Source organism: Pseudomonas sp. NPDC089918 (genome assembly GCF_050280605.1).
Taxonomy (GTDB): domain Bacteria; phylum Pseudomonadota; class Gammaproteobacteria; order Pseudomonadales; family Pseudomonadaceae; genus Aquipseudomonas.
Genome location: NZ_JBNNVP010000013.1, coordinates 1 through 115,343 on the forward strand (window position 1 = coordinate 1; position 115,343 = coordinate 115,343).

At 58.0% G+C, this 115,343-nt stretch carries 87 protein-coding genes and 6 pseudogenes (1 of these 93 running past the window's edge); 59 read left to right on the forward strand and 34 right to left on the reverse strand.

Translation table 11 applies throughout. The annotated features are described in order from the left end of the window. From ACQKPC_RS11630 to ACQKPC_RS11645, 4 genes and pseudogenes are all read left to right on the forward strand, one after another. Positions 1-2,160: pseudogene (locus tag ACQKPC_RS11630) on the forward strand (hypothetical protein); the annotation flags it as partial. 452 nt (positions 2,161-2,612) lie between these two features. Then, a complete protein-coding gene (locus ACQKPC_RS11635) occupies positions 2,613-6,905 on the forward strand; it encodes a beta strand repeat-containing protein (protein WP_401171002.1) in 4,293 nt (1,430 codons plus the stop codon). A gap of 328 nt (positions 6,906-7,233) precedes the next feature. Continuing rightward, positions 7,234-9,951, forward strand: a complete 2,718-nt coding sequence (locus ACQKPC_RS11640; protein WP_427624687.1) for a DUF5801 repeats-in-toxin domain-containing protein — start codon at positions 7,234-7,236, stop codon at positions 9,949-9,951. Positions 9,952-10,200: 249 nt separating this feature from the next. Next, positions 10,201-16,149 carry a DUF5801 repeats-in-toxin domain-containing protein gene (locus ACQKPC_RS11645; protein WP_427624689.1) on the forward strand — a complete coding sequence of 1,983 codons (5,949 nt, stop codon included), beginning with the start codon at positions 10,201-10,203 and terminating at the stop codon, positions 16,147-16,149. 158 nt (positions 16,150-16,307) lie between these two features. Here the strand turns inward: ACQKPC_RS11645 and ACQKPC_RS11650 are convergent, their stop codons facing one another. The 6 genes from ACQKPC_RS11650 to ACQKPC_RS11675 form a co-directional block, all read right to left on the reverse strand. Further along, positions 16,308-17,051, reverse strand: a complete 744-nt coding sequence (locus ACQKPC_RS11650; protein ID WP_192344511.1) for a response regulator transcription factor — start codon at positions 17,049-17,051, stop codon at positions 16,308-16,310. Between the two features lie 538 nt (positions 17,052-17,589). Next, positions 17,590-18,969 (reverse strand): TolC family outer membrane protein, encoded by a 1,380-nt coding sequence (locus ACQKPC_RS11655; protein WP_427624690.1) that lies wholly within the window; start codon positions 18,967-18,969, stop codon positions 17,590-17,592. A gap of 2 nt (positions 18,970-18,971) precedes the next feature. After that, entirely contained in the window at positions 18,972-20,285 is a 1,314-nt protein-coding gene (locus ACQKPC_RS11660) for an HlyD family type I secretion periplasmic adaptor subunit (RefSeq protein WP_427624691.1), read from the reverse strand. Then, a complete protein-coding gene (locus ACQKPC_RS11665) occupies positions 20,266-22,047 on the reverse strand; it encodes a type I secretion system permease/ATPase (RefSeq protein ID WP_427624692.1) in 1,782 nt (593 codons plus the stop codon). The genes ACQKPC_RS11660 and ACQKPC_RS11665 overlap by 20 nt, the downstream gene beginning before the upstream one ends. A 394-nt stretch (positions 22,048-22,441) precedes the next feature. After that, positions 22,442-23,845 carry an MFS transporter gene (locus tag ACQKPC_RS11670; RefSeq protein WP_427624694.1) on the reverse strand — a complete coding sequence of 468 codons (1,404 nt, stop codon included), beginning with the start codon at positions 23,843-23,845 and terminating at the stop codon, positions 22,442-22,444. A gap of 533 nt (positions 23,846-24,378) precedes the next feature. Continuing rightward, positions 24,379-24,642 (reverse strand): DUF2798 domain-containing protein, encoded by a 264-nt coding sequence (locus tag ACQKPC_RS11675; RefSeq protein WP_123494915.1) that lies wholly within the window; start codon positions 24,640-24,642, stop codon positions 24,379-24,381. 128 nt (positions 24,643-24,770) lie between these two features. On the opposite strand from ACQKPC_RS11675, the gene ACQKPC_RS11680 reads away from it, so the two are divergent. Then, positions 24,771-25,697 carry a LysR family transcriptional regulator gene (locus ACQKPC_RS11680; protein ID WP_427624695.1) on the forward strand — a complete coding sequence of 309 codons (927 nt, stop codon included), beginning with the start codon at positions 24,771-24,773 and terminating at the stop codon, positions 25,695-25,697. Between the two features lie 19 nt (positions 25,698-25,716). Here the strand turns inward: ACQKPC_RS11680 and ACQKPC_RS11685 are convergent, their stop codons facing one another. Then, positions 25,717-26,901: an MFS transporter gene (locus tag ACQKPC_RS11685; protein WP_427624696.1), complete on the reverse strand. Its 1,185-nt coding sequence runs from the start codon at positions 26,899-26,901 to the stop codon at positions 25,717-25,719. Beyond that, positions 26,898-28,112, reverse strand: coding sequence for a serine hydrolase domain-containing protein (locus ACQKPC_RS11690; RefSeq protein WP_427624697.1), 1,215 nt, complete (start codon positions 28,110-28,112; stop codon positions 26,898-26,900). Before ACQKPC_RS11690 ends, ACQKPC_RS11685 begins: the two co-directional genes overlap by 4 nt. A 125-nt stretch (positions 28,113-28,237) precedes the next feature. Between ACQKPC_RS11690 and ACQKPC_RS11695 the strand changes: the two genes are divergently transcribed. Then, a complete protein-coding gene (locus ACQKPC_RS11695; RefSeq protein ID WP_427624699.1) occupies positions 28,238-29,152 on the forward strand; it encodes a LysR family transcriptional regulator in 915 nt (304 codons plus the stop codon). Positions 29,153-29,229: 77 nt separating this feature from the next. Here the strand turns inward: ACQKPC_RS11695 and ACQKPC_RS11700 are convergent, their stop codons facing one another. Continuing rightward, on the reverse strand, positions 29,230-30,255 hold the full coding sequence (locus ACQKPC_RS11700; RefSeq protein ID WP_427624701.1) for an AraC family transcriptional regulator: 1,026 nt from the start codon (positions 30,253-30,255) through the stop codon (positions 29,230-29,232). A gap of 131 nt (positions 30,256-30,386) precedes the next feature. Here ACQKPC_RS11700 and ACQKPC_RS11705 point away from each other — a divergent pair, with 131 nt between their 5' ends. Genes ACQKPC_RS11705 through ACQKPC_RS11715 form a run of 3 tightly spaced genes read left to right on the forward strand, consistent with a single transcriptional unit; the run spans position 30,387 to position 33,076 of the window. Continuing rightward, entirely contained in the window at positions 30,387-31,571 is a 1,185-nt protein-coding gene (locus ACQKPC_RS11705) for an acetyl-CoA C-acyltransferase family protein (protein WP_192344502.1), read from the forward strand. Positions 31,572-31,584: 13 nt separating this feature from the next. Beyond that, on the forward strand, positions 31,585-32,436 hold the full coding sequence (locus tag ACQKPC_RS11710) for a 3-hydroxybutyryl-CoA dehydrogenase (protein WP_427624702.1): 852 nt from the start codon (positions 31,585-31,587) through the stop codon (positions 32,434-32,436). Further along, positions 32,423-33,076 carry a TetR/AcrR family transcriptional regulator gene (locus ACQKPC_RS11715; RefSeq protein WP_427624703.1) on the forward strand — a complete coding sequence of 218 codons (654 nt, stop codon included), beginning with the start codon at positions 32,423-32,425 and terminating at the stop codon, positions 33,074-33,076. The genes ACQKPC_RS11710 and ACQKPC_RS11715 overlap by 14 nt, the downstream gene beginning before the upstream one ends. Positions 33,077-33,197: 121 nt before the next feature. On the opposite strand, the gene ACQKPC_RS11720 is transcribed toward ACQKPC_RS11715, so the two are convergent. The 4 genes from ACQKPC_RS11720 to gabP all read right to left on the reverse strand — a co-directional run bounded on the left by ACQKPC_RS11720 (position 33,198) and on the right by gabP (position 38,407). Beyond that, a complete protein-coding gene (locus tag ACQKPC_RS11720) occupies positions 33,198-34,433 on the reverse strand; it encodes a saccharopine dehydrogenase family protein (protein WP_033036557.1) in 1,236 nt (411 codons plus the stop codon). 27 nt (positions 34,434-34,460) lie between these two features. Further along, positions 34,461-35,558 (reverse strand): carboxynorspermidine decarboxylase, encoded by a 1,098-nt coding sequence (nspC, locus tag ACQKPC_RS11725; RefSeq protein WP_218395090.1) that lies wholly within the window; start codon positions 35,556-35,558, stop codon positions 34,461-34,463. Positions 35,559-35,795: 237 nt separating this feature from the next. Further along, positions 35,796-36,887: a GlxA family transcriptional regulator gene (locus ACQKPC_RS11730; protein WP_427624704.1), complete on the reverse strand. Its 1,092-nt coding sequence runs from the start codon at positions 36,885-36,887 to the stop codon at positions 35,796-35,798. Between the two features lie 113 nt (positions 36,888-37,000). Then, on the reverse strand, positions 37,001-38,407 hold the full coding sequence (gene gabP / locus ACQKPC_RS11735; RefSeq protein WP_427624705.1) for a GABA permease: 1,407 nt from the start codon (positions 38,405-38,407) through the stop codon (positions 37,001-37,003). A gap of 451 nt (positions 38,408-38,858) precedes the next feature. Between gabP and ACQKPC_RS11740 the strand changes: the two genes are divergently transcribed. Continuing rightward, positions 38,859-39,548: an SOS response-associated peptidase family protein gene (locus ACQKPC_RS11740; protein WP_427624706.1), complete on the forward strand. Its 690-nt coding sequence runs from the start codon at positions 38,859-38,861 to the stop codon at positions 39,546-39,548. A gap of 92 nt (positions 39,549-39,640) precedes the next feature. Here ACQKPC_RS11740 and ACQKPC_RS11745 read toward each other — a convergent pair whose 3' ends face one another. After that, positions 39,641-40,537 (reverse strand): LysR family transcriptional regulator, encoded by an 897-nt coding sequence (locus ACQKPC_RS11745; RefSeq protein WP_427624707.1) that lies wholly within the window; start codon positions 40,535-40,537, stop codon positions 39,641-39,643. A gap of 100 nt (positions 40,538-40,637) precedes the next feature. On the opposite strand from ACQKPC_RS11745, the gene ACQKPC_RS11750 reads away from it, so the two are divergent. Beyond that, complete coding sequence (locus tag ACQKPC_RS11750) at positions 40,638-41,300, forward strand: NADPH-dependent F420 reductase (RefSeq protein ID WP_427624708.1); 663 nt, start codon at positions 40,638-40,640, stop codon at positions 41,298-41,300. A gap of 162 nt (positions 41,301-41,462) precedes the next feature. Here the strand turns inward: ACQKPC_RS11750 and ACQKPC_RS11755 are convergent, their stop codons facing one another. Then, a complete protein-coding gene (locus ACQKPC_RS11755; protein ID WP_427624709.1) occupies positions 41,463-42,236 on the reverse strand; it encodes an NERD domain-containing protein in 774 nt (257 codons plus the stop codon). A 176-nt stretch (positions 42,237-42,412) separates the two neighbouring features. Continuing rightward, positions 42,413-43,177 (reverse strand): tetratricopeptide repeat protein, encoded by a 765-nt coding sequence (locus ACQKPC_RS11760; RefSeq protein WP_427624776.1) that lies wholly within the window; start codon positions 43,175-43,177, stop codon positions 42,413-42,415. A gap of 407 nt (positions 43,178-43,584) precedes the next feature. Between ACQKPC_RS11760 and ACQKPC_RS11765 the strand changes: the two genes are divergently transcribed. Then, positions 43,585-43,983: a hypothetical protein gene (locus ACQKPC_RS11765; RefSeq protein WP_256348550.1), complete on the forward strand. Its 399-nt coding sequence runs from the start codon at positions 43,585-43,587 to the stop codon at positions 43,981-43,983. 211 nt (positions 43,984-44,194) lie between these two features. Here the strand turns inward: ACQKPC_RS11765 and ACQKPC_RS11770 are convergent, their stop codons facing one another. Further along, a complete protein-coding gene (locus ACQKPC_RS11770) occupies positions 44,195-44,500 on the reverse strand; it encodes an NIPSNAP family protein (RefSeq protein ID WP_427624710.1) in 306 nt (101 codons plus the stop codon). Between the two features lie 112 nt (positions 44,501-44,612). Next, the gene (locus ACQKPC_RS11775) at positions 44,613-45,254 is read right to left on the reverse strand and encodes a LysE family translocator (RefSeq protein WP_052964729.1); all 642 of its coding nucleotides are present in this window, start codon (positions 45,252-45,254) and stop codon (positions 44,613-44,615) included. A 301-nt stretch (positions 45,255-45,555) separates the two neighbouring features. On the opposite strand from ACQKPC_RS11775, the gene ACQKPC_RS11780 reads away from it, so the two are divergent. The 6 genes and pseudogenes from ACQKPC_RS11780 to ACQKPC_RS11805 all read left to right on the forward strand — a co-directional run. After that, positions 45,556-46,731: a PAS domain-containing sensor histidine kinase gene (locus tag ACQKPC_RS11780; protein ID WP_427624713.1), complete on the forward strand. Its 1,176-nt coding sequence runs from the start codon at positions 45,556-45,558 to the stop codon at positions 46,729-46,731. Between the two features lie 193 nt (positions 46,732-46,924). Next, positions 46,925-47,071, forward strand: coding sequence for a hypothetical protein (locus tag ACQKPC_RS11785; protein ID WP_427624778.1), 147 nt, complete (start codon positions 46,925-46,927; stop codon positions 47,069-47,071). A 739-nt stretch (positions 47,072-47,810) separates the two neighbouring features. Then, positions 47,811-49,238 (forward strand): diguanylate cyclase, encoded by a 1,428-nt coding sequence (locus ACQKPC_RS11790; RefSeq protein ID WP_427624714.1) that lies wholly within the window; start codon positions 47,811-47,813, stop codon positions 49,236-49,238. A 778-nt stretch (positions 49,239-50,016) separates the two neighbouring features. After that, entirely contained in the window at positions 50,017-50,262 is a 246-nt protein-coding gene (gene tnpB / locus ACQKPC_RS11795; protein ID WP_427624716.1) for an IS66 family insertion sequence element accessory protein TnpB, read from the forward strand. A gap of 18 nt (positions 50,263-50,280) precedes the next feature. Continuing rightward, positions 50,281-51,212 (forward strand): annotated as a pseudogene (gene tnpC, locus ACQKPC_RS11800) (IS66 family transposase); the annotation flags it as partial. Positions 51,213-51,452: 240 nt separating this feature from the next. Further along, positions 51,453-51,671, forward strand: a pseudogene (locus ACQKPC_RS11805) (TraI domain-containing protein); the annotation flags it as partial. 157 nt (positions 51,672-51,828) lie between these two features. On the opposite strand, the pseudogene ACQKPC_RS11810 reads toward ACQKPC_RS11805, so the two are convergent. After that, positions 51,829-51,991 (reverse strand): annotated as a pseudogene (locus tag ACQKPC_RS11810) (ABC transporter); the annotation flags it as partial. 225 nt (positions 51,992-52,216) lie between these two features. Further along, positions 52,217-53,152, reverse strand: coding sequence for a helix-turn-helix domain-containing protein (locus tag ACQKPC_RS11815; RefSeq protein WP_427624717.1), 936 nt, complete (start codon positions 53,150-53,152; stop codon positions 52,217-52,219). Between the two features lie 572 nt (positions 53,153-53,724). Here ACQKPC_RS11815 and oxdA point away from each other — a divergent pair. The 8 genes from oxdA to ACQKPC_RS11855 all read left to right on the forward strand — a co-directional run bounded on the left by oxdA (position 53,725) and on the right by ACQKPC_RS11855 (position 60,793). Beyond that, positions 53,725-54,780, forward strand: coding sequence for an aliphatic aldoxime dehydratase (gene oxdA, locus ACQKPC_RS11820; protein ID WP_427624718.1), 1,056 nt, complete (start codon positions 53,725-53,727; stop codon positions 54,778-54,780). Positions 54,781-54,867: 87 nt separating this feature from the next. Beyond that, on the forward strand, positions 54,868-55,734 hold the full coding sequence (locus tag ACQKPC_RS11825; RefSeq protein ID WP_427624720.1) for a transporter: 867 nt from the start codon (positions 54,868-54,870) through the stop codon (positions 55,732-55,734). A gap of 160 nt (positions 55,735-55,894) precedes the next feature. Then, the gene (locus ACQKPC_RS11830) at positions 55,895-56,419 is read left to right on the forward strand and encodes a group I truncated hemoglobin (protein ID WP_427624722.1); all 525 of its coding nucleotides are present in this window, start codon (positions 55,895-55,897) and stop codon (positions 56,417-56,419) included. A 304-nt stretch (positions 56,420-56,723) separates the two neighbouring features. Further along, positions 56,724-58,238 (forward strand): amidase, encoded by a 1,515-nt coding sequence (locus ACQKPC_RS11835; RefSeq protein WP_427624723.1) that lies wholly within the window; start codon positions 56,724-56,726, stop codon positions 58,236-58,238. 76 nt (positions 58,239-58,314) lie between these two features. Beyond that, on the forward strand, positions 58,315-58,947 hold the full coding sequence (gene nthA, locus ACQKPC_RS11840; RefSeq protein WP_427624724.1) for a nitrile hydratase subunit alpha: 633 nt from the start codon (positions 58,315-58,317) through the stop codon (positions 58,945-58,947). Between the two features lie 19 nt (positions 58,948-58,966). After that, positions 58,967-59,620 carry a nitrile hydratase subunit beta gene (gene nthB, locus ACQKPC_RS11845; RefSeq protein ID WP_427624725.1) on the forward strand — a complete coding sequence of 218 codons (654 nt, stop codon included), beginning with the start codon at positions 58,967-58,969 and terminating at the stop codon, positions 59,618-59,620. An 8-nt stretch (positions 59,621-59,628) separates the two neighbouring features. Further along, entirely contained in the window at positions 59,629-60,057 is a 429-nt protein-coding gene (locus tag ACQKPC_RS11850; protein WP_427624726.1) for a nitrile hydratase accessory protein, read from the forward strand. A 58-nt stretch (positions 60,058-60,115) separates the two neighbouring features. Further along, complete coding sequence (locus tag ACQKPC_RS11855) at positions 60,116-60,793, forward strand: energy-coupling factor ABC transporter permease (RefSeq protein ID WP_427624727.1); 678 nt, start codon at positions 60,116-60,118, stop codon at positions 60,791-60,793. Between the two features lie 315 nt (positions 60,794-61,108). Here ACQKPC_RS11855 and ACQKPC_RS11860 read toward each other — a convergent pair. The 4 genes and pseudogenes from ACQKPC_RS11860 to ACQKPC_RS11875 form a co-directional block, all read right to left on the reverse strand. After that, positions 61,109-61,540 (reverse strand): annotated as a pseudogene (locus ACQKPC_RS11860) (thiamine pyrophosphate-binding protein); the annotation flags it as partial. Between the two features lie 68 nt (positions 61,541-61,608). After that, on the reverse strand, positions 61,609-62,340 hold the full coding sequence (locus ACQKPC_RS11865; RefSeq protein WP_427624728.1) for an ABC transporter substrate-binding protein: 732 nt from the start codon (positions 62,338-62,340) through the stop codon (positions 61,609-61,611). 338 nt (positions 62,341-62,678) lie between these two features. Continuing rightward, positions 62,679-63,578: a DMT family transporter gene (locus ACQKPC_RS11870; protein ID WP_008075485.1), complete on the reverse strand. Its 900-nt coding sequence runs from the start codon at positions 63,576-63,578 to the stop codon at positions 62,679-62,681. Between the two features lie 176 nt (positions 63,579-63,754). Further along, entirely contained in the window at positions 63,755-64,825 is a 1,071-nt protein-coding gene (locus ACQKPC_RS11875) for an SDR family oxidoreductase (RefSeq protein ID WP_427624729.1), read from the reverse strand. 74 nt (positions 64,826-64,899) lie between these two features. Here ACQKPC_RS11875 and ACQKPC_RS11880 point away from each other — a divergent pair, with 74 nt between their 5' ends. From ACQKPC_RS11880 to ACQKPC_RS11890, 3 genes are all read left to right on the forward strand, one after another. After that, entirely contained in the window at positions 64,900-65,289 is a 390-nt protein-coding gene (locus tag ACQKPC_RS11880; RefSeq protein ID WP_123494942.1) for a MerR family transcriptional regulator, read from the forward strand. A gap of 343 nt (positions 65,290-65,632) precedes the next feature. Then, complete coding sequence (locus ACQKPC_RS11885) at positions 65,633-66,115, forward strand: GNAT family N-acetyltransferase (protein ID WP_032830703.1); 483 nt, start codon at positions 65,633-65,635, stop codon at positions 66,113-66,115. Between the two features lie 182 nt (positions 66,116-66,297). Continuing rightward, positions 66,298-66,912, forward strand: coding sequence for an alpha/beta fold hydrolase (locus ACQKPC_RS11890; protein ID WP_427624730.1), 615 nt, complete (start codon positions 66,298-66,300; stop codon positions 66,910-66,912). A gap of 575 nt (positions 66,913-67,487) precedes the next feature. Here the strand turns inward: ACQKPC_RS11890 and ACQKPC_RS11895 are convergent. Continuing rightward, positions 67,488-68,267 (reverse strand): SDR family NAD(P)-dependent oxidoreductase, encoded by a 780-nt coding sequence (locus ACQKPC_RS11895; RefSeq protein ID WP_427624732.1) that lies wholly within the window; start codon positions 68,265-68,267, stop codon positions 67,488-67,490. Between the two features lie 216 nt (positions 68,268-68,483). Here ACQKPC_RS11895 and ACQKPC_RS11900 point away from each other — a divergent pair, with 216 nt between their 5' ends. From ACQKPC_RS11900 to ACQKPC_RS12005, 22 genes and pseudogenes are all read left to right on the forward strand, one after another. Beyond that, complete coding sequence (locus ACQKPC_RS11900) at positions 68,484-68,984, forward strand: response regulator transcription factor (protein WP_427624733.1); 501 nt, start codon at positions 68,484-68,486, stop codon at positions 68,982-68,984. Next, on the forward strand, positions 68,981-69,286 hold the full coding sequence (locus tag ACQKPC_RS11905; RefSeq protein WP_427624734.1) for a response regulator: 306 nt from the start codon (positions 68,981-68,983) through the stop codon (positions 69,284-69,286). The genes ACQKPC_RS11900 and ACQKPC_RS11905 overlap by 4 nt, the downstream gene beginning before the upstream one ends. A 357-nt stretch (positions 69,287-69,643) precedes the next feature. Beyond that, positions 69,644-70,297: a hydrolase gene (locus tag ACQKPC_RS11910; RefSeq protein ID WP_008075462.1), complete on the forward strand. Its 654-nt coding sequence runs from the start codon at positions 69,644-69,646 to the stop codon at positions 70,295-70,297. Positions 70,298-70,368: 71 nt separating this feature from the next. Next, a complete protein-coding gene (locus ACQKPC_RS11915) occupies positions 70,369-71,373 on the forward strand; it encodes an MBL fold metallo-hydrolase (protein ID WP_427624735.1) in 1,005 nt (334 codons plus the stop codon). Between the two features lie 135 nt (positions 71,374-71,508). Continuing rightward, positions 71,509-72,798, forward strand: a complete 1,290-nt coding sequence (locus ACQKPC_RS11920) for an OprD family porin (protein WP_427624736.1) — start codon at positions 71,509-71,511, stop codon at positions 72,796-72,798. Positions 72,799-72,818: 20 nt separating this feature from the next. Beyond that, a pseudogene (locus ACQKPC_RS11925) lies at positions 72,819-73,043 on the forward strand (RHS repeat-associated core domain-containing protein); the annotation flags it as partial. Positions 73,044-73,077: 34 nt separating this feature from the next. Continuing rightward, a complete protein-coding gene (locus ACQKPC_RS11930; RefSeq protein ID WP_192344462.1) occupies positions 73,078-73,422 on the forward strand; it encodes a cupin domain-containing protein in 345 nt (114 codons plus the stop codon). A 287-nt stretch (positions 73,423-73,709) separates the two neighbouring features. Beyond that, complete coding sequence (locus ACQKPC_RS11935; RefSeq protein WP_427624737.1) at positions 73,710-75,086, forward strand: NfeD family protein; 1,377 nt, start codon at positions 73,710-73,712, stop codon at positions 75,084-75,086. A 587-nt stretch (positions 75,087-75,673) separates the two neighbouring features. Further along, a complete protein-coding gene (gene bcsQ, locus ACQKPC_RS11940) occupies positions 75,674-76,804 on the forward strand; it encodes a cellulose biosynthesis protein BcsQ (protein ID WP_427624738.1) in 1,131 nt (376 codons plus the stop codon). After that, positions 76,801-79,032 carry a UDP-forming cellulose synthase catalytic subunit gene (bcsA, locus tag ACQKPC_RS11945; protein WP_218395120.1) on the forward strand — a complete coding sequence of 744 codons (2,232 nt, stop codon included), beginning with the start codon at positions 76,801-76,803 and terminating at the stop codon, positions 79,030-79,032. Before bcsQ ends, bcsA begins: the two co-directional genes overlap by 4 nt. Further along, entirely contained in the window at positions 79,029-81,332 is a 2,304-nt protein-coding gene (bcsB, locus tag ACQKPC_RS11950) for a cellulose biosynthesis cyclic di-GMP-binding regulatory protein BcsB (RefSeq protein WP_427624739.1), read from the forward strand. The genes bcsA and bcsB overlap by 4 nt, the downstream gene beginning before the upstream one ends. Before the next feature lie 7 nt (positions 81,333-81,339). Continuing rightward, positions 81,340-82,581, forward strand: coding sequence for a cellulose synthase complex periplasmic endoglucanase BcsZ (bcsZ, locus tag ACQKPC_RS11955; protein WP_256348554.1), 1,242 nt, complete (start codon positions 81,340-81,342; stop codon positions 82,579-82,581). Further along, positions 82,557-86,417: a cellulose synthase subunit BcsC-related outer membrane protein gene (locus tag ACQKPC_RS11960; protein ID WP_427624740.1), complete on the forward strand. Its 3,861-nt coding sequence runs from the start codon at positions 82,557-82,559 to the stop codon at positions 86,415-86,417. The genes bcsZ and ACQKPC_RS11960 overlap by 25 nt, the downstream gene beginning before the upstream one ends. 17 nt (positions 86,418-86,434) lie before the next feature. After that, entirely contained in the window at positions 86,435-87,103 is a 669-nt protein-coding gene (locus ACQKPC_RS11965) for an SGNH/GDSL hydrolase family protein (protein ID WP_218395123.1), read from the forward strand. Next, the gene (locus ACQKPC_RS11970; protein ID WP_007902225.1) at positions 87,100-87,774 is read left to right on the forward strand and encodes an alginate O-acetyltransferase AlgF; all 675 of its coding nucleotides are present in this window, start codon (positions 87,100-87,102) and stop codon (positions 87,772-87,774) included. The genes ACQKPC_RS11965 and ACQKPC_RS11970 overlap by 4 nt, the downstream gene beginning before the upstream one ends. Positions 87,775-87,792: 18 nt before the next feature. Next, a complete protein-coding gene (locus tag ACQKPC_RS11975; RefSeq protein ID WP_427624741.1) occupies positions 87,793-89,202 on the forward strand; it encodes an MBOAT family O-acyltransferase in 1,410 nt (469 codons plus the stop codon). After that, on the forward strand, positions 89,202-90,362 hold the full coding sequence (locus ACQKPC_RS11980) for an alginate O-acetyltransferase AlgX-related protein (RefSeq protein WP_427624742.1): 1,161 nt from the start codon (positions 89,202-89,204) through the stop codon (positions 90,360-90,362). Before ACQKPC_RS11975 ends, ACQKPC_RS11980 begins: the two co-directional genes overlap by 1 nt. A gap of 138 nt (positions 90,363-90,500) precedes the next feature. Further along, entirely contained in the window at positions 90,501-91,517 is a 1,017-nt protein-coding gene (locus tag ACQKPC_RS11985) for an AraC family transcriptional regulator (RefSeq protein WP_427624743.1), read from the forward strand. Positions 91,518-91,881: 364 nt separating this feature from the next. Beyond that, positions 91,882-93,228, forward strand: coding sequence for an MFS transporter (locus ACQKPC_RS11990; RefSeq protein WP_218395128.1), 1,347 nt, complete (start codon positions 91,882-91,884; stop codon positions 93,226-93,228). A 63-nt stretch (positions 93,229-93,291) separates the two neighbouring features. Then, positions 93,292-94,032, forward strand: a complete 741-nt coding sequence (locus tag ACQKPC_RS11995; RefSeq protein WP_192343184.1) for a nitroreductase — start codon at positions 93,292-93,294, stop codon at positions 94,030-94,032. Continuing rightward, complete coding sequence (locus tag ACQKPC_RS12000; protein WP_427624745.1) at positions 94,029-95,681, forward strand: AMP-binding protein; 1,653 nt, start codon at positions 94,029-94,031, stop codon at positions 95,679-95,681. Before ACQKPC_RS11995 ends, ACQKPC_RS12000 begins: the two co-directional genes overlap by 4 nt. Positions 95,682-95,804: 123 nt before the next feature. Continuing rightward, positions 95,805-97,067: an OprD family porin gene (locus ACQKPC_RS12005; RefSeq protein WP_427624777.1), complete on the forward strand. Its 1,263-nt coding sequence runs from the start codon at positions 95,805-95,807 to the stop codon at positions 97,065-97,067. 207 nt (positions 97,068-97,274) lie between these two features. Here the strand turns inward: ACQKPC_RS12005 and ACQKPC_RS12010 are convergent, their stop codons facing one another. Next, on the reverse strand, positions 97,275-98,261 hold the full coding sequence (locus tag ACQKPC_RS12010; protein WP_427624746.1) for a lipase family protein: 987 nt from the start codon (positions 98,259-98,261) through the stop codon (positions 97,275-97,277). A 654-nt stretch (positions 98,262-98,915) separates the two neighbouring features. After that, positions 98,916-100,034, reverse strand: a complete 1,119-nt coding sequence (locus tag ACQKPC_RS12015; protein WP_427624747.1) for an NADH:flavin oxidoreductase — start codon at positions 100,032-100,034, stop codon at positions 98,916-98,918. 102 nt (positions 100,035-100,136) lie between these two features. On the opposite strand from ACQKPC_RS12015, the gene ACQKPC_RS12020 reads away from it, so the two are divergent. Beyond that, complete coding sequence (locus tag ACQKPC_RS12020) at positions 100,137-100,511, forward strand: winged helix-turn-helix transcriptional regulator (protein ID WP_218395861.1); 375 nt, start codon at positions 100,137-100,139, stop codon at positions 100,509-100,511. A gap of 390 nt (positions 100,512-100,901) precedes the next feature. On the opposite strand, the gene ACQKPC_RS12025 is transcribed toward ACQKPC_RS12020, so the two are convergent. Beyond that, complete coding sequence (locus ACQKPC_RS12025) at positions 100,902-101,834, reverse strand: helix-turn-helix transcriptional regulator (RefSeq protein WP_427624748.1); 933 nt, start codon at positions 101,832-101,834, stop codon at positions 100,902-100,904. Positions 101,835-102,419: 585 nt separating this feature from the next. Here ACQKPC_RS12025 and ACQKPC_RS12030 point away from each other — a divergent pair. The 7 genes from ACQKPC_RS12030 (at position 102,420) to ACQKPC_RS12060 (ending at position 110,150) form a co-directional block, all read left to right on the forward strand. Next, a complete protein-coding gene (locus ACQKPC_RS12030) occupies positions 102,420-103,769 on the forward strand; it encodes an MFS transporter (RefSeq protein ID WP_218395864.1) in 1,350 nt (449 codons plus the stop codon). A gap of 99 nt (positions 103,770-103,868) precedes the next feature. Continuing rightward, positions 103,869-104,561, forward strand: a complete 693-nt coding sequence (locus ACQKPC_RS12035; protein ID WP_218395865.1) for a fumarylacetoacetate hydrolase family protein — start codon at positions 103,869-103,871, stop codon at positions 104,559-104,561. A 42-nt stretch (positions 104,562-104,603) separates the two neighbouring features. Further along, positions 104,604-105,362 carry an SDR family oxidoreductase gene (locus ACQKPC_RS12040; protein WP_218395866.1) on the forward strand — a complete coding sequence of 253 codons (759 nt, stop codon included), beginning with the start codon at positions 104,604-104,606 and terminating at the stop codon, positions 105,360-105,362. 33 nt (positions 105,363-105,395) lie between these two features. Then, positions 105,396-106,352 (forward strand): 2-hydroxyacid dehydrogenase, encoded by a 957-nt coding sequence (locus ACQKPC_RS12045; protein ID WP_427624750.1) that lies wholly within the window; start codon positions 105,396-105,398, stop codon positions 106,350-106,352. A gap of 925 nt (positions 106,353-107,277) precedes the next feature. Continuing rightward, entirely contained in the window at positions 107,278-107,841 is a 564-nt protein-coding gene (gene msuE / locus ACQKPC_RS12050) for an FMN reductase (protein WP_008073835.1), read from the forward strand. A 9-nt stretch (positions 107,842-107,850) separates the two neighbouring features. Next, positions 107,851-109,038 carry an acyl-CoA dehydrogenase family protein gene (locus ACQKPC_RS12055; RefSeq protein WP_008073834.1) on the forward strand — a complete coding sequence of 396 codons (1,188 nt, stop codon included), beginning with the start codon at positions 107,851-107,853 and terminating at the stop codon, positions 109,036-109,038. Between the two features lie 8 nt (positions 109,039-109,046). Then, positions 109,047-110,150: a sigma-54 interaction domain-containing protein gene (locus ACQKPC_RS12060; protein ID WP_008073833.1), complete on the forward strand. Its 1,104-nt coding sequence runs from the start codon at positions 109,047-109,049 to the stop codon at positions 110,148-110,150. Positions 110,151-110,163: 13 nt separating this feature from the next. Here the strand turns inward: ACQKPC_RS12060 and ACQKPC_RS12065 are convergent, their stop codons facing one another. The 6 genes from ACQKPC_RS12065 to ACQKPC_RS12090 form a co-directional block, all read right to left on the reverse strand. Next, on the reverse strand, positions 110,164-110,934 hold the full coding sequence (locus ACQKPC_RS12065) for an ABC transporter ATP-binding protein (RefSeq protein WP_218395869.1): 771 nt from the start codon (positions 110,932-110,934) through the stop codon (positions 110,164-110,166). A gap of 44 nt (positions 110,935-110,978) precedes the next feature. Continuing rightward, positions 110,979-112,304, reverse strand: a complete 1,326-nt coding sequence (locus tag ACQKPC_RS12070; RefSeq protein ID WP_008073831.1) for an ABC transporter substrate-binding protein — start codon at positions 112,302-112,304, stop codon at positions 110,979-110,981. 78 nt (positions 112,305-112,382) lie between these two features. Further along, positions 112,383-113,450, reverse strand: coding sequence for a branched-chain amino acid ABC transporter permease (locus ACQKPC_RS12075; RefSeq protein ID WP_218395871.1), 1,068 nt, complete (start codon positions 113,448-113,450; stop codon positions 112,383-112,385). 11 nt (positions 113,451-113,461) lie between these two features. Next, entirely contained in the window at positions 113,462-114,343 is an 882-nt protein-coding gene (locus tag ACQKPC_RS12080) for a branched-chain amino acid ABC transporter permease (RefSeq protein WP_427624752.1), read from the reverse strand. A gap of 69 nt (positions 114,344-114,412) precedes the next feature. Further along, positions 114,413-115,204 (reverse strand): ABC transporter ATP-binding protein, encoded by a 792-nt coding sequence (locus tag ACQKPC_RS12085; RefSeq protein ID WP_427624754.1) that lies wholly within the window; start codon positions 115,202-115,204, stop codon positions 114,413-114,415. A gap of 14 nt (positions 115,205-115,218) precedes the next feature. Continuing rightward, positions 115,219-115,343 carry the end of an AMP-binding protein gene (locus tag ACQKPC_RS12090; protein WP_427624755.1) on the reverse strand. The gene runs 1,039 nt beyond the window's last position, so the window shows 125 of its 1,164 coding nt (coding positions 1,040-1,164); the start codon falls outside the window, past its right edge; its stop codon occupies positions 115,219-115,221.

Genomic DNA, 115,343 nt, shown 5'->3' on the forward strand with positions numbered 1-115,343 from the left:
GCCAGCGGCAGCGTGACCGGTATCTTCCAGTCCGGCGCCGACACGCCGCTGACCTATGCCTTGTCGAGTAACACCAGCGGCTTGCCGGCGCTGAGTTCGGCCGGGGTGGCGCTGGTGTACAGCGTCGTGGGCAATACGCTCACCGCCACGGCCGGCGCGACCGATGTGTTCACCTTCAGCCTCACCGCAGCGGGTGCCTACACCTTCACGCTGCTCAAGCCGCTGGATCACGCCGCCGGTAACAACGAGAACGACATCACCCTCAACCTGGGCTCGCTGCTGCAAGCCACCGACAAGGATGGTGACACGGTGACGGCCGCGGCCGAGAAACTGGTCATCACCGTCGACGACGACACGCCGACGGCGACCGGTACTGCCGCAACGGGAACCGTCGACGAGGACGGCCTGGCCAATGGCATTGCCGGTGGTACGGGCGACGTGACCGGCGAGGCGACCACGGCCAGCGGCAGCGTAACCGGCATCTTCCAGTCGGGCGCCGACACGCCGCTAAGCTATGCCTTGTCGAGTAACACCAGCGGCTTGCCGGCGCTGAGCTCGGCCGGGGTGGCGCTGGTGTACAGCGTCGCGGGCAACACGCTCACCGCCAAGGCCGGCGTAGCCGGTGCCAACGTGTTCACGTTCAGCCTCACCGCAGCGGGTGTGTACAGCTTCACGCTGCTCAAGCAGCTGGATCACGTGGATGGCAACGACGAGAACGACATCACCATCAACCTGGGCACGCTGCTGCAGGCCACCGACTACGATGGCGATACGGTGACGGCCGCGGCCGACAAACTGGTCATCACCGTCGACGACGATACGCCCGTTATAGGGACCGCCCCTGTGCAGGATCTCGATCCCACTTTGGGTGCGACGTCATGGACCTTTTCGGGTGACTTCGCCTACTCGATAGGTGCGGACCAGCGCGGGCCGACCTACTCTTCGGCAGCGGACAGTGATTTTGCCGAACTCGCCCTCTCTGGTTCGGCGAACGATGTTGCGATCGTTAATCCAACGGTCACCTGGGATTCAGAGAATCTCAACGCTGCCACGTTTAACGTGTCGTTCGAATACGATCACGATCGCAATGCTGCCACCGCGACTGAACTGGTGGAAGGCACGCTGGTGTTTGACAAAGTCAATGACACCTATACCTTCGAGATGGATGCGCTGCAAGTGAAGCAAGACGTCACGCTGGGCGAAGGCACTGGATACGAAACGTATGACGTGGGTGGCACGAGTCCTTCCAGTGGCCCATCACCTGTGGCTACTGGGAAGCTTGGGGAAGGTTTCTACATCCAGATCACGGGCTTCGAGGCACCACTTAGTGCCGGCGGCAATACTGCCGTGGCGGCGGGTGAGCTGGTGAGCGGCACGCAGGCCCCTGTAACCTTGTCCAGCACTGCTCTGGGCGTTTCCGGAAATACGATCCAGGCAGGTGAAGCGGCCAACATCAATTTCTTCCAGACTGATCCGAAAGGAGATCTGGGCGCGACCAATTTTAGTTACGCGACCGATTTCTTTATCAAGTTCGATGGATACGAGACTGAAAGCGATGATCTTGTGCTTATAGTCAGTCTTGCTGATGCAAATAATTCTTCCATCACTACGACACGTGCCATCTACGTCGACCAAGGCGATGTGTACGAGAACGATACAAACAACGCCGATCTTGTTGGAACCAAGTACGAGGCCCTTATCCTCGATGACCTAGCCGATCCGAACGACCCGTTCCTGGACAACAATGATGCTCTATTGATTGTTGAAAGTAATGACTTCAACATTCAGGCCGGTGATAACTGGCTCATCAAGGGCATTCAGATTCTTTCGAATGATGCTGGCCTTACGGGCAGCGCGATAAATCTGAATCGCAATGTCGGTGCCGATGGCGCAAGCAGCACTGCCGCACAGCCGGTCGTTGGTCTCGTCGGGCCTGGAAACACGATTGCGGAGGATACGAGTACGAATCCGCTGAAGATCATCGATGCTGGTTTCTCCACCACCACGACTACACCAGCTACCCTTGATCTAACGCTGGATTTCAAAGTCGTCGATAGCGATAGCGATTTCACCGCTGTACAGACGATTGATATCGAAAATCCTGTCGTGGTCGAACTGGTGGGATTAACTAACTTGGCACCGACAGATTTCGTGCTTTGATCCGCTAAGAAGAGTACGCGCGCGACAGGATGTAAAACCTGTCCCGCGCGGTAATGCTGGCGACACGGTGATCGTATTGGTCGGTGTCAATCTTGCAACCGAAGTTGCACCGGGAGACTTCGTCTGATCCCTTAATTTGCATGACTTCTTCAGGAGGTGTTTATTGGTTAGCCTCGCGGCCCACAAGGCAGCGGGGCTTTCCATTTCCGGTCTACCTCCCGGTATCCAATGTCGGTTGCCAAACGGAATCGAGTCCCCAACACCCTCTCTGATCAGGGCTTATGGTTGATCCATGGACCCTGTACTCATCCCGTCGCCCCCTCCCAAGTAGTCTGAAACTCCCACCCCACTTGGGAGTATCGGCCGATGCGCAATAGCCGGCGCTTATCCATAGTTGCGGCCAATGGTCAACGGTCAGGCCAAGATGACCGCAACTGCTCTGGAGAAAGATCATGGCTATTGGAATCACCGGCGTGAACGTTTCGCTGGACGAAACGTCCGGTTTGCAGAATGCCACCGCCACGCCAACCCCTACGGGAGACGCTGACGACAACGACATTCTGGTGACCTCCCTGCCCTCGACCTTTGCTACCCGTTTGACCGCACTGAGTGCCGGTACCGCAACGGGGGCAGCGTTGAGTGGCTATACCGGTGCCGTGGGCAATACAGGCAGCAATGCGTTCACCATCACCGCAGACCCCGGAGCCAGCATTACCAATATCAGCTTCGTCGACAGCAATGGCGCACCGCTCAATGGTCTGGACAGCGGTCTGGATACCCTCGATGGCACCAGCATCCTTCTCTATACGGACGCGAACAACGACAACATCGTTCTGGGCCGAGCCGGGAGCGCTACCGGCGCGATCGTGTTCGCCGCCTATATCGAAGAAACCGGATCGCCGGTCTCGGGCGGCAAGATCTGGACCGTGGAGTACCAACCGCTCAAGCATCCAGATGCTGCGAACGCCGATGATTCGCTCAATCTGCTGAATAAGGTATTCGTCGGAACCAGTCAGGACCTGGAATTCAGCCTGGCCGGTGTGCCTTCCGGTGCGAACCTCTTCCTGATGTTCACGAAGGCAAACCCGGCAACTGAAACGGTCGATGGTGTCGTGCGGATCACGGATCCCACCATCATCGCCACCGGTAAGGACCCTGCAGACCAGTCAAGCGGCGCCAATATCAACACTGGCGACACGATCATTACCAGCCAGGCGGCTAACCCGACCACCTTCGGCACCAACAATCAGATGATTACGGAACAGGATGGCATCCGCTTTTCGTTCGTCACCGGTGCCAGGCAGGATGTGACCATTCCCAACCTGAGTCAGACCGAAGCAAATTTTGAATCCAACATCGACTTTACCGGCGTCTTCAACGCAAGGATGGCTAATTTCGACGTCGTACAGCTGCAAAGCGGCAAGAGTGCCGTGGTAAAAATCAGCGCATTCACCACCGCTGCTGAACCTGGCGTGAACTTCATCAACGGCTATGCGGGTGATACGTCAATTGCCATCACCAATGTTCGCGTCTTCAACAGCGCCGGGGTGGTGATCGAGAATTCAAACGGATCGGTGAATGATCCGGCCATTGGCATCACCTTTTCCGGTGGGGTTGCTACCATCACCGGCGTTTTGGCCGGCTACCAGATTGAATACACCACAGCGTCGGATCACAACCGCGTGCTCGTCGAGAACGGCGCGGCCCTCGACGCCAGGGGTAATACCCACGCCGATTTCGATATCGGTGGTTTCACGCTGGTCCAGGCCTCTGTTTCGAAAACCGAAATCGGCTCCAAAATGATCTTCGAGGACGACGGCCCGAGCGCGGACGTGGTTGATGGCGGCGGCGCGGTGACGATCGACGAGACGGCTGGCAACCAGGACAACGACAGCGACCTGGCAGCGGTTCTGGCCCTGTTCGACACAGAAGTAACGAATAAAGGCACGGACTTGAATCCAACCGAGTTCGCGATCAGCACCACACCTTTGGCCACCACGACACTGAGCAGCTTTGGCCAGGACGCCGCGGGCGGGACGAAAGTGCTGTCGCTGGCGATTGTGGGCGGTGATGGCACCGACTCGTTGCTCAACACCACCGATGGCAAGGACATCAAGCTGTTCAAGGAAGGCAATCTGATTGTCGGCCGCTATGACGTGGCCAATGGCACGGTCACGGCAGATGATCCGGCGGCGTTCGCGATTGCGCTGCAGCAGGACGGCAACGTGGCGGTGGCGCAGTATGTCTCGCTCACGCACCCTGTCGCCGGTAGTTCGGCGGCGGATCATGACGACCGGGTCGATTTGGCCGGCCTGGTCAATGCGGTGGTGACGGTGACCGACGGCGACGGCGACACCAGCACCGACAGCGTCGGCATCGGCGATGACATCAACTTCGACGACGACGGGCCGAGCGCGGACGTGGCCGATGGCGGCGGTTCAGTAACAATCGACGAGACGGCCGGCAACCAGGATAACGACAGCGATGCGGCGGCGGTTCTGGCGCTGTTCGACACGGAAGTGCTGAACAAGGGCACGGACTTGAGTCCAGCGGAGTTCGCGATCAGCACCACGCCTTTGGCCACTACGGCGCTCAGCAGCTTTGGCCAGGACCAGGAGGGTGCGACGAAAGTGCTGTCGCTGGCGATTGTGGGCGGTAATGGCACCGACTCGCTGCTCAACACCACCGATGGCAAGGACATCAAGCTGTTCAAGGAAGGCGATCTGATTGTCGGCCGCTATGACGTGGCCAATGGCACGGTCACGGGAGCCGATCCGGCGGCGTTCGCGATTGCGCTGTTGCAGGACGGCAACGTGGCGGTGGCGCAGTATGTTTCGCTCACGCACCCTATCGCCGGCAGCTCGGCGGCTGCCCATGACGATCAGGTCAATCTGGCCGGCCTGATCAACGCAGTGGTGACGGTGACCGACGGCGACGGCGACACCAGCACCGACAGCGTCGGTATCGGCGGCGACATCAACTTCGACGACGACGGGCCGGCGGCGTCAGCCAACAGCACGGTGCTGCTCGACGACGATGCACTCACCGGTGGCAATCCCGGCGGTACGGACGACGATGTAAACGCGGCTAACGCAAGCGGCACGCTGGGCCACGACTTTGGTCAGGACGGGGCCGGAACGGTGGCCTATCTGACCAGCGGCGCACCCACAGGCTTCACCTATGTGGCCGATGGCACCAGCTTGTTGGTCAAGCAGGGCACGACCACGGTGCTGACCCTGACGATGGTTGCGGCAACAGGTGCCTACTCGGTGGTGCAAAACAATCCGATCGCTCATGCGGCGGGTCTGAACGAGAACAACCAGGCGTTCACCATCAGCTACCGGGTGACCGATGGTGATGGCGATACGGCCGACGGCACGCTGGGGATCAACGTCGATGACGATACCCCCGTTATCGAGACAGCCCCTGTGCAGGATGTCGATCCCACTTTGGGTGCGACGTCATGGACCTTTTCGGGTGACTTCGCCTACTCGATAGGTGCGGACAAGCGCGGGCCGACCTACTCTTCGGCAGCGGACAGTGATTTTGCCGCCCTCGCCCTTTCTGGTTCGGCGAACGATGTTGCGATCGTTGATCCAACGGTCACCTGGGATTCAGAGAGTCTCGCCGCTGCCACGTTTAACGTGTCGTTCAAATACGATCACGATCGCAATGCTGCCACCACGCCTGAACTGGTGGAAGGCACGCTGGTGTTTGACAAAGTCAATGACACCTACACCTTCGAGATGGATGCGCTGCAAACGACGCAAGACGTCACGCTGGGCGAAGGCACTGGATACGAAACGTATGACGTAGATGGTACGAGCCCTTCCAGTGGCCCATCACCTGTGGCCACTGGGAAGCTTGGGGAAGGTTTCTACATCCAGATCACGGGCTTCGAGGCACCACTTAGTGCCGGCGGCAATACTGTTGTGGCGGCGGGTGAGCTGGTGAGCGGCACGCAGGCCGCAGTAACCTTGTCCAGCACTGCTCTGGGCGTCTCCGGAAATACGATCCAGGCAGGTGAAGCGGCCAACATCAATTTCTTCCAGACTGATCCGAAAGGAGATCTGGGCGCCGACAACTTTAGTTACGCGACCGATTTCTTTATCAAGTTCGATGGATACGAGACTGAAAGCGATGATCTTTTGCTTATAGTCAGTCTTGCTGATGCAAATGATTCCTCCATCACTACAACACGGGCCATCTACGTCGACCAAGGCGATGTGTACGAGAACGATACAAACAACGCCGATCTTGTTGGAACCAAGTACGAGGCCCTTATCGTCAACGACCTAGCCGATCCGAACGACCCGTTCCTGGACAACAATGATGCTCTATTGATTGTTGAAAGTAATGACTTCAACATTCAGACCGGTGATAACTGGCTCATCAAGGGTATTCAGATTCTTTCGAATGATGCTGGCCTTACGGGCAGCGCGATAAATCTGAATCGCAATGTCGGTGCCGATGGCGCAAGCAGCACTGCCGCACAGCCGGTCGTTGGTCTCGTCGGGCCTGGAAACACGATTGCGGAGGATACGAGTACGAATCCGCTGAAGATCATCGATGCTGGTTTCTCCACCACCACGACTACACCAGCTACCCTTGATCTAACGCTGGATTTCAAGGTCGTCGATAGCGATAGCGATTTCACCGCTGTCCAGACGATTGATATCGAAAATCCTGTCGTGGTCGAACTGGTGGGAGTAACTAACTTGGCACCGACAGATTTGGTGCTTTGATCCGGTGACCGACATCGCAAGCACTGACATTGTCTGAAAACCGCTGCAGGTACACGGCCTGGCTCCCGCAAGGGGCCAGGCCGTTTTTTATTGGGCCACTGCGGTCCCTGAGCCAAGGCCAGACGAGCCTTGCGGCATGTCCTCATTCCCAAACGGAATAGGCGGCACCGTTCCTTAACGCCCTCGTGCTGTTCCCCATCCAAGTAGTCTGAAACTCCCATCCCGCCTGGGAGTATTGGCCGATGCGCGATCCCCGGCGCTTAGCCATAGTTGCAGCGATAGGTCAACGGTCAGGCCTCGATGACCGCAATTGCTCTGGAGAAAGATCATGGCTATTGGAATCACCGGCGTGAACGTTTCACTGGACGAAACGGCCGGATTACAGAACGCCACCGCCACGCCAAGCCCTGCGGGAGACGCTGACGACAACGATATTCTGGTGGCATCCCTGCCCTCGACCTTCGCTACCCGTTTGACCGCACTGAGTGCCGGTACCGCAACGGGGGCAGCGTTGAGTGGCTATACCGGCGCCGTGGGCGACACGGGCAGCAATGCGTTCACCATCACCGGTGGAGCCAGCATTACCGATATCAGCTTCGTCGACAGCACTGGCGCACCGCTTAATGGCCTGGACAGCGGACTGGACACCCTCGATGGCACGAGCATCCTTCTCTATACCGATACGAACAACAACATCCTTCTGGGCCGAGCCGGGAGCGCTACCGGCGCGATCGTGTTCGCTGCCTATATCGAAGAAACCGGATCGCCGGTCTCGGGCGGCAAGATCTGGACCGTGGAGTATCAACCGCTCAAGCATCCAGATGCGACGAACGCCGATGATTCGCTCAATCTGCTGGATAAAGTATTCGTCGGAACCAGTCAGGACCTGGAATTCAGCCTGGCCGGTGTGCCTTCCGGTGCGAACCTCTTCCTGATGTTCACGAAGACGAACCCGACAGTTGTCGACGACAGTGGTGTCTTGCGGATCACGGATCCCACCATCATCGCCACCGGTAAGGACCCCGCAGACGAGTCAAGCGGCGCCAATATCAACACTGGCGACACAATCATTACCAGCCAGGCGGCTAACCCGACCACCTTCGGCACCAACAACCAGATGATCACGGAACAGGATGGCATCCGCTTTTCGTTCGTCACCGGTGCCCGGCAGGATGTGACCATTCCCAACCTGAGTCAGACCGAAGCAGATGTTGAATCCAACATCGACTTTACCGGCGTCTTCAACGCGAAGATGGCCAGCTTCGACGTCGTACAGTTGCAAAGCGGCAAGAGTGCCGTGGTAAAAATCAGCGCATTCACCACCGCTGCTGAACCTGGCGTGAACTTCATCAACGGCTATGCGAACGATACGCCGGTTGCCATCACCAATGTTCGCGTCTTCAACAGCGCCGGGGTGGTGATCGAGAATTCAAACGGATCGGTGAATGATCCGGCCATTGGCATCACCTTTTCCGGTGGGGTTGCTACCATCACCGGCGTTTTGGCCGGCTACCAGATTGAATACACCACAGCGTCGGATCACAACCGCGTGCTCGTCGAGAACGGCGCGGCCCTCGACGCCAGGGGCAATACCCACGCCGACTTTGATATCGGTGGTTTCACGCTGCTCCAAACCGCTGTTTCGACTGCCGAAATCGGCTCCAAGATGATCTTCGAAGATGACGGCCCTTCACTCGCCTTTGGTAACCTGATCGGCACCGGTAGCGTCCTGCCACAAACCGGATATTGGAGTCATTCGGCCGGCGCCGACGGGCTGGATGCGAACGGTCTGGATATTTCGGTGAATAGCTCGTTCACCCTCGTCAGGCCAGACAACACCACCACGACCGGGACCGCCACACTCGACGAGCTATCGCCCTCACCGGACGGCAATGGCGCATACCAGTTCGCCGGGACGTTGACCGGCGATTTCGACAACAACGCCGCCACAACGGATACCACCATCGACTACACGCTGAGTGCCTTGGCCGATGGCAGCTATGTACTGGATCTGGTGCAAGGCTTCAGTTCGACGGTCGTGCTCAGCAGTGCCGATGGCTCGCTCGGTGCCGGCGGCCCGGATCCAGTGCGCACCTTGTTGATTCCAGAGCAGGATCCGCCGACTATTCCTTCGCCATCCGAGGAGATTGTCTTTTTTGGTGTTACCGCGACCACGTCCTCAAGCGACATATTTTCCGCCATCGGGCTGGGAGCACCCGACCTCACCGAAGCACAGATAGAAAGTGGCGGGTTTGCGTTTATCGGCGCCGCGAACATGAACGTCAGCACCTCCGGCATTGGCATCGCCAACAACAACCTGGATGGAAACACGACAGCAGGCATCAATGCCGGTGACGAGAGTTTCGTCATCAATCCCGAGTCTTTGTTGTCGAGCATGAAAGTGTTCATCGACAACTCAGTACAAGGGTACAACCCGGCAACGGAAGAGCTGTACTACACGATCTTCTACGCGGACGGCACCACTTCGGGTTCGCCGACGAAGGTTCTTGCCGCTGATCTGACCTCGGAAGCCGGAGGACAGAAGTCCTTCGTCATCGAGAAGGCGGACGCGACGCTGATCGACGCTGTTCAGCTCACGATGGGCCTGGGCACGATCAAGATCCCAGTGATCCAGTTCATTCAGGAGACCGAGAGCCTGGCCAGTGATATCCAGCTGACATTCAACGCGACGGTGACGGACAGGGATGGGGACTCGGCGACGAGTACGTTCGACGCCAACCTGTTCGCCAACGACTTGACCGGATCTTTCGACTACACGCTGGTGGGTACGGGCGGTGAGGCTGATGCCTTCAACGTCGACTTGTCATTCACCGAGAACCTGTACCAGGTCACCGGCTTCGATGCGGGCGCAGACCTGCGAGATACGCTGGTGCTCAACGGCGACCAGAACGCGGTTGTCCAGATTGACAACAGCGGCTCAGACAGCATTGTGTCGGTCACCGAAACGGGCGGACAAGTCACGACCATCACCTTGGTCGGGGTTGATCTTCTGACTAGCAACGACATCGTTATCGGCAGCGTCTGAGGCGTCGCGCGCGTGAAAGGATGCGAGGGTGGCGCAAGTCACCCTCGCATTGTTTTTGCAGTTCCAATAGGCGATCCGCACGCTCGCATCACCTTGGGCACCCTGCGGCAGACCACCGACGAAGACGACTAGGCCGAAACTCCCACCCCGTTTGGGAGTATCGGCCAATGTGCAATTCCGGGCGCTTGGTCATAGTTGTAGAGGTCAATGGTCAGACCTCAATGACCGCAATTGCTCGGGAGAAAAATCATGGCTATTGCAATCACAGGCGAGGACGTTGTGCTGGACGAGACGGCCGGGTTACAGAACGCCACCGCCACGCCAACCCCTGCAGGAGACGCTGACGACAACGACATTCTGGTGGCATCCCTGCCCGCTTCCTTCTCTACCCGCTTGACCGCACTTGGAGCCGGTACCGCAACGGGTGCGGCTTTGAGTGGCTATACCGGTGCCGCAGGCAACACGGGCACCAATGCGTTCACTATCACCGGTGGAGGAAGCACTAGCGACATCAGCTTCGTCGACAGCGCTGGTGCACCACTCGATGGTCTGGACAGTGGACTGGATACCCTCGATGGCACCAGCATCCTTCTCTATACCGATACGAACAACAACATCCTTGTGGGCCGAGCCGGGGGCGCCGATGGCGCGATCGTGTTCGCGGCCTACATTGAAGAAACCGGATCGCCGGTCACCGGCGGCAAGATCTGGACCGTGGAATACCAACCGCTCAAGCATCCAGATGCTACAAACCCCGATGATTCGCTCAATCTGCTGGACAAGGTGTTCATCGGAGCTACTCAGGACCAGGGATTCAGTCTCGCCGGTGCGCCCTCCGGTCAGAACCTCTTTTTGATGTTCACGAAAGCGAACCCGACAACTGAAACAGTCGATGGTGTCGTGCGGATCACCGATACCACCATCATCGCCACCGGCAAGAACCCCGCAGACCAGTCGAGCGGCGCCAATATCAACACTGGCGACACGATCAATACCAGCCAGGGTGGTGGCCCGACCACCATCGGCACCAACAACCAGATGATTACGGAACAGGAAGGCATCCGCTTTTCGTTCGTCACGGGCGCCAGGCAGGATGTGACCGTTCCCAATCTGAGTCAGACCGAAGCAGATGTTGAATCCAACATCGACTTTACCGGGGTCTTCAATTCGACATCAGCCAGTTTCGACGTCGTGCAGTTGCAAGGTGGCAAGAGTGCGGTGGTCAAAATCAGCGCATTCAACACCGCTGTTGAACCTGGCGTGAACTTCGTCAACGGCTATACAGGTGATACGGCGGTAGCCATCACCAATGTGCTCGTCACCAACATCAGCACCGGGCAGGTGATCGAGAATTCAGACGGTTCGGTGAATGATCCGTCCATTGCCATCACCTTTACTGGTGGGGTTGCAACCATCACCGGCGTTCTGGCCGGTTACCAGATTGAATACACCACAACGTCGGACCACAACCGCGTGCTCATCGAGAACGGGGCGGCCCTTGACGCCAGGGGCGATAACCACGCCGATTTTGATATCGGTGGCTTCACGCTGCGCGAAGCCTCTACTACGATCGCCGAAATCGGCTCCAAGATGAACTTCGAAGACGACGGACCAAGCGTCAGCGCCACCGGCACGGAGCCAGTACTGACGGTCGACGAAACGGTGCTGACGACCGACGCCACCCAGAGCTTTACCGCCAACTTCAGCTCGGCGTTTGGTGCTGATGGCGCGGGCACGCTGACCTATGCGTTGGGCATGACGGCCGGCCCTTCCGGACTGACCGACACGGCCACCGGCGAAGCGGTGAACCTGTCGCTTAACGGCACCGTGGTCGAAGGCCGCACGGCCACCACCAACCTGCTGGTGTTCACGGTCACCGTCGCCGCCAACGGTGACGTCACCCTCGACCAGCTGCGCGCGGTGGTGCATCCCGATGCCACCGATCCCGATGATGCAACGAGCCTGAGCTCGGACGATCTGGTCACCCTGACGGCAACCATCACCGACAAGGACGGTGACAGTGCCCAGGCGACCCTCAACATCGGCCAGAACCTGGTGTTCGAGGACGACGGACCAAGCATCCACACCACCGGCGACGAACCGACGCTGACGGTAGACGAAACGGTGCTGACAACCGACGCCACCCAGAGCTTTACCGCCAACTTCAGCTCGGCGTTTGGTGCTGATGGCGCCGGCACGCTGACCTATGCACTGGGCATGACGGCCGGTGCTTCCGGACTGACCGATACGGCCACCGGCGAGGCAGTCAACCTGTCGCTCAACGGCACCGTGGTCGAAGGCCGCACGGCCACCACCAACCTGCTGGTATTCACGGTCAGCGTCGCCGCCAATGGTGACGTCACCCTCGACCAGCTGCGCGCCGTGGTGCATCCCGATGCTACCGATCCCGATGATGCGACGAGCCTGAGCTCGGACGATCTGGTGACGCTGACGGCAACCATCACCGACAAGGACGGTGACAGTGCCCAGGCGACCCTCAACATCGGGCAAAACCTGGTGTTCGAGGACGACGGACCAAGCATCCACACCACCGGCGACGAACCGACGCTGACGGTAGACGAAACGGTGCTAACCACCGACGCCACCCAGAGCTTTACCGCCAACTTCAGCTCCGCGTTTGGCGCTGATGGCGCCGGCACCCTGACCTATGCGCTGGGCGTGACGGCGGGGGCTTCCGGGCTGACCGACACCGCCACCGGCGAAGCGGTCAACCTGTCGCTTAACGGCACCGTGGTCGAAGGCCGCACGGCCACCACCAACCTGCTGGTATTCACGGTCAGCGTCGCCGCCAACGGTGACGTCACCCTCGACCAGCTGCGCGCCGTGGTGCATCCCGATGCCACCGATCCCGATGATGCGACGAGCCTGAGCTCGGACGATCTGGTCACCCTGACGGCAACCATCACTGACAAGGACGGTGACAGTGCCCAGGCGACCCTCAACATCGGCCAGAACCTGGTGTTCGAGGACGATGGACCGAGCATCCACACCACCGGCGACGAACCGACGCTGACAGTAGACGAAACGGTGCTGACAACCGACGCCACCCAGAGCTTTACCGCCAACTTCAGCTCGGCGTTTGGCGCTGATGGCGCCGGCACGCTGACCTATGCGCTGGGCATGACGGCCGGTGCTTCGGGGCTGACCGACACGGCTACCGGCGAAGCAGTCAACCTGTCGCTCAACGGCGGTGTAGTTGAAGGCCGCACGGCCACCACCAACCTGCTGGTGTTCACGGTCAGCGTCGCCGCCAACGGTGACGTCACCCTCGATCAGCTGCGTGCGGTGGTGCATCCCGATGCCACCGATCCGGATGATGCGACGAGCCTGAGCTCAGACGATCTGGTCACCCTGACGGCGACAATCACCGACAAGGACGGCGACAGTGCCCAGGCGACCCTCGACATCGGCCAGAACCTGGTGTTCGAGGACGATGGACCGAGCATCCACACCACCGGCGACGCGCCAACGCTGACGGTAGACGAAACGGTGTTGACGACCGACGCCACCCAGAGCTTTACCGCCAACTTCAGCTCGGCGTTTGGCGCTGATGGCGCTGGCACGCTGACCTACGCGCTGGGCGCGACGGCAGGCCCTTCGGGGCTGACCGACACGGCCACCGGCGAAGCGGTCAACCTGTCGCTCAACGGCACCGTGGTCGAAGGCCGCACGGCCACCACCAACCTGCTGGTGTTCACGGTCAGCGTCGCCGCCAACGGTGACGTCACCCTCGACCAGCTGCGCGCCGTGGTGCATCCCGATGCCACCGATCCCGATGATGCGACGAGCCTGAGCTCGGACGATCTGGTCACGCTGACGGCCACCATCACCGATAAGGACGGCGACAGTGCCCAGGCGACCCTCGACATCGGCCAGAACCTGGTGTTCGAGGACGACGGACCGAGCATCCACACCACCGGCGACGAGCCAACGCTGACGGTAGATGAAACGGTACTGGCGACCGATGCCACCCAGAGCTTTACCGCCAACTTCAGCTCGGCGTTTGGCGCTGATGGCGCCGGCACGCTGACCTATGCGCTGGACGCGACGGCAGGCCCTTCGGGGCTGACCGACACGGCCACCGGCGAAGCGGTCAACCTGTCGCTTAACGGCGCCGTGGTTGAAGGCCGCACGGCCACCACCAACCTGCTGGTGTTCACGGTCAGCGTCGCCGCCAACGGTGACGTCACCCTCGATCAGCTGCGCGCCGTGGTGCATCCCGATGCCACCGATCCCGATGATGCGACGAGCCTGAGCTCGGACGATCTGGTCACCCTGAAGGCAACCATCACTGACAAGGACGGCGACAGTGCCCAGGCGACCCTCAACATCGGCCAGAACCTGGTGTTCGAAGACGACGGACCAAGCATCCACACCACCGGCACGGAGCCAATACTGACGGTGGACGAAACGGTGCTGGCGACCAACGATACCCAGAGCTTTACTGCCAACTTCAGCTCCGCGTTTGGCGCTGATGGCGCCGGCACATTGACCTATGCGCTGGGCATGACGGCCGGTGCTTCGGGACTGACCGATACGGCCACCGGCGAGGCGGTCAACCTGTCGCTCAACGGCACCGTGGTCGAAGGCCGCACGGCCACCACCAACCTGCTGGTGTTCACGGTCAGCGTCGCCGCCAACGGTGACGTCACCCTCGACCAGCTGCGCGCCGTGGTGCATCCCGACGCCACCAATCCCGATGATTCGACGACGCTGTCGGCGGACAATCTGGTGACGCTGATAGGGACCGCAACTGACAAGGACGGTGATAGTGCTCAGGCAACCCTCAACATCGGCCAGAACCTAGTGTTCGAAGACGACGGCCCATCACTTGCATTCGGCAACCTGATCGGCACCGGTAGCGTCCTGCCGCAATTCGGCTTCTGGGACCATTCGGCGGGCGCCGACGGGCTGGGTGCGGATGGTCTGGATATCTCGGTGAATAGCCAGTTCACCCTCGTCAGACCAGACAATACGACCACGACCGGGACCGCCACGCTCACCGAGCAGTCGCCCTCACCCGACGGCAATGGCGCATACCAGTTTGCAGGGACGTTGACCGGTGATTTCGACAACAACGCCGCAACGGCGGATACCAGCGTCGACTACACGCTCACCGCCTATGCCGATGGCCGCTATGCACTGGATCTGGTGCAAGGCTTCAGTTCAGAGATCGTGCTCAGCACTGCCGACGGCGCGCTCGGTGCCGGTGGCCCGGATCCAGTGCGCACATTGTTAATTCCAGAGCAGGATCCACCGACTATTCCTTCGCCATCTGAGGAGATTGTGTTCTTTACCGCGAAGGCGCTTGCGTCGACTTCGGACATCCTGAGCGGAATCGGGCTTGGAGAACCCGACCCCACCGAAACAACGCTACAGACCAACCCCCTGCCCTCGTACATCGACCCGAGGGCCATGAACGTCAGCACCGCCGGCATCGGCGTCGCCAATAACCTGTTCCAGGGAGACAACCTGGCGGCAATCGGCGCTGCCGATGAAAGTTTCGTCGTCAATCCGGAAAGCTTGCTGACGGGCATGAGGGTCTTCATCGACAACTCCGTGGGAGGTTACAACACGGCGACAGAGGACCTGTACTACAGGGCCTTCTACGAGGATGGCACGTTCTCGAATCTCATCGAAGTGAACACCCTGACTCCGGAGGCAGGCGGACAGGTATCCTTCCTCATTGAGAGCGATGGCACGAATCTGATCGACGCTGTTCAGCTCACGATGGCCCGAGGCGAGATCAAGATCCCGACGATCCAGTTCATCCACGAGACCGAGAGCCTGGCCAGCGATGTCCAGTTGACGTTCAACGCGACGCTGACCGACAAGGATGGGGACTCGGCGACGAGTACGTTCGACGCCAACCTGTTCGCCAACGACTTGTCCGGCACCTTCGACTTCTCGCTGGCGGGCACGGGCGGTGAACGTGATGCCTTCAACATCGACTTGTCAGTCGATGAGAACCTGTACCAGGTCACCGGCTTCGATGCGAACGCAAGCCTGCGAGACACACTGGTACTCAACGGCGACCAGAGCGCGGTTGTCCAATCGATCGACAACACCGGCGCAGACAGCATCGTCACGGTTGCCGAAACGGGCGGACAAGTCACGACCATCACCTTGGTCGGGGTCGATCTTCTGAGTAGCGACATTGTTTACGGCAGCGTCTGAGAAACGCTTGTAAAAAGATGCGAGGGTGGCGCAAGCCATCCTCGCATTTTTTTGCACTTCCAATAGGCGATCCGCACGTTCGCATCAAACTGGGTACCCTGTGGCAGGCCACCGACAAAGACGGCGATACAGTGTCGGCCCAGGCACGCCAGAGGGTGTCAAAACGTCTTTTTTTGACGTGAAACCAAATCCAGTTCCACCCACGTGGACTCGGGTGGTTTTTCGTTGTTGGTGAGCCCGTGCTTCAACGCATACATCAGCAAATCGATACGGTTGATCAGATTAAGCTTTTGATAGATGTTGCTGAGGTGGTTGTGCACGGTGTGCTCGCTGATGCCCAGACGCCCGGCAATGCTCATGTATTTGGCGGACGGATCCCCGACAATGGCGCGAATCAATTCCCTCTCGCGTAGCGTCAGCCGCGCCTGTTTTGCCTGCTCCAGATTGCATTTCAAATGGATATTCCCGGTCGCGGCATAGCCGGAAAGCCCACCGGCCCAGGCTCTATCCAGTCCGGTGTCGCGATGATGGACTGTGATAATGGCCTGGATGATCGATTCTGTCGGGTCTTCCGCCAGCACGATGCCCCGTGCGCCCGCCTCTATTGCCTGGGCAACGGGGATGGCTTCGTACAAACCCTTGAGCACCAGCACTTTCATTTCGGCGTTGCGGGTGAGTCCCGCAACGACCTCCAAAGGGTTCAACGCATCTGGAAAAAAACTGAAAAAAATCACATTGGGGCGCAACTGATCGGCAAGATCCAGCGCATTGGTATAGGTGGTGGCCTGGCCGCTCACTTCCATCTGAGGCTTCCTGGCATTGATCAAGTCTTGAAGACCCATGAGAACGAGGGGACGACAATCGATCAGCATCACGCGTATTGTTTTTTTGTGGGTCGTCATATTTTCCTGACTCCCTTGAAGAATTAATGACCTCCCTCCCTTGGCCTTCCTGAATCAGCAGCTCGCTCACCTGCCCATCGTGATCGAAGGACAGATGCGAACGCCGACAGGCCTTAACGGTGCCTGCCCGGGTATTCATTTTTTTTGGCCCCTTCCACTGGTTCGACAAGCAGGGGTTGCGGGCGTTTCCGAAAGCCGGGCAAAGCCATCGAGGCAACATAAATAGGAATAATCATCAATCACTTGCGCGTGATGACGTGCTCCCTCGATCTGTTCAACTGAGTCTAGGCCAGACCAGCACACTGCCAGCACGCCCATTCGCCAGTCGTCGACTCACGCCTCATGCGGGTAGCCCAGCGGTTGTCAAAAACGCCCATTTGACCCTTTAAAATCAAGATCTTAGGTTTGCCACGGCCGACCTGTTGCCAAGGTCTGACCGCGATCGAAATCGTCAATTAACCGACGAATGGCTTGCGCACAGACATAACCACAATGCTGGCGTCAATTTTTCGGCAACAGAGTCAGGGTTGCGGCGGAATCAGGGGGATATGTGGTTCTGGCTAGAGCTCCCGGAGCTCAACCAACCATTAACGCTTTCGACACTTTCGGTAGGCAGCTTTCCCGCCCAACGATTGAGCGTGAGGACATTCGTGATGAATTCGTATTGCGTCTTGAGCAGGTCACGACGCGCCCGGAATTCGTTGCGTACGCTGGTCAGTACATCGACGGCATTGACCATTCCGTAATCGAGCGCTTTCTCTGCGGCCACTCTGGACAGCTGTGCCGAGGCCAGGGCATTTCGGCTCGCACTGATCTTCTCTCCGCTCGAATTGGCGGTCAGGTAAGCGCTGGTGATCTCCTTGACCACCCGGCGCCGGATCGCTTCCAGTTCCTGCTCGGCGGTAATCTGATCCTGATAGAGCCCACGGACCCGCGCCGAGGTCGAGCCGCCGCTGTACAGCGGCACCTGCACGCCAATGCCGGCGACATAACTGTCGGTGCGTGGCGCCAGGGTATTGTTGTAGCCCTCGTTGGTCTGCTGCGCGCTGAGCGTAAGGCTCAGGGTCGGATAGTGCCCGCCCTTGCCGCTGCGCAAGGCTGCGCCCGCGGCTTCCACACCGCTCTCGTTGGCCTTGAGCGCCGGGTTTAGCGCTATACCCTCGCGCACCCAGGATTCCAGGCTCTGCGCTGAAACCCGCAGTTGCACGTCATCGCGAATCCGGTTGAGCTTCTCCTTGACCGGCCGGCCGACGATCTCCGCCAGTGCCTCGCGACTGATACTGGCCTGGTTCTGGGCATCCAGTTCCTGCGCCGCCAGCAAATCGACCCGGGCCTTGAGGTCGAGCTGATCAGTAATCATTGCCAGCTGCTTCTCATACAACGCATTGACTCGGTCCAGACTCTTTTGCGTGGTTCGACGCTCCGCCCTCACCAACTCCAGTTCATCTTCGGCGGCCAGCGCGGTGAAGTAACGCTGTGCCAGGTCCACTGTGGCCTCGGCCTGAGCATCCAGCGCTTGCGATTCGGACTGCTTGGCCAGGCTTTTGAATTTTTGGTAGTTCTCCCACGCGGCCTTGTTGTAGAGGTACTGACGCAGCACCAGGCTGTAGTTTTCGCTATCGTAACTGCGCTGCACCAGATCGCTCTCCTGATGAATCCGATTCGTCCCGGCATTGAGCGAGACCTGCGGGAACAGCGCCCCCATAGCCTCGCGCTGATGCTCCTTACCCGCCTGCGCTTGCGCATAGGAGGCCAATACCCGCGGATCTTCCAGCCTCGACTCACGGTACAACTGCATGAGGTCGGTGGAAAATGTCGAGGCACTGACACCGGTCGGCGTGGCCGCAATGGTTTGCGCCAGAGCGGTACCCGCCGCAAGCATGAACACACCGCCCAGCAGAACTGCCGACGCGCTCATGGTCATTCCTCGATCATCGATTGAGCCATGGCATCGCGAGCAGGCTGCATCAAGTACTGCAACAACGTGCGTTGCCCGGTGATGATTAATACGTCCGCCGGCATCCCCGGCAACAATTTGCGCTCACCCAAGGTGCGCACGCCCTCCTCTGTTACCCGGACCCGCGCCAGGTAATAGGCCGTCCCGGCCTTTTCGTTGACCAGCCGGTCAGCCGATACGCTGCTGACCTCGCCTTCGATCACCGGCGTGGTCGAGCTTTTGAACGCGCCGAAACGGATATCAGCCCGCTTGCCGATGGCAATACGATCAATATCCACCGGCGCCACCTGGGCCTCTATGACCAGCTCGGAAACCGATGGAACGATATCCAAAAGCGGCGTCGCGGGGCTTACCACACCACCGATGGTGTGCACGGTCATGCCAATCACCATGCCCGCGTCGGGTGCGCGGATGACGATACGACTGAGCCGGTCTTCCAGGGACGAGGTTTTCTCTTGCAGGTCGTACATCCGGGTCTGGACCTCGGCCAGCTCCTTCACGACCTCGGTATTGAAATCCTTGTCGATTTGCAGAATCTGCAACTGTGTTTCGTTGATCTGCAGACGAGTCTTGTTAATAGCAGACCGGTGATCAGCCACCTCCGACCTGAGCATCCCCAGCTTGCGTTCCTGATCGAGCAGACGTTGTTTGTCAACGAACCCTTGCTTGAGCAGGTCGGTCAATTCAACGATTTCACCGCTGTAGGATTTCTCCAGATGAACCTTGGCAGCAATCATCGATTCCAGTCCTTTGATCTGTTGACTCAACTGGCCAATGCGCTCGCGCAACACCGAGATCTGACCCAGCCGCGAGCCTTGCCTGGCGTTAAATACCTGAGTCTCGCCCTGACGCGCCTCCACGCCTCGCAGACTGTCCGGATCGGCTATCTCCCCAAAGCTGATCGCCGACAGTGTGTCGCGCTCGGCCCTGAGTCTTGCCTCCATGGCTCTAGTGGCGACCAGCTGGCCTCGGCTTATCTCGTATTCGAAGCGCAACTGGGCATCATCAAGAATGATCAGCGGATCACCACGCTTGACGATGTCACCGTCATGGACCAGTACCGCTTTGACGATGCCGCCTTCAGGATGCTGGACCGTTTTGCGGTAAGTCTGCACGGTGACCACCCCCGGCGCGTAAGCGGCACCGTCCAGGGGTGCAAGCGCCGCCCAGGTGCCGAACAGGCCGAAGGTCACCCCGACAATACCAATGCCCAGGCGACGTGCTTTACGATCAGATATCGGCAGGCCGGCGAAGCTTTCAATTTGACGACTGGGCATCGTAGGGTTCATCAGCATCGCCCTTGCTGGTTTTGACCGAAGCCATGGTGGCGCCTGCCGACATGGCGTGCTTTTGTGCCTGTTGTTTCTGCGCAAGTTCGGCGAGCACTTGCTCGCGTGGTCCATAAAGACTGATAGCCCCTGCGTTCATCACCATGAGCCGGTCCAGTTGCGACACGATGTTGGTTCGGTGGGTAATGACAAACAGGGTCGCGCCGCTCTGCTTGATCTGCTGGATGGCTGCCACCAGGGCGCGATCGCCGACTTCGTCAAGATTGGAGTTGGGCTCGTCGAGAATAATCAGTCGCGGGCTGCCATACAGGGCGCGGGCCAGTCCGATGCGCTGGCGCTGCCCTCCCGACAGCGTGAGGCCTTCACTGCCGATGACGGTGTCGTAGCCATCGGGCAATTGCAAAATCATTTCGTGAACGCCAGCGGTCCTGGCAGCCTGAATGACTTTTACCGAGTCGACCTCGGCGAAGCGGGCAATGTTCTCGCTGATGCTGCCTTCGAACAGCTCAATGTCCTGGGGCAAGTAACCTATATACGGTCCAAGTTCATCTTTATCCCACGCGCTGATGTCCGCGCCATCGAGCCGGACCACGCCATGCAGCGGTGCCCATACCCCCATCAATGCCCTGGCCAGGGTCGATTTACCCGCGGCGCTGGGACCGATGATGCCGACAACACAGCCGGCAGGTACGCTGAAACTCATGTTGTTGATGATCGGGGTTCTCGAACCAGGTGCCGATACGACCAGATTCTCCACCTGCACGTGCCCCTGAGGCGCAGGCAATGACATACGCTCGGGCTGGGCCTGTTGTTTGTCGAGGATGTCGTTGAGACGGCCGTATTGCGAGCGAGCCGCAATAAAGCCCCTCCAACTGCCGATGATCAGATCGATGGGGGCCAATGCACGCCCTAGCAGCACGGCCCCGGCAAACACCAAGCCTGCCCCCACTTGATGGTCCACGGCCAGGTAGGCCCCCAGGCCAAGGATCAGTGATTGCACCAGGATCCGGAAGGTCTTGGAAAGCGTGCTGATTATGGCACCTCTGTCGCTCGCTTGGGCCTGCAGCAACAGGACGTTTCTTTGACGATGCCCCCAACGGTCCATCAGGGTTTCAAGCATGCCCATGGACTCGATGACTTCAGCGTTGCGCAGATTTTTAGTGGTGTAGAGCGTCGCACCGATATGTTCCTTGTTCGCCTGGGCCAGCGTCGGCCCCGTCAGCCTCTCATTGATAAACGCGAGCATTAACAACAGCAGCGCACTGCCCGTCGCTACCCAGCCAAACCAGGGGTGAAACATGAACATCACGGCGATGTAGATAGGCAGCCAGGGCGCATCGAAAAAGGCGAACAACCCATTACCGGAGAGAAACTGTCTCAAACCCGTCAGGTCGTTGAGCGACTGGGCCGAGGCATCCATACCACCGCTGTCCAGCGCCCGCTTGAAACTGGCCTTATAGACCTGGCGACTCAGCAACACATCCAGTCGGGTACTGACCCGAACCATAATGCGCGAACGTATCCATTCCAGGGAGCCGAGCGTGATGATCAGCCCGGTCATGATCAGCGTCAGCATTGCCAGGGTTGTCAGGCTTCCGCTGGTCATCACTCGCCCATACACCTGAAGCATATAGAAGGTGGGAACGAGCATGAGCGCGTTGATGAAAAGGCTGAAAAAACCAACAGAAATAAAGCTGTCTCTACAGGCTTTCAACGCATTTTTCAGGCTGTTTTCAGGTGTGCTCCGCATTGAAACCCCTGCTCGCAAAAACCATCTTCTGCAGCTTAGATCATGCCGAACGACTGTGTGCAGCAATTGGCCGGATCGACTCCTCCCCCACAACGACCCGGCAGTGAGGAGCGCAAGCGATCGGCGACGAAGCCAGGATGCTCTATAACGTGCTGTCGCCCTTATCACGGGCTGGAGAGAGGTTTCTGGTGCAGGTTATTTGCCAAATAGCGGATTGCCGGGCAAGCGCGTCGTGCGCCTTCCTTCGCTTATGGCAATCCGATAGTCGGCACCGACAGGCCGGACTTCGTCGACCACATGGGTGGCGGAGGCTCAGAGGAAGGCGGTCAAGTCACGCACTGCGACAAAATGCGTCGCAGTGCGTAGCCCTCGCTGGCTGACGGGTGCCAGCCGTTTACAGATCGGTGATTTCCTTATGGCGTGGTACCAGCGCCTTCATGACGCTCCATGCCACCAGATAGGCCAACGCACAAATGGCAAACATGATCATGTAGCCGGTATGAATATCGCCGATCAGTTTGTAGTGATCGATCACCCAACCGCCGATCTTGGTCATCACTACGCCGCCCAAGCCACCTGCCAAACCGCCGATACCGACCACCGAAGCGATGGATTTTTGCGGAAACATGTCAGACACCGTGGTGAAAATGTTGCACGACCATGCCTGGTGCGCCGACGCGCCCACGCCAATCAGCAGCACCGGCACCCAGAAACTGATGTAACCCAATGGCTGCGCCAGTAATACCAGCAACGGAAAGAATGCGATCACCAGCATGGCTTTCATGCGACCGTCATACGGCGCGTCGCCGCGTGACATGAAATAGCTGGGGAACCAGCCGCCGCCGATACTGCCGATCATGGTCATGCTGTACAGCACGGCCAGCGGCATCACGATGGCCTGGCCTTTCATGCCGTATTGCGCCGACAAATAGGTGGGAAGCCAAAACAGGAAGAACCACCACACGCCGTCGGTCATGAATTTACCGAAAGCAAAAGCCCACGTCTGGCGGTAGGTCAGCAATTTGAACCAGGATACTTTTTTGTCGGCAACACCCGGTACCGGGCGAGTAACCGCCTGCACGACCTGGTCGCTGCGGATGTAGGCCAGTTCCTGCGCCGAGAGGCGTTTTTGCTGCTCCGGCTTCTCGTACAGCGCAATCCAGACGCCCACCCAAACGAAGCCCAACATACCGATCACGATGAAAGCCGCTTCCCAGCCCCACAGACTGGCGATCAGCGGCACGCAGATCGGCGCCAGGATCGCGCCCACATTGGCACCAGAATTGAAAATGCCGGTGGCGAAGGAACGCTCTTTCTTCGGGAAGTATTCTGCGGTGGCCTTGATTGCGATCGGGAAGTTGCCCGCTTCGCCGATCGCCAGCACGGCGCGCGACACCATGAAGCCTGCGATCGAAACCGGAATCATGGCAATGCCGAGGGCGCTGCTCACGGCACCTATCCCCTCACCCATCGGCACCGCAAACGCGTGCATGACCGCGCCGGTCGACCAGATGCAGATCGCTACCACATAGGCGGTCTTGGTGCCGATCTTGTCGACCACGCGACCGGCGAACAGCATGGAAATCGCGTACACAAACTGGAAAACAGAGGCGATGTTGGCGTAATCGCTATTGCTCCAGCCAAATTGCGTCGATAGATCCGGCGCCAACAGGCTCAATACCTGGCGGTCGAGGTAATTGACGGTAGTGGCAAAAAACAACAGCGCGCAGATAGTCCAGCGATAGTTGCCGACGGCTTGGCCGATTCGCTGAGCATTGATGGGCTCGTTCAGATTCATGGCATCACTTTATTGTTGGATTAGGGTGATGAAGTCTCGGTTTTAGCGAGATCAATGGGTCGTAGAGCATCGCCACAACGCGATGGGTCCGCGCCAAGGCCATTCAGACTCCTGGGTGTTTGCGATTAACTTGAGTAATCATCAGGTGCAACGATGCACATGCAATCGCAGTGCTGCGCGCAGATGCCAGCAGCCAGGATTGCATCTTTGGAAGGGGCGTTTAGGGAGGCGGGAAAACAGGCTGAGTTCATGATAGGGGCCGACACTTTTTTTATTGTTAAGGGTTGAGCAGACGATTAATCGTCTGTCGTCGTACAACTGTGCTTTATATATCGATACCCCTACCCCGCTGTCAATCTGAAAAATGGCCGTCTGTCTCAAAGAGACACCGGCCAATATCAGGATTAAATCAAGAGAACCAGGGGAACGCTGGCCGATGGACCTTCAATTTCCCGGTATGACGGCAAAGTACCGGGTTCAACCATAGTCATACGATCACTTGCGCTCCACCTCCTTATAGCAGTGACTTTCCCTCAGTGGCCCTGCACGGTCCACGCCACAAGTCGGGCAACCAATGGGCGCACGACGAGCACGCAGATGAATGCCGAAGGCATTGCCACCCGGTACGCATTCATCACATTTTCCATGTAATGTTCACCTATTCCGAATTCCGCTAGGGTGATGACGAGACACATGAGAAACGCCATGATCGTTGCCATGTAAAGAGCAAAGACGTAAGGCGTGGCATGTTTAGGCAAGCGAAAACGCACGGTATTTTTAGCTGTTCTATCGGACATCGATTTAAGCCTTGTCAATCTTGAGTGGCGAAAGAGCGGCTAACCTAGCAAGCTGCCAAACGCGTCGGTAGACGCGTTGCGCTTGAATCTTTCTTAAGCAAAATCAACGAATCGAGTATGAGGGCCCGATGGATATTCTTGGTTTGATCAATACCTATATCCGTGTGGTAGAAAACGGCAGCATCGCGGCGGCGGCCCGTGCCCAAGGCATGAGCGCCGCAGCGGTCAGCCAGAGCATCACGCGACTCGAAGCCCACTTGGGCGTGCGCCTGCTCTCTCGTACAACCCGAAGTATGGCGCTCACCGAAAGCGGCACTCGCTATTTCGAGAAAGTGCGTCACATCCCGGGCGATATCGATCGCGCCTCGCAAGCTGCCACGGTCGCCACCAAACCGCAGGGGCCGCTTTGCATCGCCACCACTGCGGCATTTGGTCGGCATGTACTCGCGCCATTAATGCCCGCGTTCAAGGACGCCTATCCGCGCATCGACATCGAACTGATCAATACGGATCGCAGCGTTGATCATCGGCTGGAGGGCGTCGACGTCAGTATCCGCATCGAAGCGCAACTGAACGATCAGCTCATTGTCCGGCATATCGCTTCGTTTCCTTTCGTATTCTGCGCGGCGCCCGCGTATCTCGACCGCGCGGGCATACCGATAACACCTGAGGAGCTGAAGCAACACACTTGCCTTGTCTTTCGCTATCCAACGGATGGTCGTTTTCTGCCTTGGACCTTTGTACTCAATGGCAGCCGCTTCGAGGCCAAAGTCAACCCGGGCTTCATCTGCGATGACATCGACACTATCGCGCAGATTGCTGTAAACGGCGGCGGGATCGCACGTCTGGCGAGCTTTATCGCTCAACCATTGATCGACAGCGGCCGCCTTCTACCGTTGTTCGAGCCGGGCAGTCGCAACGCAGCTTGCGCGGAGCCTGAGCCGATGCACATCTATGCCTGCGTCACCGAGCGATCGGCTTTGAATGCAAAGGTGCGCGCGTTCATCGATTTTCTTGAACGAGCGATGCAAAGCCAATCGCATGTTCTCGCCTAAGCCGCACGACGAGTTCAACTCAATCCGCGGCGATCTGCGCGCCTTCCTTGCGCGGCTCGGCACTGAAAAACAGGACTTTAACCACGATGACCAACACGGCCAGCGCGGCAAATAACAAACCGCTGTATAGGGTGCCCTGCAAGCCCATGCGTGCCAAGAACCACCCACCAGTAGTTGACCCCATGGTCACGCCCATGTTGATGAACGAGATATAAATGCCGGTGGCGAATTCGGGCGCTTCCGGTGCTTCGGAGGTCAGCCATATTTGCGTGACAATCAGCCCGCTGGTATGGGTCGCGCCCCAGATCACCACGATAACCAGCATGGTCATCAGGGACGGGCCGGCGAACAGGTACAACAGACCATAGGCACTGGCCAGCAGGATCGGGTGCAGGATGGTTGTCCGAACCATGTTCCGCCCGATCAGCTGGCCGGCATACAAATTGCCCGCGACGCCGCCAATACCGAAAACCACCAGCAGGATGCTGATCATCTGCGCGCTCATGCCCGCTTCCTTGGCCAGATACTCGGCTGAGTAGCTGTAGACGGAAAACATCGCGGCAAAAATCAGCGTCGAGGCGGTGATGTTCAGCCAGAGCGGGAACTTGCGCAGAATGGCCAGTTGCTCTTTATAGGAAACCCGCTGTTTGTCGGGCGCGTCCGGCAGCTTGGCAATGATCCCCAGACCGGCAATGCAGTTGACCACGGCGCAGAACAGAAACGACGCTTCATAGGAAAACTGCGCCGCGATCAGCGTCGTCAACGGCACCCCCAACACCATGCCCATGCTGGTGCCGACAAAGGCCTTGGCAGCTGCGCGGGTCGACTCCTGCGGTGGGTACAACGAAACGGCCGCGACAAAGGCCAGGGAAAAGTACACGGGGTGAAACAACGCAGGGATGATCCGCAGCACCATCAGCGATTCAAAGTTGGGTGCGTAGGCCGATAGCACGCTGGTGCCGGCAAAAATGAACAATGCAATCGTCAGGATCTTCTTGCGATTGAAGCGCGACAGCAGCAAGACCATAACCGGGCCGAAGACCGCAATGATCAGCGCAAACAGCCCCACCAACAGGCCGGCCTGGGACGCACTGATCGCGAAGCGCTCGATGATCACCGGAAGAATTCCGACCACGCCAAACTCAATGGTGTAAACGCCAAACAGACCTAGAGCGAGAAAGTAGATCGGATGGAGCATTTTCATGAGTCTGACTCCAGCGTGACCACGACTTTGTTGCGGTCACTGTTATTCGCCCCATAAACGGCGTTGCACAGGTCGACGGTAAATTGTCCGAACATGCCTTCGAAGGCGGTATTGGTGAAGGCAACGACCGTCAATTGCTCGGCCGGGTCGACAAACCAGGAGTGTCCATAGGCACCGCCCAATCGCCAGCTACCCACCGACTCGGCCGTCTGGGCGACGGCCGGGTCCTTGAGCACGGTAAAGCCCAGACCGAAGCCGCGACCGGGCCAGTTTTCCAGTTCGAGCTCGCCGGTCTGGTTGGTGGCCATTTCTTCCACCAGCGCTTCAGGCAACAACGGCGCCCCGCCTTTGCGCAGGGTTTCGAGCAACTGGAGGAACTCACCGGCACTGCCGATCAATCCCGAACCACCGGAGTTGAAAGCCTGTGGGTCGAGGGCCCGGCTCGGCTCCAGCTTGATGCCGGCGGTGCCTTCGAAAACCGGCACCACTTCCAGCTCTTTCATACGCCGCGGCTGTGGTTGATCGTTCAGGTACGCCGGGCTCAGGCGGCTGGCGTCGGACACGCTGAAACCGATATCGCGCAAACCCAGTGGCTTGGCGATCAGCGCGTCGATTGCGGCGGCCAGCGAGGTGCCGGTGACCGCTGCAATCACGCCGCCCAAGACATCGGTCGCAATCGAATAGCCCCACGAACTGCCAGGTTTGTACAACAAGGGCGCGTGGCTCAGGCGACGCAGATTTTCTTCTAGCGTCAGATTGCTGCGCTCCATGCCATCGGACACACCGGCGTCACGATAAGGACCACCCTGATCGCTTTCCAGAAAACCATACGTGAAGCCGGCGGTATGGCTCAGCAATTGACGCACCGTGATCGTCGCTGGCTGGCCGTCGCTCAGGGTCGGCTTGAAGTAAGGCAGCCAGCGGCTGATGTCGTCATCCAGGTTGAGTTTGCCCTGGCCGATCAGCGCCAGTGCCGCCACCGAAACGATTGGCTTGGATACCGAAGACAGCCGAAACAAGGCGTCCTCGCGCATCGGTAACTGCGCCTCCCGGTCGGCCAACCCGGCCGCGCGCTGGTAAATGAGCTTGCCGCGGTGAGCCACCAGCACCACTGCGCCTACCAGGCGCTGATCGTGCAAGGTCTGCTCCAGCACCGCGTCGATGCGCGAGCGTAGAGACTGTGATGGGCGGAGCGGTTCGTTGACTGACATTGGCGGGCCTGAATAGTTGGATGAATGACTCGATGTCTCGAGGGTAGAGGGGGCCGTTGTCAGGAAACAGAGGCTACAATTCCGAGGTCCACGGACCTTTTTGTCCGCAATCAAAGGAGTGAGTGTTGGATAAGCTCAATGGCATCACGGTGTTTGTGCAGGTTGCCGAAAGCCGCAGTTTTGTTGGGGCCAGTCGTTTGTTGGGGATCTCCGCCTCGGCGGTGGGCAAGAGCATCGCGCGCATGGAAGAGAAACTCGGCGCACGCCTGTTCCATCGCAATACCCGCAGCATCAACCTGACCAGCGAAGGCTCGTTGTTTCTGGAGCGCTGCCGCCGGGTGCTCAACGAACTGGAAGCCGCCGAGCAGGAACTCTCCAGCTTCAGCGAGACACCGCGAGGTAAACTGCGCATCAGCCTGCCGCTGCTGGGCAACGTGCTGTTCATGCAGCTCTCACGATTCATGCAGCACTATCCAGAAATCCAGCTGGAACTGGACTTCACCGATCGGCTGGTGGATGTGGTCGAGGAAGGATTCGACGCCGTGGTGCGCACTGGCCAGTTGCACGACTCCCGGTTAATGGCCAGGAAACTCGACAGCTTCAGCTTCTACCTCGTCGGCGCCCCCAGTTACTTTGCGAGCCACGGCTACCCGCAGAATGTCGAGCAACTGCAGGAGCACCACTGCCTGCATTACAAACTGCCCTCCACGGGCAAACTGGAAAAATGGCCACTGCCGGGGCTTGCCGAAGGTGCTGAGTTGAAAGTACCGGCCACGATGGTCTGCAATAATCTTGAAATGCTGATCCACATGGCCCGCCAAGGCCTGGGCATCGCCTGCGTCCCTGAGTTTGCGGTGCGCGAGGCACTGGCGGGCGGAGAGCTGGTGTCAATACTGGACGACAAAGTGCTGCGCACTCTGAACATCCAGGTGGTATGGCCGTCGAGCCGCTACCTGACGCCAAAGTTACGAGCATTTATTGACTTTGTTTGTGATGGCGCAACGGGCCTCAGAAGTGGCAACGCAGCGGTAAGCGGTTGAGGCGTTACAGGGCCGATGTTCAGCGTCATGGCACGGAGGAACTGCTCGCGGGTCTGCGCATCGCGAGCAAGCGCAATTCATGAATCAGTTGCCTCCGAGGCCTGAAACCGCGCCCGATACCGCCCCGGGCTCTCCCCCGTCCACTTCTTGAACGCGCGATGGAACGCACTCGGCTCCTGAAATCCCAACTGCTCGGCAATATCGCTGATGCTCGCCTTGCTCTGGCGCAACCGGTCAAACGCCACCGCGCGCCGCACTTCATCCTTGATCTCCTGATACGAACAGCCTTCACGTCCCAGTTTGCGGCGAAAGGTGCTGGGGCTCAGGTGCTGTTCCAGGGCGAAGGCCTGCAAGGTCGGCCATTCGCTGTAATGGCTGTGGCGCAGGCGCTGATGAACCTGCGACGTCAGCCCATGCTGGTTGCGGAAGCGGATCACCAGCCATTGCGGTGCGGTGCGTAAAAACACTTTCAACGAAGCAAGGTCTTGAATCACCGGCAGGCGCAGGTAGTGACTGGCGAACTCGATTTCGGTGCGTTCGGTGCCAAAGGTCAAGTTGGGCCCCCAGAGCATGGCATCATCACGCAGCGACAAACGCTGATGACGAAAGTCCGCACGATCGATCGGAATGCGCCGCCCACCCAGCCAGCACAGCAGGCTGATCATCAACACCAGAAACGTTTCTTCCCCCAACCGGCTGACCTCGCTGTTCTGCGCACGGGTCTGCAAGCTGATGACCGCACGCTTGCCACGCACACTCAACGTGCCACGAAAATCACGCAGGAACAGGGCGAAATTGGCCAGGCACTGACGCATGGCTTTTTCCAGCGTCGGCTCCTGAATCAATGCCCGACAGATCAAGGCAAAACTGCCCGGTGGCATACCGTGGGAGTCCAACCGGAAAAACTCGTCGTTCAACTCACGAATCTGCACCAGCCACAACGCGGCGAAAGCCGTGGCCGGCACCCGTGCCGTCGGCTGATCCATCAATGCCGGATCAATTCCCACTTGTTCAAGCACTGACCGCAGACGCTGCGGTTCTTCACGTAGTGCATGGATCATGGGGTACATGAAGTAAACCGCCACCGAATCCGTTTCCCGCATTTGAATGCCTCTCTCGTCACATCTGAATATGGCAAAAAACGCCATCACCCTTGAACAGTTTTGGCATAGGCCAGTGGCGCTGCTGATTCTAGACTCGTGCCCAACAAAAAAGACCTATTCAGAGAGCCAACATGAACCATTCCGATATTTTTGTAGTGAGCGCCGTCCGTTCTGCCATCGGCAGCTTTGGCGGTTCACTCAAGGATGTGCCGCCTATTCAGTTGGCAACCGACGTTTGCCGCGCCGCTATCGAACGATCAGGCCTGGCGCCCGAGCACATCGGCCATGCCGTGATGGGACATGTGATCCCGACCGAGGCACGCGATGCCTACATCTCCCGGGTGGTCGCGATGAATGCCGGCCTGACGAAAGAGACCCCCGCCTTCAACGTCAACCGCCTTTGCGGTTCGGGTTTGCAGGCGATTGTCAGTGCCGCGCAAAGTTTGATGCTGGGGGATGCGGGCGCTGCGCTGGCAGGCGGCGTCGAGTCCATGAGCCGAGGCGCGTACTTGTTGCCGCAGGCGCGCTGGGGCGCACGCATGGGCGACATGCAGGCCGTCGACTACATGCTTGGGGCACTGCAAGACCCGTTTGCCGGTTTCCACATGGGGATCACCGCTGAAAATATCGCCGAGCACTATGGCATCACGCGTCAGGCCCAGGATGAATTGGCGCTGCTCAGCCAGCAGCGTGCTGCCCGGGCGATTGCCGAAGGGCGTTTTGCGGGGCAGATCGTGCCGATCGAAATTGAAACCCGCAAAGGGACGGTTACGTTTGCGACGGATGAGCATGTTCGGGCTGAGGTCAACGCCGAGCAATTGAGCCGTATGAAACCCGCCTTCAAAAAAGACGGTAGCGTCACCGCCGGCAACGCGTCCGGCCTCAATGATGGTGCCGGCGCACTGATCATGGCCACGGGCCAGACTGTTCAGGAACAAGGCCTCAAGCCTATGGCTCGACTGGTGGGTTATGCCCACGCAGGCGTTGAACCGTCGATGATGGGTCTGGGACCGATTCCCGCCACCCGCCTGGTGCTCAAGCGCGCCGGCCTGACCGTTGCCGACCTTGATGTGATCGAGTCCAACGAAGCCTTTGCCGCCCAAGCCTGTGCCGTAGCGCAAGAACTGGGCTTCGATCCACAGAAGGTCAACCCCAACGGTTCGGGCATCTCGCTGGGCCATCCGGTGGGCGCCACTGGCGCGATCATCGCCACCAAAGCCATTCACGAACTGCATCGCTGTCAGGGTCGTTATGCCCTGGCGACCATGTGCATCGGCGGCGGCCAAGGCATCGCCGTGTTGTTCGAGCGGGTTTGATAAGGACATGCGCATGAATCTTCAGAACATTGGCGTCATCGGCGCCGGCACCATGGGCAATGGCATCGCGCAAGTCTGCGCCCTGGCCGGTTTCAACGTGACCTTGATCGACATTGCCGAGAGTGCCTTGCAAAAGGCAATCGCGACCGTCGATAAAAACCTCGATCGGCAGGTCGCCAAAAACACGCTGACGCATGAGCAAAAGCTCGCTGCCCTCGACAAGATTCGCACCAGTACCGATTACAACAGCCTGCAAAACGTACAAATGGTGATCGAAGCCGCCACCGAAAACCTCGACCTGAAACTGCGGCTGCTGCAACAAATCGCCGCGCAGGTCAGCGCCGACTGTGTGATCGCCTCCAACACGTCGTCGCTGTCCATTACCCAACTAGCTGCCAGCGTCAGTCAGCCTGAGCGCTTCATCGGTTTGCATTTCTTCAACCCGGTGCCGGTAATGGGCCTGATCGAAGTGATTCGTGGCCTGCAAACCAGCGATGCCACCCACGCCTTGGCGCTGGACATGGCGACCACACTCGGCAAAACAGCAATCACCGCCGGCAACCGTCCGGGATTCGTGGTCAACCGGATTCTGGTGCCGATGATCAATGAAGCGATCCTGGTGTTTCAGGAAGGCCTGGCCAGCGTCGAAGACATCGACGCCGGCATGCGCCTGGGCTGCAACCAACCGATCGGCCCGCTGGCGTTGGCGGATCTGATCGGCCTGGACACCGTGCTGGCAATCCTTGAAGCCTTCTATGACGGCTTCAACGACAGCAAATACCGCCCCGCTCCACTGCTCAAGGAAATGGTCGCCGCCGGTTACCTGGGACGCAAAACGGGGCGTGGCTTCCATGCCTATGCCTGAGCGGTGCTCACGCTTCGCCGAATACCGGGACAAGGTGCTGGAGCTCTTTGCCAGCAAGGGTTTCGGTCAAGTCGGCATGCGTGAGCTCGCGACCTGCCTGGGGCTCGCTCCAGGCTCGCTGTATCACCATTACCCCAGCAAGCAGCACTTGCTGCTCGACCTGATCGAGGAGTTCTACGAAGAGCTGCTGGCCACCCTGGGGCGCATCGAACAAACGGCCCCGGCAAAACGCGACAGACTCAACCAATTGATTCGCGCGCACCTGAATCTGCATCAGGAGATGCCCTGGCATTTTCGTCTGGTGGAGCGCGACAGCGGCTGCCTGAATGAAGAGCAGCAGGAACGGGTCCGGCAACTGCGCGAGCAATACGAACGCAAGTTGCTGCTGATACTGCGCATCCGCCCCCGGTTCAGTGAACAGGGCGTGTTGGCCGCCGGTCATGCCATTGGCGCCTTGCTTAACAGCGCGCCCAGTTGGCTGACGCACTATTCGCTGGATGAACAAGAGCGCGATAATCTGCTGGAAAACATGGTGGGTGGCGCCATCGAGCGATTACTGGCGCCAGGTGATAAGCCGCGCCTGGCCAGTGTGATCAAAAAACAGGACGTGTATCCACGGTCGCAAGTCCCCATGCAATAAAATCCCGCACCGGGATTGGCACAACAGATGACGCACAAACAAAAACGCCGCTCAATGAGCGGCGTTTTTGTGTTTGGAGCGAAATACAAGATTCACCTGTATTTCGCACGCCTCAGGCGTTTCAGCTCCAGGGACGGTCTCCATTCTCGTCCTTGATGCGGGTCGGCAGACCCATCACATCCAGCGCCTTGAGGAACGGCTCGGCCGGCAGCTCCTCGACGTTGGCCATGCGCTGCACATCCCACTCCCCGCGTGCGACCAGCAGGGCTGCCGCCACAGGTGGCACGCCAGCGGTATAGGAAATGCCCTGGCTGTCGGTTTCGGCAAAGGCTTCTTCGTGGTCGGCGACGTTGTAGATGAACACTTCGCGCGGCTGGCCATCCTTGGTGCCTTTTACCAGGTCACCGATGCAGGTCTTGCCGGTGTAGCCAGGCGCCAACGAGCTCGGATCAGGGAGCACAGCCTTGACCACTTTGAGCGGCACGACTTCCAGGCCTTCAGCGGTTTTGACCGGTTGCTCGGAGAGCAGGCCGAGGTTCTTGAGTACGGTGAACACATTGATGTAGTGCTCGCCAAAGCTCATCCAGAAACGCACGTTGGGCACGCCGAGGTTCTTGGACAGGGAGTGCACTTCATCGTGGCCGGTCAGGTACAGGTTCTGCGCCCCTACGACCGGCAGGTCGTCGGTGCGTTTGACTTCGAACATAGTGTTGCTGGTCCACTGACTGTTCTGCCAGCTCCACACTTGTCCGGTGAATTCGCGGAAGTTGATTTCCGGATCGAAATTGGTGGCGAAATACTTGCCATGGGAGCCGGCATTGACGTCGAGAATGTCGATCGAATCAATACGGTCGAAATACTGTTGTTGCGCCAACGCTGCATAGGCGTTGACCACACCAGGGTCGAAGCCCACACCGAGGATGGCGGTGATGTTCTTCTCTTTGCATTCCTCGAGGTGCTTCCACTCGTAGTTGCCGTACCAGGGCGGCGTCTCGCAGATTTTGCCCGGTTCTTCGTGAATGGCGGTGTCCAGGTAGGCCACGCCGGTATCGATGCAGGCACGCAGCACTGACATGTTGAGGAAGGCAGAACCGACGTTGATGACGATCTGCGATCCGGTTTCGCGGATCAGCGCCTTGGTCGCCTCGACATCCATAGCGTTCAGCGAGAAGGCTTTGATGTCAGCGGGCTCTTTGAGGCTGCCCTTGGCCTTGACGCTGTCGATGATGGCCTGGCATTTGGAGATGTTGCGCGACGCGATAGCAATACGACCGAGTTCATCGTTGTGCTGCGCGCACTTGTGGGCCACCACCTTGGCGACACCTCCTGCACCAATGATAAGCACGTTCTTCTTCAATTTTTCTCTCTCTCCTTCTCTGCCAGCTTACGAAAGGCTGGACATGTAGTCGTTGAAACCAAACTCACGAACCACCTCGACACTACCGTCGAGTTGTTTCACTACGATGGACGGCATTTTCAGGCCGTTGAACCAGTTCTTCTTGACCATGGTGTAACCCGCCGCGTCGACGAACGACAGCCGATCGCCGATGGCGAGGGGACGATCAAATTGATACTCGCCGAAAATGTCGCCGGCCAGGCAGGATTTGCCGCACACCATGTAGGTGTGTTCGCCCTCGCTGGGCGCCAGCTTGGCATTCAGGCGATAGATCAGCAGATCGAGCATATGCGCCTCGATGGAGCTGTCCACTACGGCCAGGTGCTTGCCGTTGTAGAGGGTGTCGAGCACGGTCACTTCCAGCGAAGCGCTCTGGGTGATGGCGGCTTCGCCCGGCTCCAGGTAGACCTGCACGCCGTATTTCTGCGAGAAGGCCTTGAGCCGCGCGCAGAATTCGTCGATCGCGTAGCCTTCACCGGTGAAGTGAATGCCGCCGCCCAGGCTGACCCATTCGACCTTGTGCAGCAGATGGCCGAACCGCTCTTCGATGGTGCTCAACATTTGGTCGAACAGGCCGAAGTCGGCGTTCTCGCAGTTGTTGTGGAACATGAAACCCGAGATTTGCTCGATGACTTGCTCGATCTTCACCGGATCCCACTCACCCAGACGGCTGAACGGCCGCGCCGGATCGGCCAGCAGGTAATCCGAGCTGCTCACCTGCGGATTGACCCGCAGACCGCGCACCTTGCCGGCTGAAGCCTCGGCGTAGCGCTGCAGCTGACCGATGGAATTGAAGATGATCTTGTCGCAGTTGTCGAGCATCTCCTCGATCTCGTCGTCGGCCCAGGCCACGCTGTAGGCATGGGTCTCGCCAGCGAACTTCTGTCGACCGAGCTTGAGCTCGTAGAGCGACGACGACGTAGTGCCGTCCATGTATTGCTGCATCAGGTCAAACACTGACCAGGTGGCGAAGCACTTGAGTGCCAGCAGGGCCTTGGCCCCGGACTGTTCGCGCACATAAGCGATCTTCTGCATGTTCGCCAGCAGCTTTTGTTTGTCGATGAGGTAGTACGGCGTCTTGATCATTTCGAGGCCTCCGGCAAGGCCAGCCAAAAAAAGGATGCGCATTGTGCCTTCACTGGCAACTTATCGAAAGAGCAGAGAGCGCAGTTTGCCGAGCCGTCCTTGATTGGATCCAGAAGCCAGCGTCAGCGGCAGCTCAAACGGCGGCTGCTTTCTCGAACACAATGCAATAGTGCATCGTTCGGGAGGTGTCGACGCAATTTCGGTTTCAGATGCTGACTTTATTGCGTACCGGGTCGTTCAGGGTTTCAGAATTTTGATACTGGCGAACGTTGATTCATCTCGTGCCTGATCCAGCAAACTCATCGGCCTTGCCATTGGCAATGCCTGTGCAACCGGCCTTGATGTCACTTGCGGTTGCGTTTGCGTCGCCAAGCGCTCATCGCTGGGTGGAATGCCGAAATACTCGCGATAGCACTTTGAAAAATGGGGTGTGGACACAAAGCCACACACCACCGACAACTCTACTATCGAAATCGGCGTTTGCTTGATCAACTGACGAGCGCGGATCAGACGCAGCTTGAGGTAGTAGCGTGATGGTGAGGAATGCAGGTATTTCTGGAATAACCGCTCCAGCTGTCGACGGGACAAACTGACATAGTTCGCCAGTTCGTCGAGGTCGATCGGCTCTTCCAGATTGGCCTCCATTAAGGCGACGATTTCCTGCAACTTCGGTTGGTGGGTACCAAGCATGTGTTTAAGGGGCACGCGCTGATGATCCTGCTCGTTGCGGATTCGCTCGTAGACGAACATGTCGGAGATGGCCGCTGACAGTTCATGACCATGATCGCGACTGATCAGGTGCAGCATCATGTCCATTGGCGCGGTGCCACCGGAGCTGGTGAAGCGGTCTCGGTCAAGGGTGAATAGACTGGAGCTGAGGTTCACTCGCGGAAAAGCTTCCTGCATGGCCGCCAGAAACTCCCAGTGCACGCTGCAGTCGAAGCCATCGAGCAAGCCTGCCTGGGCCAAGGCCCAACTACCTGTGCACACGCCCCCTATCCGCTTCGCGCGCCGCGCCTGGGCTCGCAACCAGGTAATGTGTTCACGGGTCACCGCGCTTTGAATGCCAATGCCACCGCAAACGATCACGGTGTCCAGTATCGGTGCGTTATTGATCGCCGCATCCGGAGTGATCGGCATGCCATCGCTCGCCCACACCCGCTCGCCCCCCAGGCTGAAGGTGTGCCAGCGGTACAGCTCTTGTCCGGTCAACTGATTGGCCATTCGCAGAGGCTCTATGGCAGATGCCAAAGAGATCAAAGTGAATTGGTCCAGCAGCAAGAAACCAATGGTTTGGGGAGGAACGGCCTTGGAGGTGTCGTATGCCATCGAAGTTTTTTCTCGCAGTGAGCGGTAATGGCCCGTGGCGCTGGCGGTATTAACCGCCCCGCCACTGCTGGCGCACTGAAAAGATCGCAAGCAGGTTTATGCTGATATGGCTGCTATGCACTTTCCGCCGACACTGCACTGCGCGGCTGCCCATGCTGACGCGCGGTCACAAGGCCGATAAAGGAAATCACCAGCGCCAGACCGATGGTCGAAGAAACTTCCATACGGTGCTCGGGCGTCACCATCATCACCGCCAACGCTGCGCAGATGAAGGCGATGACCAACCAGGTAAGCCAGGGGAACAACCACATTTTGAAGGTCAGCGTGACATTCTGCCGAAGCAGAATCTTGCGCATACGCAGTTGCGACACGGCGATAACCAGGTACACCAGCAAGGCAATGGCGCCGGAGCTGGCGAGCAAAAACTGAAACAGTCCGGCGGGCATGAAGTAGCTGAACAAGGTCACGCCGGCACCCAGTACGGTGCTGGCGATCACTGCAGCCCTCGGCACGCCACACGACGACGTCACCTTCAGCGGCTTCGGTGCATCACCGCGCTTGCCCAGCGAAAACAGCATGCGCGAGGCAATATAGATCGACGAGTTCATGCAGCTGGCCACGGCAATCAACACCACCACATCTACCATTAACTTGGCGTGGGGAATGTTCATCAATTCCAACGCTCGCTGGTAAGAGCCCACCGACGCCAGCAACGGATCATTCCAGGGCACCACGGAAATGACCACGAAAATGGACAGCAGGTAGAACACCCCGATCCGCCAGATCACCGAGCGTGTGGCTTTGGCGATGTTCTGCGCCGGGTTGCTGGATTCGGCAGCTGCAATGGTCACTGCTTCTGTACCGATGAAGCTGAACATGATGGTGATGAATGCCCCGACAACCGCGGACAAACCGTTGGGCGCGAAACCGCCATGTTCCTCCATGAGTCGACTCAACCCGCTGGCTTCGCGCTCGGGAATCCAACCCATCAACACCGCAAAACCAAGGCCGATAAAGCCGATGATCGCCACGACCTTGGCCATCGCAAACCAGAATTCGAACTCGCCGTATTTGGACACGCTGAACAGGTTAGTCACGACCAACAGGATGATCGACGCCAAGGCAAACAACCAGGTATCGATCTGCGGGAACCATTGGTTCAATACATGCCCGGCCGCGAGCGCCTCGATGGGTATCACCAGCACCCAGAACCACCAATAGAGCCAGCCGATGGTGAAGCCTGCCCAACGCCCGATTGCCTGGTCGGCGTAGGTAGAGAAAGATCCGGTGTCCGGGTTGGCAACCGCCATTTCGCCCAGCATGCGCATGACCAGAACGACCAAAAGACCGGAAAACAGGTAAGCCAGTAATACCGCCGGCCCCGCCGCAGCGATGGCATGTCCGGAGCCAACAAACAAACCTGCGCCGATAATCCCCGCGATAGAAAGCATTGTGACGTGACGCGGCTTAAAACCCTGCGCCAACTGACCGTTCGAATCTCTGGAGTTCAGGTTATTCATTGTTTTTTTTTGTTCTCTGGTGATCGACGTTAGGAGTACTGACTGAGGGTCAGGCGATCATCATTTTTCCCTGTTGCCGCGTCTCGAACGCGGCGCACCTCAACGCTCCGGAGTTTCTAAATCAAGCATCACAGCCGCACACGGCCATGAAGTGACGCGTCACCTTACGCGTCTTGACTTGAAAGCCAGTAGCCCGAGTGCGCCATTTACGAGTCTGATTTCGACACGTGTTGCGCGTATCGCGTGTGGTGCATTAACCGGAAAAAAAGAGAGACCGATGTCTCTTTTCTTGTTTTTAGCTGGCCATTAACAAACAGCAATATGGGAATCGGCCCGTGGTTCAGTGCCGCCACACCGCAAATCGATGTTCAGGCCGACACTGAGACAAGGTTTCCTCATCAAGCCGCCAGGTTCTGATCTACGCTGAAAACACAACCGGAGGCTTCCAACGATGTGCGGACGTCTTTCCCAGTACCGAGGCATTCATGACTTTGTCGCGGCGCTCAACATTCCAAACGCATTGATCAACTATGCAGGAGACCAGCCTTTAGAGCTCTACAACGTCGCGCCATCCGCTCAGCTCGCCCTCTTCCACCAGGAAGGCCAGTTTATGCGAGCCGACATGGTGCGCTGGGGCTGGCGGCCACGCTGGGCAATGGAGCATGCCGCGCCGATCAAGGTCCGAGTAGACGGAGTTGCCCATAATCCATTCTTCAGAACGATATGGCCGCATCGGGCGATCATCGCGATCGACAACTGGTTTGAATGGGTGGACGAAGGTGGAGCGAAAACACAGCCTTATCTGATCCGGCGCAAGGATCGCGCCCCAATCTTCTGCACCGCGATAGGCCAGTACCCCACCGCCGAGCATGCACCGGAGGCGCATGACGGCTTCGTGTTCATCAGCGCCGACAGCAAGGGCGGCGTGGTGGATATACACGACTGGCAGCCAGTGACGCTCAATCCCGAACTGTCGCGGGAATGGCTGAATCCAGCTACATCGGAAAAGCGCGCGGAGCAAATAATGCTATTACAGTGGGAGCCGCCGGAGGCTTTCGAATGGTTCAAGGTCGATCGCGCTATCGGTAATATCCGCAATCAGCAGAGTGGCCTGATCAATCCCAGCGATCGACTTATCTGAGTTCCTGCTGGCCAAAAGCAGCCTGTGAATGAAGCAGTAACCTGCGACGATCAATCACAGGTCAATGCGGCTGAGACAACTCAAAAACCTGCTCAAGGAGCACCAAAGCGGGCGAGCGCAGCGTCGATAAAACGTCGCAGTTTAGCGGTTCTCTGACGATTGGCCGTGTAGAGCAAATGCATTTGTCGGCTTGGGGCCTGGTAATCAGCTAATACTCGAACTAACTCGCCGCTGCGCAATGCCGGCTCAAGAAAGTCTTCGGGGCCAAGGACAATCCCGAACCCGTCCAGTGCTGCTGACAGCAATGCTTTGCTCTCGTTGACCTGCAACCGACTGGCGACCTGTACCCGTTCAACCGCGGAACCTTTGCACAATACCCATTCGCGGTCGGCCGGCCGGGACCAATAGGAATAGCCCAGACACTCATGGCTCTTGAGATCACCCGGAATTTGCGGCACTCCACGTTCGGTGAGATAGCTCGGTGCCGCACAGGTTACCAATCGATAAGGCGCCAACGGCCTGGCGGTCAAACTGGACGTAACCAACGGGCCGATCCTGAAAGCCACTTCGTACCCCTCTTCCACCAGATCGACGAAGCGATCGGTCAAATGCAGATCAATTTCGACCTCCGGGTGTTGACGCAAAAACTCCGTCACAAACGGCATGAGGCTATAGGAGCCGAATGTTACGGGCGCGCTGATTTTCAGTTTGCCACGCGGGGTGTCATTCATGATCTGCGCAAGGGAGTCGGCAGCCTGAGTTTCGCTCAAAATGTGCTTGCAGCGTTCGTAGTAAGCGCTGCCCAACTCAGTCAGGCTCTGGCGTCGGGTGGTACGGTTCAGCAGCCGCGCACCTAGACGTTGCTCAAGCGCGGCAACATGCTTGGCCACCATTTGCGGCGACAGGCCCAATCGCTCGGCGGCGCTGGCATAGGAGCCGGATTCCGCCGCCATCACAAACGCCCCCATGCTCGTCAGGCGATCCATCATTCAACACTCCTGGTAACGAGACTAGGTAGCCGATGATTATTTATCTGCTCCTGGTTGGCAATCATCATAGTTTCTTCTTACTAACCAACGGAGCAAGGACATGCGTATCGGCATTATTGGGGCAGGCTTCATCGGACGTGCAGTGGCGCAATTGGTCATCGCGGCAGGACACGAGGCGATGCTCAGCAATTCACGTGGGCCACGGACCATGAGCAGCGTGCTCAGCGGCATTCCTGGCAGTCAGGTCGGCACTGTCGAGGACGCAGCACAATTTGGCGAAGTTGTACTCGTGGCCATTCCTCTTGAGCATTACCGAAGCGTGCCGGCCAAGTGGCTAGAGGGCAAAACCGTTCTGGATGCCAACAATTACTACCCGGAACGCGACGGTCACATTGCCGCTCTCGACCGATTCGAAACCACCACCAGCCGCCTGCTCGCCGAGCATCTGCCCCGCTCCAGCGTGGTCAAGGTGTTCAATGCAATCCTCGCCCAGGACCTGCTGCTGGACTCGCGCCTGAAAGCGGCGCCCGACCGGCGTGCACTACCAATTGCGGCGGATGACCTGGCGGCGAAAGCGCTGGTGATCACGTTGCTGGATGAGATTGGATTCGACGCGGTAGATGCGGGCAGCCTTGATGAAAGCTGGCGATTCGAACGGGCCAAACCCGCCTACTGCGTACCGCTGGATAAAGAGGGGTTGAAGGTTGCATTGGCTGCGGCCCAGCGGCAGGTCGAATTGCCCGAGGGAGCGTGGCGTCGCTGAATACCCACAACCTACTGGATCGAGAGAAGACTTGGAGCTGACTGAGGGCAATGTCAGCTTTGGGTCGATACGGGCGATTCGTGAGCGGCCGCTTTTGCCGGGAAACGGATGACGAGCCAGTTGCTCTCATTCGCGTCTTCACAGGACGAAGTAGCTGGAGGACTAATCCAAATCCTGTTTCGCTCGACATTTTGGGTAGGCGCTGCAGCCCCAGAATCGCTCTCCTGCTCTATCGCCTGTCTTACGGATACGAATTTCGAAAGCACTTCCACAACGCGGGCAACGGCGTTTCGCCAAAGGGTCGTTTCGCTGTTTCAGTCGTTGTACATGCTCGTAGTGGGTAGTGAGCGTACTGTCCCTCTTCCCGCTCTCCATAGCCTTCACCATTACACTCACCTGCGCTTCGCTAAACACAGGCAGCTGAAAGGACTTGATATAGCGGATGCAGCTGACGCCTTGGGTGACATTGTCCGGCATGACGGTCTTGAAGCTACTGCCGCCGACGAAGGCGATTACAGAATGGATGTGCTCGGGCGGAACGCTGAGCAGCGCTTCTAGCGCTTTCAGGTGCTTGTAATTCTGCCGCAGCGGGTTCTGGAACCTGAAGCGATGCCGGAAGATCTGCTGTGTCCACTGGGCCTGGCGCTCACCGCCGAAAATCCAGCCGCCCATGTTTTTGGTCTCCAGCACGAAAATGCCAAAAGGCGACAGGAACACATGATCGATCTGGGTAGTGCCATCGGGCGTATCCAGTGTGACGTTGTGCAACCGGCGGTAGACCTGGCCATCCAGCCCATAGTGGGCAAATGCCCTCACCAGCAACTCACCGAACCAGCCCTTGAACCAGGGTGTCTTGATGATGATGACGAGGACCAATAATGGCAGCAGCCACTTCAGCATGTCGAACAGCGGCTGGAACATCACAAAAATATTCATCGCTTCCTTTGCGTTGGGAGGGTGTGTCCGTACACCGGATGAGGCCACGCCTTCACCCTTTTTGTTCCTTTCTAGCTTAGGTGAGGTAACTGGCGTCTGCTTTCGGCCCTGCTGTGTAAAAACGTTTTAGAGCAGGTTTGACAGTCAGAACTGGAAAGAAAATGGACACCAGCAACTCAACCGCGCACCAGGTAGGCCCCTGATGGAACCCGATATCGCAGCTTCTTGCATTTGCCCGGTGCAGGCTGATGCCCCGGCGGACGATCAGGAAACCAAATTCGGCATTTACCCGGAGGTGGCATATGGCCGCGGGGTATCTCAACCTCACCGTACGCAGGCTCTGGCTCGACATTAACCATTTGCAATTGTCCTTCGGGCCCGGCTCTGCCAGTCGTCGGTGCATCCGAAACCCGATTTGCCTCTACGCGAGTGAAGTTGTCAGCCTCGCGCCCAGGGTTCTGAGTGGATTGCTCAACAACCGCCATTTCCGCTTCGCGGCGCCTTTGGCTCTCCTCTGCCAACCCCTTCTGTACTGCGACCAGGTTCTCTTTGGCATTGGGTGGGGTACCCGAAGACTGCGCCTGCTGCGCCGCCTGGATCAATTGGAAGTTGCGGTTGCGCAACTCGACGTTGCGACCCACCCGCATGTTCGAGCGCACCGCCAAGGTTTCAGCCTGCTGGTACTGCCCCTGCTGAAGACGCAACACACCGAGGTAATGCAGCGTCGCGGGATTGTTCGGCTGGATATGCAGGGCACGCTCCAGCGTGGCGGCGGCCTGATCCAGTTGGCCATTTTCATACTGCCGCGAGGCGGTTTCGATCAGGGTCGTTGATGCGCTGTTGCTTTGCGCGGGCGCTCTTCGCTCGGCAGCAAACGAACAAAGCGACGTGACGGCGCAGAACACCAGAATGAGACCCGGCAAAAAACTCTTGGTTGGCATCAGGGGGCGGACTCGAGTGAATTCGGAGGGCACTGCCATAAAACAGACCACAGTGCTGCTCGGCAATCCAATACCGGGCCGCTATTGACCTGGCCAATACCCTGAAGTTCCTGCAACAACGGCCGTCGCAGCCAGCATCATTTTTTACCATCCCAACATCTAAGCATGAGCTATTGCTGCACTTCGCGCAGAGCAGAAAACGGCCAGAAGCGGGCATCGAGAAAGCAAACTTCAAAAGTGGTCGAACATTGAGAGCATTGGCTATTTAACCAACGGGGCCCTAGAACTTTTCCCTATTTATCGGTCTATGTGGATAGGTACATTCGCCAGGTAAGCACGCCTCCCCGCAGGCTTCCCACTGCCAGATGGCCACACGCCCAATTGTCAATCAGAGGTTGTCTTCGCGCATGAAATTCCATGTCCCACGGATGGTGCTCTTCGGCCTGTTCGCGTTCGCGGCAGTGGGCTCGGCATCAGCCACACAGATGAAGACCTCAACCCCTGTTTTCGCAACTGAAGCCCCAGCCGTACAGGCTCCTGTCCAGGCCGCCGGCAACCCTTGGCCGACCTTGGCGAGTATGGCCGGCAAGCAGCCAGGGCCGTTGCTTGCCCATGACGACCGATACTGGCATGACGGCCGTTGGCATGATCGTAGGGACAATTGGCGCCGAGACGACTGGCGCAGAGATCAGTGGCGTAGAGAGCAAGCCCGCCGGGAAGCTGAACGCCATCGTGATTGGGAGCGCCACCAGGATCGAGCCATGCGGCACCGTTACAAGGATGATCACGGTTATTATCGTCGCTAGTGCGAAGCCCCGGAACAATCCACCTGCAACACGGGGCGATATTGCCAGCCTGCAAAACCAAGACTCAAATCGGTCCGAAATAGCAGTGCTCGCCCACATCGACGAACGCCGGCAGATTTAACGTAGAAACACGTACTTCAATACGGTATCTGGGTTTTTTCACACTCTGGGCCAAAAGTAGCCTCCTTGGCGCGGCCGCAAACACGTCAGTTCAATCAAGAATGGGACGAAGGAAACTGCGCTCGTAGTTCAGGATGAATTTTTGCTCGGTAGCTTGCGCCACCAATTGAACACACTCAGGATCAACTCCGGCCTCCCTACGGTACTGCTCATAATCTGCCAGGCTGGAAAAGCTGAATAGACAGTAAGCGATGTTGTTGGCACCTTCGGCTGGGAGAAAGTAGCCGTGGTGGTTTCCTCCCATACGAGTCACCACACGAATCCAATGACGAGAATAGCTTTCGAAAGCCGGGATCTGATAGGGATCGATTACATATCTGACGTGGCAAGTAATCACTGGATCATTCCTTTGAAAATGGGCAAACCGCTATCCTATACATGCCTTAAACCGATGGCAGTTTTGGGTCCACAGCCGCCTTTTATACATGTCAGAGATCGACCCGACGCCCCTACGCCGCCTGCCGCCGCATGGTCAGGATAGCAGCACCAAAACCGATGAATGTCGACCCCACCACCCGGCTGACCCAACGGGATAGCGCAGGCCGGGTTAGCACACCCTTGGCCCGCGAGGCGAGCGCGGCATAGAGGCTCAGGGACGACACCGACAATGCCATGAAGATCGAGGTGAGGATCAGAAATTGCGGTAGCAATGCCGCACTCTGATCGATGAACTGCGGGAACAACGCGGTGAAAAACATCGTCGCCTTGGGGTTGGTCACCGCCGTCAGGAAGGCGGCTTTGTACAGTTTGGAGCGAGTCGGCCGGCTTTCCTTCAAGTCGTCCTGAATCCCGTCCGGGAGCATCGGGCCCTTTTTGAACAATTGTCTGATGCCCAGGTAGAACAAATAACCGGCACCGATGAACTTCACTGCGTTGAACAGCCATTCGGAACTGGCAAGCAGCGCCCCCAGCCCCAGCATGGCAGCGGACGACAGGCAGAACAGGCCACTGGCGTTGCCGAGCGATGACCATATGGCGCTGCGCTGCCCATGGGCCAGGCTATTGTTGATCGCCATCAAGGTCGCAGGCCCTGGGCTGGCAATGGCAATCGCGGCGACCAATGTAAACGTCAGAATCGAGTGAGAATCCATTTTCAAAGCTCGTGGTGGCGGGGGCCGGCATGTTACAGGAACGAACGGGGCAACGAGTTAAGTGGTGCTCGGTTTCCCAGACGGTAATTGGATTGAAAGCGTTCCTTGCCCACAGACAGCAACCGCCCCATAGCTGCCAGTGGTGACAGGCAGAAAACGGCCAGAAGCGGTCATTTACAGCTGGTGAAAACCCGAATTTCAAGGCCTGATAATCGCTGCGAATGTTGTAAATCTTCAGGCTCCTTGCGCAAGTGGTGTCTATAATTTTTCAGATATCGGCCCCATTGGTCAGTGAATACAAATGCCCGCAGATGACGATTCGCTGCCCGGTTCTGAAATTCTCTTCGACGAAGCTGATTGTGGCTTACTGCTTACCGCAGAAAATGGCCAGATCGCACAGGTCAACCTCACCTTCTGCCGCTGGATTGGCTACCGCAGGACAGAGCTGCTCGGTCGTCACATCCAAGACCTGATGACCCCTGAAGGGAGAACGTTTCACAAGACGTACTGGGCGCCCCTTATGCAAATACAGGGCGTGATCGCTGATGTGAAATTCGATCTCGTTCACTACAACGGACATTCAATTCCGATGATGCTCAGCGCCATCCGTTGTGAGAGTTCTGCTGGCATATTTCATGAAATGACACTGTTCAAAGCCGAAGATCGGCAAAGGTACGAGCGCGAACTGCTCAATGCCCGAATGCTCGCCGAAAGACATTTGGCAAAACACCTCAAGGATCAACGGGTAATGGATATTACCCAAAACAAGCTGCGCCTCACTTACGCCGCGGCGGAAGACAGGGCCCTGTTCGCCGAGCAGCTTATCGGGATTGTCAGTCACGACCTGCGTAACCCATTGTCGGCGATAAAAATGGCAGCGGAGCTGCTGGGTCGCAGGGAAATGGATGCTAAACAAGCACAAATCCTTGGCCACATCACCCACTCCGCAGAACGCGCACAGCGTCTGGTGGCCGATCTGCTGGATTTCACCTTGACGCAGGTGGGGCGAGGAATCGCAGTCCTGCCCAAACCCGTCGATCTACACGAACTGGTGGCCGACTGCCTGGACGAGTTGAGTCTGGCGTTCCCCGGACATGAGTTGACCCACCTGCGTTATGGACAAGGTGACTTTACTGCCGACAGTGATCGGCTGTATCAGCTCATCGGCAACCTGGTCGCCAATGCAGTAGCCTACGGTGCTGCCGATAGCGGAGTCACCGTTTCTTCGCGCTTCGAAGATCAAGCCATCATCCTTACGGTGCACAACCTTGGCACACCCATACCGCTGGAGTTGCTCAAGGACCTGTTCGAACCGATGATCCGTGGCAGTCATGACAATGCTGAACTTAGAAGTGTCGGGCTGGGCTTGTTCATTGTTCGTGAGATCGCACGGGCGCACTACGGCGAAGTGGCTGTAGCATCTTCTCTAACGAGCGGAACGACATTCACTGCAACCTTTCCTCGCACCTTAAGTTAGCTTGGATTGACCTCACCCAGCCCCGTCGCCCTTCATTAATAGCCGACGATAGCCTGATGTGACTGGCCGCTATGGGTCGAAAGTAGCCGGTGACAGCTTCATCAGTTGACCATACCCCAATCAACCGATTGCAGGTTCCAATTGGGGGCACTGTCGCTGCTATGCTTGGGCTTTCTCGAAAGGAATCGACACCATGCCAAGCAATTATTCACTGTCGGATGTACTGGAAAGGCTGTTCGAAAACCAGCAGGCCCTGGAGGCGGCCATTATGGAGTTGACCCTGCTGGTCGAGGAGCAAGGGGCGCAGGAAGTGGGCGGAAATGTCCGTGGCGCACTGTAGACCATGGGTGAAAACGCCGGTCATATCAAACAAGGCCTAGCTCGATTGAAGAAATTGGACATCGGTTCACCGAGTGCACACCAAGGGCCCGTCGACAGTCATGTCGAGGTGAGTTCGGTTAACCTGTCCGGTTCACCTCACAGGTAGCTATCGGCCGATTGTGTTGAAAAAGTCGGCCATGGTTTGCGCATCCAAAAAGTACGCGTCCGAGATTGAAATCTTTACTTTTGGCAGAGGCTTCCGGACTCGGATTTCACGTAGCCGCGTGCGAAAAAGGCGTTTTCACCAGTCAATGATCAGGCAGTTTGGGCAGACCGACTTTTTCAACAGAATCGGCCAATTCCTGCCTCTCACGACTGACCGAAATCCACAACCCAAAGCTGCCCCATCAGACATCTTCCTATGTCTAGCGAGACTGGGGCAATTACCTGTATGCGTCCGGCAAAGTCATCTAGCTAACTCCGCTAGTCCAGCCATGGTGTCCACCTGATTTTGAGAAAGGACAGCTAACCCTTAGCCGATGAGAATAACGAGACATTCGTTATTCGTTTGTTGCGCTCGTGTGAACATTTTTACCTACTTCTGCAGCAGAAATTGGTAGGGAGTCTAAAATTGAAATGCCATGGATCGGTTCCATCCCATATCTGCGTAATGATGCGAGGGACCGTTGGCAGGTAGGTGGCTTTGGAGCCAACACCGGTCCGGTGTTGGCTAAATGGATTTGAACTTGGAGGGAACCATGAGCAATCTCATCGCCAGCGGCGAACCACCTGAAGCCGTTCGCGCCATGGTCAAGGTTTACGCCTACTTGCTGCTCGTCGGATTTGCGTTTGTTCCGGCCTTTTTGATTGGCTACTTATACGTCTTTCAAGACCCCACCCTTATATTCGAGAACCACCTGTTCCATATCATTGCGATCACGGCAGCCACCTTGGAAGGATTGTTTGTGACGTACGTAACGTGGCGCTGCTATCAGTCATCGGGAGACCCGCTGCTGCGCTGGATGACGCTTGGCTTTCTCGGTTTTGTGCTGATCTACGCGTTGCATGGTGTGTTCACCGGGCTCGCACACCACAATATCTGGCTCTTCCTGCTTTATGGTCCAGCCTCTCGACTGGTCATGGCGACTCTGCTGTTAGTCGGAATGCTGTCGTACCATCGCCCACCTGATGCTGCGGACCAACGAATGAAGTCCCGCCCGTGGCTGACCTGGATAGGACTGTTCCTGCTGGTTGACGTGGCAGTGGCGTACGTCGCAAATTCACCGATCGCCGGCAACCTCGCGGTGCGTTTCTCGATGGAAGGTGGTGCCCTCGTTCTTTCCATGTTGACCGTGACAATGCTCCTGCTGCGCCGTATCCGTTCGCCGCTGATGATGATTTTTGTCATCTCGGTCACTGCGTTCGCGCTGTCATCTCTTGCCTTCATCCTTGCACGTCCGTGGAACCACATGTGGTGGCTCGCTCATGCGATCTTCGCAGGTGGATTCTTCATGTTGAGCTATGGGGTAGTGCAAGCGTTCCTCACCACGCGGTCGTTCTCGAAGATTTACAGCCAAGAGGAGTTGATGGTACGTCTTGCCGAAGCGATGGCGTATACCGAGAGCGCCCTGCAGGAGCTCCAGCGCACCAATCAAGAACTCGGCCACCTTGCGGCGACCGATCCACTGACTGGCGCTGATAATCGGCGTCGGTTCATGGAGCGGGTCGAAGACGAAATTGGCCGGACCGCGCGCGGCGGTGAGCCGTTCTCCGTGTTGGCACTCGATCTGGATAATTTCAAGTCCATCAACGATCGCTTCGGGCATCAGATTGGCGATGACATCCTGAAGAGTTTCGTGGAGAAATGCCTCGATTCCATCCGACCGTATGACGGCGTAGCTCGAGTAGGCGGAGAAGAATTCATGATACTGCTACCTCAGACTTCACTTGAAGGAGCGCACGAAATCGCTGAGCGTCTGCGAAGCACCGTTGCAAATAATTCTTTTCATGGCCTGCAGCGGTTAACCGTGGTCACAGTGAGCATCGGCGTATCGCAGTTTGGCCGCGACGGCGACACCATCGAGGCAATTCTACGTGCAGCCGATCAACGCCTATATCACGCTAAACACGAAGGCCGTAACCGTGTGGTTACTACCATCAAAACCAGCCTCCAACCTCTGCCCTGACCATCATCTCGAAGTCTCTGAAAGCGTCGGCATTGCGCCACAGCATTGGGCGTTATGGTTTTCTGGTTCGTGGGCATAGGCAAGCGCCGCCACTCAGTGTCAATGTCCCCATAGGGTCGATTGCCGCCCCTCACGACAGGCAGAAATCGGCCACAAGCAGTCGGTGGACAGACTAGTGGCAAATAGGTGGTGTCCTGCTACCCTCTTTACCATAGTCGGGCTTGCCGTCACTCCTGTCGTGTTCCCCCTCGATAGACCTCGCGCTACCGCGACAAGAAACCGATATGGCATGTCACCTAATGAGAGAGTATTAGGATAGCGCCATGAAATTTCGATGCCCTAGCTGTGGTTATATCGCAGACTACCTTCCGCCAACCCATAGGTGTCCTACATGTGACAAATTTTCCCACGAATGGCTGAGTTATGATTGGGAAAGCTTTGCTTTAATGAAGCGTCGACATATTGGATATAACCTTTTAATCATTGGCGTGGTTCTAATCAATTTTCTTGCAACGACCACCTCGAAATCAACCGATGCGCGTCAATGGCTGTTCAACTTGTTATTTATTCCAGCAATGATCAGTTTGTTTTATTGTCGAGAGCAGCTTAGAAAGAAATCGGAGTATGAAGGGCATAGCGGCAGGGCTACGCGTCCCTGGTTTATCGGTGGTTGGGGTCTCTAAAGCGGCTAACAACTCGTATTTGGACTCTCCCCACAAGTGATTAGTAATGCTTTCCAACCCTGTCGTCAGTGCGATTGCATTCGTATACCTAGCCTGTGTTTGATCCGGTGCTTTTCATCTTTCTCAACAAGCCTCGCAACCGAGTGAAGATTTTGTATTGGGAGCGCAATGGCTTTTGCCTTTGGCTAAAGCGGCTGGAGCCCGAGCGTTTCAAAACATCGCCGGATTGTTCGGATGAAGCCATCGTGCTGACGGTTCAAGAACTCAACTGGTTATTGGACGGTTTTGATTTGTGGCGCAACCGTCCGCATCAAGTTTTGACGCCTCGATTCGTCGCCTGATTCGGTATAAGCCAGGGCATGATTTCCATGCCCAAAGACCGTCCTGACGACCCTGTTTTGCTCAAGCGACTGCTTGAGCAAATGCTGAGTGAGCGCGAGTCGGATAAGGGCAAAATCGTTCATCTCGAAGAAGAAAACGCGCTGTTGCGTCAGCGTCTTTTCGGGCGCAAGTCAGAGCAGACTGCCGATCCTGCGACCCCGCAAATGGCCTTGTTCAAAGAAGCTGAAAGCGTCGCCGAGTTGGTCGACGAAGCGGTTGAAGAAGAGGTCGTAGTGCCGAACAAGCGACGGGGAAAACGCAAGCCTCTGCCTGCCGATCTTCCGCGTATCGAAGTTATTCATGAACTGCCCGAACATGAGCTGACCTGCGCCTGCGGTTGCCGCAAGCACGCCATTGGCGAGGAAATCAGCGAGCAGCTCGAAATCGTGCCGATGCAAATCCGCGTGATCAAACATGTGCGCAAGGTCTACGGTTGCCGCGATTGCGAAACCGCCCCGGTTACCGCCGACAAGCCGGCGCAGCTGATCGAAAAGAGCATGGCCAGCCCAGTGTGTTGGCGATGTTGCTGACGACCAAATACGTCGATGGCCTGGCCCTGCACCGCTTCGAAAAAGTGCTGGGCCGCCACGGCGTCGATATTCCACGCCAAACCTTGGCGCGCTGGGTGATCCAGTGCGGCGAACATCTGCAACCCTTGCTCAACTTGATGCGGGATCGACTGCTGGAAAGTCGCGTCATCCACTGTGACGAAACGCGGGTCCAGGTGATGAAAGAACCGGGGCGAGAGCCGACCAGCCAATCCTGGATGTGGGTGCAAACCGGCGGGCCGCCGAATCAGCCCGTTATCTTGTTTGACTACTCGACCAGCCGGGCGCAGGAGGTTGCGTCGCGCCTGCTCGAAAGCACGAGATCCATTTCATCCGTTCAGGACACAAAGAGGTACTCCGCGTAGCGCGTTGTTACATGTCAGAACCTGAGGCATGGAAAATTGCACTTATGCAAGCTGGGGCCTGTTACGGCGACATCGTGCAACTGCCTGCGCATGAAAGCATGATGGCGTTGGCTAAACGATTTTCTGTCTCGGGTGTGCGATGGAACAAAGCCAGCCATACCATCTCATTTGCAGAACGCTCCCATCTGATGTCATTAAAACTCTTTGGCAAAGAGAACTGTGATGAGCCGAACCGGGTACACCGCCCTCTTCCATGCACAGTTCATCCAGCCCCACTTAAATACGCTTCATCACTACGCCGAATAAGTCCAGCAACTCCCGGCTAGCGAGGCCCACCACCACGCGTATTTTGGCGGAATACTCGACCATGGCCTGGAGCTACTCGCTTGCAGTTTAAAACTGCATCAGCCGTATCTACTGCCCACCGGTCGAAGCCGCAGATCATATGCAGGAAGGGTTCGAAACCGGTGCCGCCGACGGACTTTGGATTTCCCCGACGTTTATGAATACGGGACTGACGCTTTCGTTGATGGAGTAGTTCCCATTTTGCAGGAGCGAGGGCTATTTCATCGAGATTATGAGAGCTCGACCCTGCGGGGTCACCTGGGTGTGCCAGTCCTATCACCTTTTTCTGTTGGAGGGCCATGTAGGCCGAGCCGGTGTCTTGGAAGGTCACGTGGGTGGCCCCGGCAATGCGGGGTCGACTATTCGGAGGTCGAGCCTTTGGTGGAGCTGATGCGCTTGTCCTTAAAGAAGCTTTTCGGCTGATCGGCGTTGATAACGGAGTTTCTCAAAAACTGAGATATGTACTTGAGGAGGGAGTGACTCACGAGCCGTGTTGAAATGTTCCAGTTGGTTTGTCATGCAGCTGCGCGTGCAATGACATCGGAAGCAATTATCATCGCTGGCTCTGCGCTACGGCAAAGGCAGCCGCTGCACACTCCTCTCAAATGATGCACATCGAATGTCTTTTGCTTCAGAAGCGATAAAGACCGCCCATTTCACTCTCGTCGCAGGAGAGTATGGGGAGCAACGCCAAAGGCCTTGCGAAAAGCGTGGCTGAAATGAGAGAAGTCGGAGAAACCGAAATCCAGCGCCGCCTGAGAAATACTGCGGACTTGACCACGCTCAATAGCGTCGCGGCTCGCGAGCAATCGCGCCTTCCAAATTTCCGCGACCGGCGATTTCTGATGACGGGCGAAAGCGCGCGTCACAGTACGCGTGGAGACATGGTGAGCTTGAGCAATGCGTTCGAGCGACAGGTCCGCCTCGGTCAAATACTGGTAGATGTAATTCATGATCCGGCCATACAGGTCCAACTCGTCATGAGTCTGCTTTAAATCCTGAAGTTCCAGACTGACGACCAGAAGGTCGAGCAAGGTGCTGGAGTAACGACTGGATATTCCTGTGTTATGGAAGCCTGAAGGCATACCCGCGGCTTGGCGTAACATCTCGCGTAACGGAATCACCCCTGGGCGACGATCATCCAGAACCACAGCGGTGCAATCTGCTATGCCGGGCAACCGCTGACTGAGCAGTTGTCGCGGAATGCGGACAAGGTGATTGTCGGTACCACCGAAGCTGAATCTGAACGGCTGGGATGCGTCATAAAGAAACAGATCGTCCGCGGTGAGCTTCGTCCGTCGGTCAGCCTGTTCCAGTTCGCCATAACCGCTCCTGGTAAAGCCCAACCACAAATCGTCATTAGGATCACTGCGTAGGTGCTGGGCGGACCGCTCCCAATAGTGCAAGGGTGCGGACAACGTGCAAATGTCCAATACCCCCATGCTATGCACCTCCAGAACCCCGTCGAAATCGCTCTGCGCCAGCAGTTTGCTGTCGGCGTCCAGGCAATGATGACAAACCACATCTTTCCAGTAATCAAACCGGAGTGGTGCCGTAACGGCAAGGGTCGAATAGTGACATGTCTGGCTCATTGCATTCACCTACCGGCAGCGATTTAACAAAAAAGCGTGGTAACGTTTTTGCGAGCCAAGCAAATAGCAGGCCACCCGCATGGCCTCATTCCAGCTATTAGACGCACTACAAGATAGCCACCTGAACACTCGGCTGGCGCGTAGGTCGGTAGATCCTCCTAAACACTCCCCTTGCAACTTCCCAGGGCGCCTCGCCCCTTATTTCACAAGCCCCGCACCATTGCTGCGCACTGATCTGCCGGCCATTTCTACCTGTCCTTTTTAACCAAACGGTTGTCCATTCGAGCCAAGCGCATTTCTTCTCCCCTCGATAATTTTCACTCCATGCCGTGTCCCTACATACACGAATGACGAGGTGTCTCATGCAACTACGAGAACAGCAGCGACTGTCCGATTCATCCTGGTTTTTACAGAGATGGGACATGGCACCCGAAGAGTTTGCCACTTACCTACTGCAACTCGGAACCCTGGCGCTGCAACGCCGATGGAGTAGTCCCAACCGCAAAACACCAACATCCACTGGGATGTAGAACAGCGAACCGTCCGTTTGAGACGGAATTAAAGGAGCCCCCATGGAATCTGCAATCGATAAACATCTCAAATGTCCCCGGACTTTGTCGCGTCGTGTTCACGACGATTACAAGCCACCTTTCCCGATGTTTGTAGGGCGAGCTGACGAAAACGTGAAGCAAGTTGTGATGGCTTACCTCGGGGTGCAATTTCGCGACGAACGACGCGCCGCCGCCCTGCAAGCCATACGCTACATTGACGCCAGCTTTGCCCTCGCCGATGGCCCTGGGCATTACGACCTGACCTACCACCTCGACAATCAGGGTTATGGAAACTTCATCGCCGTGGGTTACTGGCGTGATCCCGCCGCCTATCACCGTTGGCTACTTTCACCGCCTGTAGCGAATTGGTGGGGCGACGATGCGCGTCTGAACGAGGGGTTGGGGTATTTCCGCGAAGTCATCGCACCGCGCGCCGAGCAGTTCGAGACGCTATATGCATTCAAGGACGATTTGCCAGGTATCGGTGCAGTCATGGACGGCATCAGCGGCGAGATTGAGGAGCACGGCTACTGGGGCTCGGCGCGCGACCGCTTTGCTATCTCGCAGACCGACTGGATGCAGCCGACCAGCGAACTTCAAGTCATTTCAGGCGATCCCGCCACGGGCGGCAGGGTCGTCGTACGCGGCCACGATAACCTGACGCTGATCCGCTCTGGACAAGACTGGGTCGAAGCCGGCGAGGAAGAGCGCGCGTTATATTTCAACGAGATGCTGCCGCCACTGCAAGACGGCATGAACTTCCTGCGTGACGAGGGGCAGGCGCTGGGCTGCTACAGCAACCGCTTCGTACGCAATATCGACCTTGATGGCAACCTCCTCGACATCGCCTATGACATCGGTCACTGGCGATCGCTCGACAAGCTGGAGCGCTGGGCAGAATCCCATCCCACTCACTTACGCATTTTCACCACTTTCTTCCGCGTGATCGGCGGTCTTTCGAAGCTGCGGCTGTATCACGAGGTCTCGGTTGCGGATGGTAGCCAGCAACTGTTCGAGTACATCAACTGCCACCCACAGACCGGGATGATGCGCGACGCGCAAGTGTCGCCCACCTGACTCCATCGCTGACTCCACTTTTAGCCCTGCGCGTTGCCTGACTGGCGATAGCGGGGCTCTTTTTGCCCGAAAAAAGGATCTTCGATCATGAAACGGTTCCGCTACCTGTCGCTTGCAGCCCTCCTCCCCAGCCTTTCCTCCCACGCTCTCGAGGTGGATCCTGGCGATTACGAGCCGCTCCCCGTTGGAGCGACCATCGGCGTGCTCTACTACCAGCACTCCACGACGGACAATGCCTACTCCCAGGGGCACAAGACCAGTTCCAATTTCAACCTGACTTCCGATATCGGCATCCTGCGTCTGCTGCACGTCTACCAGTTGAGCGAGCGGCTGACCATCGAGCCTCAATTCCTATTGCCCTTCGGTCATGTCTCAGGCGGTGGTGACGCTTCTGGTTTAGGCGACGCCAGCGGCATCGGCGACCTCATTCTCACTGCGCCGCTCAAGTATCGTCTCAACGACGCCAACGACACCCTCGGTGCGACCGCTTACCTGTACGTGCCGACTGGCGACTATGACAAAGACGACGCGCTCAACCTTGGCGAGAACCGTTGGAAGTTCGATCTCCAGGCCGCTTACGTCAAGCACTTCACAGAGAAGTGGGCCATCGACCTCGTCGGTGACGCCATCTGGTACGGAGACAACAACGACTTCGGCGCCAGCTCAACCCGCCGGGAGCAGGACGTTTCCTACGGCGCTCAGTTGATGGGGCGCTACATGCCCGACGAGACAACGGCGCTCGCTATCGGCTTCGGCCACAGTTGGGGCGGGGAAAACCAGGTCGATGGTGTCAATCAGGACGACAAGATGGAAACCACCAACTTGCGCGTCACGGCCAGAAAGTTTTTCACCGCCAAGGACCAAATCCAGGTGCAACTTGGACGCGACCTTGCGGTGGAGAACGGCCCCAAAGAGAACTTTCGCATGAACCTGCGCTACGTAAGGGTTTTCTAGACCCGCCCGTCGCTACCCCCCGTTGTCCTTATCAATCAAGCGTATGCCCAACGACGAAGTCAACCTGGCTCCATCGCACGACTTCGCATCCCGTATCAATCGGGCCAACGCGACAGTTGGCTAATGAGATGCCCCTAATCCGAAACGGAGTAACCCGACAATGACCGACCAGCAACCAACAATGGAACAACAACCCTCCCTCTATACCCGTCTTGGCGGCTATGACGCTATTTATCAGTTCGCAGGCGCAGTGTTGAGAAAAACAATGGGACACCCCGCCATCGGGCACATCTGGGCCCATATGTCGGAATCGACGTTCCAAAAGGAACACATCAATTTTGTCGATTTCCTTTCCGAGCACTGGGGTGGAAGCGCCAAATACAGGGGCAGAGACATGGTCACCGCGCATCGCGGGATGGGTCTGACCGAGGTGCACTGGCAGGCGGTGCTCGATTGTCTCGAGGAGTGCTACGACGACTACGGTCTGGCCCCGGATCTGCGCAAGGAGGTCAATGACTTCCTCATCAAGTTCAAACCGGCGGTGATTGGGAGCCCTTCCTATCGGGACGTCGTACTCGCACACCCGGAAATGGACCCGGCCAAAGGAATGAAGAGCGTTGGGGTTTTCTGGCCGAAACCCGGGAAGTCATCCCAGAAACAGACCACGCCCGAATCCGAAAACTAACACGCTCGTCAAAAACCGGAGCCACACCAATGGGGCGTATCCATGGGGTGCCCTTCATGCTGTCGAGAGCTCGCTCTGGCAGCCGACGGCTACCGTGGTGTGGCTATAAAAACACGGGCACCCGCGTCCCGCTCAACCAAGCGAATGTCCTCCTCAACCAAGCACCGCTCAATGTGCGGAGATAGCTTGATACCAGCCCGGCCGCGACTTCGCCAATAGTGCGCACCGTGCCCGGGCATCACCGAGATGACGTTTGAACAGACATTGCCAACCCTGCGGGTTGGCACAGGACACAGGACATCCCATGGCCATCATCCGCCCGACGCTCGAACAAGTGCAGGATCTCGCCAGCCGCCTGCACATACAGCTGACCCCCGAGCAAGCCAGCGAATACCTGGCGCTTATGCAATCCAGTTTTGATGCCTACGATCTAGTCGACGAGTTGCCAGATTTCATCCCTTCAGTGCGCTACGAGCGCAGTTCTGGTTACCGCCCTTCAAGCACGGATAATCCGCTAAACGCTTGGTATTACAGAACTGAGGTGATGGGCGCCAGTTCGGGCAAGCTTGCTGGCAAGACGGTCGCGCTCAAAGACAACATCTCTCTGGCCGGTGTCCCAATGATGAACGGTGCCGCACCACTGGAAGGTTTCGTACCGTCGTTTGATGCCACCGTGGTGACGCGTTTGCTCGACGCTGGAGCAACGATCCTCGGCAAAGCCACCTGTGAACATTACTGCCTCTCCGGTGGTAGCCATACCTCAGACCCAGCGCCTGTGCACAACCCTTTTCGCCATGGTTTCACGACGGGCGGTTCGTCTTCGGGCAGCGCGGCGCTTGTGGCGACGGGCGCGGTCGACCTGGCTATCGGTGGAGACCAAGGCGGTTCCATCCGCATTCCTGCCGCATGGTGCGGCATTTATGGAATGAAGCCCACCTTCGGTTTGGTGCCCTATACCGGGGTCATGGCGATCGAGTCCACTTTCGACCATGTCGGCCCCATGACGAGCAACGTACGCGATAACGCTCTCATGCTCGAAGTGATGGCCGGAGCCGACGGGCTCGACCCTCGCCAGACCGCCCCAAAGGTCGATGTCTATTGCGATTATCTGGAACGAGGCGTGATCGGACTCCGGATCGGGGTTCTCCAGGAAGGCTTCCAACTCGCTAACCAGGATCCACGTATCGCAGAAAAGGTACGCAGCGCTATCGCCCAGCTTGAGGCTTTGGGCGCGCGGGTCGAGGAGGTATCGGTTCCCGAACACAACCTGGCGGGATCGTTATGGAGCCCTATCGGCTGTGAAGGCCTGACCATGCAAATGATGCATGGTAATGGAGCGGGTTTTAACTGGAAGGGGCTTTACGACGTGGGCCTGCTGGACAAACAGGCCGGTTGGCGCGATCAGGCAAACGCATTGTCGCCGTCACTCAAGCTTTGCATGTTCGTGGGCCAGTTCGGTCTGGAGCGCTACAACGGCCGCTACTACGCCAAGGCCCAGAACATTGCGCGCTTTGCCCGAGCCGCCTATGACAGGGCGTTGAACACCTATGACCTGCTCGTCATGCCGACTGTGCCAATCACCGCTCAGCCGCTCCCTGAACCGGGTTCTTCAATCACCGAGACCGTCACGCGTGCGTTGGAGATGCTTGGCAATACGGCCGCTCAGGACATTACCGGGCACCCAGCCATGTCGATCCCTTGTGGCCTGGTGGACGGACTGCCCGTGGGGCTGATGTTTGTCGGAAGACATTATGCCGAAGGCACCCTCTATCAAGCTGCAGCCGCATTCGAGGCCTCTGTCGATTGGCGGACGTTGTAAACCCGCGCATCGCATTGGCGAGCAAACACCGGCAAGTCGCACTGAAAGTGAGTATCAACTTCAGAGGAGCCAATACATGAGCCATACCCACGAACATCATCACCATCACGACCACACCGAGCCCCCCGAGGCCATCGCCTTGCGTGTCAAGGCACTCGAATCCCTGTTAATAGAAAAGGGCTTGGTCGACCCAACCGCCATGGATGCTCTGGTGGACACTTACCAGCACAAGGTCGGCCCGCGCAACGGCGCTCAGGTGGTCGCCAAGGCTTGGTTCGATCCCGATTACAAACATCGGCTGCTGGAAGATGCCACTGCGGCCATTGCCGAACTGGGTTTTTCCGGCGTGCAGGGCGAAGACATGGTGGTGGTGGAGAACACCGCGACCGTGCACAACGTGACGGTCTGCACCCTGTGCTCCTGCTACCCCTGGCCGACCCTGGGCCTGCCCCCAGCCTGGTACAAATCCGCGCCCTATCGGTCACGGATAGTCATCGATCCGCGCAGCGTGCTGGCCGAATTTGGTTTGATTATTCCCAATGAAAAGGAAGTTCGCGTCTGGGACAGCAGTGCTGAGTTGCGCTACCTGGTACTGCCGGAACGTCCGGCTGGCACTGAAGGCTGGAGCGAGGAACGACTGGTCGATCTGGTGACTCGTGACGCCATGATCGGCACTGGCCTGCCCAAGACGCCGGGCGACGAAGCCTGACCCCGAGAAGGAGAAAACCATGAACGGTGTACACGACTTAGGCGGTATGCACGGTTTCGGCCCAGTGCTCACCGAAGAAAATGAACCCGTCTTCCATCACGACTGGGAGCGCAGGATCTTTCCGCTGTTCGCCTCGCTCTTCGTCGGCGGACACTTCAATGTCGACGAGTTCCGACACTCCATTGAACGCATGGATCCGGCTGAATACTTGCAGTCGAGTTACTACGAACACTGGCTTCACGCCTTCGAGACCCTGCTGCAGGAAAAAGGCGTGATCAGCGCTGCCGAACTGCAGGGCACGGTCAAGCCAACCTCTCCGGCACAGCCCCCAACGGTGCTCACACCGGATATCGTCGAGGCGGTGATCCTCGGAGGCGCCACTTCACGGGCAAAGGAACCTGTCGGCGGCCGCTTCCGGGTCGGTGACCGGGTACGGACGAAGAACCTCAATCCAACCACCCACACCCGACTGCCGCGCTACGCGCGCGGCAAGGTCGGGACCATCGAGATTGCACACGGCGCGTTTGCCACCCCAGACACGATGGCCCACGGTCTAGGCGAACAACCCCAACAGGTCTATGCCGTTCGCTTCAGTGCTACAGAACTGTGGGGAGTGGCGCGACCGGACAGTGTTTGCATTGATCTTTGGGACAACTATCTGGAGGCCGTATGAGCGCCAGCATGCGTCACATCCCCCCAATAGCCGGTCTGTCTCTCGACTATGAAGGCCCGGTGTTCGACAAACCTTGGCAGGCCCAGGCTTTTTCCCTGCTGGTACACCTGCACCAAATCGGTCTATTTCCCTGGAAGGACTGGGTGCAGGTATTCAGCGACGAGATCAAGGCGAGCCCAACGCAACCCGGAGAAAGCGTCAACGACACTTACTACCGGCAATGGATCGCAGCCATGGAAAGAATGGTCACCACACTCGGTTTAGCGGGTATGGAAGACATCACCCAGCGCAGCGAGGAATGGCAGCAAGCTTACTTGAATACCCCCCATGGACAACCGGTAACGCTGCTCAACGCGAGTTGCCCACCGGCCCATGGAAACGGGCACGAACACCTGCCGCGGCACGAGCCGGTAGCGATCAGCCGTGCCACAAGCTGAGGACGGAGCCGTCCTATTTTTTACTTTCGAGGTCGGAAGCGGCCAAGGAGCAATCGTCATGCATATCGAACCTAATCTGGTGGAAGCTGGAAAAATCTGGCTGAGCTATGTCACTGCCGCAGGTGTCGGCGCCTACACCCTCAAACTCGCTGCGCAAGCCATCGGTGAGCGTGGTGTCTTCTCGCTGCTCGCTCGCACTGTCACTGCCACGGCCCTGGTATTCAGCTTCTTCGAGCTACTACCGCACCATCCAGTCGGCGTCTCCGAGGTCCATCTCATTCTGGGGTCAACGTTGTTTCTGCTGCTCGGCACCGCACCTGCGGCAGCGGGTCTCGCCCTGGGACTGCTGATCCAGAGTCTGTTCTTCGCTCCATTTGACCTGCCGCAATACGGCATGAACGTCACCACCCTTCTGGTACCGCTGTTCGCAGTCGCCGCCCTGGCAAAACGCATCATCGCGCCAAACACGCCGTATGTGGAACTGAGCTATAGACAAGCTCTGGGGCTGTCGACAGCCTTCCAGGCCGGCATTGTCGCCTGGGTTGCCTTCTGGGCCTTCTACGGGCAAGGCTTCACAGCAGAAAACGCAATGTCAATTCTTACCTTCGGCAGTGCCTACATGACCGTCGTCACCCTCGAACCGCTGTTGGACCTGGCCGTTCTGGCCGGTGCCAAGGCAACACATCGCCTGCGTGGTAGCACGCTGGTCGAGCGCCGGCTGTACCAGGCCGCCTGAGTCGACGTACGCCAGTCCAAGTCAGACTGTCCCCGGGCATTCGAAGACCGTAATGCTCGGGGCGTCAAGAGCAACATCCCCCCGCAACCTCGTGAGCAAAATTAGAGGTATTTGATGTTTTTCAGAAATAGCACCCGCAAGGAACTGAAGCTGCTCGGCGACAGGCTGGAGCAACCCGACGGTAAGGGGTATCGATAACGGCGAAAGATTCGTTACTGCGACGGGTACTGGATGGCATAGAACGCCTGCTCGCCGATCGCACGGCGCTCCGGGCCAGCGTGGTCGACCTTAATGCTAAACAGCAACGCCTCAAGCTTCAGCTTGGTGAATACGAAACGCAGCTGCACGATCAAGAACAGCTTTGGCAATTGTGTACTTGGTCAGCGGCTGCATCATGCCGACCACATCGAGAATCTGGAATCGGCCCTGCTTGGACTTCTTGATCGGCTTCTGGCCGGTGATCATCAGCATCGGCATGCCGCCCAGATACGCGTACGCGCCCGCGGTTACCAGGTTGGTCGCCCCCGGTCCCAGGGTGGCCAGGCTGACGCCGGTCTTGCCCGTCAGACGGCCATAGGTGGCCGCCATAAAACCTGCGGACTGCTCATGGCGCGTCAATACCAGCTTGATACTGGAGCGGCGCAACGACTCCAGCAGATCCAAGTTTTCTTCACCGGGAATACCGAACACGTACTCGACACCTTCGTTCTCCAGGCATTGCACAACGACATCCACGGCCTTGGCCATTTCTCCACCTCAATATCTGTGAGCGCTTGCGCGCGATTTACCACGTTTAATCAGCGGCAAGCGCTATTTCACACCGATGGAACTACGGTCACATCAGCCTGACCGCTTTGGTCCAACGCCGAACGAACGAAACCTTCAGCCTTCTTGCGTTCAACGAAGTCCCGGACATATGCCGCACCTGCGTCATGACCACGTGGTACTGCCATGGCCTGCCGGATGGAGGTAAAAGCACCATCGATGACACGATAGTTCGCATTGTCCGCAGCAACAGACTCCAGGGGTTGGCGAACGCCCGCGGCCGCATCCAAAACCTGTTCAATATACAAGTCCACGGCTCCGGCCGAGGTTTGCGCACGTACGAGCTGCGCATGTTTCAAAGTACGAGTGAGGAAAAGGTCGTAGGCTGCGCCTTTACCGACCGCCAGCCGCAGTCCAGGCTGATCAAGATCCTCAACTGTTTGGTAGGGGGAATCGACGGCGACCAGGTAAGTCCCTTCGATGATCACGTAAGGCTCGCTGAACGCGATCTGCTCTTCTCGCACCGGTTCAATAGCAAGAAAAGCAATGCGCCATGCGCCCTGCTCCAGAGCCGCAAAGACCTTGCCCGCGGCATCGAATGTGACCATTTCCAGGCGCACGCCCAGCTCTTCAGCCAATGCTTTTGCCAGCGCAACAGACACGCCTTGCGGTATACCATCCGGCCCTTTTTGGGCCAGTACAGGGTTGCCAAAGTTAATGGCAGCGCGCAGGACGCCGTTTGGCGCCAACTCATCGATTACCACCGGGTCGATAGCATTCATCTTTTGCTCCATGAGTGAAGGTCACTGAGAGCCCTACCAGATCGGTAAGGTGTAGGAAACGATTAGGCGATTTTCACCGGCACCACAGGCAAACCTGGATCGGTGACTTGCATAGAGCGGGAAATCTCGATTCGCGTCGGCAATGCCATCGCCGCTCGCCATTGGCTTTGACTGGCGGCACCAATGAAGGCGCCGCGAGCTCGATCAACCGTCAGCGCGCTTCATGACTGATAGTGCCGGCAACTTCGGAGGCGCTCTTGTTGGAAACGCGCATGAACACGGTCATCAGAAAGCCAAGGAGCAACAACGCGCTGAGAAACAGCAGATCCGAAAATAGCTCACTCGGTCGAAGGGACGGATGCTTTGCTGCCCAAGCGGATTAGTTCATTGGAGAAACACAGGCCGACGATGATCAGTGCCGCTCCCGCGTACAGGCTTTCGCGCGGTACTTCGTTGAGCGCCACAAACGCCAGCAGCGCGGCGAACAGTGGCTCGGTCAGCTCCAGCGCTTGCACTTGGGATGGCTTGAGATACTCGATGGCCTTAGTGGTGCAGAAGAAGCCCAGGATAGTCGGCAGCGTGGCCAACGCCAGCAGCGCGGCGATCGCCAGCGGCGACAGCTCGCCCATCGCGAAACCATCGGCCGCAGCCGGCATCAGCAAGTACAGGCTGCCAAAGAACAACAATTGTCGGGTGAAGTGCAGCCCCCCCGACACCCCCATACGCTTCATGGCAACCGAAAAGGCCCCATAGCCGGAACCGGCCATGGAGGCGAGCGCAGCACCTTGCAGGGTAAAGCCCTGCTGCAGGTCGCCGCCGAAGATCACCGAGATCCCAGCGATAGCCAGTGCGGCACCAACGGTAGCGTTCGCGGTGATGGCATCCTTGAGGAAAATGCGCCCCAGAATGATCGAGGAAATTGAGGCACTGGCCATCAGCACCACCACCACACCTGCCGCAGCGTAGTGTCGATAGGCGGACGTTTCGAAATGGAACAGCACAAAGATGCCAAGGAATGCGCAGATAGCCGCCTGAGTCCATTTGGTCGACGCCGCCGGGCGCTTGAGGAAAAACAATAAGATCGAGAGCAGCACGCAACCCAGTACGGTCTTGATGACAGCGACACTGCTAGCGGTGAAACCATTACTCATGAGTATTTTGCTGAGTACACCGATCGTTGCGTTCAGTGCCGCAGCGGAGAGTGCAAATATGACGCCTTTGCTGAAAGTAGATTGCATTGATGACGATCCCTGTCGCTGAATTGTCGTTCGATAGAATGCCGCCCTATATCGACGGCGCAAAGTTTGAGGATACGAAGATCCCACCAACCCCAGTATTTATTGTGGCATAAGCTGGATCGCCCAGTAGGATGCTATTTGCCTTCTTGTCGCCGCCAAGGGAGAAGTCAGAGGGCCTAGCCCTTGGCTATGCAATATGAGTTGACGAACGCTGCAGTGTGCTGCAAAGACTGACGTATATCCGGTTTGGCTATTCCATGCCTGTTGGCAAATTGCTCGACCGCCGCTGTATCAAAACGAGTGGTCTGGATAAAGTCCAAGGCTTCGGGTTTTGTGTTCAAAAACCACGCAACGGGAGGAATACTCAGTAGCAACTTCAGCAATCGGAGTGAAATGTGATGCTTGGGAGACTTTAAGCCCAAAGGTTGTGCCACCTGTATCAGGAGTTCTCGCAAGTTTGGAGTTTGGTCATCAAGCGCCAACAGTTCCTGGCCCACCATGGCAGGATCAAAAGCGCAAACTGCCACCAGCTCAACCAGGTAATCCACGGTGACCAGTGGCAGCCAGTGGTCGGCGGTACCGGGCACTGCAGTCAGCTTTCCCTGCACAAGGTTGCGTATCAGCTCCACCAGCGGCTGACCGTCAAGGATATGCCCCGTGCGGCTGTGGCCACAGACAGTCGCAGGGTGGACAACGGTAATCTCCCCGCCCTTGGCGGACATGACCTCCAGGGTCGCAAAATGCGCCTCCAGCTTGCTTCCCTCGTAACCACCGACCTGTCGGTAGACGGCAGGCCAATTCGTCAACTCTGGATGACGAGGATCAATTCCGATGCGTTGCAGATGTTCATGATTTTTCAGCATGTAGCCGCCGATCATCACTAAACGGCTTTTTTGCTCAGCCGCCAACAGCGCCACGCGCTTTGCCCCTTCCACATTCACCGCACGAGAATGCTCCACTGAAAGCCCCCATGCGAAGTGGGCGCCTAGGTGGAATATGACTCTGGCGTGCCTTAGCACTTCTCGGTCAGCAAGACTCAGCCCGAGGTTGTCCCGTTCCAGATCGCCAGCTACGGCAAATACCCGGGTTGCGCACCCTCCCAAATTATCGACTTGCTCCCGCAGTGCAGCTAGTCGCTCTGGGCGACGCATCAACACCCGAATGGTGTGACCTTTTGCACTCAGGTACGCCACCAAATGTTGACCGACGAAGCCGGTACCCCCCGTGACAAAGCACTCCACGCTCATTTCCCTGCTCCTTGTTTAAGGTGAGAAATCAAGCGTAAACTATCGACCCAACTCTATAGTCAAGCGGTGTTTTCATGAAAATCGGCGAACTCGAGGCCCGCAGCGGCGCCAGCCGCCATACGCTGCGTTACTACGAGCAAATTGGCCTGATCTCACCGCTGCGGCAAACTAACAAATATCGCGTTTACACAACGCAAACTCTGCAGGATCTGGACTTTATCCAGCGTGCGCAAAGCATGGGTTTTTCCCTAGGGGAAATAGGCGAGATTCTGGATGCGCAGCGGAACAAGCTGATCGATTGTGCTGACGGCGCTAAGCTAATTGAAAAGAAGATGGCAGAGATCAAACAGAAAATCGCCAACCTCCAAAGCATTTATCGGTATCTGGATGAAGAGCGTGCAAACCTCGAAGCCAGTGCTGCCAAGCAACTTGAGCTTCAGCAGCTGAACAACTCTTCCAACTGAACTGTCAGCATCTGGGAAACGAAAGCTGCAGCCTGCCTCCAGTTTCAAGCCCATCGCTTACGCATTTTCTAAAACCTTGTAGCCAGGCCCTGGACGGTAAGCGTCCGCCCAAAAGACCTTGCGTGGTTAAACGGACGCCCGCTACGCGGCAGCTACTCGATAATCTCGTCGGCCGCCGCATCGGCAGTCGCGTGAACACGCCCCTTAAATACGCAGTAAGCCTCCGGCGAACACATCCCCTGAAGCTGATATGGAGCCATCGCCTCCATTGAACCGAGGCAGTAGTGGTTATGCGGATTCTGTTTTCTATAATGACTGACCGGCCATGTTTAGGGTGCTTGTTATGCCAGCCTCCGCTGATCAAAACTCCGCTGTCGTTTTATGCGCAGCTTCCAATAACGACCTGGAAGATCTGGTAGCCATCAGGATTGAGGCCATGCGCGAGAGCCTTGAGCGGCTTGGACGATTTAACCCAGATCGTGCGCGCGAACGATTTCTTGGTGGGTTCGACGCTAACAGCACACGCCGCATAGAAGTATCAGGTGATCTGGTCGGTTTTGTCGTTATCAAAGACCATCAGAGCGAGCTTCTGCTTGACCACTTGTATGTGATACCCAGTGCTCAAGGAGCAGGAATCGGTTCTGAAGTTCTTACTCAGATTTTCAGAGAGGCTGATGAGATAGGGCGTCCCATCAAGGTTGGTGCTCTCAAGGAAAGCGCTTCAAATCGTTTTTACACTCGCCATGGCTTTGTGTTCGTCGAAAGCGGTGAATTCGATAATTATTATGTCCGGATTAACGGTAATGCCGTTAATTTGGGCGACTAGGCAAATCTTGATACGGTGCCCCGTCAGAGGTTGCACCGTTAGATGGGCATCCACCTGTGCGGCAGTAGGTCGGTAATCTCATTCGCCCGCTGCGTCGGCAGGCGCGTGAGAACATCCTTCATCGTGGCATCCATTTTTTCCTCCTGCTGACTCTCTCAATCCCACCTTCAAGGACCGAACCTGTGATCGCATCCCCCGCCAAACTCCTCTTCCTGCCCGGAGCCTCAGGTAACACCCGGTTTTGGCATCCGGTTGCTGAGCGCTTGGCCCACCCGGCGCAGCAGGTCCATATCGGCTGGCCCGGCTTTGGAGACACTCCGCCGTTGCCTAGCGTGACTGGCATGCATGATCTGGTGGCTCGCGTGCTGGCCGAGATCGACCGGCCCACAGCGCTGGTGGCACAGTCCATGGGCGGCATAGTCGCTGTGCTTGCAGCGCTTGAACGCCCTGAGCTGATCACGCACCTGACGCTGACCGTCACCTCTGGCGGGGTGGATATGTCTGCTCTGGGCGCGCATGACTGGCGCCCGGATTTTGCTGCCACCAACCCGACACTGCCGAGTTGGTTTCTCGACGACCGCACCGACCTCACGCTCCGGTTGATCGAGTTGCGCATGCCAGTCCTGCTCCTCTGGGGAGATTCTGATCCGATCAGCCCCGTTCGCGTCGGCCAGCGCCTTGCTCAACTGTTACCTCGTGCTGAACTACACGTTTTCCCTGACGCCGATCACAATCTGGGCTTTACTCACGCAGCCGAAGTGGCGAGGTTGATCGAGAGACATCTGGCCTGCTGGTAAGCGGAACACTTGTTGCCACCGCGTCGGACTGATTGTGCGACACCGTGCGTTTCAAGACCTGGTGGACAAACAACCTTAGGCATATCGCTCTAACTTCGCCGGATACTCTGCGCAAACCGCGTAGAGATGAAAAAAAATCAAAGCATAATTAAAAGTGCACGAACCAACATTGACTCTATGACATGTGATTTCGCACCTCGTTGACCACCTGCTCTGGGTCGTTCTCTGCCGACTGTGACAGGCAGAAATCGGCCAGGAGTGGTCAGTCGAAGCCAATATGATGGCGTTCCCCCTATATCGGCGTTTGGATAAGCTCGAAGCCTTCAAACGCAGCGAGCTTTGAAACCGTAATGGCTGCTCGTGGCGATAAAGGCGGAAAATTTTCATTTTCAAAGCGTATAGGCGCGTCAGCGCCTTCCTTGTTTCTCGAAGAAAAACGTGGAAACCCATTCTTCGAGGTGTCGTCGCGCCATTGAATGCCCAGGGGGGACACTAGCCTTTCACGTCTCTTTACTTGGCGGCGCGGTATTCAAATATCGTTTCCTCAAACTGCAAAGACTTAAGCTCCCCTGCCCTCAACGGGGGCTTTTGTTCTCAGAGAGGCAGTTGCCCCCGTCGACCACGAGAAGCTCGCCCGTAATGTAGCTGGACTCTGGAGAAGCAAGAAAAGCTACCGCCGCAGCGACCTCGTCTGGTCTACCGGCACGCCCCACGGGAACATACTGCGCGGCGGTCATTTCCTCTGCGGTGCTGGACTGCGTCGCGATCCACCCAGGGGCAACAGAGTTCACGGTGATACCGTATGGCGCGACTTCCAGCGCCAAGCTCATGTTCATGCCCACAATCCCCGCTTTCGCCGCCGCATACGCGGCCTCGCCAGGGTTGCTGACGCGGGTGCCGGTCGTAGAACTGATATGGACGATACGTCCGTAACGACGATTCTGCATCCCCGGCAACACAGCGCGGGTCAGCAAAAATACAGTGGTCAGATTACGGGCAATCGAAGTGTTCCACACATCGACGCTCATATTGGCCACTTCAGAAAACGTTTCGGCTTCACCCTGAATCGCCATACCGGCGTTGTTCACGAGTACATCGATTCGCCCCCATAGCGATTCCGCCCAAGTCACCAGTTCGACGACCTGAGCCGGCTGAGTGAGATCTGCAGCGCGTCCTTGCACCTCATAACCTGCCGCGATCAGTTCCGCGACGCGATCATGGATACGGGCACTGCTGCCGGTGATGATCAGCTTCGCGCCCGAGTCCCCAAGCCGTCGCGCGATAGCTAGACCAATCCCATGTTCGCTGCCAGCTCCACTGACCAATGCGACCTGACCACTCCAGTTTTTGAACATTACAATGCTCCACAGGGTTACACAGGAAGTACTGTCTGACAGTCCAGAGTAGATGCTAGCTGCCCGCATCGATGCACTAAAGATTGTGAGCGGCAGCATTCGGCCAGACTGTGATGCATTGATAGCCTGTATGCGCGCTCAGTCGAGTAGGCCTTTACCTCATGAACTACTCAGGCTCCACACGCAACAATGAACGCATGACACAAGGATATTCCGATGACACTGGCTGACCTGCAACGGCTATCCGTATCTCAGAGCGAACTGGTTCTTCCCTATCTCCACGCGATTAACGCTGCCGGGCTTCCGTGGCCGGTCATTTTCATGACCGGTTTCGGCACCATCCCAATGTCGGTGCAAGCCATGAAAGCGGGAGCGGTGGAATTCCTGACCAAATTGTTTAATGACGACCAGTTGCTGGACATCCTGCGCACCACCCGTCAGCGTGCAGCGACGGCGTTCGAGCAATGGCAACGCATTCAGAGCGCCCGTCAAAGGGCGGTCCTGTTGACACCCCGTGAGCGCGAAGTACTGCCGTTGATTGTCGCAGGGCTGTCCAACAAGCACATCGCCAACCGGCTAGGCACCAGTGAAGTCACCGCCAAGGTCCACCGCAAACACATCATGGAGAAGATGCAGACGCGTTCGCTGGTCAGTCTGGTCAGCCTGTATGGCCTGATCAGCGCAGAGCCGGCGTCAGCCATGCAGGGTTCTTCATGACTATCGATACTGGCGGCGCCGCCCCCGGAGTGTCCGGCGAGGAATTCCTGGCTCTCGAAAACTTCAATGATGTGGCCTGTCTGCTGCTGGATGTGAAAATGAAGGGTCTTTCCGGAATAGAGGTCATGCAAGCGCTTGCACTCCTGGACAGAAAGTTTCCGGTGATAGGCATGTCGGCATACTGGGATGAAGCGACACTGACTGAATCCAGCCGCTACGGCGCCAGTGAATGCCTGCGCAAACCCTTCAGCGGCGACGCGTTGTTGACTGCTGTCGAGATTGCGCTTCAACCCCGGCACTAGAGTCATCAGGATAAATACCGCCAGTGCTCGCACCCTCACCTGTGCCGGAACAATTCGACAACACCACAATTCAGGCCGCTACAGGTCCACATCACTGGACGTGAATCATTTCCCCTCACCTGCAGTCGTCAAGTGACGCCCATCGCTGCCGTCACCCGATAAGCGTTCCGCTGTCTTATCGAGAAAACCACACGCTATCGCACAAACATCCCAAACCACAGCACACCTGTTCAATCTCGGCCTTGTGGAATGTGTGACCATCTCCCCACGAAAGACCCGATGACTTTTTCATCAGCTCAACGGCACTTGTCGTCGAGCAACCCAAATAACCCTCGCCAATACTTAAGGAAAAATATCATGGCCCTCGCAAAAGCAGCTCCAGGCAAAACCCTTCTTACCCCAACTGACCATACCTTGATCATGATCGACCATCAGTCGCAAATGTCCTTCGCGACCAAGTCGATTGATGCTGTGACCCTGCGTAACAACGCCGCGCTGGTAGCCAAGGCCGCCCGGGGCTTCGAAGTGTCGACCATCCTCACCACCGTTGCCGAAAAAAGCTTTTCCGGCCCGATCTTCGACGAGATCAAGTCAGTGTTTCCGGACCACAAAGTGATCGACCGCACCAGCATGAACACCTGGGAAGACGAACGCATCGCCGTAGAAGTCAACGCCTTCGGAAAACAGAAAATCGTCCTCGCCGGTCTGTGGACCTCCGTGTGCATCGTCGGCCCGGCGCTGTCAGCTATCGATCAAGGCTTTGAGGTGTACTTCATCGCCGATGCCTGTGGCGATGTCTCCATTGAAGCCCATGAAATGGCCGTGCAACGCATGATCCAAATCGGCGCCCGCCCAATGACAGCACTGCAATATCTGCTGGAGCTGCAACGTGACTGGGCTCGCAGCGAAACCTACGAGGAAACCGTCAAAACTTCGATCGCCAATGGCGGGGCCTACGGCCTGGGGCTGATCTACGCCAAAACCATGTTCCAGGCCTCTGAAGGCCATTGAGCAATGACAGCGGCTGCGCACAGGCGTAGCCGCTTTTTCACGCCTTTCTCATTGCAACCAGGACGCAAGCCATGAGTCTTCTCAAACACCTCCCCTCCTACTTCAAGGGCTCACTGATGGCCCTGGGTCTCACGATTGCAGGCAATCAAGCCCAGGCGGCGCCACCGCTGCCACTGCAAACCCAGGCCCCCGGCTATCAACGCCTGGCGGTGGGTGAATACGAAGTTACCGCGATGTTCGATGGCTACAGCGACCTCGGGCCGACGCTGCTTAAAGGCCTTTCGCAGAAAGACATTCGCGCCATGCTCGAACGCAAGTTCATTTTTACCCCCGGCATGCCGACCGCGTTCAACGCATTCCTGATCAACACCGGTAAAAACCTGGTGCTGGTGGATGCCGGTGCCGGTGCTTGTTTCGGCGGAACCGCGGGCTGGCTGCCCGACAACATCCGCGCTGCCGGTTACCAACCTGAGCAAGTGGATACCGTGTTGCTCACCCACATGCATGTCGATCATGTCTGCGGCCTGATCAATACCAAGGACGAGCCGGTGTTCGCCAACGCCACCGTGTATGCAGCGAAACCGGAGGCCGATTACTGGCTCAGCCAGGAAAACCTGGACAAGGCCCCAAAAGACGCCCGTGGCTTCTTCGAGGTCGCCCGTAAATCGGTGGCCCCCTATGTCGCCGTGCACCGGTTCAAAACCTTCACCCTCGAGCAGTCGCTGGTGCCCGGCGTGACCGCGGTCAGCCTGCCCGGCCATACACCCGGCAGCAGTGGTTACACGTTCAGCTCCAACGGCCAGAGCATTCTGTTCATGGGTGACCTGGTCCACAGCTTCGCCGTGCAGTTCCAGCATCCAGAAGTGAGCATCGGTTTCGATGTCCAGGGTAAACAGGCCGTCGTGACGCGTGAAAAACTGTTCAAACAGGTCGCTCATGACCGTACCTGGGTTGCTGGTGCTCACTTGCCCTTCCCTGGTATCGGGCATATCAGCGGTCGCGAAAAAGCCTTCGCCTGGGTGCCCGTCGAATACGGTCCTTACCAGCGACCGAAAAATGTTCCGCTGATCCAGTGATCCCCCCTGGACATAATCCTACTTCACCGCGGGAGTTCCCACTCCCGCCCTGCATATAAAGGTCCGTGTGCAGTGCTGATATATGCATCCAAAAATCTCAACGCGACCGGACCCAGGGCGCCCTTGTGGTTGGGCATGTTGCTCACCAGTACAGCCGGAACCGCGATAGCCGCCGAGCCTGTACACACCGCACAAGGTTCGCTGGCAGGGTCGACGCTCGAGGTGCTCAGCCGAAACTTTTACCTCAACAATGACTATCGATCGCCCTCGCCGGCAGACAAGAGTTACAAACAGGAATGGGCTCAGGGTTTCGTCACCTCGTTCGAATCCGGGTTCACCCCTGGCATGATTGGAGTGGGTATCGACGCCCATGGATTTCTCGGCTTGAAACTGGACGGCGGCAAGGGGCATTCCGGAACGGGATTGTTGCCTCTGGATCATGACGGACACAGCGAAGACAATTACTCCAGTGGTGGTGGAGCCCTGAAGTTGCGAGTCTCTCGCACCATCCTGGCGTTCGGTGAAATGACTGTGGAAACTCCGGTGTTCGATACGGCAGACAAACGCTTGCAACCGGAATACGCCACGGGCTTGTTGATCGACAGCCGTGAAATCGATGATGTGCATCTGGTAGCCGGTCACTTCACTGCTTTCAAGAATCTGGATGCGTCCACCAGCAAGGGCGACTTTTCCGGCTACGGTGTGAGCACCGGTACGGGCGGCATCGATTTTATCGGGGCCAGCCTGTTCGAAGATCGCCCAGTGGGGGGTGCCTTTTATGCGTCGCAACTGAGCGACACCTGGCGTCAGTACTACGCCAACCTGTACCTGAAACAGTCCGGTTTTTTCCTCGACGGCAATCTTTACCACACTCAGGATTATGGCGAGGCCGTAGCAGGAGCGATCAATAACAGCGCCTACAGCCTGTCGGGCAAATACACCACCGGAGCCCAAGCCTTCACCCTCGCCTATCAAAAAATCAACGGCGACACACCCTTCGACTTCGTCGGTGGTGATTCCATCTACCTGGCCAACTCGATCAAGTACGCTGATTTCAACGGCCCCCATGAACGCTCCTGGCAGGTGCGCTACGACTTCGACCTCGGCACTTTCGGCCTGCCCGGCTTGAAATTCATGGCCCGCTACGTGACCGGGCGTGGCATCGACGGTACCCAGGCACCCAAGGGCGGCGCTTATAACCCGTTCGACCCGCGCACTGGCGATTACCAACCTCAGCAAGGGGATGGCGGCCGGCATTGGGAACGCGATATGGACCTGCGCTACATCGTGCAGTCAGGCCCGGCCAAGGACTTGTCCGTGCAGCTGTCCCATGTGACGCATCGAGCAAATAACGCTCAGGCCGGCGATGACATCGATCGGGTTTATGTGGTTATTGAGTACCCGCTCAAGCTGGGATCGCTTTGAGCCTTCAAGGTATTAGCCCCCAGCGCCGCTATACTTACGACGCCAACGGCAACCTTGCCGGTATCGACGACAGCCGCAAAGGCAACCGCAGCTATCACTACGATCCGCTCGACCGCCTGATCAACGTCCGTGGCACCACCCCGGAAAGCTTCGTCCATGGCCCGGCAGGCAACCTCCTCGGCCAAGGCGAACAACCAACCGCGAACCTGGCCAACGTCAAAGGCGACCGATTACACCTTTTAGGATGTGTACTTCTAGTCAGGCAGAGAGGAGAGCACGATGAGCAACGAACAGGAGGCACCTGAGACCAAAGGTGTTGCGGTGAAGTTACTTGCAACGGTAGACCTCGGCCCTGAGATCGAGGGCATGGCAGGGCGCCAACTTAGAATGCGTATGGTGACCATCGAGCCTGGAGGCGTCTTCGGGCCGATTCACAACCATAAGGACAGACCAGGCACCGTCTACATACTGCAAGGAACGATCACTGACCATCGAAATGGAGTCGCCACGGACTATGGGCCGGGAGTGGGCTGGCCCGAGGATAGGAACACCACACACTGGCTTGAGAACAGAGGCACGATTGCGGCGGTGGAGATCTCGGTCGATATTGTCAGGCAACCGTAAGCTCAGGCCCGACAACACGGTCGGGCCTGATACGCGACTCAACGCCAAACTGATGCGCCAATGGGCCGGATCACCGACATGACCCGGGATTCTGACGGTTCACCAGCAACCTGATCACTCTGATTGACCTGCCAACCAATGGCGACAGGGCATGTCGTTCGAAATGTTCAGAATCGCCCCTATCTCCATAGGTAATGGACTAACCTCCGCGCGTGCATCACCCATGACTGACTCAACTACGCTTTGAGTGAGGGTTGCTGGCTGTCATACCCGCAACTGGAGGTCCCGTGAACAGTCACTGGTGGTGCCGCCTGCTCTTGCTAATAATACTGATCGGGTTACCGACGGGTTCGACGACGGCTGCAGGCAGTGTCGTGGTACTGACCGTCAACGATGCTATTGGTCCGGCCAGTGCCGACTACGTGGAGCGCGGCTTGGCGCGTGCGGTGACCGAGGGCGCGCAGTTGGTGGTCATCAGCCTCGACACCCCCGGCGGGTTGGACACCTCGATGCGCTTGATTATTAAGGCGATTCTGGCCAGCCCCTTGCCAGTGGCAAGTTTCGTCGCCCCCAGTGGCGCACGTGCGGCCAGCGCCGGCACCTATATTTTGTATGCCAGCCACATTGCCGCGATGACCCCCGGCACCAACCTGGGCGCTGCTACACCGGTGCAGATCGGTGGCCTGCCCGGGACTGCGCCCGAATCGCCGGGCCCACCCACCACCGACAAGAATTCTGCGCGTGAGCTGCAGGACACCATGACTCGAAAACAGATCAACGATGCGGCGGCTTACATCCGTGGCCTTGCGCAACTACGCGGACGCAATGCCGACTGGGCCGAACAAGCGGTACGTGAATCGCTCAGCCTGTCGGCCCACGAAGCGCTCAAACTCAAGGTGGTCGATTATGTGGCCAATGACGTGGCAGACCTGCTCAAGCAACTGGACGGCAAGAGCCTGAATGTCTCTGGTCAAATGTTGAAGCTGAACACCGCCGGGGCTGCACTCATCGACCATGCGCCTGATTGGCGCACACAACTGCTGGCGGTGATCACTAACCCCAGCGTGGCGTTGCTGCTGATCATGTTCGGGGTCTATGGCTTGATCTTCGAATTCATGAACCCAGGGTCGGGTGTTGGTGGGGTGCTCGGTGGCATCTGCCTGTTGCTGGGGCTGTATGCCCTGCAATTGTTGCCCGTGAATTACGCCGGGGTCGGACTGATTCTGCTAGGGATCGCCTTCATGATCGCCGAGGCGTTTCTACCGAGTTTCGGTGTAATCGGCTTCGGTGGGGTGGTTGCTTTTGTAGTTGGCGCAGTGATTTTGATGGACACCGATGTGCCGGGCTTCGGCATTCCGTTGACGCTGATCATCGGCATGGCACTGATCAGCGCCCTGTTGCTGATGACGCTGGTCGGCATGGCGCTCAAGGCCAGACACCGTGCCTTGGTCAGCGGCGATGCGGGCTTGGTCGGCAGCCAGGCCACGGTGACGGGACTGCTGCCGGGTCTGCCGATGAGCGGCTGGGTGCAACTGCAGGGCGAAAGATGGCAAGTTCAGAGCCGCTCGCCCCTGCACCTGGGCCAACAGGTCCGGGTGGTGGCGCGCAAGGGCGTGATGCTGGACGTTATTGCGCTGGATGAACCGCCATCGCGAGGAGGTTGATGCGTGTCCGGCCCCGACTGGAGAGTCACGGAACAGCCAAAGAAAGACTTTTCTTTAGACGAAAAAATGGACCTCTTTCCAGAGATCCATTTTTTAATGCTTGGAGCAGGAAACGAAACTCCCATCTAGCGTCCGACATATTGAAACCCAAGGGGTTTCTTTTATTCCTGAAGCAGGAATGGATTTATTTTCAAGGTGTATAAAGATTTTTGAAATCGTCACTCCCCCTTTCAAATACATCAGCCAACTTATTTAATGCATAACCCTGCATCAAATCATTGAAGGCGATCAACACTCCATCGCGCCGCCCCCGAACAAACACGCCTATTACCCATCATCACATTACACCCCAGCGAACCGTCATCATTAGACGCCTTCTAATACTCCACACTTTCCACGAATAACATAACATCTTAATAACACTCAAATTAACATTAACAGGCCTCGCTGACTTTTTATAACAATCATTGACACCCAGACGCAGGCACCCTAGATTAGTGGCACTCTGCCAACGCCCAGACGACGCATCAACTTTGCAAGTTAATGGAATGCTGAGTTTCTGAGTTATTTCATTCTTGGTACTACGCATGAAATATGTAGACGATATTACGAAACTCTTTACACGTTTTGGCGCCAATGCGCAGAGTTACCAGGAAATACAACCGAACTATAAAGATTTCAAAGACGACCCGGTTACACCTGTACTGGCTGAGCCAGAACCGTCGGTAGCCTTGCCTCCCCCAACATCAACGCCAACGCCCTCTGTGTTTTTACTGGACGAGCCACAGCCTTCTTTATTGATTGGCGCGCCCAACCCCCCTCCCCTGACCGAGCCACCTGCGAGTTCTGGTACGGGTGACCGTCAGCGATTGAGCGACCTGTTGCGTGAACTCAACCAGGTTCGTCGAGACGGTCTGCCAGAAACGACTCGCAAGCGGACCAAGGCGAAGGTCATTGCTATCGTTTCGGCGAACGGTGGGGTGGGTAAAAGCACCGTCGCCGCCGGCCTGGCAAAAACACTTCGGCGCCCTGGCGGGCGCACCATCGCGATTGATCTGGACCCTCAGAACGCGCTGTCCAGCCACTTGGGTATCACCAGGCAGGTTCCCGGGCTGATCCAGCTCAAAGAGCAAGGCGCAAACTGGGGCGCTCATCGCCTGCCGGGCTTTCGCGACAGTGAGTGCCTGCCCTTCGGCACTGGCGAGATGAACGATCGCCGCTTGCTCAGGCAATTGATGCTTGAAGATTCTGACTGGTTGAATCAGCACCTTGCGTCAATGAATCTCAGCGAAAACGATACCGTGATCCTGGACACGCCTTCGGGTGCGACCGTCTATTCGCAACAGGCACTCGACGCTGCCGACCTGGTGCTGGTGATGACGGTCGCCGACGCGGCTTCCTACCTGGCACTGGACACCATGACCCAGTGGCTGGAAACCACCCGACGACGCGCGCAGCGGCACCGGTATGTGCTCAACCAACGGGATGACTCGCGCTCGTTCAGCAGGGACATGGGCGTGCTGTTTGTGCGGCGGCTCGGCGCAGACCTGATCGGGACGATTCGTCTCGATCACCAGTTCAACGAGTCGCTGGCTTATGGTCGGGACCTCTTCCAGTACGCACCTGAGAGCATTGGCTGTCAGGACATTCTGTCGCTGTCAGGCGCGGTCCGTGCCCTGCTTTTCGCGGATGCTACCAACCAGCAGGGCACGCCATGACCGCACAGCTGAATCAGCTACCCGCAAAGACGTGGTGGTTGCAGGGGCTACTGGATACTTTCCAGGATCGCGTCAGTCGATGGCCCGTGCGTTGGCGCCAAGGCCTGAAGATCTCAGCCGGGCTGATCGCGGCATTGTTGGTGCTGGGCATCCTCACTGCGCCACTGAATCTGTATTCCCAGGCTGCGTTTGCCGCCGTCTGTTTTGCCGCCAGCCTGGTCATCCGCAAGCAAGCCGGGCGTCTGGCGATCCTGACCCTGATCACCCTCTCGCTGATCGCTTCGTTGCGTTACATGTACTGGCGCCTGTCCGACACCCTGAACTTCGACAACTGGCAGGATGCCGTATTTGGCTACGGGCTGGTGCTGGCCGAACTGTATGCCTTGCTCGTCCTGGTCTTCGGTTATGTACAGACCGCCTGGCCGTTGCACCGCAAACCGCAGTTTCTGCAACAGCCGCCCGCAGAATGGCCGACGGTAGACGTTTTCATTCCTACCTATAACGAATCATTGGGTATCGTCAAACTGGTGGTGCTCGCAGCTCAAGCCATTGACTGGCCCGAGGGCAAACTGCGGGTGCACATGCTCGATGACGGACGCCGGGAGGAATTCAAGGTTTTCTGTGAGCAGATTGGTGTCAACTACATCACCCGCGACAACAATCAACATGCCAAGGCCGGCAACCTCAATGAGGCACTCAAAGTCACCGATGGCGAGTTCATTGCCATATTCGACGCCGACCACGTGCCCACCCGCTCCTTCCTGCAGATCACCATGGGCTGGTTTTTAAAGGACCCGAACCTGGCGTTGCTGCAAACGCCGCACTTTTTCTATTCACCCGATCCGTTCGAAAAAAACCTCGATACCTTTCGCTCGGTACCCAATGAAGGTGAGCTGTTCTACGGCCTGGTGCAGGACGGCAACGACCTGTGGAACGCGGCCTTCTTCTGTGGCTCCTGCGCGGTCATCCGGCGGACTCATTTGCTGGAAGTTGGCGGCATCGCCACCGAAACCGTGACCGAGGATGCGCACACGGCACTCAAGCTCAATCGCCGTGGTTTCAATACCGCTTACCTTGCCGTTCCACAGGCGGCGGGACTGGCCACCGAAAGCCTTTCCCGACACATCAGCCAACGCATACGCTGGGCGCGGGGCATGGCGCAGATTTTTCGGACCGACAATCCGTTGTTTGGCAAAGGACTGAACCTGGGGCAGCGCATCTGCTACCTCAACGCCATGATGCACTTTTTCTACAGCCTGCCCCGCCTGGTGTTCTTGACCGCCCCCTTGGCCTACCTGCTTTTCGACGCGCAGATTTTCCATGCCTCGGCATTGATGGTCACGGTCTATGTACTGCCGCATATTTTCCATTCCAGCCTGACAAACTCCAGCATCCAGGGGCGCTTCCGCCATTCCTTCTGGAACGAAGTGTATGAGTCGGTATTGGCCTGGTACATCATGCGACCAGTGCTGTTGGCCCTGATCAGCCCTTCGCTGGGCAAATTCAACGTGACCGACAAGGGCGGCACCCTCGAAAAGGACTATTTCAACTGGAAGCTCGCGCGGCCTTACATCGTCCTGCTGACCTTGAACATGATCGGTCTGGCGATCGGCGTGGTGAAACTGATCGGAAGTGATTCGGCCGAGGCCACTACCCTGCTGATCAACCTGGCCTGGACCGTGTACAACATCGTCATCGTCAGCACCGCCGTGGCGGTAGCCACTGAATCCTCTCAGGTACGCAACGAACCCAGAGTGCCCGCGGATCTGCCCGTGCGCATCTATCGCGAAGACGGCACCTGGTTCGATTGCGTAACCCGGGACTTCTCACAAAACGGCGTGGGTCTGGTACTGCCACCGCAGGTTCTGCTCAGCGTCAATGAGAAGCTGCGGCTCTGCATTCTGCGCACACCGCCCTCAAGCCTCTTTCCCGCAAAAACAGTCTTCAGCAACGACAACGTGGCGGGCGTGCAATTCGAGGCTTTGACTCTGCGCCAGCAAAGCGAGCTGGTGCGACTGACCTTTTCACGGGCCGATACCTGGGCCAACACGTGGGGTAATGGCCGCCTCGACGCGCCAATGTCGGCGTTGCGCGAGGTCAGCAGCATTGGCTTGCGCGCCATCCTGCGCTTGTTCGTAGCAACCTTAAAGGACAGCCAGGCGCTGCTGCGCAAACGCCCGGACACTCCATCACCTATCGACTCCACCGCGGACACGCAACGATCTTGAAGCCTTCCACTCGCCGGACCTTTCTTCCTCGTCGCTCACTCATGCTGATCACCTGCTCGCTAGTGGGCTGGAGCGGCTGGGCATTGAGTGCTGCCGCCCAAATCAACGCCACAGAGCCGGCGATGATGCCGGTTACAGCGTTGCCCGGGACCGATGCCCCGGGCAACAGCTATACCCGCACCCTCAAGGAGCTGGGCAAAAGCTATTCGATGACCCTTAAAGGCGTGGAGGCCACCGACAGTGTGAACTTCGATGTGCGCGCCGATGAAGTCGTCACGGCGGCGCAGGTCACGCTGCAGTACAGCTACTCACCGGCGCTGCTGGCTGACCTTTCGCAGATCAATGTGCTGGTCAACGATCAAGTGGCCGCCAGCCTGCCCCTGCCGAAGGAAGAGGCCGGTAAATTGCAGACCCGGACCGTGCAGATTCCGCCGCAGACCATCACCGAATTCAACCGGCTCAGCCTGCAGTTCATCGGTCACTACACGATGCAATGTGAAGACCCTTTGCACTCCAGCCTATGGGCCCGGATCGGCAACGAGAGCCAGCTGAGCCTCCAGGTGTCCTCGATTAAACAGCCCAACGACCTGTCCGCCCTGCCGCTACCCTTGTTCGATCGTCGAGACGCCTCGCCCCTGAAGCTGCCCTTCGTGTTCGCCACGCGCCCCGGCGGCCCTGAGCTTGAGGCCGCCGGTATCCTGTCGTCCTGGTTCGGCGCCCTGGCCAGCTACCGCGGCGCAACCTTCCCCACCAGCCTCACCAGCCTGCCGGCCAAAGGCAACGCCGTGGTGTTTGTCAGCGGCAGCGAATCAACGACCATGAGTGGCTTACCGATCAAAGAGGCCACGGGGCCGACATTGACACTCGTGAGCAACCCGAATGATGCTCAGGGCAAACTGTTGATCGTCTCCGGGCGCGATGGCGCCGATCTCAAGGTCGCCGCGACAGCGCTGGCCCTCGGTGGCTCGGCCTTTTCCGGGCAGAGCGTAGTGATCGACCGGATCGACTCGCTCAAGCCACGCCGACCGTACGACGCGCCTAACTGGCTGCCCTCCGATCGCCCGGTTCGCCTGGGTGAACTGGCCAAGCCCGCAGAGCTCAATGTGTCGGGTTATAACCCGGGACAAATGACGGTTGCGCTGCGCTTGCCACCCGACCTGTTCAACTGGCGTGAGCCCGGTGCGCAACTTGACCTGAAATACCGCTATACGCCGCAACCGGTCTCCACCAATTCCTCGTTGCTGGTCAACTTCAACGACACCTTCATCAAGTCGATCGATCTGCCCTCGATCGAGAAACTCGGCAACAGCGACAGCCTGCTGGCGATGCTCAAAACCGATGACAGTCTGGCCCGTACGTCGCGCATGCTGTTGCCACTCAATTCCGTAGCGCTGCAATCACGCCTGCAATTTCGCTTCATGTATGACTACATCAAACAGGGCGAATGCCGCGACATCATCATCGACAACATGCGCGGTGTGATCGACCCGGACTCGACCCTGGACCTCAGCCAATACGAACATTTCATGGCTATGCCCAACCTTGGGGTGTTCAAGGACAGTGGCTTCCCATTCACTCGCATGGCCGACCTCTCTGAAACATCGGTGATCCTGCCCAACGAGCCAGGCCCGGCCGATCTGAGCGCCTATCTGACCCTGCTGGGCCGCTTCGGCGACTCCACCGGTTATCCGGCCACCGGCGTGAAGGTGGTCCACGCCGACCAGGTGGCCGAGCAAAGCGACCGGGATTTGCTGGTGCTCGCCTCGGGCAACAATCAGCCACTGCTTGAGCAATGGCAAAGCCTGCTGCCGGCCAAGGGCGAAGACGCTGCGCAGTACTTTGAACTGTCTGACCTGCCCTTGCGTGTGCGCAACTGGATCAGCCCGGATACGAAAACCAATCTGCGTGAAGCGCGCAGCAGCTTCAGGTTTACCGCTGACGACGGCAGTGCTTATCTGACTGGATTCGAATCGCCGCTCAAGAGTGGCCGCAGTGTGGTGTTTATCGCCAGCGCAAGGCCCAACGGCTTGGCTGACGTAACCAACGCCCTGCTCAGCAGCGAAGAAAACGCCCGCGAGTTGCAAGGCAGTCTGGTGGTGGTCAGGGGCAAGCATGTCGAGTCGCTGGTCGCCGAGCAGGATTACTACGTCGGGAGCCTGGGCCCATTGCGCTATCTGCAGTGGTACCTCTCGCAAAACGTAATGGCGCTCATGCTGTTCACCCTCCTGGGGATCCTGCTGCTTGCTTCGATGGCCTACCTGGCCCTGCGCTTACGGGCCAAACGTCGTCTTGGTCAATGAGCCGCGCATGCCTGTGTCGTCCATGAGCAGCCGAGGTGTTTCACTTCGCCAGTGCCTGCGCGGTAACACGCGCAGGTGGGGCGCCGTGCTTGCGCTTGCCCTGCTGGCGCCTGCGATAGCGGCCGGGAAATCCTGTGAGTCGCCAGCCTGGCCACTGTGGCAAACCTATGCAGCGCGCTTCGTCCAGGCCGACGGCCGGGTTCTGGAATCGAGCCAGGAGAACAATCACAGCACCTCTGAAGGGCAGTCCTACGGCATGCTCTTCGCACTGATCGGCAACGATCAGCCACGCTTTGACAAACTCTGGCGCTGGACCTCAGCCAACCTCGCAGGCTCCGACACCGCCACACGCCTGCCGGGCTGGTTATGGGGGCAAGGCACGGACGGTCAGTGGCGCCTGCAAGACGCCAATTCGGCCGCCGACGCCGACCTGTGGATCGCCTACGCCCTACTCGAAGCCGCACGCCTGTGGCATCGGCCGGACTATCACCAGGACGCCCTGCACCTGATGGCGACAATTGAAGCGCAATTGGTCGTCAAGCTCCCCGGGCTGGGCCCGATGGTGTTGCCTGGACCACAGGGTTTCGTCCAACCGGACGCTCTCTGGCGCTTGAACCCCAGCTACCTGCCACTGCCACTGTTACGACGGCTGGCCAAGGAAGCCCCCTCGGGGCCCTGGCAAGCGATTGCCAACAACACCGCGACGATGATTGCCCAATCAAGCCGCCACGGTTTCGTCGCTGATTGGGTCGGTTATCAAGGCACTTCAGCGCAATCGGGTGCCTTCACAAGCGACCCGATCCACGGCGACACGGGCAGCTACGATGCCATTCGCGTGTACCTCTGGCTGGGCATGAGTGATACCTCTGGACCGCTGGCAGCGCGCCTGCTCAAACGGCTGGACGGCATGGCCCGCAGCACTGTCGCAACGGGTTCTCCCCCGGAAACAGTCCAGGTTCTCCACGGCACTGTTCAGGGTCAGAGCCCGTTCGGATTCTGGGCTGCACTGATTCCCTACCTTGAGGCCAAGGGCCAACCCGGGTTGGCCGATCAGCAACGACGCCGCGTGGAGCTCGCCTTGCACGAAGCACTGGCCAGGCCTGATGGCGAAGCCGGTCCGCCGCGTTACTACAACTTCATGCTCAGCCTGTTCGCCCTCGGATGGGCAGATAAACATTACCGATTCCGGGAAGACGGAACGCTGAAACTCTCCTGGGAGACCGCATGCACGCGCACCACCGCACGCTAGCCATCGCCGTCATGAGCGCATGGACGGCTGCTGCACACGCTCAAAGCCCGACACCACAGGCATTACTCGTCGAGCAAGGGCAGTACTGGCAGTTGCACAAAAACCCTCAACGCGCTGCGGAAGTCTGGCTCAAAGTCCTGCTGTTGGACCCGGCCCAGGTTGACGCACTGTATGGCCTGGGCTTGATTGGCGTGCAACAGGGCAAGCCACAACAGGCGCAGCAATACCTCGCCCGCTTGCAGGCCATCCAGCCCCCGCCTCGGCAGGCACTGCAATTGGCGCAGGACATCAGCGTGGCCCAACCGCAGAACCAGCAGCGTCTGGAAGAGGCTCGGCGCCTCGCCGATGCCGGTGAGCGTGACAAGGCGAGCGCCGTGTTTCGCTCGCTGTTCGATGGCCGTCCACCTCAAGGTACGATCGGCCGTGAGTATTACAACAACCTTGCTTTCAATCAGGCTGACTGGGCTGAGGCACGCAGCGGATTTCAGCGCCTGCAACGCGAGATGCCCAACGACTCGATCGTCGCGCTGTTTTACGCCAAGCATCTGGTGCGCCGTGAAGACAGCCGTGCCGAGGGCGTCCGCGCCCTGGCCGCGCTGACCCAGCGTGCCGACATTGCCGGTGATGCAGACGAAAGCTGGCGCCTGGCGCTGACCTGGATCGGTCCGCCCAATCCGGCACAAGTGCCGTTGTTCGAGGCGTACCTCAAGACGCATCCGGATGACGTGGAAATCCGGGCGCAGATGAACAAGGGCAAGCAACAGGTGGCAACGACGGCCAGCAAGGAATGGCAACCGCCTGCCGAAGTCGCGCGCGGCCTGAAGGCGCTCAAAGAAGGCGATCAGGCCTCCGCCGAACAGGCTTTTCAAGCACGCTTGAAAACCCGGCCCGATGATGCTGACGCGCTGGGTGGCCTTGGGGTTATTCGCCAGCAGCAACACCGACTGGCCGAAGCGGAACAGCTCTTGAGTCAGGCCACGCGACAAAACGACGGCAGCCGCTGGCAAGTTGCGCTGAACGAAGTGCGCTACTGGTCAGCATTGCAGCAGGCCCGCGACGCCCAGGCCAAAGGCCAGACAGCCCAGGCACAGCTCTTGGTCAACCAGGCACTGCGGCTCAATCCAAACGGGGTAGATGCTCGCCTCGCCCTGGCGGATATTCAGGCCAGCGCGGGCCAGTTCGATGACGCTCAGCGCAACTATCGGCAGATTTTGAACCAGCGCCGCGACGACCCTCAAGCACAGGAAGGGCTGGTCAATGTGCTGCTCAAGAGCGGCAAGAACGATGAAGCCCTGCAACTGATCAACAGCCTGCCCGCCACCGGACAGGCAAAGATCGGCCAGTCCGCACGCCTGCAAGCCTTGCGCGCGACGCAACTGGCCGCCCTCGCCGAACAACGCAACGACCTGCCCGCTGCGCGCAATGCCTTGCAAGACGCGCTGCGCGTTGAGCCGGACAACATCTGGACACGTTTCGCCCTGGCCCGCCTGAACCTGGCGATGGGCGAACCGCAAAAGGCTCGGGACCTGATCAACGCCATGCTCCAGGCCCGCCCCGACAATGCCGATGCGCTTTACGTCAGCGCCTTGCTGTCGGTCCAGATGGGTGAGTGGAAAGCCGCCCAGACAACGTTGGGACGCTTGCGCCCCGACCAGCGCACCCCGGACATGGACGCGCTGGCCGCTGATGTCAGCCTCAACCTGCAACTGCGCCAGGCGATCGAGTTGGGCAAGCGCGGCCAGCGCCAGGAAGCCCTAACCTTGCTCGATCGTATTCAGCCGACGGCCAACAACAGTCCCGATCGCATGGCGAGCCTGGCCTCGGCGTATGTCGACATCGGCGAGCCAACCCGTGCGCTGGCCCTCATGCGCGGCCAGTTGCAAAACACCACGGCGCCCTCGGCGGACTTCATCCTGCAATACGCGGCGGTCCTGCTTAAAACCGGAGAAGACGCACAGGTCAACGAGATTCTGCGCGACCTTCAGAACAGGCCCTTGAACGCGCCGGCTCGCAAGCGTTTCGACGACCTGCTCTACCTCTATCGCATCCGCCAGGCTGACCAACTGCGTGAACGAGGCAATCTGGCCAGCGCTTATGACACGCTAGCGCCCGCACTGGCGCAACGTCCCGGTGATAGCGCTGCCGTCGCGGCCCTGGCGCGGATGTACTCGGCCAACGGTGACACGGCAAAAGCCCTCGAACTCTACAAACCGCTATTACAACGCCAGCCAAACGACCCACAACTGCTGTTGGGTGCCGCCGACGCGGCGGTGTTGGCACAGGACACGGCCTTTGCCGAACAGGCACTGCAACAGCTGCTCAAGACTGAATCCGGCAACCCTCAAACGCTGACAGAGGCCGCCCGCCGCTACCAGAACATGGGCCAGACCGGCACGGCGACCGATCTGCTGCGCAAAGCGGTGGCCATTGAACAGAGCGAGAAACGCAGGAACCAGGGAGGCCAACTGGCCGGCTCTACGGTGGCGCCCAACCCTTTTGCCGGGATTTCGGGTCCACGTAGCGAGGTCAGTCGCGACACCTTGCTGGCAGCGATCCCGCCACCGGTCCAGGAGATGCCGGGCAGCGTGAGGTCTTACACCCCTTTTGGCATCGACGCCCCGCCAAGGCCGCAGCAGGCGAGCAATCGATTCGAGTCGCAGCTGCCGCGCGCAGCACTGGTGAGCGAGGACATCAGCCCCGCGCAACTGGCGCTGAATAAAATCCTTCAGGAGCGCAGTGCCTACGTCACCCAGGGCGTGAGCATTCGCAGCAACAACAGTGAGTCGGGGTTGAGCAAACTGACCGATATTGAAACACCGTTGGAAATCAATATTCCGCTGGATGAAAGCCGCGTCGCCCTGCGCGTGACGCCCGTCTCGCTGAACGCTGGCAGTGTCAGCGGCGATGCACTGTCGCGCTTTGGTAGCGGTGCGCAGAGCGACGGCGTCGGCTCGCAAAAAGCCGAGGGTGTCGGCCTTTCCGTCGCTATTCAACGGCCCGCGGATGGGTTCAAAGCTGATCTGGGCACCACCCCGCTCGGCTTCAAATACACCACCGCCACTGGCGGCATCAGCATTGATCGCCCCGTGAGCGACTCCTCTAATGTCCGTTACGGCGTGAGCGTTTCCCGGCGTCCGGTAACTGACAGCGTCACCTCGTTTGCCGGCACCACGGACAAACGCAGCGGGCAGTCCTGGGGCGGCGTGACCGCCAACGGCGGGCGTGGCCAGTTGAGCTTTGACGACAACGAAGTCGGCGCCTATGGCTACGCCTCCTGGCACCAGCTGTTGGGTAACCATGTTGAGTCCAACAACCGCAGTGAACTGGGCAGCGGTGTCTACTGGTACCTGAAAAATGCAACGGACAGCAAGCTGACCGTCGGCCTGAGCATGACCGGCATCAGCTACGCCAACAATCAGGACTATTTCACCTATGGCCACGGCGGCTATTTCAGCCCGCAGACGTTCTTCGCCCTGGGCATTCCGGTGACCTGGGCACAACGCACCGGGCGCTTGACGTATCAAGTCAAAGGCTCGGTCGGCGTGCAGCATTTCGAGCAGGACAGCGCCGACTATTTCCCCAACGACAAAGCCCTGCAAGCGGCCTCGGGCCTGCGCTACGAAGGGCAAAACAAAACCGGGATCGGCTACAGCGTCGCCGCGGCGGCTGAATACAAGGTCGCTTCGAACTTCCTGCTGGGCGCCAATCTGGGCCTGGACAACGCCCACGACTACCAACAACTCAGCGGTGCCCTGTCTTTGCGCTACCAGTTCGAAGACATCAGCGGCCCCATGAGCCTGCCGGTCAGCCCGTATACCTCGCCTTATTCCAACTGATCATTCTGGAGCTTTCGATGCCCACTTCTGCCCTTGCCGGCCTGTCCCTCCTTGTTCTTGGGGAGAGCCATATGAGCCTCGCGGACCATTTGCTGGAGCCGCTGCACGACAACCTGACTCGCCAAGGCGCACTGGTTCATTCCATCGGTGCCTGCGGTGCCAGCGCCGGTGACTGGCTGATCAGCAAAAAGGTCGACTGCGGCGCCGAGCGCAAAGGCAACGACAAGATCGTGATCAAAGGGCGCGAGGCAACCACCACACCGATCCAGGACCTGATCGCCGCCGACAAACCCGACCTGGTGGTACTGGTCATCGGCGACACCATGGCGTCCTATGACAAGCCAGTGTTTCCGAAGGCCTGGGCATGGCAAAGCGTCACCGGACTGGCCAAGGCCATCGCGGCCACCGGGACCCGTTGCGCCTGGGTGGGACCGGCCTGGGGCAAAGCCGGTGGCATGTACCAGAAGAATGATGCCCGCACCCAGTTGATGTCGCAGTTTTTGGCCGCGAACGTGGCGCCTTGCACCTACATCGATTCGCTGACGCTCTCCAAACCCGGGCAGTGGGTCACCACCGATGGGCAGCACTTCACCGTCGCCGGTTATCAAGCATGGGGCACTGCGATTGGCGGTGCGTTGGCCAAACTGCCCGCCAACACCGTCAGCAGCACAGGAGCCGGCAAATGAGCCGATACGCATGTGGCTGGGCGCTGTTCGCGCCCTTGATGCTGAGCCTGCACGCCCAGGCCGCCGACATTGCCCTGTACCCGACAGGCCCGGATCAGGACTCGGCCTTCCTGCGCTTTATCAACGCTGCTGACCAACCGTTGCAGCTGCTGGCCGAAGGCTCACAGGCCAGCCTAAGACTCGAGGGTTCGAATGCCGTGTCCGACTACCTGCCCGTCCCCGCCAACCAGCCGATCAAGGGCACCCTGGAACGCAACGGCAAAAGCCAGCCGCTGGACATCCAGGTGGCAGCAGGCGAATTCGCCAGCGTGATCGCTTTGCCAGACAACGCTCAAGGTATCCGCCAGGTCGTCATCCGTGAGCAACCCGACGACTTCAATAGCCTGAGAGCCTCGCTGGCGTTTATCAGCGCCGACCCAGCGTGCGCCCAGGCTGGTTTGCGCGCTGCGGGGAAGAACGCCGACCTGTTCAAGGAGGTGGCCGACGGCAGCGTGCAACGCCGAGCGATCAACCCGGTCAGCCTGTCGGTTCAATTGGTCTGCGCTCAAACCAACGTCGGTGCCCCGCTTGACTTGGGCCAGCTCAAGGCCGGCGAGCGCTACAGCGTTGTGCTGCTACCTGGCGCAAAGGGTCCGCACCTGTTGCTCGCGACTGACGTCCTGGCCCACTGATCGGATCGCGCCACCACCATGGTTTTTGCCTCTCTCGAGTTTCTGACGTTGTTCCTGCCGCTGTTCTTGTGCACTTATGCAGTGTGCCCAGCCGCCTGGCGCAACGTCACGCTACTGATCGGCAGCTGGCTGTTTTATGGCTGGTTGAGCCCCCGGTTCCTCGCAGTGCATGTGGTGCTGACGATCACGGCGTGGGCCGGCGGTTTGCTGATTGACGCCTCGCGGGAAAAAGGCACGGGCCGCGTGCGGCTACTCGTGATGCTGATCGTGCTCAACACGGCGGTGCTGTGCTGGTACAAGTACGCCAACATCGTCGCCGGCACGTTGATCGATGCCGTCACCTGGTATGGCGCCATGCCGCTGGACTGGCAGCGGGTCATCATGCCGGCCGGGCTATCGTTTATCGTATTGCAGGCGATTTCCTATCTGGTGGATGTACACCGCCGCACCGTGCCGGTCGAACGCAGCTTCATCAATTACGCCACCTATATCTCGATGTTCGGCCACTCGGTCGCCGGCCCCATCATTCGCTATGACTGGGTTCGGCGTGAGCTGAATCAGCGTCACTTCAACCTGCAGAATTTCTCGCTGGGCGCACGCCGGTTCATGGTCGGGATGAGCATGAAGGTGCTGGTGGCCGACACCCTGTCGCCGGTGGTCGATGTGGCGTTCAGTTTGCCAAACCCCAGCTTCTCCGACGCCTGGGTTGGCTGCCTTGCCTACTCCCTGCAACTGTTCTTCGACTTCGCCGGCTACAGTGCCATGGCGATTGGGCTAGGACTGATGCTGGGATTTCACTTTCCCGAGAACTTCGACCGTCCGTATCTGGCCAACAGCATCCAGGACTTCTGGCGTCGTTGGCACCTGTCGTTGTCCAGTTGGTTACGTGACTATTTGTATATTTCGCTGGGTGGCAATCGCAACGGCACCTGGAAAACCTATCGCAACCTGTTCCTGATCATGGCCATCGCCGGCCTCTGGCACGGTGGCGATAGCTGGAATTATCTGCTGTGGGGCAGCGCCCATGGCATTGCGTTGTGTGTGAATCGTGCCTGGAACAGCTCTACCCTGCCCCCGGTACCGCCGGTGCTTTCCCATGGGCTGACACTGCTGTTCGTTTGCCTGGCCTGGACACTGTTCCGCGCCCCCGACTTTCACAGCGCGCTACGTCTGTATGCCGGACAGTTCGGCCTGCAGGGCATCGCCCTCGGTGATGAACTGTCCACGACCCTGCGCCCGGTACACGGCCTTGCTGGCTTGCTGGGTGTGTTCGGAATCGTCGCACCGCTGCTGCGCCCTTACTGTGAGAAACAACTGGGCGGCATTGCGTTTTACACCGCCGCCCTTTGGCCCATCGCCGGTTTAATGCTGTCGTTCGCACTGATCGCCAGTCGCGAAACCGTACCCTTCCTGTACTTCCAATTCTGATGACGAACCTAAAGCACACCCCGCCCCCCACTCCGCCAGATGATCTGGCGACACGCAGCAGTCGGTTGGCAGGCGTGGCGCTGCTGATATTCCTGTTCGTCGGACTGCTGTCCTCTGGCCGTCTGATTGTCTCAGGGCAAATCTCGCTACCCGATAAAGTGCTGCCCCCGCAGATTCTTGACGGCGATATCACTCATCGGATCGCCAAGGAACTGTCGAACGCTCAACTCCCCACGACCTTCGCCGAGCTGGAGCGCGGTGCCAGTTGGCTGCTCCTCGGTGACACCGGGCCGAGGGTTCGCTCGGGTTGTCCTGACTGGTTGTTTTTGGCCGATGAGCTCAAGGTCAATGATCAAGCGCAGCGCAATGCCGATGCCAAAGTCCAGGCGGTGATTGATCTGAAGCAGCAGCTCTCCCAACGTGACATCAGCCTGCTGGTGGTCATCGTTCCAGACAAGAGCCGCATCGCTTCCGGGCAGCGTTGCGCACTGCACCGTCCAGCCGTTCTCGAAGGGCGCATCCAGACCTGGGCCTCGAAATTAGATGGGGCTGGTGTATCGAATCTGGACCTCACCGGTGCGCTGACACCACTGGGGGCCAGTGCCTGGTTGCGCACCGATACGCACTGGAGCGAATCCGGTGCGAAGGCGGCGGCCGATGCCATCACCCAACGCCTGAAGACCCTGGGCATCAGCGCAACGCCACGCAGGTCGTTCAACGAAAGTCATGCCCCGCTCGCGGTACGAACTGGCGATCTGGTCCATCTGGCGGGCATCGACTGGCTGCCGCTCAACTGGCAACCCGCACCCGAAATGGTCGCCCAAACCAACACCCACGAACGTCCCGCTGCGTCAGCCGACAGCCCTGATACTGAGGCAGACCTTTTTGGCGATGCCGACCTCCCCAACACCGCGCTCATCGGCACCTCATTCTCGCGCAACTCCAACTTCGCAGGATTTCTGCAGCAGGCACTGGGCGCCCCCGTGGGTAACTTCGCCAAAGACGGCGGAGCGTTCTCTGGCGCTGCAAACAGCTACCTCAACAACCCGGCCTTCAAAGAAACGCCGCCCAAGCAAATCATTTGGGAGATCCCGGAGCGGGACCTGCAGACGGCTTACATCGACCCCATTGCCTCTGATTTTAAAGTCACCAGCGAGTAGTTGACGCCTTCTGATGCGTGACGAGCAATGGTCAAAGCCATCAGCTTGCATGAGCGTTTGGGCCAAAAAATCGTCTCGCTGGCGAGATAACTGCGCAAGCAATACAGTGAGTAACGGTCACACATCCACGGAGAACTTATGGCGAACATCCTGGACAAAGGAACAACGTCAATCTCACTGGTGCATGAAGCTCTTCATAGCGCTAAGCAACGAGGCATGGATCTGGCCCTTGCGCTAGCAAATGCGGACATAGACCCTCAATTGCTTGATGCCCCAAGAGCTAGAGTTTCAGCTGTTTCTTTTGCTCGTCTGTGGGTGGAACTGGCAGACCTGCTGGATGACGAGTTTTTCGGCATTGATAGTCATCCAATGCGCCGAGGCAGCTTCAAGCTGATGTGTCACGCGCTACTCGATTGCTCAACCTTGGGACAGGCTTTACCTCGGATGCTCTCGTTCTTGCGGTTGGTACTCGATGACATTCATGGCGAGCTATACGTCAAGGAAGACCAAGCGTTTATCGTCCTGCAGGATCAGGGGATATTGCGACGACTGTTTGCTTACGGCACCTGGTTTATCTTGGTACATGGCCTGTCATGCTGGCTTGTAAACCAACGGATTCCATTGCAGACGCTCAGTTTCAGTGCTCCAAAGCCCGACGACGAAAGCGACTACCGAATGCGTTTTTGTGAGGATATTCAATACGATGCGTCAACGACCGCTGTGAGCTTTGACAAAAAATTCCTGGACATGAAAATTGCGCAGTCGACCACAACCCTTAGCGCGTTTCTAAAAGAATCCCCTGCCAGTCTTTTGGTGAAGTATCGCAACGACGACAGTATCAGCGCACAGATAAGACGACACTTGCGAGGGTTGAGCCCAGACCAATGGCCCGAACGGGATGACCTGGCACTTGTGCTGCGCATGTCCAACTCGACACTTCAGCGCCGGCTGCAGTCAGAGGGCACCCATTATCAGAATCTCAAGGACGATCTGCGTCGCGACATGGCCATTGATCTGCTTTCGCGTGGAGATATGACGGTTACGGAAGTCGCGGCAGAAACCGGCTTTCAGGAAACCAGCGCCTTTCATCGAGCGTTCAAGAAATGGACAGGCGTCAATCCAGGTGCCTATCGACGCCATCATTTAGATGAGTGAAGTCCACCAAGTGGCAAACTCGCTCTACTCCCACGCGTATTAGCCGCTAGCCAGGAGCTCGTCCCTGGCATTCGCTATCACCACCCTGTCCTCACACCGCAGCGGGTTCACTCGGCGCTCTTGCGACATGCCCAAACAGCTCACATAAGTTGGTGCGGCCAGGCATGGGCGGCGCCAAATCGCCTACCTAGAATGACCGCAAATGGCTTCCCTACGAACGCCAGTCGCTAGAGGTCAACAATTCCAGATCGAGGTTGCGGTGGTCAGTGAGTACCCCAATGGCTAACCGCTTGGGGGAAAGCAACCCTGATGTACCTAAGCAAGTGCACTTCACCAACAAAAATAAAATTGAAGGAGACACGATATGCAATCAGTGAACGTCTACACGCTCGCGGGCGAATCAAAATTCAACGGATTTCATCGACTGATTCTTTTCTGGTGCGTGCTGATTCTGATCATCGATGGTTATGACCTCGCCGTAGTCGGCGCTGCACTTCCCGCCATCATGCAGGACATGGGAATTGACGCTACAAGCGCTGGTGTCATGGCCGGGTCGGCCCTGCTCGGGACAATGCTGGGCGCTATCTTTCTGGGCACCTTAGCCGATCGTATCGGCCGTCCTAAAATGATCGCCATCTGCGTAGCGTTGTTCAGCCTGTTCACAGCGGCTGCGGGGCTTACCAGCGACCCGATCAGCTTCAGCATCGCCCGTTTCATCGCCGGGCTGGGGATCGGTGGCGTCCTTCCGATCGTCACCGCACAGATGGGCGAGTTCTCGCCAGCGAAACTTCGTACCCGGCTGGTGACCTTAGTGTTTGCGGGTTACTCCGTGGGCGGCATTCTGGTCGCGCTCACGGGCAAACAACTGATCGAAAGTCATGGTTGGCAGTCCGTCTTTTACGTCGCAGGCCTACCCGTCCTGTTAATCCCGCTGATTCTGAAGACCCTGCCAGAGTCCATGGCGTACTTGCTCAAACAAGGCCGCCAAACGGAACTGCGCGCCATCGTCAAAAGAATCAATCCCGCTTATCCGCTGAGTAGTGACGCTGTACTCGCGGGCAATCCTGCCGAGACAAAAGCTTCGCTCGACAGTCCGATCAAAGGGCTATTCAGCGAGGGTCGCGGGTTCAGCACGGTCATGATCTGGGCTGCATTCATGACGGGTCTGTTCATGGTCTACGCGCTCAATTCCTGGTTGACCAAATTGATGGCAATGTCAGGTCATAGTCTTGGCTCGGCTCTGAACTTCGTCATCGTGTTCAACGTGGGAGCGATTATCGGTGCGATTGGAGGCGGATGGCTCAGCGATAAATTCAACATCAAGTATGTGCTGATTACATTCTACCTCGTGGGAGCAGTGGCGCTCACCGTGATGGGTTTTACACGTTCAACCGAACTGTTGTTCGTGGTCGTATTCATTGTTGGCGCCTCAACACTCGGAACTCAACTGATTGCCTACGCCTACGCAGGGGATTTCTATCCCACTCCAATCCGTTCGACAGGCGTGGGCTTCGCGTCTGGAGTTGGCCGAATTGGCGCAATTATCGCGCCGGTACTAATCGGCAGGCTCGTTTCATTGGCCTTGCCACTTGAACAAAACTTCATGGTGATCGCCCTCGCAGGCCTCATAGGCGCCTTGGCGGTCACGTTCGTAAACCAGGCACATGCGGACTCCACCCAGGTCAGCAAAGCGCCAGCCTTATCACGCTGACAGACTGCTAGCCGTCTTCATGTTCCTGACCATCTGGCTTGAACACGTTAAAGGATATGTACCTTGAATCGCTTGTCACTACCGCCACTGTCAGCGCAAGAGCTTAAGCGCACGGTCGACTGGGCAATCGCCTCACGCCGCAGCGTCAGAGCCTTTCTCCCGACAGCTGTGCCCCATGAAGAAATTGAAGCGATTCTAGACATCGCTCGCTTCAGTGCCTCGGGTGTGAACATGCAGCCATGGCGCGTTCACGTCGTAACCGGTGACGCCAAAGATCGGCTGTCGATGGCAATCGCCGCTATCGACAACGATCCGCAGCTCAGTAGCGACCTGCAAGATCCTTACGAATACTACCCACGCGAGTGGGTCACGCCCTATGTTGATCGCAGGCGTAAGGTGGGTTGGGATCTCTATGGGCTGCTGGGGATTGCCAAAGGTGAAAAACAACGCATGCACCAACAGCACGGGCGCAACTACCGATTCTTCGATGCCCCGGTTGGCCTGCTGTTTACGTTGGACAAAGTGCTTGAGCAAGGCAGCCTCCTGGATTACGGCATGTTCCTGCAAAGCGTGATGCTGGCTGCACGTGGCCGAGGCTTGCACACGTGTCCGCAGGCCGCATTTCTCAAATACCACAATGTCATTTCAGACGTTCTGAACATCCCGGCCGAGCAGATGCTGGTATGTGGCATGAGCCTTGGTTACGCCGATCCCGTGGCTATTGAAAACACGCTGGTAACGGCGCGGGAGCCAGTCAGTGCTTTCGCAGTTTTTCACCATAATAATAAGGAGACCTGCCCATGATGAGTGGCGCATACGCAAGTGGACTCGATCAAAGCCTGGCAAACCATGTCCCGCTCACCCCACTTGGATTCCTGGACCGAGCCGCACTGGTACATCCTGAGCGGGTGGCCATTATCCACGGAGAATTGCAACGCACCTGGGCACAAACACGCGAGCGTTGTTACCGACTTGCATCATCGCTGGTAGGCCGAGGCATCCAGCTTGGCGATACCGTGTCCATCCTCTCACCCAACACGCCAGCGATGGTCGAAGCGCATTTCGGGATTCCGTTATCGGGTGCCACCCTCAATACAATTAACCATCGCCTGGATGCCGATGGCATTGCATTTATTTTGCGTCACAGTGAATGCAAATTGCTGCTGGTCGATTGCGAATACATGGCCGTTGCGTCTGCGGCACTGGAGCAGCTCGAACTCCGTCCGGCACTCATCATGATTCGCGATCATCTAGCCACGGTATGTGTCGATGCAGATGCCCCAGACTATGAAGCACTACTCGCCGAAGGTGACCCGCAGTTCAAGGGGGTATGGCCCACCACTGAGTGGCTGCCTATTGCCCTCAACTACACCTCGGGCACTACGGGAGACCCAAAAGGTGTGGTGGTCAGTCACCGAGGCACTTACCTGATGAGCCTGCTGCAAATGACCAATTGGTCGCTTCCACAGGCACCTCGGTACCTATGGACGCTGCCAATGTTTCACGCTAACGGATGGTGCTTCACCTGGGCAATTGCGGCGGCGGCAGGGACACATATTTGCTTGCGTAAGGTATCTGCAGAAAACGTCTTCGATGCCATTTCCAGGCACAAGGCTGACCATTTTTGTGCAGCCCCAACCGTGATGGCCATGATCGCCAATGCGCCGAAACCACCAGCACTTTCGCACTCGGTTCGCGTACTGACAGCTGGCTCTCCACCACCTGCGACAGTGCTGGACGCAGTGGTGTCGATGGGTTTCCAGGTTGATCACGTGTACGGCATCACTGAAGTGGCAGGTACGCCTATCAGCTGCGTTTGGCAGGACGGCTGGGATGAACTCAGCGCACCAGAAAAAGCCAGAATGCGTGTTCGACAAGGTTCGCGTGCTGCGGCGTTCGAAGGTTTGATGGTTGCCGACTCGGAAACACTAGAGCCCGTACCGCATGATGGGCAGACCACAGGTGAACTGCTGCTGCGTGGCAATACCGTGATGATGGGCTACCTGAAAAACGAGGCAGCGACGCAGAAGGCATTCGAAGGCGGTTGGTTCCATACCGGCGATGTAGCGGTGGTTCATCCCAACGGCTACATGCAGATCACCGACCGCTGCAAGGACGTCATCATCTCCGGTGGCGAAAACATATCCTCCGTAGAAATTGAGGACATCCTCCATGGTCATACGTCGGTACTTCATGCAGCCGTGGTCGCACAGCCGGATGACAAATGGGGCGAAGTGCCCTGCGCGTTCATCGAGCTGAAAAGTGAATCTCAACAACCTACCGAGGCTGAGCTCATCGCGTATTGCCAGTCACGTTTGGCCCGCTACAAGTGCCCAAGCCGAGTGATATTCATGGAGCTTCCTAAAACGGCCACTGGAAAAATCCAGAAGTTCATTCTTCGCCAACAAGCGGGTAGTCGGGAAGCCATCGTACGACTGGCTTCAAGCGGCTGACACTCCCTCGGCCACACTTCACTTTATAAAAGACTATCAACATGCGGAGCGCGGGCGCGTAGCTCCCTTAGGGAGTTGCGCGCGTTGCAATCACCAAAAACAACAACAAATGGTGCATTAGAGATGGCAAAAAAACGTATGACGTCGGTCTCGACAATCCTGTTCACTTGCGCGGCTCCAAACGCCTTCGCGGACTTTATCAAGGACACACAGACAAGCCTTGAATTGCGTAACTTCTACTACAACCGTGACTTTCGCAACGATGGGGCCAAACAATCCAAACGCGATGAATGGGCTCAAGGCTTTATCTTGAATGTGCAGTCCGGCTTCACTGAGGGCACGCTTGGGTTTGGCGTCGACGCGCTCGGTCTGCTGGGGGTCAAATTGGACTCCAGCCCGGACCGAACCGGCTCGGGCCTATTGGCCTATGATTCACAGCGCAATGTAGATAACGAGTACAGCAAATTCATTCCAACCGCCAAGGCTCGCCTTGGTCGCAGCGAGATACGCATTGGTGGTCTCAACCCGGTACTCCCACTGCTGTCCAGCAATAACAGCCGCCTGCTCCCACAAGTGTTTCGCGGTGGAATGCTGGTGTCCAAAGACCTGGAGCCTGTAACCTTCAGCGCGTTACGAATTAACGCAGTGAAACAGCGAAACTCAACGGACTTTGAGTCACTGACGGCTTTTGGGTACAAACCGGTAAAGGCCGATCACTACACCTATCTCGCACTCGATTACAAACCCTTGCCACAACTCTCACTCAGCTATCACGTGGCTGAACTGGAAGATCTCTACCGCTCGAATTTTTTCGGTCTGAAGTTTGAAAGAGCACTTGGCTCCGGAGCAGTAATCTCCGACGTCCGATATTTTTCTGCCAGCGAAACAGGGGATGAAGGTATAGGTGATGTGAACAACCGCACCCTCAGCACGATGCTTTCTTATCGCCAGAGCGGCCACACCTTCGGCGCAGGTTTTCAGAAAGCCTGGGGGGATACATCGTTCGCCATGATCAATGGCGCCGACACGTATCTGTTCGCTGAGTCATTGGTCAGCACATTCACAGCTCCCCAAGAACGCGTCTGGATCGCACGCTACGATTTCGACTTCGCAGCGGCAGGGCTACCTGGACTTACCCTGGGTTTGAAATACGCAAAAGGTGGAGATGTAGATCCCACCCTTTTGGGCTCAGCCCAAGCAGCGTCTCTACGATCGGAGGGAAAAGATGGCAAGGAATGGGAACGCGTTACCGATATTACTTACACAATACAAAGCGGCCCGTTCAAGAATGTGTCGGCACAATGGCGAAACTCGACAAATCGTTCCACCTACGCCGATAGCGCCAATGAAAATCGACTGATATTTCGGTACACGTTCAAATTTTGAATGATGAAATCGGTCGATGACCGTGGCGCCAGCATTTAACTGGTCAATCCGAAAACCAAGTGAGCGCAGGATGAATTCACCATCCACATCGCGTCTGCTTAAGCACCGTTGCGAGTAATAGGTTTACGGATAAACGGGTTGCAGTTAAGGCTTCTCAAAGAAATGCCCTAACTACAACCCGAACGTCTGGACGACGAGACTATCTCACTAGCTGCCGAACGGCGGCATCGGTATATCGCCGGGCTGCAGGCCCAACAGTGTCATGTACTCATAGACGTGCTGATAGCCGGATTGAGACTCGTAGCTTGTGCAGTCGGATTGAAGTTTCCCACAGAGCCGCAGCTCCATGTTCGCGCTGCCCATTCCCCATTGCGTATAGTTCAGGTTGTTATTCACAACCTTGTCTATGCAGGAACAAACCATGTTCCTCGTGTTTTCTTTGGGATCGTGCTCATAAAGGGTCAGGGAGTCATCGAGAGAAGTTGCACACCACGCCATCGGAACAACATCCAGCGTGTTGTAGATGCGTAGCGCATTGCCGGCCATTTGCTTATTGAAATAGCTGGCGAAAAAACCATCTCCCGCCGTGGGCGCAGCAAAGGTTTCACAGAAGAAGTTAAAGCCCGGAAATCTGTCTTTCAGATAAAGCGCGAGCACTGACATGAGCGCACCGCCGAGGCTATGACCAACCAAACGGATGTTCGCTCCACTTTGCTGCTTCCCAAGAAAATCGCACAGTGTGCCCTGAGAACTGATAGTAGAGGCTGTGGTCAGTATCGCGTTCACACCATCCGACGTTCCCTGGGCAATACTCGCCGATCCCTGGCAGCCCGGGATTACGCTCTGCAACGGCACCATTGGAAAAATATCGAGATCGTCCACCTGATCCTTCAAAGAATCCGTGAGTGTCCCACTCGTCACCACGACGATGTCGTTCCCGCTTTTCCCGCCGGTCAGCACCACGGTGATGTGCGCCGCATACTCGCCATCCATTACCAGCGCGGGGCCCCAGGTTATGTCATAGCCGCCGCCTACCTTGGAGGCATTCAGACGCGAACGGATATTGTCCGTAACCTGACTCGGCGTAGGATTCTTCATGTTTTTCCAGGACTGAGAATGCAACGCCGCATTGTTGACCACGAAAGCGTGTGTAAGACTGATTTGCCTTTGCTGAAGTGAGTCTAGCGAAGTCATGACTGCTCCTTGTCTCGAAGATAAATAATTCAACGGGACCAACGAAAACTCACGGCTGCCGTCGATCCTTCTGGGCCAGCAAGACCGAGTGTAGTCGCAGTTTTGGAAGCATCAACTTGATGTGCAGCCATTTGAGCAGCAGGTCGAACGGTCCTTGATTCCGTCAATCCCGAAGCTGCTGGTAGACCGCTGACCAGGACCCGAAGCGTTTGGGCCCGAGCTTCGTGCAAGCCTCGACGAGCAATATGAATGCAGAGGAAAGCCACGAGTTTTATACAGTCCAACTCGGCTTGCCTGCTCCGCTAGCCTAGTCGCCGATGCATTTTTCGCCGCAGCCTTGCAGCTCCAATTGGTGGATGCCCCGCGACGCACAAACATGGACGCCATGACACGGTGCCCACTCGCACCATGAAGAATCTAGCGCTACATTAATTAGCGACGCTGTGTAGCCTGCGCATAAACTCCCGGGCCACACTGCAACCCAATCCTGTTTGCGTGGGGGTTGAGTGGCCTTAACATGTTCGGTCATTGAAACAGTCAGGGCGCACTCAACAACAGATTACGACTCGACCTCGCAAAATCCGAGGCGAGACCTCTGATTTCTTCAGGCTAAAACCTTTGTAACATTACACTTTCCATACTCCGTAATAAGGCTCAAACCAATTCGGCTAAAGATGCCGGATTGAAGCCCTTCAGATCCGCGTAATCGCCTTTTTCAACTTTGGCGGCCCAATCCTTGTCACTCAGCAGAACACGCCCTACAGCGATCAGATCAAACTCTTCGCGCTCCATGCGCTCGACGAGCCGATCCAAACTCGCAGGGGTTGATCCCTTGCCGGCGAAGGCATTAGTAACATCATTTTCTAGCCCAACCGAACCAACACTGATGGTCGCGGCCCCGGTTACTTTCTTCGCCCAGCCCGCGCAGTTCAGCCCGTTCTCACCGTCAATTTCGGGAAACTCAGGTTCCCAGAAACGTCGCTGCGAGCAGTGCAGGACGTCGACACCGGCCTCGACCAATGGCAGCAGCCAGTCTTCCATCACAGCTGGTGTTTCAGCGACGCGTACGCCGTAGTCCTGTTGCTTCCACTGGCTGACGCGCATGATGATCGGGAATTCAGGGCCAACAGCATGACGAACAGCAGATACGATCTCGCTGGCAAAGCGCGAGCGTTCCTTGATTGTCGGGCCGCCGTAGCGGTCGGTGCGCAGATTGGTACCAGACCAGAAAAACTGATCGATCAGATAACCATGGGCTCCGTGGATCTCAACGGTATCGAAGCCCAGTCGTTTGGCATCCGCTGCGGCCTTGGCGAACGCTGCTACCGTGTCGGCAATGTCCTCTTCACTCATCGCCACACCACGCAGGTCACCTGGCGAATCAAGGCCCGACGGGCTTTCCACTGGCGCATCTGGCTCCCAGTCGTTGATGTAACGCGTGGCACCGGTGTGCCAGATCTGCGGTGCCATGCGCCCGCCAGCGTTGTGGACCGCATCGATCACGTTTTTCCACCCCGCCAGCGCCGCTTCGCCGTGAAAAAAAGGGATGCCGGAGTCATTGCGCGATGCTGGGCGATCAACCACGGTGCCTTCCGACAAAATCAGCCCGACACCTCCCTCTGCCCGCCGCCGGTAATAGGCAGCACTCGCTTCACCCGGGACGCCTTCGGGTGAGAACAGACGCGTCATCGGCGCCATGACAATCCGGTTTTTCAGTTCAAGCGAGCGGATGGAAAGAGGACGAAATAAAACGCTGGTATCAAGCTTTGACATTGGATGGACTCCATTTGCTTTTGGAAGTCACATAAGTATATTTTGTAGACCTAATGTCAATTAGGCACCTAGAGTCGCCTAGGTATACATGAGGAAACTTCGATGCTGGAATTAAAGCCGCAATGTTTTTCGTCAGACTGCCCAAGCCGGGCGCTGTTCGACCAAATCGCAGACAAGTGGTCGATGATGGTTCTGGCGGTGCTTGATGATGGGCCGCATCGCTTCAATGCCATCAGGCGTCGCCTGGAGGGCGTCACTCAGAAGGCACTTACACAGTCCCTGCGGCGGTTGGAACGAAATGGTCTCGTCTCGCGCCAGATCATTTCGTTCTCGCCCGTGGCAGTGCAGTATGAGATCACCCCACTTGGTCTAACACTGCAGCAGCCATTTCGCGAATTGCATAAATGGACGCTCGACAAATTGCCTGAGGTTGAAACGGCCCGGTTGAAGTTTGACGAGGCCGCGGAGGGAAGCTGACGATGCGAGTCTTTTTATTGACTCGACGCCACTGCCACCCTGCAACGCAGAATATTCGTCACAGACTACTCGCACTGAGGGTGGTGAGTGTTTCGTCATTCACCAGATCTGGCGACCAATATATTGAAAAACGGTACGCCCGAGAAACGATGTTATCGGTGCCAAAGGGCTGCTTTTTTTAATGGCTGAACGTATTAAGCGATGGCGAAGAATTTTCTCAGGGCCTATTTTTTGGTCTTTGACGGCTACTGGTCTTGACCTCGCGTAACGACAAACTGGACTGGATGGATGCAATACCAATCTAGCGCCTGAGTACCTGCTCCAATTTTGGCCAATCCGGTGCGCCCAAATCGACCTCGTATCTACCGCCACATCACCTACAACGGTCGATCACGTGTTGGACGGTGCCTGCGGAGTATCGGGATTGAGTTGCTGACGTCTGAATTGCCCGGGAGGCTGGCCATGTATCTGGCGAAAGCGTCGGGAGAAATAAGCTTCGTCAGCGAAACCGCACAACCTCGCCACCTCCCCCACCGGTCGTGTTCCATTGAGCAAATAATTGCGTGCCGCGTGCATCCTGCGTTCGAGCACCAGCTCAGTGAAAGTCTTGCCGATTTCCTTGCGCAACCAGTGCGTCAGATACGTCGGAGACAGGTAGGTCGCAGCAGCCACCTTGATCAGGTTGAGATCGGGGTCGGCAATATTCTTGCGCAAGTATTCGGACATCCTGCTCAGCGCGTCGCGCCGGCTTACTTCGGCGGCATTCTCTTCGGCCAGTCGTTTGAGCGGCTCGGCATACAAGGCACAAACGCTCCCCACCAGTTGCAGCAACAACCCCTTGAGCATCTCGCGAGTGCCAAATTGACGGTTCTCATCCAGGACTCGCATCTGCTCGATCAGGGCACAGACTTTACTGAAATCTTCATCGGCCAGAATGAAATCCAGATGCTCCTGAAAGCGAAACGGCGACAACTCCGGCGCCAGCAGAATCGAGACCTCCTCCAGATCCATCGGGTCACACTGCAAGTGCGGTAGCAGGAAGGTCTGGGAAAAATTGATCACCATGAAATTGCTGTCGGCCGGATGCGGAATCACGTGCACGCGATGCGGCAGGATGAAGGCCAGCGTATTGCGCGGAAACGGACGTTCGACGTTGCCGATGTGCTGCACGGTATCGCCACCGAGGTTAATCTGGATCTGGAAATACTCATGGCGATGCGGACTGGTTTCGGCGTGCCGGCCCTTTTTGTCGCGGATGTAAAAGTCCGTCAATTCGCTGCGTTGCTGCATGACGTAAGTGGGCACTCGACTCGGTGACGACATCGCCTGAGGATCCTCTACAGGTACATGGACAGATTGTCGTCGCGCCGCGATGCAGGCGGCGACCGCGGTGATTGTGAAGGCAGACACCGCGGGCTTCAACACGTCATAGGATGACAATGCAATGTAGAGAATTAATTGTATCCGTGTGTGATGTGTCGCCTGTCCAAAAAATCTACATGTACACAAAGATAATTAATCATTTAAAAACATCAACTTACGAAACAAATAAAGCATAACAAAGGAAATACGCTGATTTGTTTTTTCTTGGACACCTGTATTCATCGCCTTTTTTAGAAGAAAAAACGATCTAACGCCTCCGTTGATTTTGAGAAGTTGTACGACCACTGTGATAGCCAATGCAGCCCGAACCTTCCAAAAACAATCAAAAGGTGCGCACGTGATGAACCTGTTTTTCCCTCTCGCCAACCCTCCCCCGATCGAGCCAGTCCGAAGGCGTATTTGAGCGCCTGACAGCGGCTGTCCGCGCCTCTCATTCAAGTAGCGATTGCTCTGCCCCGGCACTGCGGGCACGGCTTCGGCTGCGCGCGAACATCTCGATTCTTCTAACAATAAAAAGGTCTACTCATGTCGAACTCGCAAACCTCCCCGTCCACCGCGCCGTCGGTGAGCGCCGGCGCCCGGGACGCCCTGTTGCCTCAGCGACTGCCGACGCGTCGGCGCTGGTTCATGCTGTCATTGCTGCTGATTGCGACCATCATCAATTACATCGACCGCGTGAACATCTCGATTGCCGCACCGTTCCTCGCCAAGGACCTGGGCCTGGACAAGATCGAAATGGGCCTGATTTTTTCCGCGTTTGCCTGGACTTACGCCCTCGCCCTGGTGCCTGCGGGGTTTATTGCCGATCGCTTCGGTTCCCGCTTCACCTACGGGGTATCGCTGATCAGTTGGTCGACGGTCACCGTGTGCCAGGGCTTTGCCACAGGATTCGCTTCGCTGTTCGGGCTGCGCCTGGCGGTCGGCGCCATGGAGGCTCCAGCGTTTCCTGCCAACAGCCGTGCGGTGACGGTATGGTTCCCGGCCCGCGAACGGGGCCTGGCCAGCAGCATTTACGTGTGCGGCCAATATCTGGGCACGGCTCTGTTTACCGGCGTGCTGTTATGGCTGGCCACGACCTATGACTGGCGCCATGTTTTCTACAGCACCGGGATACTCGGCATTGTGTTCGGTGTGATCTGGCTCTACGTGTACCGCGATCCGCTGAGCTGCAAGAACGTCAGCCAGGAAGAACTGAAGTACATCGAAGCCGGAGGTGGACTGGTCAAGAGCAGCCAGGAACGCACCCGGTTCAACTGGCGGCAGATCGCCGAGCTGTTCAGTTATCGGCAGATCTGGGCGATTTGCATCGGCAAGTTCGCCAGCACCTCGGCGTTGTACTTTTTCCTGACCTGGTTCCCGACGTACCTGATCGAAGAACGCAAGCTGACCATGATCAAGGCCGGGATCTTCGCCGTGCTGCCGTTCGTGGGTGCAACGGTCGGCATTCTGCTGGCCGGTATCGTCTCCGACTTGCTGATACGCCGCGGTTACTCAATGTCCTTCGCTCGCAAGTTGCCTTTGGTGGTCGGATCGATGCTGGGGATGTCGATTGTGTTGGTGAATTTCACCGACTCGAATGTGATCTGCATTGCCGTGCTGACCATAGCCTTCTTCGCCCAGGGAATCGCTTCGTCGTCGTGGGCGGCGGTGTCGGAAGTTGCGCCCAAGGAATTGATCGGCCTGACCGGCGGAGTCACCAGCCTGGCCGCCAACATCGGCGGGATCGTCACTCCGATTGTGATTGGCGGCATCGTCCACGCGACAGGCTCGTTTGCCTACGCCTTCTGGTTCATCGGCGGCGTGGCGCTGGTCGGTACCTTGTCCTATTCGTTGCTGCTCGGTCGCTTGTATCGCATCGAACTCAAGGCGCGCTGAGTCAAAAAAAACGTTTTTCTCCAACACAAGGCGGCTTTCGTCCAACTTCGCAAAAGATTGCCGCCGTACGCTGACGCTTCTAACAGGACGACTACAAAAATGACGATGACCGAGTATGTGTTTACCCCGGATCTGCCCGTGACCTTGCCGGTTGCTGGCAGCCAGCAGCGCTTTCCCGTTGCCCGGGTATTTTGTGTCGGCCGCAACTACCCTTGGCCAGACACCCAAGGCCAGTCCCGCCAGCCGCCAGTGTTCTTCATGAAACCGGCGAGCAACGTGGTGGATGCGGCGGGTGAAGTGACTTTCCCGCCCTTGACCGAAGAGTTTGTCCACGAAATCGAATTGGTCGTGGCCATCGGTGAAGGCGGCGCCAATATTCCGCAGAGTCAGGCGCTGGCCTATGTGTGGGGCTATGCCGCCGGCCTTGATCTGACCCGTCGTGATGTCCAGCGCGCGGCCAAAAGCAATGGTTTGCCGTGGGAAGGTGCCAAGGTGTTCGACGGTGCCGCGCCAATGACCGCCATCGTGCCGGTCACGCGGGCAGGACATCCCGATGGTGAGTTGTGGCTGAACGTCAACGGCGAAGAGCGCCAGCGCGACAGCCTCGACAGCCAGATCTGGTCGGTCAGTGAAATCATCAGCCGCATCTCACAGTCGGTAGCGCTGCGGGCCGGTGACCTGATCATGACTGGCAGCCCGGCAGGCGTCGATGTGCTGCAACCGGGCGACATCATCAACGCCGGGATCGACGGCATCGGCCAACTGGAAATGCGCGTCGGTCCACGACCTTGAACCCGGCTCACGCCCTCGTGAATTGAGAAAGGAGATAACAACATGAACAGTCCTTTGAAAGTGGCCCTGGTCACCGGCGCCGGTAGCGGAATCGGCCGCGCCGTGGCCCTGTCGCTGATGGCCGACGGATTCACCCTGGTAGTGGCCGGACGTCGGCCGGAGCCGTTGCAGGCCTTGGTCGAATTGGCGCTCAGCGAAGGACACGAAGCGTTGGCGGTGCCGACTGATGTGCGCGACCCGGCCAGTGTCGATGCGCTGTTTGCCACCCTCACCGAGGTATACGGGCGACTCGATGTGGTGTTCAACAACGCCGGGGTCAACGCCCCGGCAGTGCCGCTCGATGAGCTGACGTTCGAGCAGTGGCGAAACGTGATCGACACCAACCTCAACGGCGTTTTCCTCTGCGCCCGTGGTGCCTTCAGGCTGATGCGCCGGCAACAGCCACAGGGTGGACGCATCATCAATAACGGCTCGATCTCGGCGCATACCCCACGCCCCTTCAGCAGCGCCTACACCGCCAGCAAACACGCGGTGCTGGGGCTGACCAAATCCCTGGCCCTGGACGGGCGCGAATTCAACATCGCCTGCAGCCAGATCGACATCGGCAACGCCCTGACCGAGATGTCGGTGCGCATGACCAAAGGCGTGCGCCAGGCCAACGGCACCATCGCCGTGGAGCCGATGGTGGACGTCAAGCATGTGGCCGACGCCGTGCGCTACATCGCCGGCCTGCCGCTGGAGGCGAACGTCCTGAACATGACCGTCATGGCCAGTGCCATGCCGTTTGCCGGTCGCGGTTAAACCGGCTTTTTTATTCCGTTACGCGAGGTTTACATGAAACCAGAAGTCTTGCAGCTCAGCCCGATCCTGATCCCTGAAATCAACGCGCGGCTCGATGAACTGTTTACCGTCAGACGCTACTTCCAGCAGGCCGACAAGCAGGCTTATTTGCAGGAACACGGCGCGAACATTCGCGGGGTGATCACCGGCGGGCATACCGGTATCAGTCAGGCGCTGATGGCGCAGCTACCGAAACTGGAAGTGGTGGCGGTCAACGGCGTGGGCACGGATGCGGTGGACCTGGCTTACGCCAGGGATCGCGGGATCCGCGTGACCGCGACCATCGGGGCGCTGACCGAAGATGTCGCCGACCTGGCCATCGGCTTGTTGATCGCCGTGTGCCGGGGTCTGTGCACCAGTGATCGTTATGTGCGTTCGGGGCAATGGCCCCATAGCCCGACGCCGTTGGCCCCGTTGCCGTTGGCGCGTCAGGTGTCGGGCATGCGCATCGGCATCGTCGGCATGGGTCGGGTCGGCCGTGCAGTGGCGACCCGAGCCGCGGCGTTCGGTTGCCCGATCAGCTACACCGATTTGCAACCCATGAGCGACGTGAACCACACCTTCATCGCCGACTTGAACCAACTGGCCAGCGACAGTGATGCACTGATTCTCGCAGCCGCCGCCGACAAGACTGAAGCCATCATCAATGCCGAGGTGCTGCAGGCGCTGGGCAAGGACGGGTATCTGATCAACGTCGCGCGGGGCAAGCTGGTCAACGAGGTCGATCTGGTGACGGCACTGGCCGCTGGAGAGATCGCGGGGGCGGCACTGGATGTGTTTGTCGATGAACCGAACGTCCCCGAGACACTGTTCGGCAACGAGAACGTGGTACTGCAGCCCCATCGCGCCAGTGCGACGCTGCAGACCCGCACGCGGATGGGAGAGATGGTGGTGGCGAGCCTGGTGGACAGTTTCGCCGGGAGGATACCGCAGGGGTCTGTGACTGACTGAACGTTGGCCGCCGAGGAGACGTTGCGTCCCCTTGGCGGCTCGGTGTCAGGTAAACAGATCGCGGAACGAAAACCAAACTCAGGGCGGTCGACGTGATCAATCCCCAATTGTAGACGTCGACGCCGAATTGACCCACGTACTCTCTCCAATGGCTTTCAGTAGTTAGTCACCTAACAATCCCCCAAAAAACCACAACTTGAATTAAGAGTCAGGGAGCCCCGTGTATACGAGTCTAGGTTCGCGGCCCTGATTTATTCGCCCTCCGCCAAGAGTGGCGATTCAAACCACCACAATTGCGTTCGCAGAGTTTTGGCTCGGTAACCTGGGCTACTTCGATACCGATCCCGATTCCTTCGATTTTGAGCAGATCCAGAATGACTGATCGAGCGCATGAGGCCGCATGTACTGGTTGGTGGTCGGGCGGCCGGACTCAGACTTACCCGGGTAGTGGGTGTCACCGCAGGCACCGTACACAGCTATCTGAGCGGCGACGGTGGAAGGTGAATGCCGTACGCCTGGGTCGACTGCACTGTTGCCCGCCCAACAGTGATGCTGAACCGCTATTGGCTGAGCAACACTTTGCCGCAGCGAGGGGCGTACCCCGCTGATATCGGCCTGCCAAGGCCAGCCAAAGGCGACTCACCCGGCACTGGCGACCAGACAAAGCCTTAAGCTAATAACCAAAAAGTATTTACTGGATGTTTTTTAGATCATTTACATTTAATTCATGGATGCGGCAGTGTTGCCAGGTAAACAGAAGTGCCATTGTTGCTCAGGCAACAGTCGCTCAACAGTTAGCTGCCCGGGCAACAGCAGCCGAGATAACATGTTAATCCATCTTATTGTTTTTAATAGTTATTTTAACCTTGGAACAACTCTTGCTCTGATGGCTGCACATCCCGCAACTCGAACAGGAACAGACCCCATGAGCACCCCACTTAAAGTCGTCGCCGTTTCCGGTGGAACCTATCGTCCGTCGCGTACCCTGGTGCTGGTCCAGGCCATCGTTGCCGAGCTGAGCCAGTACCTGCCAATCGAAAGCCGCATCATCGAACTGGGCGACATTGTCCGCCCACTGGGCAGCGCCATGTCCCGTCAGGAGTTGCCGGAAACCGTTGAGTACGAGTTGAGTGCGATTGAGTCGGCGGACCTGCTGGTTGTGGCCGCACCTGTCTACCGTGGCGCCTACCCGGGCCAGTTTAAGCACCTGTTCGACCTGATTGGCCAGGACGCATTGATCGACACCCCGGTGTTGCTGGCCGCCACCGGTGGCAGCGACCGGCATGCGCTGGTAATCGATCATCAGTTGCGCCCGCTGTTCAGCTTCTTCCAGTCGGTGACCCTGCCCCTTGGCGTGTATGCCTCGGAGGCCGATTTCACGAATTACCAGATCAGCAGCGAAGCGCTGAAAACACGCATCCGCCTGGCAGTCGAACGGGCCGCACCGCTGTTCACCGCCAATGCCGCCGACTTGCGGAAAACAGCCTGAGGACAGCCTGTGACCGCTATCCATACATCCAGACTTGAAACCCCGCTGCAGATCGCCCGGACGCTCGCCGCCGAGTTTTCCCGAACCGCCGCCGAACGCGACCATCTGGGCGGCACGCCGAAAGCCGAGCGCGACGAGTTGCGCCGCTGCGGTCTGCTGGCGATGAAAATTGACCAGCAATACGGTGGCCTTGGCGCCAGCTGGAGCGACACCCTGGAAGTGGTGCGCGAGTTCGCCAGGGTCGACAGCTCGATCGCCCATGTGTTCGGCTTCCAGCATTTGATGCTGGCCACGGTACGGCTGTTTTCCCGGCCCGAACAGTGGCAGCCCTGGTTCGAACAGACCGCGCGCAACAACTGGTTCTGGGGTAATGCCCTTAACCCGTTGGACACCCGCACCTTGTCAAAAAAATTTGCAGGCTATCGCGAGTTTTCCGGGCGCAAGAGTTTCTGCTCCGGCGCCTCCGATTCGGAAATGCTGATTGCCTCGGCGCTGGATGAATCCACCAGCGGCAAGCTGTTGATCGCCGCCATTCCCAGTCATCGCACCGGCATCACCTTGCACGGCGACTGGGACAACATCGGCCAACGGCAGACCGACAGCGGCAGCGCCACCTTCGAACGGGTGCGCGTGGAAGAGAATGAACTGCTGCTAGATCCCGGCCCGCTGAGCACGCCCTTTGCCTGCCTGCGCCCGCTGATCGCCCAACTGACCTTCGTCAATATCTTCCTCGGCATTGCCGAGGGCGCGTTCGAAGAGGCCCGCAATTACACCCTCAAGGAAACGCGCCCCTGGTTCAAGGCCAACGTCAGTCAGGCCAATCAGGACCCCTATGTCCTGCGCCATTATGGCGAATTCTGGGTCGGGCTGGAAAGCGTGCGCCTGCTCACTGAACGCGCCAACGCCCTGCTCGACCAAGCCTGGAGCAAGGAGCACCGGCTCGGCGCCGAGGAGCGTGGCCAACTGGCCTTGGCCATTGCCACCGCCAAGGTCGCCGCCACCCGCACCGGCCTGGACCTGACCAGCAGCCTGTTTGAAGTGACTGGCGCCCGCGCCACCCATGCCGCACTGCGCCTTGATCGTCACTGGCGCAACCTGCGCACCCAGACCCTGCACGACCCCGTGGACTACAAGCTCCATGAACTGGGTGACTGGGCGCTCAACAAGACGCTACCCACTCCGTCCTTTTACTCATAGGCCCCACCATGCAACTACTCACGCTGCCGCCCTCACCAGCCCTGGCCACCTCGATACGCGCTACTGCGCAAGTCTTCGAAGACCCGAAATCACAGGCGCTGCTGGCGCACCTGCAACAGGTCGCGCCCAGTGACGCCAGCGTGTTGATCATTGGCGAAACCGGGACCGGCAAGGAACTGGTGGCCCGTCATCTGCACAACCTCAGCGCCCGTCGCAACAAGCCGTTTATCGCGGTCAACTGCGGCGCGTTTTCCGAAAGCCTGGTGGAGGCCGAACTGTTCGGCCACGAAAAAGGCGCCTTCACCGGCGCCCTGAGCGCCAAGGCCGGCTGGTTCGAGGAAGCCAACGGCGGCACGCTGTTCCTCGACGAGATCGGTGACTTGCCGATGCCGATCCAGGTCAAGTTGCTGCGGGTGCTGCAGGAGCGTGAAGTGGTTCGCCTGGGTTCACGCAAAAGCATCCCCATCGATGTACGGGTGCTGGCTGCGACCAACGTGCAGCTGGAAAAAGCCATCAACGCCGGGCACTTTCGCGAAGACCTCTATTACCGGCTGAACGTGGTCAGCCTGGAGCTCAGCCCGCTGCGCGAGCGACCGGGTGACATCCTGCCGCTGATCCGCCACTTTATCGCCGAGTACAGTCGTCGGCTGGGTTATGGCGAAGTGGTGCTGGATACCGAAGCCGAACAGAAGCTGGTGAATTACTCATGGCCGGGCAATATTCGCGAGCTGGAAAACGTCATTCACCACACCCTGTTGATCTGCCGTAACAATCTGATCCGTGTCCAGGACCTGCACCTGTCCAACCTGCGTATCGAACGCCAGGACGCCAGCAATACCGTCCAGGACGACAGTGCCGACGCCCTGCTGCAGCAAGCCTTCCAGAAGCTGTTCGAGGAAGAAAGCGGCGCCCTCCACGAGCGGGTCGAGGAAGCGCTGCTGCGCGCGGCCTATCGCTTCAGCCACTACAACCAGGTACACACCGCCAGCCTGCTGGGGCTGAGTCGCAACATCACCCGCGCGATGCTGATCAAGGTTGGTGAGCTGGTGGTGAACAAACGCCGCCCGGCACAAGACGCCCGGACGGTCAAAGTGGTCAACCTGTCGATCTGACTGGTGCTAGCGGTCAAGCCGCTGCTCCTTTACCCGCTGTCCCGCCCCCCAGATAGAAGTCCTGAATATCACTGCGCGCGGCCAACTGCCCGGTCGTGCCTTCGCTGACGACCCGGCCGCTTTCCAGCACGTAGCCGTACTGGGCGTAACGCAGAGCCAGGTTGATGTTCTGCTCGGCAATCAGGAAGCTCACGCCGTCGCGCCGATTGAGCTGATGGATGATCTCGAAGATCTCCTCGACGATCTGCGGTGCCAGGCCCATCGAAGGTTCGTCCAGCAACACCAGCTGTGGCCGGGCCATCAGCGCCCGCCCGAGCGCAACCATCTGCTGTTCACCGCCGGAGGTGTAGCCGGCCAGGCTTTTGCGCCGCAGCTTGAGGCGCGGAAACTGGCTGTAGATACGTTCCAGATCGGCCTTCAGTTGCCCGCGGGACACCTGACGCGCAAATGCACCCGTCAGCAGGTTTTCCTCCACTGTCAGTTGGGCAAAGCAATGCCGGCCTTCCAGTACCTGCACCAGGCCGCTGGCAACCAGGCTATGGGGCGTGCTGCGGGTGACATCCTCGCCTCGATAAATAATCCGCCCCTGCACCACCTCGCCCCGCTCGGCCCTCACCAGATTGGCGGCGGCCTTCAAGGTGGTGCTTTTGCCAGCACCGTTGGCCCCCAGCAACACCACGATCTGTCCTTGCGGCACCGCCAGGGATACCCCGCGCACGGCGAGGATTGCCTGTTCGTACAGGACTTCAATCGCGTCGATCTGCAAGATCGGTACTTGGTTCATGTTGCTCTCCCCCAAAAAAACCGGGACGCCTCCCGATTCACATCTCAGCTGTCCTGACTGCAATCGCGCGGTGTGATGCCCTTTTCCTTGGCGTACTGGTGCGACGAGGCTTCGATGATCGGTCTGAGCAAGGCACGGTCGGCCTGCACCCAGTCACTGATCAGTTTCCACTGGCTGCCATCCCACCGCTGGAAGCGCACCGCACCGCCCCCTTCATGGTCCGAGCATGACAGCTGCAAGGGTTGCACCAGGCCCAGTGCACCCAGCTCCTTGAGGCGGGCATCGTCCAGCTTGAGGTGCTCGAAGCCCCAGCGCACCTGCTCGCCGGTGAGCGGCTGCTTGCCGAATTTTTCCTGGGCAATGCGCACGGCCTCAACGTTGAGAATGCCGTTCACCACCCCCAGGTTGTAATACACGGTGCCAAAGCGTTTCGGATCAGCCAGGTCACCATTGCCCTTGGCCACCACCTGCTGCTGGATGCCTTGCAAGACCGGGAAATCGGTGCCCGAGGGGTGCGTGGTGATCGCAATAAAGCCTTTGGCGGCGGCACCGGCCGGGGCGGCATCGTCCTCGGAGTTGCTCCAGATGTTGCCGATGATGTGATCCACCGGGAAGCCGACTTTCTGCGCGGTTTTCAACGCCACCGGGTTCATCACGCCCCAGCCGCGCAGAATCACCCAGTCGGGTTTTTCCCGGCGAATGTTGAGCCATTGCGACTGCTGCTCGTTACCCGGATGGGGCACTTCCAGCAGGGTCAGCTTGAACCCGTACTTGTCGGCCAGGGTCTGCAACACCTCATTGGTTTCCTTGCCGTAGGGCGAGCCGTGATACAGGGTGACGATCTTCTTGCCCTTGAGCTGGTCCAGCCCCCCGGCCTGCTGGCCGATGTAGTTGATGATCGCCGAGACTTCGGAGTACGGGTTCAGCTGCAAGGGAAAGGCGTAGGGGAAAACGCTGCCGTCAGTGGAGTCGGTGCGGCCGTGGTTGATGGTGATCAGCGGCAGTTTGTCCGCGGTCGAACGCTCAAGGGTGGCATAGGCGATGCCCACCGACAGCGGGTTAGTGGCGGCAGCCGGCGCACCATTGAGGCCTTTTTTCAGACGCTCGTAGCACTCCACGCCCTTCTCGACCACGTACTCGGTTTCGCACTCGCTCCAGGTCAGCTTGACGCCGTTGACCCCGCCATTGGCATTGACGTACTTGAGGTAGTCGATAAAACCACCAAAAAACCCGGTACCACCGGCGGCATAAGGACCGACCCGATAGCTCTGCAGCGGGAAGTACTGTTCGTTATCCGCCTGCGCGGTCAACGTGGCAGTGCTCAGGCTGACAGCCAGGGCGAGGCTACTTAGTAGAGATCGTTTCAACATCAATGTTTTCCTTATCAAGTAATCAAGTGAAGGGTCAACCAAAGGGATTCAGAGCAATCGGCACTTACGCCGAGTCGCTCAGTAGCGCAGCGGCCACAACCGAGCGCGCTCGCGGAACTTCTGCCAGAGGCGCGCCAGGCCCTCCGGCTCCTTGATCAGGAACACAATGATCAGGGCGCCAAATACCATCTTCTGCAGGTTTTCTATCTGTCCGGCATCGATCAGCCCGGCCGGCAACAAGGCCACCAGGTTCGACAGCAGCACCGGAAACAACACGATGAACGCCGCGCCGAGGAAGTTGCCGAGGATGCTGCCCAGGCCGCCGATAATGATGATAAAGAGGATCTGGAAAGATCGATTCAGGTCAAAACCGTGGGGCTCCACGGTCCCCAGGTAGGTGAAGGCCCAAAGCGCCCCGGCCACCCCGAGAAAGAACCCGCTGATGGCAAACGCCAGCAGCTTTGTCTTGAACAACGCAATGCCCATCACCGCAGCAGCGGTGTCCATGTCACGCACCGCCATCCAGTTACGCCCTAGCTCGCTGCGCACCAGGTTCTTGCCCAGCCAGAACAACGCCACCACCACGCCCAGAGTCAGCAGGTAACGCCCCACCGGCGAGTTCAGATCCACACCAAGAATCTCCAGGCGCGGTGCGCTGATCACCCCCGAAGCGCTGTTATTGGAAAACCAGCTGAAGCGGGTCAGCGCCCAGGTCACAAAAAACTGCGCGGCGAGGGTCGACACCAGCAGATAGAAACCCTTGATCCGCAGGCTGGGCAGACCGAACAGCACCGCCACCAGCGCTGCCACTCCCCCGCCCAGGGCCATGCTGAACAACAACGGCGAGCCCGGCACCCGCAGCTCAACGTTGTAAGTGGCAAAGGCGCCCACCGCCATGAAGGCCGCCGAGCCCAGCGACAACTGCCCGGCGTAGCCGGTCAGCAGGTTCAGCCCCAACCCGGCCAGTGACAGCACCAGAAACGGAATCAGAATGGCGCTGAACCAATAGTCGTTACCCAGATACGGCACACCGACAAAGGCCAACAGCAGCAAGCCGACCAAGCCGTAACGGTCCTGGCGCAGGCAAAATACCCGGCGGTCCTGGGCATAGCGAGTACTGAACTGACCGGCTTCCTGATAAAACATCACGCCTCTCCTTAAACCCGCTCGATTGCGCGTTCACCAAATAACCCGGCCGGCCGCACCAGCAGGAACAGCAACGCCAGCACATAGGGAAACCAGTTCTCGATACCACCGCCGATGACGGGGCCCAGGTATACCTCGGCCAGCTTCTCCGAGGCGCCGATGATCAACCCGCCGACAATCGCGCCACTGATCGAGGTAAAGCCGCCGATGATCAGCACCGGCAAGGCCTTGAGCACCACCAGCGACAGCGAAAACTGCACCCCCAGCCGCGCGCCCCAGAGCAGGCCGGCCACCAGACCGACAAACCCGGCCACCGCCCACACCAACACCCAGACCCGTTGCAGACGGATGCCCACGGCCAACGCCGCCAGCGGGTCATCGGCCACGGCACGCAACGACAAACCGATACGGGTTTTGTTAAACAGCAGCGAAAGTGCCAACACCAGCAACGCGGCAGTCACGGCTGCAAAAATGTCGAACGGCGACAGCAGCATGCCGCCCAGTTCCAGGGGCTCGTCACTGATGCCCAGTTCCAGGCCATGTACCTGGGCGCCCCACAGCACTTGGGCGAACCCTTCGATCACGTAGGACAAGCCGAGGGTCGCCATGAACAAGGTGATCGGTGAACGGTTGACCAGAGGGCGCAACACCACCCGCTCCACCGCCACCGCCAGCAGCACCATCGCCGCCAGGCTGATGACAAACGCCAGCCAAAACGCCACCCCGCGCTCCAGCAGGCTGACAAAGGTCAGCGCCGAAAACAGCACCATCGCGCCCTGGGCGAAGTTGAAGACGCCGGACGCCTTGTAGATCAGAACAAAACCGATGGCCACCAGGGCGTACATCACCCCGGCCAACAGCCCGCCGATCAGCACCTCGAAGAAAAATTCCATGAGCCTTCCTGTTTTGCGGGCAAAGAGTCCCCTGCCACCCGATAGCTGGCGGCGCTGTCGACTCGGGGGTTAGTGGCGCGTGCCGAGATAAGCGGCAATCACCTCGGGGTTTTGCCGCACCTCATCGGGCGGGCCGTCGCCGATCTTGAGGCCGTAGTCGAGCACCACAACGTGATCGCTAATGCCCATGACCACGCCAATGTCGTGCTCGATCAACACCACGGTGGTACCCAGCTCACGGTTGATGTCGACGATGAACCGGCTCATCTGCTGCTTCTCTTCGGCGTTCATCCCGGCCATCGGTTCGTCCAGCAACAGCAAGCGCGGTTCGGAGGCCAGGGCACGGGCCAGTTCCACCCGTTTCTGCAAGCCATAGGGCAGCTTGCCGACAAGGGTGTCGCGCCACTGTTGGATGTGCAGAAAATCGATGACCCGTTCGGCCGCCTCCCGCTGGCGGTCGTCTTCGCCCGCAGCGCGGCCGATGCGCAGGGCCTGCTCAATCCAGCTGCTGCGACGCTTGAGGTTGCGTCCGGTGAGCACGTTGTCGAGCACACTCATACCCTTGAACAAGGCGATGTTCTGAAAGGTGCGGGCAATGCCGCGCACCGCCGCATCATGCGGGCGCATGCGCCGGTGCTCTTCTCCGGCAAAGCGGATACGTCCTTGCTGGGCCTGGTACACGCCGTTGATCACATTCAGCAGTGAGCTTTTGCCCGCGCCATTGGGGCCGATCAAGGCGCAAATCTCCCCGGCGGCCACGGCAAAGCTGATGTCGGTCACCGCCTTGACGCCCTTGAACGACAAGCCAATGTTTTCCAGCACTAGCAGATGTTCAACCTTTGTCGCCTGTGTTTGTGCCATGAATCATGTCCTTGTCAGGCCGGTTGCGTGCTGTCTTCGATCCAGCCGTTGACCAGCGGAGCTGGCCACGGCGCGGGGCGGTGCCACTGTGCCGGATCCGGCCAGGTGCGTACCTCAATAGCCAACGCCTGGAAAAACG

Bases quoted from the DNA above. Each gene is read 5' to 3' on its own strand.
- ACQKPC_RS11635 (WP_401171002.1), top strand. From the start codon at position 2,613: ATGGCTATTGGAATCACCGGCGTGAACGTTTCGCTGGACGAAACGTCC.
- ACQKPC_RS11640 (WP_427624687.1), top strand. From the start codon at position 7,234: ATGGCTATTGGAATCACCGGCGTGAACGTTTCACTGGACGAAACGGCC.
- ACQKPC_RS11645 (WP_427624689.1), top strand. From the start codon at position 10,201: ATGGCTATTGCAATCACAGGCGAGGACGTTGTGCTGGACGAGACGGCC.
- ACQKPC_RS11650 (WP_192344511.1), bottom strand. From the start codon at position 17,051: ATGACGACCCACAAAAAAACAATACGCGTGATGCTGATCGATTGTCGT.
- ACQKPC_RS11655 (WP_427624690.1), bottom strand. From the start codon at position 18,969: ATGAGCGCGTCGGCAGTTCTGCTGGGCGGTGTGTTCATGCTTGCGGCG.
- ACQKPC_RS11660 (WP_427624691.1), bottom strand. From the start codon at position 20,285: ATGCCCAGTCGTCAAATTGAAAGCTTCGCCGGCCTGCCGATATCTGAT.
- ACQKPC_RS11665 (WP_427624692.1), bottom strand. From the start codon at position 22,047: ATGCGGAGCACACCTGAAAACAGCCTGAAAAATGCGTTGAAAGCCTGT.
- ACQKPC_RS11670 (WP_427624694.1), bottom strand. From the start codon at position 23,845: ATGAATCTGAACGAGCCCATCAATGCTCAGCGAATCGGCCAAGCCGTC.
- ACQKPC_RS11675 (WP_123494915.1), bottom strand. From the start codon at position 24,642: ATGTCCGATAGAACAGCTAAAAATACCGTGCGTTTTCGCTTGCCTAAA.
- ACQKPC_RS11680 (WP_427624695.1), top strand. From the start codon at position 24,771: ATGGATATTCTTGGTTTGATCAATACCTATATCCGTGTGGTAGAAAAC.
- ACQKPC_RS11685 (WP_427624696.1), bottom strand. From the start codon at position 26,901: ATGAAAATGCTCCATCCGATCTACTTTCTCGCTCTAGGTCTGTTTGGC.
- ACQKPC_RS11690 (WP_427624697.1), bottom strand. From the start codon at position 28,112: ATGTCAGTCAACGAACCGCTCCGCCCATCACAGTCTCTACGCTCGCGC.
- ACQKPC_RS11700 (WP_427624701.1), bottom strand. From the start codon at position 30,255: ATGCGGGAAACGGATTCGGTGGCGGTTTACTTCATGTACCCCATGATC.
- ACQKPC_RS11705 (WP_192344502.1), top strand. From the start codon at position 30,387: ATGAACCATTCCGATATTTTTGTAGTGAGCGCCGTCCGTTCTGCCATC.
- ACQKPC_RS11710 (WP_427624702.1), top strand. From the start codon at position 31,585: ATGAATCTTCAGAACATTGGCGTCATCGGCGCCGGCACCATGGGCAAT.
- ACQKPC_RS11715 (WP_427624703.1), top strand. From the start codon at position 32,423: ATGCCTATGCCTGAGCGGTGCTCACGCTTCGCCGAATACCGGGACAAG.
- nspC (WP_218395090.1), bottom strand. From the start codon at position 35,558: ATGATCAAGACGCCGTACTACCTCATCGACAAACAAAAGCTGCTGGCG.
- ACQKPC_RS11730 (WP_427624704.1), bottom strand. From the start codon at position 36,887: ATGGCATACGACACCTCCAAGGCCGTTCCTCCCCAAACCATTGGTTTC.
- gabP (WP_427624705.1), bottom strand. From the start codon at position 38,407: ATGAATAACCTGAACTCCAGAGATTCGAACGGTCAGTTGGCGCAGGGT.
- ACQKPC_RS11740 (WP_427624706.1), top strand. From the start codon at position 38,859: ATGTGCGGACGTCTTTCCCAGTACCGAGGCATTCATGACTTTGTCGCG.
- ACQKPC_RS11745 (WP_427624707.1), bottom strand. From the start codon at position 40,537: ATGATGGATCGCCTGACGAGCATGGGGGCGTTTGTGATGGCGGCGGAA.
- ACQKPC_RS11750 (WP_427624708.1), top strand. From the start codon at position 40,638: ATGCGTATCGGCATTATTGGGGCAGGCTTCATCGGACGTGCAGTGGCG.
- ACQKPC_RS11755 (WP_427624709.1), bottom strand. From the start codon at position 42,236: ATGAATATTTTTGTGATGTTCCAGCCGCTGTTCGACATGCTGAAGTGG.
- ACQKPC_RS11760 (WP_427624776.1), bottom strand. From the start codon at position 43,177: ATGCCAACCAAGAGTTTTTTGCCGGGTCTCATTCTGGTGTTCTGCGCC.
- ACQKPC_RS11765 (WP_256348550.1), top strand. From the start codon at position 43,585: ATGAAATTCCATGTCCCACGGATGGTGCTCTTCGGCCTGTTCGCGTTC.
- ACQKPC_RS11775 (WP_052964729.1), bottom strand. From the start codon at position 45,254: ATGGATTCTCACTCGATTCTGACGTTTACATTGGTCGCCGCGATTGCC.
- ACQKPC_RS11780 (WP_427624713.1), top strand. From the start codon at position 45,556: ATGCCCGCAGATGACGATTCGCTGCCCGGTTCTGAAATTCTCTTCGAC.
- ACQKPC_RS11785 (WP_427624778.1), top strand. From the start codon at position 46,925: ATGCCAAGCAATTATTCACTGTCGGATGTACTGGAAAGGCTGTTCGAA.
- ACQKPC_RS11790 (WP_427624714.1), top strand. From the start codon at position 47,811: ATGAGCAATCTCATCGCCAGCGGCGAACCACCTGAAGCCGTTCGCGCC.
- ACQKPC_RS11815 (WP_427624717.1), bottom strand. From the start codon at position 53,152: ATGAGCCAGACATGTCACTATTCGACCCTTGCCGTTACGGCACCACTC.
- oxdA (WP_427624718.1), top strand. From the start codon at position 53,725: ATGGAATCTGCAATCGATAAACATCTCAAATGTCCCCGGACTTTGTCG.
- ACQKPC_RS11825 (WP_427624720.1), top strand. From the start codon at position 54,868: ATGAAACGGTTCCGCTACCTGTCGCTTGCAGCCCTCCTCCCCAGCCTT.
- ACQKPC_RS11830 (WP_427624722.1), top strand. From the start codon at position 55,895: ATGACCGACCAGCAACCAACAATGGAACAACAACCCTCCCTCTATACC.
- ACQKPC_RS11835 (WP_427624723.1), top strand. From the start codon at position 56,724: ATGGCCATCATCCGCCCGACGCTCGAACAAGTGCAGGATCTCGCCAGC.
- nthA (WP_427624724.1), top strand. From the start codon at position 58,315: ATGAGCCATACCCACGAACATCATCACCATCACGACCACACCGAGCCC.
- nthB (WP_427624725.1), top strand. From the start codon at position 58,967: ATGAACGGTGTACACGACTTAGGCGGTATGCACGGTTTCGGCCCAGTG.
- ACQKPC_RS11850 (WP_427624726.1), top strand. From the start codon at position 59,629: ATGCGTCACATCCCCCCAATAGCCGGTCTGTCTCTCGACTATGAAGGC.
- ACQKPC_RS11855 (WP_427624727.1), top strand. From the start codon at position 60,116: ATGCATATCGAACCTAATCTGGTGGAAGCTGGAAAAATCTGGCTGAGC.
- ACQKPC_RS11865 (WP_427624728.1), bottom strand. From the start codon at position 62,340: ATGAATGCTATCGACCCGGTGGTAATCGATGAGTTGGCGCCAAACGGC.
- ACQKPC_RS11870 (WP_008075485.1), bottom strand. From the start codon at position 63,578: ATGCAATCTACTTTCAGCAAAGGCGTCATATTTGCACTCTCCGCTGCG.
- ACQKPC_RS11875 (WP_427624729.1), bottom strand. From the start codon at position 64,825: ATGAGCGTGGAGTGCTTTGTCACGGGGGGTACCGGCTTCGTCGGTCAA.
- ACQKPC_RS11880 (WP_123494942.1), top strand. From the start codon at position 64,900: ATGAAAATCGGCGAACTCGAGGCCCGCAGCGGCGCCAGCCGCCATACG.
- ACQKPC_RS11885 (WP_032830703.1), top strand. From the start codon at position 65,633: ATGCCAGCCTCCGCTGATCAAAACTCCGCTGTCGTTTTATGCGCAGCT.
- ACQKPC_RS11895 (WP_427624732.1), bottom strand. From the start codon at position 68,267: ATGTTCAAAAACTGGAGTGGTCAGGTCGCATTGGTCAGTGGAGCTGGC.
- ACQKPC_RS11900 (WP_427624733.1), top strand. From the start codon at position 68,484: ATGACACTGGCTGACCTGCAACGGCTATCCGTATCTCAGAGCGAACTG.
- ACQKPC_RS11905 (WP_427624734.1), top strand. From the start codon at position 68,981: ATGACTATCGATACTGGCGGCGCCGCCCCCGGAGTGTCCGGCGAGGAA.
- ACQKPC_RS11910 (WP_008075462.1), top strand. From the start codon at position 69,644: ATGGCCCTCGCAAAAGCAGCTCCAGGCAAAACCCTTCTTACCCCAACT.
- ACQKPC_RS11915 (WP_427624735.1), top strand. From the start codon at position 70,369: ATGAGTCTTCTCAAACACCTCCCCTCCTACTTCAAGGGCTCACTGATG.
- ACQKPC_RS11920 (WP_427624736.1), top strand. From the start codon at position 71,509: ATGTTGCTCACCAGTACAGCCGGAACCGCGATAGCCGCCGAGCCTGTA.
- ACQKPC_RS11930 (WP_192344462.1), top strand. From the start codon at position 73,078: ATGAGCAACGAACAGGAGGCACCTGAGACCAAAGGTGTTGCGGTGAAG.
- bcsQ (WP_427624738.1), top strand. From the start codon at position 75,674: ATGAAATATGTAGACGATATTACGAAACTCTTTACACGTTTTGGCGCC.
- bcsA (WP_218395120.1), top strand. From the start codon at position 76,801: ATGACCGCACAGCTGAATCAGCTACCCGCAAAGACGTGGTGGTTGCAG.
- bcsZ (WP_256348554.1), top strand. From the start codon at position 81,340: ATGCCTGTGTCGTCCATGAGCAGCCGAGGTGTTTCACTTCGCCAGTGC.
- ACQKPC_RS11960 (WP_427624740.1), top strand. From the start codon at position 82,557: ATGCACGCGCACCACCGCACGCTAGCCATCGCCGTCATGAGCGCATGG.
- ACQKPC_RS11965 (WP_218395123.1), top strand. From the start codon at position 86,435: ATGCCCACTTCTGCCCTTGCCGGCCTGTCCCTCCTTGTTCTTGGGGAG.
- ACQKPC_RS11970 (WP_007902225.1), top strand. From the start codon at position 87,100: ATGAGCCGATACGCATGTGGCTGGGCGCTGTTCGCGCCCTTGATGCTG.
- ACQKPC_RS11975 (WP_427624741.1), top strand. From the start codon at position 87,793: ATGGTTTTTGCCTCTCTCGAGTTTCTGACGTTGTTCCTGCCGCTGTTC.
- ACQKPC_RS11980 (WP_427624742.1), top strand. From the start codon at position 89,202: ATGACGAACCTAAAGCACACCCCGCCCCCCACTCCGCCAGATGATCTG.
- ACQKPC_RS11985 (WP_427624743.1), top strand. From the start codon at position 90,501: ATGGCGAACATCCTGGACAAAGGAACAACGTCAATCTCACTGGTGCAT.
- ACQKPC_RS11990 (WP_218395128.1), top strand. From the start codon at position 91,882: ATGCAATCAGTGAACGTCTACACGCTCGCGGGCGAATCAAAATTCAAC.
- ACQKPC_RS12000 (WP_427624745.1), top strand. From the start codon at position 94,029: ATGATGAGTGGCGCATACGCAAGTGGACTCGATCAAAGCCTGGCAAAC.
- ACQKPC_RS12005 (WP_427624777.1), top strand. From the start codon at position 95,805: ATGGCAAAAAAACGTATGACGTCGGTCTCGACAATCCTGTTCACTTGC.
- ACQKPC_RS12010 (WP_427624746.1), bottom strand. From the start codon at position 98,261: ATGACTTCGCTAGACTCACTTCAGCAAAGGCAAATCAGTCTTACACAC.
- ACQKPC_RS12015 (WP_427624747.1), bottom strand. From the start codon at position 100,034: ATGTCAAAGCTTGATACCAGCGTTTTATTTCGTCCTCTTTCCATCCGC.
- ACQKPC_RS12020 (WP_218395861.1), top strand. From the start codon at position 100,137: ATGCTGGAATTAAAGCCGCAATGTTTTTCGTCAGACTGCCCAAGCCGG.
- ACQKPC_RS12025 (WP_427624748.1), bottom strand. From the start codon at position 101,834: ATGTCGTCACCGAGTCGAGTGCCCACTTACGTCATGCAGCAACGCAGC.
- ACQKPC_RS12030 (WP_218395864.1), top strand. From the start codon at position 102,420: ATGTCGAACTCGCAAACCTCCCCGTCCACCGCGCCGTCGGTGAGCGCC.
- ACQKPC_RS12035 (WP_218395865.1), top strand. From the start codon at position 103,869: ATGACGATGACCGAGTATGTGTTTACCCCGGATCTGCCCGTGACCTTG.
- ACQKPC_RS12040 (WP_218395866.1), top strand. From the start codon at position 104,604: ATGAACAGTCCTTTGAAAGTGGCCCTGGTCACCGGCGCCGGTAGCGGA.
- ACQKPC_RS12045 (WP_427624750.1), top strand. From the start codon at position 105,396: ATGAAACCAGAAGTCTTGCAGCTCAGCCCGATCCTGATCCCTGAAATC.
- msuE (WP_008073835.1), top strand. From the start codon at position 107,278: ATGAGCACCCCACTTAAAGTCGTCGCCGTTTCCGGTGGAACCTATCGT.
- ACQKPC_RS12060 (WP_008073833.1), top strand. From the start codon at position 109,047: ATGCAACTACTCACGCTGCCGCCCTCACCAGCCCTGGCCACCTCGATA.
- ACQKPC_RS12065 (WP_218395869.1), bottom strand. From the start codon at position 110,934: ATGAACCAAGTACCGATCTTGCAGATCGACGCGATTGAAGTCCTGTAC.
- ACQKPC_RS12070 (WP_008073831.1), bottom strand. From the start codon at position 112,304: ATGTTGAAACGATCTCTACTAAGTAGCCTCGCCCTGGCTGTCAGCCTG.
- ACQKPC_RS12075 (WP_218395871.1), bottom strand. From the start codon at position 113,450: ATGTTTTATCAGGAAGCCGGTCAGTTCAGTACTCGCTATGCCCAGGAC.
- ACQKPC_RS12080 (WP_427624752.1), bottom strand. From the start codon at position 114,343: ATGGAATTTTTCTTCGAGGTGCTGATCGGCGGGCTGTTGGCCGGGGTG.
- ACQKPC_RS12085 (WP_427624754.1), bottom strand. From the start codon at position 115,204: ATGGCACAAACACAGGCGACAAAGGTTGAACATCTGCTAGTGCTGGAA.